This window comes from Nocardia sp. bgisy134 (assembly GCF_057708325.1).
Genome location: NZ_JBYIRW010000007.1, coordinates 56,373 through 171,132 on the forward strand (window position 1 = coordinate 56,373; position 114,760 = coordinate 171,132).

Genomic DNA, 114,760 nt, shown 5'->3' on the forward strand with positions numbered 1-114,760 from the left:
CGACGATCGCCTCGCTGGCCAGGTGTTCGGTGGGCGCGAAGCGCGGTGACCTGCCTGGCGTCCGGCGGTCCGCCCCATTCGTGGGACGACCGGACGTGCTGGACTCGCCACTCATGCGGTGCTCACCCTTCCAACGACATCCTCTGGCCCGGGCGTCGCCGGTGCCCGGCGAATCACCCGATGTTCGCGTCAGCGGCGAACCGCTGCTGAGATCCATTATGCGCAAGGTGCTCGCGCAGTGCCTGACGGCCGCGGTGGATCCGGCTGCGCACGGTGCCCAGCTTCACGCCGAGCGTAGCGCCGATCTCCTCGTACGACAGACCCTCGATGTCACACAGCACGACGGCGGCGCGGAACTCCGGCGCCAGCGCGTCGAGGGCGGATTGCAGGTCGGGATCGAGGCGCGCGTCGTGATAGGCCTGCTCGGGGCCGGGGCCCTCGGCGGGCACGCGGTCGTAGTCCTCCGGCAGCGACTCCATGCGGATGCGATTGCGACGGCGCACCATGTCCAGGAACAGGTTGGTCGTGATGCGGTGCAGCCAGCCCTCGAAGGTGCCCGGCTGGTAGTTCGACAGCGAACGGAACACGCGGATGAAGGTCTCCTGGGTGAGATCCTCGGCGTCCTGCGCGTCGCCGGACAGGCGGTAGGCCAGCCGGTAGACCCGGTCGGCGTGTTCGCGGACCAGCTCGTCCCAGGACGGCATCACCGAGCGATCGCCGGTCGCGTCGAACGCGGCGGTGCCGGTCAGCTCGATATCGAGGTCCTCGGCCTGCTCGGCCTCGAACGGCATGATGTGGTCGGGGAGGGTGGCGTACTCGGAGTGCCCATGCGGAGCCGCAAACGAACCTTTGACCATGTGGATGGGGCTACCTCCTGCTCGGGACCGTAAACTCGGGACTCCCGTTTCGGTTCGGGTCTCGAACCGTCGCGTACGGAATACAACCGACACCTGTATGTCGTTGTTCCCGCGTCCCGCGTATCGCGGTCGGCTGGTCTTGCGTGCCCTTACTCTTTCCTGTCCCGATATGGCGGGGATATGGAGATCCTGAGGGACACCTGAGAAAACGGATCCCTGGAGAAAGCGTGTTGTCGGAACGCCGAGACAACCCGCCCCGCATTAGCCTCTTAGGCGTGGCATCGAACCTGGAGCGAAATCTCTCCTACGTGGAAGAATCCGTCGTGGAGGACGAGATCCTCGTCAGCGCGCGCGAACGGGCCACCGAGCTGGGCGCGGCACCGGTGCCGCCGTCGGTCGGGGCCCTGCTGAGCATGTACGCCCAGCTGCTCGGTGCGCGCGCGGTGGTCGAGGTCGGGACCGGCGCGGGCATCAGCGGACTGTGGCTGCTCGACGGCATGCGCGAGGACGGCACGCTGACCACGATCGATTCCGAGCCGGAGCATCAGCGCGCGGCCAAGGACGCGTTCCGCGCCGCCGACATCCCGCCCGCGCGGACCAGGCTGATCAACGGGCGCGCGCTCGACGTGCTACCCCGCCTCGCCGACGGCGCCTACGATCTGGTCTTCATCGATGCCGCGCCGCTCGAGCATCCGCAGTACGTCGCCCAAGCCGTGCGGCTGCTGCGCGACGGCGGCGCCATCATCCTGCACAACGCGCTGCTCGGCGGCCGCGTCCCCGACCCGAGCCAGCGCGACCCGGCGACCCAGGCGGTGCGCGCGGCCACCCGCGCCATCGCGGAGGATCCGGAACTGACTTGTGTGCTGATCCCCGTCGGCGACGGATTGCTCTGCGCCTCACGCGGATAGCGCGCACGCGCGCGATGCCGTTCGCGGCGCGACGACAGAACAGCATGCCGCCGTGGCGAATCCGATCGACCACGAACGCCGCCTGATCCACCGGCATTCGATGATTCAGCGCGTCCGTCCCGGGTATCCGGAGATCAGCCGGGGTGCGGGCGACCCCGTGCGTCATCGCGCGACTCGCGTCCGAAAACCCCCGGCGCCGCAAGCGAATTCGGAGGTCTGGCGATGTGGGATCACGCCGCGGAAATCGTCCATTACGGCCATGTCGGACATGTGGTCAAGGAAAAGGGTTCGGTGAATTGGGTTCTGGCCGGGTTGGGCTTTTTCGCGGTCGCGATTCTGCTCGTCGTGCTGGTACTGCTCGTGGTGAGCAATGCCGATTTCGACACCGGTCCCGCGAAGGTGGTGCCGACCACCGGACCCTGTGAGCCATTCTGCCCGGCGACGCCGCCCCCGCCCGCGCCCTGACGCGCGGGCCCGAATGCTCTGACTCACAGCGCCGAATGCCCTGACGCGCAGCGTCGAATTCCGCGTGCTGTTCGCGATTTCGATAGCCGAGCGGCCCGCGGTGTGTTTGGGTGAGCCCGGGGCAGCGCGGAGGACGAGCCGATGTTCTGGAACGACGACGACGACCGACCGAGGAATCGCACGGAGGAGTGGGCGGGCGCGACGGTGGTGTTCGGCATCCTGCTCGTGCTGGCGATCGTGCTCGCGATCCTGGTCAACACCGCCGATTTCGGCGACCGGTCGCGGCCGACGACACCGCGCACGCCCGGTTCCTGTCAGCCGTTCTGCACCGCACCGCCCACGTCACCGTGAACCGGAGCCGCGCCGCGTGAACCGGAGCCGCGGGCCTCGCATCGCCGCCGGTCATAGCGAATCACCTGCGTTCGCAGGGAATCTCAGACCCAGACGCCCTTGCCGACGGTCACCACGCCGCGTTTGCTCACCGCGAAACGATCGCGGTCGCGGTCCAGATCGACGCCGATGATCTCGCCCTCGCCGACCACCACGTTCTTGTCGAGGATGGCGCGGCGCACCACCGCGCCACGGCCGATGCGCACGCCCGGCATCAGCACGCTGCCCTCGACGGTGGCGCCGTCGTCGACCATCACATTGGAGCTCAGCACGGAATTGCGCACCGTCGCGGCGGACAGGATGCTGCCCGAGCCGACGATGCACTCCTGGGCCAGCCCGCCCTGGGCGAACTTGGCGGGCGGCAGGTTCTCGGCGGCGCCGCGGATCGGCCAGTGCTTGTTGTAGAGGTTGAACACCGGGTGCACCGAGACCAGGTCCATGTGCGCGTCGTAGAAGGCGTCGATGGTCCCGACATCGCGCCAGTAGCCGCGGTCGCGTTGGGTGGCGCCGGGCACCTCGTTGTCGGCGAAGTCGTAGACCGCGGCCTGGCCCGCCGCGACCAGCGCGGGGATGATGTCGCCGCCCATGTCGTGATCGGAATCGGAGTTCTCGGCGTCCGCGCGGATCGAATCGACCAGCACCTTGGTGGTGAAGACGTAATTGCCCATCGACGCGAAGGTCACGTTCGGGTCGTCCGGCGTGCCGGGCGGATGGGCGGGCTTCTCCAGGAACTGGATGATGCGACCGGACTCGTCGGAATCGATGCAGCCGAACGCGCTGGCCTCGCTGCGCGGCACCCGGATGCCGGCCACGGTCACGCCAGCGCCGGAATCGATGTGGTGGGAGACCATCTGCTCCGGGTCCATCCGGTACACGTGGTCGGCGCCGAAGACCACGATGTAGTCCGGGTCCTCGTCGTAGATCAGGTTCAGCGACTGCATGATCGCGTCGGCGCTGCCGGTGTACCAGCGCGGGCCGAGGCGCTGCTGGGCGGGCACCGGGGTGATGTACTCGCCCGCGAATCCCGACAGTCGCCAGGTCTGGGAGATGTGCCGGTCCAGCGAATGCGATTTGTACTGGGTGAGCACGCACAGGCGCAGGTAACCCGCGTTCACCAGGTTGCTGAGTACGAAGTCGATCAGGCGGTAGGCGCCGCCGAAGGGGACCGCTGGCTTGGCGCGGTCCGCGGTGAGTGGAAACAGGCGCTTTCCCTCGCCACCGGCGAGCACGATCCCGAGTACGTGCGGCTGGCTCCTCACAGTGCCCAAACTACCGTGAAGTCATGGCGCGGGTGGCTCCCGCCGAGCCGAGCGTCTAGTTTGGATCGGTGAGTTTCGGCACGGACGACGGGCGCTCGGCGACGGGATCCGGCGAGCCGGAGGACATCCGGGACCGGTTGCGCGTCGCGATGTTGACCCGCGAATACCCACCCGAGGTGTACGGCGGCGCGGGCGTACACGTCACCCAGCTGACCGCCGAATTGCGCAGGCTCTGCGAGGTGACCGTGCACTGTATGGGCGCCGAGCGCACCGACGCCGTCGTGCACCAGCCGGACTCGACGCTCTACGCCGCCAACGCCGCGTTGCAGATGATGTCGGCGCAGCTGCGAATGGCCGACGCGGCGGGCGATGTGGACGTGGTGCACTCACACACCTGGTACACCGGTCTCGCCGGACACTTGGCCGCCACCTTGTACGGCGTTCCGCACGTGCTCACCGCGCACTCGCTCGAGCCGCGGCGGCCGTGGAAGGCCGAACAGCTCGGCGGCGGCTATCGGCTGTCCTCGTGGTCGGAGCGCAACGCCATGGAGCATGCCGACGCCGTCATCGCGGTGAGCGAGGGCATGCGCCAAGACGTGCTCGACGCCTACCCGGCGATCGACCCGAGCCGGGTGCACGTGGTGCACAACGGCATCGACGCGACGCTGTGGCGGCCGAGTCCGCCCGCCACCGGCGAACGTCCGATCCTCGACGAGCTCGGGGTGGCGGCCGACCGGCCGATCGTCGCCTTCGTCGGCCGCATCACCCGGCAGAAGGGCGTCGGCCACCTGCTCGCCGCCGCGCGCGAGTTCGCGTCGGAGATCCAGCTGGTGCTCTGCGCGGGCGCGCCCGACACCAAGGAACTGGAGGACGAGACGGCCGCCGCGGTCGCCGAGTTGCAGCGGCAGCGCGGGAACGTCTTCTGGGTGCGGGAAATGCTGCCCACCGAGCAGATCAGGCAGATACTCGCGGCCGCGACCGTGTTCGTCTGCCCGTCGGTGTACGAGCCGCTCGGCATCGTGAACCTGGAGGCCATGGCCTGCGCGACCGCGGTCGTCGCCTCCGACGTCGGCGGCATCCCCGAGGTCGTCGTCGACGGCGGCACCGGCAGGCTCGTGCACTACGACGCAGGCGCGGCCGAGGAGTACGAGCGGGGCTTGGCGGCCGCGGTCAACGAGGTCGCGGGCGACCCGATCCTCGCCGCCGAGTTCGGCGCGACCGGACGGGCAAGAGCCATCGCGGAATTCGACTGGTCGCGGATCGCGGAACGCACCGTCGAGGTGTACGAGCACGTGCTCAAGCCGTGAAACGGGCTGTGGCGCGTGGTCAGCGACGGCGACGATAGGTCGACACCGTGACCGAAGCGGTGACCTCCATGTGCTCCGGCAGCGCCGCGAGGCGGGGATCGCGGGCCTGTTCGGCGTGATGCGCCGAGGGACCCATTCCGACGACATCGGCCACCTCGGCGCGTTCGAGCTTCATCGAATACTCGACGACGGCCCGATCGACTTCTTCGAACAAGCCCGACATGGACTCGGTGATGCGGCGATCCTTGTCCGGGTCGACGGTGACCATCCCTAGCGGATCGATCAACTCGGCCAGATGACGGGCGGTCGGCGCGGCGACGACGAAGCGGCCGTCCGCGTCGAGCACCCTGGCCGCTTCCGCCGGATTGCGTGGCGCGAACACCGAAAGCACTCCTGCCAGCACACCGTCACGAACCGGTAGGCCGCGCCAGGCGTCGGCGAGCACCGCTGCGGCGCGAGGATGGGTGCGCGCACAGCGGCGGGCGGCGGGTTTGGCCACGTCCAGCGCGATGCCACGGGCCCCGGGTGCGGCGTCGAGCGCCGCGGCCAGGTAGTAGCCGGTGCCCGCGCCGACCTCCAGCAGGGTCGCGGCCCGATCGCCGACCGGGCCGACCGCGGTGGCCACCGCGGCGGCGATGGCCGCGAAATGCCCCTCGCCCTGGAAGGCGGCGCGGGCGTCCAGCATGGCCGCGGTGTCGCCCGACATCTTGGTCGACGCACCGGTCAGCAAGCTGACGTAGCCCTGTTTGGCGATGTCGAAACTGTGGCCGCGACCGCAGCGCAGCGCCCGGTCCACCGCCTCCAGCGGGAGACGGCATTCCGGGCAGGCCAGCAGACCTGCCACATCAGCGAGTGCCGAGGGACTAGCTGGTGACACTCTTCAATTCGTCACCAAGCGCCGCTGCTTCATCCGGCGTGAGTTCGACGACCAGACGCCCGCCACCCTCGAGTGGAACCCGCATAACGATTCCACGCCCTTCCTTGGTTGCCTCGAGGGGACCGTCCCCGGTGCGGGGCTTCATGGCCGCCATCCTCTGCTCCCTCCAGATCTGCGCGGTTTTCTGCGCACTTTCTTGGAACTACAGTTGTCACCAACCAGGTAGCTCACCGGCATTTGGCGAGCTACACCGGTCCTATTCTTCCCTATCGCCGTTGTGGACGGATACCTGAGTTCGAAATGTGACCGCTCGAGCGGTGTTGTGCGGGTCACTTCCGACCCAGCAATCGGCTAGGTGATCGTCGACCATTCCGGTTGCCTGCATCAGCGCATAGGCGGTCGTCGGCCCGACGAAACGGAACCCGCGCCGCTTCAATTCTTTTGCCAGAGCTATGGATTCGGGACTCGTCGCGGGCACGTCGGCGATGGTCCGCGGACGCGGGCGCGGCGGCGGCGCGAACGACCAGATCAACTCGTCGAGGCCGCGGTCGAGCGCCTGGGCTGCCCTCGCGTTGGCGATCGCCGCTTCGATCTTGGCGCGGTTGCGGACGATGCCTGCGTCGGCGAGCAGGCGGGCGACGTCCGCGTCGCCGAACGCGGCGACGCGGTCGATCGAGAATTCGGCGAACGCGGAACGGAAGGCCGGGCGCTTGCGCAGGATCGTGATCCAGGACAGGCCCGACTGGAACGCCTCGAGGCAGACCCGCTCGAACATGGCGTCGGGGCCGCGCAGCGGTTCGCCCCATTCGAAGTCGTGGTAGTCGCGATAGAGCTGAGACGATTCCGCCCACGGGCAGCGGATCATGCCGTCGTCGGCGAGCGGGGTGGTCACGGCTGTTCGGGGGTGCTCGGGGCGGGCCATGGCGACGCCGTGCGCCCGGTGTCGTGGCGAGGCGCCGCGGCGGTGTCCTGGCGCGCCGCGCTGTCCGCGCTTTTCTCGACGGTCAGGCCGCGGGCCGCCGCGTCACCGCGAGCATGGGCGAGTTCCAGCTGGAGCTCGTCGATCCGGGCGGCGAGCCTGGCCAGCGCCCAGTCCACCTCGCCGGCCTTGTAGCCACGCACCACCTGCTGGAAGCGCAAGGCGCGCACATCGGCTCCGGTGATGCCCTCGGCGGGCAGCACGGTGGCCGTCGTGCCCTCGGGCAGTGGGCCGAGTTCCTCGCCGCGCCCGAAGATCGCACTCGCGAGCAGGAACAGCACCGCGGCCACCAGGCCGACGATCAGCACGTACAACAGCAGCGTGAGCATGACACGAGCTTATTCCGCCCCTCCGACATGCTTGTTCACGACCGAGCACAGGCGATCGCCCGGGCGGGAACCGATTTCGCGAGGACGCTACAGATGCCGCGTGGTGTCGATGCCGAGCGACATGCCCGCCAGGCCGCGGCGGCGTACCGCGAGCTTGTCGGCCACCTCGACCAGCGCCTTGGCCGACGCGCTCGCCGGATCGCGCAGCACGATCGGCGTGCCCTCGTCGCCCGACTCGCGCACCGCCTGCTCGATCGGGATCTGACCGAGCAGCGGCACGGTCGCGCCGACCGCGCGGGTCAGGCTGTCGGCGACTCGCTGACCGCCGCCCGAGCCGTAGAGCTCCATCCGGCTGCCGTCGGGCAGGTCCAGCCAGGACATGTTCTCCACCACGCCCGCGATCCGCTGACGGGTCTGCAGCGCGATCGACCCCGCCCGCTCGGCCACCTCCGCGGCGGCGAGCTGCGGGGTGGTGACGACCAGGATCTCCGCATTGGGGATCAGCTGGGCGATGGAGATGGCCACATCGCCGGTGCCGGGCGGCAGGTCGAGCAGCAGGACGTCCAGATCGCCCCAGAACACGTCGGCGAGGAACTGCTGGAGCGCGCGGTGCAGCATCGGGCCGCGCCACACCACGGGCGTGTTGCCCTGGGTGAACATGGCGATCGAGATGACCTTCACCTCGTGCGCGACGGGCGGCATGATCATCCGCTCGACCTGGGTCGGCCTGGCCGCGGTGCCGAGCATGCGCGGCACCGAATGGCCGTAGATGTCGGCGTCGAGCACGCCGACGGACAGGCCGCGCGCGGCCATGGCGGCCGCGAGATTGACGGTGACCGAGGATTTTCCGACGCCGCCCTTGCCCGAGGCGACCGCGTACACGCGGGTCAGCGAGCCCGGCTGAGCGAAGGGGATCACCGGGTCGGCCGAGTCGCCGCGCAGCTGCTTGCGCAGGCTGGTGCGCTGCTCGTCGTTCATCACGTCGAGGTCGACGGAGATGGCGCCGACGCCGGGGACGTCCGCCACCGCCTTGGTGACCCGTTGGGTGATCTCGGTACGCAGCGGGCAGCCCGCCGTCGTCAGGTAGACCTCGATGTGGACATTGCTTCCGGCGTCGATCGCGACGCTTTTCACCATGCCCAGTTCGGTGATCGGCTTCCGGATCTCCGGGTCGTCGACCTTCGCGAGCGCACCCCGCACGTCCGATTCCGTTACCACTGGCATAACGGAAATTTTAGGCGGATCAGATCCGCGGCAGCTGCGCGGGCTTGGGTGCGACCCCGTTGCCGTAGGAATTCGACCATGCCATGACGTTCGCCACATAGGCCATGGAGTTGTTGTAGCGCAGAATGGCGCGCGACTGCTGAGCCAGGTCACGCATGTTCAATCCGCCGTCGCACAGATACTTACCGGCCGTCAGCGCGGCGTCGAAGAGGTTCTGCGGGTCGGCGATGCCGTCGCCGTTGCCGTCGGCGGCGTAGCGCTTCCAGGTCTGGGGCAGGAACTGCATCGGGCCGACGGCGCGGTCGTAGCCCGCGAGTCCGTCGAGCGCGCCGTCGTCGCTGTCGTTGATGACGTTGTTGCCCGCGAGCGAGCCGTCCAGGACCGGGCCGTAGACCGGGCTCAGCGGGTTGCCGTCGGCGTCGGCCTTGCCGCCGAAGGCATGCGTGGACTCGACGCGCCCGATGCCCGCCAGCAGCGTCCACGGCATCTCGCAGACCGGGTTCTCCGCGTCCAGCCTGCGCTCGGCGTTCTGATAGGCGGCGATCGCGACGCCGGGCACGCCGAGCTGTCCGGCGGGCAGGTCGGACTTCACCCGATCGGCGGGCAGCGCAACGGTTTTCACGACCGGCGGGACGGCCGTGCGCTGCTCGGCCATGGCGTGCGCGACGAACTCGATCGAATCGGCGGATCTGACGCCGAGCGCGTCCTGATCGTCGCCGGGGAGCAGTTGAACGGCGGCCTGATCGGAATCCAGATCGGACGCCGCGGCGCAGGCCACGAATCCGGCGGGAACCAATCCGGTCAGTGCGATTACGGAGCCGCGCTTGATAGGAGCAGGCGATTGCTTGCGGTGACGCCCCACGGTGTGGTGACCCTCCTCGTTGCACAAAGGCCCGCTGACGAGCCCTTCGTGGACGAAGGAGAGATTACCGCATTCGAGATCTTTTTGTTACTGCTTCGTGATCTGTCCCGAGGTTTGGTCTCAGCCTTGTGGCGGAGCAGGCGGCAACGGGATGACGATGCCGAACGGCAGTGTGATGCCGGGCTGTTGGGTCGGGGCGGGAGCGACGGTCGGCTGCTCGGCGGGCGCGGGTTCGGGGGTCTTGGCGACCTCCGGCTCCGGGTTCGGCTGCTCCTCGGCGGGAGCAGGCGCGGGCGCGGGCTGGCCCGCTTGGGGCGCGGGCTGACCCGCCTGGGGTTGACTCGCCTGGGGTGCGGGCTGGCCCTGCGCTTGCGGCGTGCACACCGGATTCGGCTGCGGTTTCTCGACGCGGACGGGATCGTTCGGGTCGAGCGGTTCCCTGGCCTCGGCCGGGGCGTTCGGGTCGCGAGGCTCCGCACCGAATTCCTGGCCAGGCCCGAGCGGGCGCCCTGGCTCGCCCGGCCGCGGCATCGGCGCGGGCACCGCGACCTGTTCGCACGGGTTGGCGGGCGGCGGCGGTGCCGGGCAGAAGATGCCGCACGGGATCGGCGGCAATCCGGGGATGGTGATCATCACCTGGGTCGGCGCCGGAGCCAGCGGAATCGGCGCCGACGGCCGATCCGCGGGCGACGTGGTGGTGGGCAGGGTCGTCTGCACCGCGGACACGTCCGGGCCCACCGTGATCATCGGCGCCGAGCCGGGCGGGATGAGTTCCGGGGAGATGTTGACCTGGCTCGGGCTGCCGCCGGTGCGGTAGGCCGCCGACCAACTCAACACGTTGGCCGCGTAGGACATCGAGTTGTTGTAACGCAGCACCGCGCGGAGCTCCTGCGCGGGATCGCGGAGGTTCAGGCCGCCCGAGCACAGGTATTTGCCCGCGGCCAGGGTGGCGTCGAAGACGTTGTGCGGATCGGCGACGCCGTCGCCGTTGCCGTCGGCGGCGTAGAGACCCCAGGTGCCGGGCAGGAACTGCATCGGGCCGATCGCCCGCACGTACCTGCCGTCCGCGGCCTTGATGATCTCGTTGCCGGGCAACGTGCCGTCCAGCGCGGGGCCGAAGATCGGGGTCACCGTCGTGCCCGCCGCGTCGGTGCGACCGTTGCCCGCGTGCGCGGACTCGATCCGCCCGATGCCCGCCAGCAGATTCCACGGCAAGCCGCACCCGGGCATCGAAGACTCCAGCGCCAGCTCCGCGTTCCGGTACGCGGCCAGCACGATCTCGGGAATGCCGAGCGCCCCGCCGACCGAGGGCAACGTGACGTCGTGCAGGGGGACCCTCCCGCCGAAAAGCGGCATCCCATCGGTTGGCGGAGTCATAGCTCGAAGTTTGCGGGGAGAGTCCGGCGCGACCGGTAGCAGCCCTACTGTCCGAGACAAAGTGTCTTCGGGTCCGGTGTCCGTGCCGTTGCCCGTGCCGCCGCGCCCGGCGGACGCGGCCAGCAGCGCTTCCGGGGCCTGTGGCGGCGCGCTCGAGGTAGTGCTGTGCGCCGCCGATCCGGTAGCGACCAGACCAGCGACAACGAGGGCCGACATGGTTATCGGAGCGGAAACTCGCATTCGGCCACACCAATCCTCTACGTCGTGGGAACGGTGTCCGGGACGTACTGAGCCCGGGCCCCGCTCAGGACAACGTTGTCCAGGTTACCCAGCGGTCAGTAGGTTGTTGAGCATTTCCGGTCAATCGTCAGCAACGGGCGGTGAAACCTGAAGGTGGGACTGCTTTCCACCGGAGGATTTCTTGCGATTCGCCTTGCCCGGCTTGACCTCACGCGGCGTGTCGACTTCCGGGCCTGTCGCCGCCTCGATGCGGTCGAGAACCTCACGCATCTCCTCCAATTCGCGGCGCAGATAGTCGCGAGTCGCCACCTCGCCGACCGCGAGGCGGAGCGCTGCGAGTTCGCGGGCCAGAAATTCGGTGTCGGCCTTGGTTTGTGCCGCGCGCATCCGATCCTCTTCCAGCGCCACCCGGTCGCGGTTGTCCTGACGGTTCTGCGCCAACAGGATCAGCGGCGCGGCGTACGCGGCCTGAGTGGAGAAAGCGAGGTTCAACAGGATGAACGGATACGGGTCCCAGCGCAGCGCCACCACGAAGACGTTGAGAAAGATCCAGACGATCACCAGAACCGTCTGCAGCGCGAGATACCTTCCGGTACCGAGGAATCGGGCCACCCGCTCCGAGCTGCGCGCCAATGCCTCTGCGTCCCAGTCGAATCGGAACCGGGACTCGACCGGCATCTCCAATCGCTGCCGGGCGGAGCTCATCCCGACCCTGCTGACGCCCGCCGCCGGATTCTTGTCAGTCATGCGCCGGAATCCCTTCGGGCTGCTCTTCTTCGCGCCAGTCCTCCGGCAGCAGATGGTCGAGCACGTCGTCGACGCTGACCGCGCCGAGTAGATGGTTCTCGTTGTCCACCACCGGCCCGCACACCAGGTTGTAGGTGGCGAAGTACCTGGTCACCGTGGACAGCGGCACCTCGGCCCGCAGCGGCGCGAGATCGGCATCGATGATGCCGCCGACCAGGTGCGCCGGTGGTTCGCGGAGTAGTTGCTGGATGTGCACGCAGCCGAGATAGGGCCCGGTGGGCGTCGCGGTCGGCGGGCGGACCACGAACACCATGGAGGCGAGCGCGGGCGTGAGATCCGGGTTGCGCACCCTGGCCAGCGCCTCCGCGACCGTGGTCGACGGGGTCAGCACCACGGGCTTGGTCGTCATCAGGCCGCCTGCGGTGTCGGGGGAGTGCGCGAGCAGCCTGCGCACCGGTTCGGATTCCTCGGGGTCCATCATCGCGAGCAGCGATTCGCGTTCCCCGGTCGGGAGTTCGCCGAGCAGGTCGGCCGCGTCGTCGGGGTCCATCGCCTCGAGTACGTCGGCGGCGCGGCGCACCTCGAGGTGGCCGAGCAGGTCGATCTGATCGTCGTCGGGGAGTTCCTGCACCACGTCGGCGAGCCGCTCGTCGTCGAGGGCCTCGGCGACCTCGATGCGGCGCTTCTCCGGCAGTTCGCGCAGCAGGTGCGCCACGTCGGCGGGGCGCAGACCCTCGAACTGTTCGAGCAGCTGGGTGACGTCCTGGCCGGGCCTGCCGATCTCGTACGGGGTCAGCCCCGACACCGTGGTCCAGTCGACGACGTGCACCGTGCGCCGCCGCCCGATCCGCCGGTGCCCCCGCACCGCGACGCGGGAGACCCGCCAATCCCTGGTTCTGGTCAGTTCGATGCCGAGATCGACGACGAACAGGTCGACGTCCACGAGGTCGGGCAGGTCCGGATCGTCCACGCGCACCTTGGAATCCACGATCTGTGCCAGCGCCAGCATTTCGCCCGGTCGTTGCTGGAAACGGCGCAGGCTCACGGTGCCGGTGTTGAGCGTCACCATGCCCGGTTCGACCGAGGTCACCCGCAACATCGGCACGAAAATCCGGCGCCTGCTCGGCAATTCGACGACCAGGCCGTGCACGCGCGGTACCTGACGGTCGTAGCGGATCGCCACGACCGCGTCGCGCACGCGGCCGATAGACTCCCCGTCCGGTCCCAGCACCGCCAGGCCGGCGAGCCTGGCGACGTACACCCTGGTAGCTGCCATGCTTGCCAGACTAGACAGGAGGCTCCATGAAGCCGCGCCGATCTGTGCTCGCCGTGCCAGGCAGCAACCCCAAGATGATCGAGAAAGCCAAGGGGTTGCCGGTCGACGAGGTCTTCCTCGATCTGGAGGACGCGGTGGCGCCGGTGGCCAAGGCCGCGGCGCGGGCCAACATCGTGGCCGCGCTGAACCAGCCGGGCTGGGGTTCGCAACTGCGCGTGGTGCGGGTCAACGACTGGACGACCGCGTGGACCTACGCCGACGTGATCACCGTCGTCGAGGGAGCAGGCCGCGAGATCGACGCGATCCTGCTGCCGAAGGTCACCGACGCGGGCCAGGTGCGTGCGCTGGATCTGCTGCTCACCCAGGTCGAGAGGGCCAACGGGCTCGAGGTCGGGCGGATCGGCATCGAACCGCAGCTGGAAAACGCCATGGGCCTGCGCAACATCGACGAGATCGCCACCGCGAGCCCGCGGGTCCAGGCGCTGGTCTTCGGCCCGGCCGATTTCATGGCCAGCATCAACATGCGCACCCTCGTGGTCGGCGAACAGCCGGAGGGGTACGACACCGGCGACGCCTACCACCACATCCTGATGACCATCCTGCTCGCCGCGCGCGCCCACGGCCTCCAGGCGATCGACGGCCCCTACTTGCAGATTCGCGACGTCGACGGTTTCCGCAGGGCCGCCGCGCGCACCGCGGCGCTCGGCTTCGACGGCAAATGGGTGCTGCACCCCGGCCAGATCGACGCGGCCAACGAGATCTTCAGCCCGCGCCAGGCCGACTACGACCGGGCCGAGGAAATCCTGGACGCCTACGCCTTCCACACCTCCGCCGAGGGCGGCGCGCGCGGCGCGGTCATGCTCGGCGACGAGATGATCGACGAGGCCAGCGCGAAGATGGCGCAGGTGGTGGCGGACAAGGGCCGGGCCGCGGGCATGACGCGCACCACGCGTTTCACAGCACCGAACGGCCGCGCGGAATAGCAGAATGGAGTCATGACGAATCCCTTGGGGAATCCCAACCGTGCCCGCCAGGGGTTGCCGACCCCGCCGTCGGGCTGGCCGGTGGGCTCCTACCCGACCTACGCCGAGGCGCAGCGGGCGGTCGACTACCTGGCCGACAACCAGTTTCCGGTGCAGGACGTGACGATCGTCGGTGTCGACCTGATGCAGGTCGAGCGCGTGCTCTACCGCCTGAACTGGGGCAAGGTGATCGGCGGCGGCGTGGTCTCCGGCGCCTGGCTCGGTCTGTTCCTCGGTCTGCTGCTGAGCCTGTTCACCACCAGCGGCGCGTTCGGTCCGCTGCTGGTCGGCCTGGTCGGCGGCATCATCTTCGGCGTCATCTCGACCTCGATTCCGTACGCGGCCACCAGGGGGCAGCGCGATTTCGCCTCCACCATGCAGCTGGTGGCGGGCCGCTACGACGTGCTGTGCGACCCGAAGTCGGCCGAGCAGGCGCGGGACATGCTCGCGCGGTTGGCGATCTGACCGCATGGACATGATGGACACCGTCCGCACCGGGGTGCTGGACCACTACGGTGTGCCCGCGACGGGCGTGGATTCGGCCTCGGTGACTTTCCTCGGGCTGGAGCCGATCGAGATCCTGCGGATCGTCGACGGCGACGTCGTGCACTACGTGACGCTCGGCGGCTCGCGTCATCCGATGGGCGATCCCGGTGACCTGCACGCCGATCCGGTGCGCGGCCCGCGCGCGGAGCTGGTGCTGACGCTGCGCTCCGGCACCGCCATGCCCGGCCTGCCCAAAGCGCTGGGCATTCTGGTCGCCACGCCCTCCGTGGAAGGCGTTGTGCTGCAAGCCGACGCGTTGCTCGATCTCGGCGAGCCGCTGTGGCAGGGCGCGGCGTTCACCGCGGCGCTGCTCGGCGACAGCGAGATTCCGGAGATTCCGCTGCCCGACCCCGCCGAGCCGGTCAGGTATCTGACGGTGACGCCGGTGACCGCCACCGAAGCGGCGTGGGTGCGGGTGCGCGGCGCGCAGGCGCTGCGCGAGGCGTGGACGGAAGCGGGCATCGACGTGCGCGACCCCGGTCGCGGGGCGGCCACGCTGTAGCGCCGGTGCCGCGTGGCGTTTCAGAGCCAGTCGTTGCGGCGGAACGTGATGAACAGGCCGGCGCACACCGTCGCGATGAACAGCAGAACCCCGCCGTAGCCGTAGGTCCACTTCAGTTCCGGCATGTGCTCGAAGTTCATCCCGTAGATGCCTGCGACCATGGTCGGGACCGCCGCGATGGCCACCCACGCGGAGATCTTCCGCATATCGGTGTTCTGCTGCACGCTGATCTTGGCCAGTGCCGCGCTGACCATCTCGCTGAGCGACTCGTCGAAATCGGAGATGCGCTCGGCCACCGCGGTGTGGTGGTCGGCCACGTCGCGCAGATAGCGCTGAATCTCCTTGGGCACCGGCAGATCCGGTTTGTGCCCGAGCAATTGCAGCGGCACCGCGAGCGGATTGACCGCGCGCCGCAGTTCCACCACCTCGCGCTTGAGCTGATAGATCGACTCGATGGTGACGTGATTGCGCGGGGTGAAGACCTGCTCTTCCATCTCGTCGATGTCGTTCTCCACCAGCGTGGCCACCTCGATGTAGGAGTCGACGACGTGGTCGGCCACCGCGTGCAGCACGGCGTACGGGCCGTGCCTCAACTGCTCGGGACGTTCCTCGAGTTCGCGGCGCACCCCCGCCAGACCGGTGTGCTCGCCGTGCCGGACAGTCACCGCGAAGTCGGCCCCGGTGAACACCATGATGTCGCCCGTCTCGACTATCTCGCTGACGCTGTCCATCTCGTGCGGGACATAGGACACCGTTCGCAGCACCAGGAACAGCGTGTCGTCGTAGCGTTCCAGCTTGGGCCGCTGGTGGGCCTTGACCGCGTCCTCGGCGGCGAGCGGATGCAAGTCGAAGGTCGAGGCGATGTCGGCCATCTGCGTCTCGTCCGGATCGTGCAGCCCGATCCAGACGAAGCCCGTCCCGCGCGAGCGGACCTCGGCGAGCGCTTCGGAGTGGGTGAATCGACCGGGCAGCCGGAGCCCGTCGACGTAGACGGCACAGTCGACCACGGCTCGCGCGGTGGGAACCGGAATGCGTGGGCGCGGGAGCGTCGCGCGGCCTTGCCCGCGGAAAGACGGCAACGGCGGTATGGACGGCACGACGACGATGCTAGATGCCGTCGCCGGACCGAGCCGTCGGCTGCCGTGCCGACCGGAGATCGCGCACTGTAAGACTGGAGGACGTGCGCATCGACCTGCATACCCACTCGACCGCGTCGGACGGCACCGACACCCCCGCCGAGCTGGTGCGAAACGCGGCGGCCTCCGGTCTCGACATCGTCGCGATCACCGATCACGACACCACGGCCGGGTGGGCGGAGGCGGTCGACGCGCTACCGAAGGGCATGACCCTGGTGCGCGGGATGGAGATGTCGTGCGTCGGGCTCGGCGAGGACGGCTGGCCGGTGCCGGTGCATCTGCTCGCCTACCTGTTCGATCCGGCCGACCGCGGTTTCGCCGAGGAGCGCGAGCGGCTGCGCGCCGAGCGGGTGGACCGGCTGCGCGCGATGGCCGAGCTGATGGCCGCCGACGGACTGCCGATCGACCCGGACGCGGTGCTCGCCTCCGCCGGACCGTCGGCCGGGCGGCCGCACCTGGCGCGGGCGTTGGTCGAGGCCGGGGTGGTGCCGAGCGTGGACGCCGCCTTCGTCGAGCTGCTCGCACCGCGCGGTCCGTACTACGCGGAGAAGGCCGACACGCCGCTGCACCGCGCGGTCGAGATGATCGCGGGCGCGGGCGGGGTCAGCGTGCTCGCCCACACCAGGGCGCGCAAGCGGGGACGGCTGCTCGCCGTGGACGACATCAGGGAACTGGCCACCCTCGGATTGGGCGGACTGGAAGTCGACCACCCCGACCATTCCGCCTCCGATCGCGCCGTGCTCACCGCTCTGGCGGACGAACTGGGTCTGCTCACCACCGGCTCGTCGGACTACCACGGCGCCAACAAGACCATCCGCCTCGGCGAGTTCACCACCGACCCGGCGCAATTCGAGGAGCTCGCGGGTAAGGCGACGGGTGTGCCCGTGATCGTCTCGTGAGATACCTGCGCGCGCTCAGCGGCGTGGTGGCGGCGGGCACGGTGCTGTTGACGCTCGTCGTCGTCGGCGCGGCGGCGATCGGCGCGCGGCGTGGTTTCCCCGGTCCGGGCGCGGAGTCGGTGGCCTGGCATCTGGTGGCCTCGGCGACTGTCGTTGGGGCGCAAATCTTTTCGGACAGGCATCGGGGTTTTCTCGCCTTTTCCGGATCCGCGGTTGTTTTCTTCGTCACCGGTGTATTGCTCTGGACACAGTGGTGGGGTTGATCGTCCGGTACTGGTTGCGGCCGGGTGAATTGTGGACGAACATCTTTTCTTGTGATCGACATCGAGACGGATGTGCTGGTTCTAGGCGGCGGCCCCGCCGGAACCTGGGCGGCCGTCTCGGCTGCCGCCGGAGGGGCGAGGGTGGTGCTCGTCGACAAGGCCCGCTGCGGGAGCAGCGGGCCTTGTGCGTTCGGGAGCACGACGGTGTGGAACATCCCGCCCGGCGCGGCCAGGAACGAGGCGGTGCGCCGATCGCACGCCGACGGCGGATACCTCGGCGATCCGGACTGGATGCACCGCGTGCTCGACGAGACGCATCGGCGGATCGAGCAGCTGGTGGGCTGGGGCTACCGGTTCCCCGACGACTCGCGATCCGGCTCGCAGCGGGTCCGCCTGGACGGCGCGGGCTACCTGCGCCGGATGCGGCGGACCGTGATCGAGGCGGGGGTGCGCGTCCTCGATCACCATCCCGCGTTGCAGCTGCTGCGTGACGGCGACGGTGTGGTCTCCGGCGCGGCCGGGGTGCAGCAGCACGATGGCTTTCGCGCGTGGATGGTCCGCGCGGGCGCGGTGGTGGTGGCCACCGGCGGCTGTGCCTTCCTCTCCGGCGGCGCGGGCACCGACGTGGCGACCGGCGACGGTCTGCTGCTCGCCGCCGAGGCGGGTGCGCGGCTGTCCGGCATGGAATTCTCCAGCGCCTACGGCCTCGCGCCCGCGCTGCACGCGATGACTCCGGCGATGCATCCGAGTTTCGCGCCTGGCCTCGCGCTGCGCGGCGCGGCGCTCTACGACGAGAGCGCCGCCGTCTTCGAGGGCGATCGGCACTCGGTGTTCGCAGCCATCGCCGACGGGCGGCGGGTGTCCGCGTCCGTGGCCGACATGCCGGAAGTCGTCCGGCACTGGCTCACCAGGCAGGGCGCGGTCGATCGATCCGGGCGGGTGCCGCTGCGACCGGTGCTCGAGGGGACGGTGCGTGGCACAGGCGGATTGGCGCTTGCCGGTCCGGACGGCGCGACCACGGTGGCCGGGCTGTTCGGCGCTGGCGACGCGGTGAGCCGCGAGCCGATCACGGGCGCGGCGAGCGGCTTCGGCGGGCAGAGCGGAGCCTGGGCCATCGCGTCCGGCGTCTGGGCGGGGAAGAGCGCTGCCCGCTTCGCGCGGACGAGAGGCGCGGTGGGCCCGGTGCGTCCGGTGCCCGGCGCCGGCCTCGCCGCGCGGGCGCGCATCGATCCCCGCGCGATCGTCGGACTCGTGCAGGAGCACACCCTGCCGCTGCGGCGCAGCTACTGGCGCAGTGCGGGCAGCCTGCGCGACAGCATCGCCGAACTCGACGCCCTGTGGCCGGGCGCGGCGTTCGCCCTCGGCGGCGTCGGCGCCGAGCGTCTACGCGCCAGGCAGGCGGCGGCTCTGCTCGCGGTGGCCAGATGGACCAAGCACAGCGCGCTGGCGCGCACCGAGACCCGTGGCATGCATCGGCGCACCGATCACCCCGACGCGGGGGACGAGTGGCGGGTCCGCCTGACCACGGGCGGGCTGGACAGCGTCTGGGTGGGCACCGAGCGATTGCGGCGGGTAACGTCGGAACCGCCACCCGCCGTGCGCGGCCCGTCCGTCGCGCGCGGCCAGGTGCCGGTCGGATTGGAGCCCGCGCCCACGGTGCGGGAGACCCCTAGAATCGTGCCCGACCGGCAAGACCCGGACCTCACACCACCGGACCGCCTGGCGATGTGAGAACTCACCGCCGTGCGATGTGCGGATGCGAGTTTCCCCTAACTTCGGGGTAATTCCGGGGACCTACCCTCGGAATATGACGCGCAACCGGGATCCGACACACCGGTTTGGCAAGTCATCGGACCGGCTGGCAGAATGTTGCGGATTCCCCTCCTACGCCACCGCCGGGTTCGGGAATAACGGTGCTCCGCGCCGCGCAACGTACCGTCGCGCCCCCGAGGATCGCCCCGCATGTTCTGTCCGGACCCACCCGTCCGGCCCCCGCTCTGCGGATCAGTGCAGCGCCACGTCTAGAGCTCATCGTCGGGTTTCGACACACCCGCCCCGACTCGAAACGTCCATGTCAGCGCACTCGATGAGCGGTACGAATCACCTATTACGAATTACCCGGCGGTAACCGTCCCCCGGTTCAGCCCGACCCGAGCAGGAGTGAAATCGTGTCACCTGTGACTGACGCACCGAATGCCACCGCGAGTTTGTCCGAGATCACAAACGACGAAATCTTCGCTGGACACCTCGGCGGCAAGCTCTCGGTCGAGCTCTCGGCTCCGCTGGACACTCAGCGTGACCTCTCGATCGCGTACACCCCCGGCGTCGCTCAGGTCAGCCGTGCGATCGCTCAGGACGAGACGCTGGCCAAGCGCTACACCTGGACCGACCGCCTGGTGGTCGTGGTCAGCGACGGCACCGCCGTCCTCGGCCTCGGCGACATCGGCCCGCGCGCCTCGCTGCCGGTGATGGAGGGCAAGGCCGCGCTGTTCAAGAAGTTCGCCGGCCTGGATTCCATCCCGATCGTGCTGGACACCAAGGACGTCGACGAGATCGTCGAGACCCTGATCCGGCTGCGCCCGAGCTTCGGCGCGGTCAACCTGGAGGACATCTCCGCGCCGCGCTGCTTCGAGATCGAGAAGCGTGTCATCGAGGCGCTGGACTGCCCGGTCATGCACGACGACCAGCACGGCACCGCGATCGTGGTGCTCGCCGCCCTGAACGGCGCGGCCCGGGTGCAGGGTCGTGACATCGACGGACTGAAGGTCGTGGTGTCGGGTGCGGGCGCGGCCGGTGTCGCGTGCACCAACATCCTGCTCGCCGCGGGCGTCCGCGATGTCACCGTGCTCGACTCGAAGGGCATCGTGAGCCGCGATCGCGCCGACCTGAACGAGGTGAAGTCCGAACTGGCCGAGCGCACCAACCCGCGCGGCCTCACCGGCGCCGCCGCCGAGGCGCTCGCGGGCGCGGACGTGTTCCTCGGTCTGTCGGCGGGCCTGATCGCCGAGGAGCTCATCGCCTCGATGGCGCCGGAGGCGATCGTGTTCGCCATGTCCAACCCGGACCCGGAGATCCACCCGGACGTGGCGCGCAAGTACGCCTCGATCGTCGCGACCGGCCGCAGCGACTTCCCGAACCAGATCAACAACGTGCTCGCCTTCCCCGGTGTGTTCAAGGGCGCGCTCGACGCGGGCGCCCGGCGCATCACCGAGGGCATGAAGATCGCCGCGGCGAACGCCATCCTGGGCGTGGTCGCCGACGAGCTCGGCCCTGAGAAGATCGTCCCCAGCCCGCTCGATCCGCGGGTCGCCCCGGCCGTCGCCGAGGCTGTCGCCGCCGCCGCGCGTGCGGAGGGCGTTGCGTAACAACTGATTACGCAATAGACAGGGCGCCCCGTTCAACGACGAACGAGGCGCCCTGCGTCGTTCCCGTAGCGGGAGCGGCGGTCAGTGCGGCACGGAGACGGCCGAGATGAACTCGGCCAGCTGGGCGTCGGTGACGTTCTTGGCCAGATCGGATTCGCAGATCATGCCGATGAGGCGCTTGTTCTCGATGACCGGCAGTCGCTTGATCTGGTTCTGCTCCATCAGTTCCAGCACCTGCTGAAGGTCGGCGTCGGCGTCGACCCAGCGCGGTGTGCCTTTGGCGAGATCGCCCGCGCGGATGCGGCCCGGGTTGTGTCCCTCGGCGATGCAGCGCACAACGATGTCACGGTCGGTCAGCATGCCGACAAGGCGGTCGTTGTGGCAGATCGGCAGCGCACCCACGTCCATGTTGCGCATCATCTGAGCGGCGCGGTCGATCGTCTCGTCCGCGGGGATGCACGTGGCATCGGCGTGCATGATGTCACGTGCCTTCATCGGTGCGTTCATGCTCGCAATCCTCCTTGTCTCGGGTTCGGTGCCCGCAGGACTCGAGGATGCGCAGGTCTCGACACGGCGTGCCACAGTTGCGTCGAGCGCGCACGGCTGACGACTCCTACGGCCACTTGCAATAGTGACCTAGATCACACCAGTGGTCAATGGGCGTGGACGGGCCGAGTGGAGCGGACGAGGTCAGCGCGCGGCTTGCGGTACGTCGACCGGAGCCGACGACCGGCGCAGCCTGCCGGTGCCCGGCGTCGTCGCCCACACGACGAGTGCGAGCAGTCCATCCAGCAGCATCGCCAGCGCCGCCACCAGCAGCGCGCCCACCAGCACCCGGTCGTAGCGGTGCAGCCCGAGGCCGTCGAAGATATAGCGGCCGAGCCCGCCGAGGTTCACGTACGCCGCGATGGTCGCGGTGGCCACCACCTGGAGGGTGGCGCCGCGCAGGCCGTTCACCAGGATCGGCATGGCATTGGGCACTTCCACCCGGAACAGGATCTGCTGCTCGGTCATACCCACGGCCCTGGAGGCGTCGACCACGTCGGCGGGCACGTTGGCCACCCCCGCGTACGCGCCCGCCAGCAGCGGCGGGACGCCGACGGTGAGCAGCGCGAGCAGCGGCGGGATCAGCCCTAGCCCGAGCAACAGCACCAGGAACGTGAGCAGGCCGAGGGTGGGCAGCGCGCGCATCGCGTTGGCGAAACCGACCAGCGCCGCGGCGCCGCGCCGTCGGTGGCCGATGGCCAGGCCGAGCGGCACCGCGATCACGGCCGACCCGGCCACCGCCAGCACGGTGTACCAAAGGTGTTGCGCCAGTCGGTATTCGATGCCGGTGGGCCCGCCCCAATTGGCGCTGTCGGTGAAATAACGCCAAGCGTCGACGAAGAGGTTCACGCGCTCGCTCCTCGTCGTGTTCGCTCGTCGGCCCTGGTCCATGGCGTCGCCCACCGGCCGAGCAGGTACACCAGCCGGTCGAAGAGCAGCGCGAGCGCCAGCGTCACGATGATGCCCGCGACGATCTCGTCCGGGTAGTCGCGCTGATAGCCCTGGGTGAACAGCTTGCCGAGTCCGCCGACGCCGATCAGCGCGCCGACCGACACCATGGCGATGTCGGTGACCACCACGACGCGCAGGTTCGACACGAAAACCGGTATGGCCAAAGGCATGTCGACGGTCAGTGTGCGCCGCAGCGGTCCGAAACCGACGGCGTCGGCGGCGTCGACCACGGCGGCGGGGACCGAATCCAGCGCCACCGGCACCGCGATCACCAGCAGCGCGGTCGAGTAGATGGTCAAGGCGATGATCACGTTCCACGGATCGATCGTCGAAATGCCCACCAGCGGAGGGATGATCACGAACAGCGCGAGCGAGGGCACCGTGTAGGCCAGGCTCGCCACGGTCACGGTGATGCGCCGCAGCCACGGGATTCGCCGGATCATCGCGCCCGCCGGAATCGCGATCACCAGGCCGAACAGCAAGGGCGTCAACGCCAGATACAGGTGCGTCCTGGTGATGGCGAGGATGTCGGAGAGGTTGTCGATCAGGTATCGCACGCGGTCTCCCGCCCGTCGCGGCGCGGCGCCGTGGCGGAGCCGCCCCCGATCACGAACCGGCCCCGTCGCCGTCGGAGCGGCCCTGTTCACCAGCGAGCCGGTTGCGCTCGGCGTCTTCCGCGCCGCGTTGCTCGGCCAGCTGGGCGATCACCTCGGTGGCCAGCACGCCGCCCCGCACGCGTCCGGAATCGTCCACGGCCACACCGATTCCGGATGGCGAGGAGATCGCGGCGTCCAATGCCTGGCGCAGGTCGCCCGCGGGTGTGAACAGTGATCCGCCCGCCGCCATGCAGTCCTCCAGCGGCCAGCCCGCGCGCCGGGATGCCACGCCGGTCGCGTCGACCCACCCGAGCGGCTTGACCGTATCGTCCACCACCAGAATCCACTCGCCCTGCTTCAACCGCAGCGCACCCACCGCGCCCGCGGTAGCGGTCGGAATCTCGTGCAGCGGAACGTCATCGGCGGAGCGAAAGGAGAGGCCGCGATAGCCGCGATCGCGCCCGACGAACTCGGCGACGAAATTCGTCGCGGGCCCGGACAGGACGCGCTGCGGCGCATCGTACTGCTGGAGCACGCCCGCGCGGCCGAACACCGCGACCCGGTCGCCGAGGGTGACCGCCTCGTCGATGTCGTGGGTGACGAAGACGATGGTCTTGTGCAATTCCGCTTGCAGCCGCTGCATTTCGATCTGTAACTCGGCCCGCACCACCGGGTCGACGGCGCTGAACGGCTCGTCCATCAGCAGGATCGGCGGGTCGGCGGCCAGCGCCCGCGCCACGCCCACCCGCTGCTGCTGACCGCCCGACAACTGGGCGGGGTAGCGAGCGGCCAGACCACGATCCAGGCCCACTCGGTCCAGGACTTCCAGCGCCGCCTTGCGCGCCGCGCGCCGCGAATCGCCACGCAGTACCGGCACGGTCGCGACATTGTCGAGCACGGTGCGGTGCGGAAGCAGGCCGCCGCTCTGGATCACGTAGCCGATGCCGAGCCGCAGCCGGACCGGATCCACCGTCGAGATGTCTTGTCCGGCAATGGTGATCGTGCCCGAGGTGGGCCGGATCATCCGGTTGATCATCCGCATCGACGTGGTCTTTCCGCAGCCGGACGGACCGACGAACACGGTGAACGAACCGGACTCGATGCGCAGATCCAGATCGGTGACGGCGTGCGTGCCGTCCGGATAGGTCTTGCTGATTGCGTGGAACTCGATGTCCGACACCGCTGCCCTCCCTGCGATCACCCGCGCCGGATCACCCGACCGGCGTGTTCAACCCCTGTGCCGCGACCCACGCCTTGGCGGCCGCCGCGGGCTCGGTCTTGCTGCTGCCCGACACCGCTTTGTTCAGCTCGATCAGCTGCTCGGTGGTGAGCTTCGCCGAGACCGCGTTCAGTGCGGCGATCGCCTTGTCGGACTTCTTGGCGGCGTTGAACAGCGGAATCACGTTCTGCGCCGGGAAGTTGTGCTTCGGGTCCGCGAGTACGACGAGATCGTTCTCGGCGATGGCGGGGGAGGTGGTGAAGATGTTGGCGGCGGTGACCTGGCCCTCCACCAGCGCGCGTACGGTGGCCGGACCGCCGCCGTCGGCGAGCGGGACGAAGTTGGCGGCGGCGATGTCCAGGCCGTAGTTCTCCTTCAGGCCGGGCAGTCCGCCCTGGCGCTCCTGGAATTCCGCGGGCGCGCCGAGCTTCACCTCGGCCGAATGCGGCGCGAGATCGGCGATGGTGCGCAGGTTCCAGCGCTCGGCGGTGGCACGGGTGACCACCACCGCGTCGGAGTCCTGGCCGGGTGCGGGCGCCGCGGTGGCCAATTGGGAGCCGAGCGCGCCCGCCAGCGCGGCCTCGACGTCGGCGCCGCTGGTCGCGGTCGCGTCGTTGTCCAGGTACTGCAACAGATTGCCGGTGTACTCCGGGATCACCGAGATCGCGCACTTGCGTAGCGCCGGGATGTAGGCCTCCCGGCTGCCGATGTTGAGCCGGGTGTCCACCTGGAAGCCGTTGACCCGCAACACCTCCGCGTATATGTTGGCGACCGTCTCGGACTCCGGGAAGTTCGCCGAGCCGACGATCAGGCTCTCACCCGCACAGTCGCCGTCCGCGGCGAGTGGATCGGAATTGCCGCAGGCCGACAGGATCATGCCGACGGCGAGCAGTGTCGCGGCGGCGAGGAGCCGGGAGGCGCGCAGTGCGAGCCGCAGCGCCGACCGCCCGGCAGCGGGGGTGATCGTGGTCTTCACGGGGGTCCTTCCGGCGGATGCGGACGGTGCGTGCGGCCGAGGCCGAAGCGGCACCGGTACATTCTGGTTGTCCATACTGCCCGCAACTGGGTATTTCTGTCGGCTGTAGTCGTCTTCGGAGAGTTGGTGTCGCCGGATGGTGTTGGCCGCGTCTAGGCGGGTGCTGGCCCGGATATTGGTCGCCGCGGCCGCGGCCGCGGTCGTGTCCTGCGGAAACGACGATCCCGGCCCCGCCTTCGTGGTCGGCGCGGGTGACGCGATCGAATCGCGGGTGCTCGCGGAGGTCTACGCGGGCGCGCTGGCCAGGACCGGGCTGCGGGTCGCCGTGCAGCCGGAGCTCGGGCAGCGGGCCGACTATCTGGCCGCGCTCGACGCGGGCCGGGTCGCGCTGGTCGGCGAGCACACCGGCGCACTGCTGGCCTTCTACGACAGCCGGTCCGCGGCGCGCACGCCATCCGCCGTGGTCCAGGATCTGAACCGCTCGCTGCCGGAGGGGCTGGTCGTCTCGGATCCGGCCGACGGCACCGATCTGCGGCCACGGGTGCTGGTCGCCGCCGAGGCCGCGCGCCGGGACGATCTGGATTCGGTCGCCGAACTCGCCCCGCGCTGCGGAGAACTCCGCGCCGGACTGGCTCCCGCGCCGGACGCGCTCCGTGCCCCCGGCGCCGCACCGGTGACCGTCTGCGACTTCGCGGGGGAGACGCCGTTGCCCGATACGGCCGCGCTGCGGAATGCCCTGCTGGACAACTCGGTTCAAGCCGGAGTGATCGGCGGTCCTTCCGCGCTCACCTCCTCGGCCACCGAGGGGCTCACGGTGCTGACCGACCGTGAGTACGCGTTGCGCGCCGAGAACGTGATCCCGGTGTTCCGCAAGGGGCTGCTCGACGACCAGCGCATCCGGAAGCTGAATTACGTTGCGGGCGAACTGACGACGGACGATTTGGTCGAGATGATCCGCCGCGTCCGCGACGGCGCCGCGGCCGGTGAGGTCGCGCGCGCCTGGCTGGACACGCACGGATTGTAGGTTCCGGGGCGAGGTCGTCCATCGGCGCGCCACGTGCGGACGATGCCGGAGCCTGCCGCGTCCGGCGGTGTTCCGAACGTCGCGTTCCTCTGGGGTGATCCGCTGTCGACCGGATATGCCGTCCGGTTCGCTTGCCGCCACGGGCTGCCGATCGCGATGCCGGACGAGCCTCGGCCTCGGCCTGAGCCGGGTCGGTGGTCGCGAGAGCTGTTCGGACGCAATGCCGTTCGGTCCGCATAGCGCCGGGTCGGTGCCCGGAAGTCGAAGGTGCGTCGAAGGGTTCGTGATTGCCATGGGGTCCTGATGGTGGTGCTCGTCACGCGCTGACTGCACACCCTTGTCCCGCCGCAATTCTGAGCCGTATATTCCACGTGGAGTATTTGGTACGGAGTATGTCGGTACCCGCGACTACCGTTTCGCGGTCGAAGGGGTACGGCAACCCGGCTCCCGCGGTGTGGCGGGGGTGATTTCCACGGGAGGTGATTGCATGGGGCAGGCGCGTCCGGCGTTGACCGCGTTGGCGGTCTCCGTACTCGCGCTGCTCGAGGAGCGGCCGATGCATCCGTACGAGATGTTTCAGCTGCTGCTGCGGCGGGGCGAGGATCTGCTGGTCAAGCTGCGGCCCGGCTCGCTCTACCACACCGTCACCCGGCTGGCCGATCAAGAACTGGTGCGCGCCGAGGGCGTCGACCGCGCGGGCAACCGCCCCGAACGCACCACCTACCGGATCACCGCGTCCGGTAGGGACGCGCTGCGGGCCAGGCTCGCCGAGCTCCTGCGCTATCCGCAGCGGGAATACCCGCTGTTCCCCGTCGCGCTGGCCGAAGCGCACAACCTGCCGAAGGAGGACGTGCTCGCGCTGGTGCGCGAACGCGTCGCCCACCTCGAGCGCGATCTCGAAGACCTCGACACGATGACCGACTGGGCCCGTACCCACGAGGTGGAACGCCGCTACTGGGTCGTATTGACCTATCTGCGCACCACATTCGCGGCCGAGCTCACCTGGTTGACCGGCTTCCTCGACGAATTGGCAAGCGGCGCACTGGAGTGGGAGGAGTTCGACCCGCACACCGGCATCCGGCTGGCCGGACCCGAACATCCCTGGGCCGACGACGACCACCCGGAGCCGCCGCCCATGCCGCGCCGCTCGACGGCAGCGGCGCCGTGACCGCCTCCGATCACTCACACCGATCTTCTCGGATAGGAACGACATCCCTATGCCCACCCAACGCAATCCGTGGCTAGCGCTGTCCGCGCTGGTCGTCGGCTTCTTCATGATCCTGCTCGACATGACCATCGTCGCGGTCGCCAACCCCGCGATCATGCGGGACCTGCAGGCCGATATCTCCCAGGTCATCTGGGTCACCAGCGCCTACCTGCTCACCTATGCCGTTCCGCTGCTCGTCACCGGCAGGCTCGGTGATCGCTACGGCCCCAAGAACATCTACCTCATCGGTCTCGCGGTCTTCACCGCCGCGTCGCTGTGGTGCGGGCTGTCGCAGAGCATCGGCATGCTGATCGCCGCGCGCGCCGTGCAGGGCCTCGGCGCCGCGCTCATGACGCCGCAGACCATGGCGGTGATCACCCGCACCTTCCCGCCGGACCGGCGCGGCGCGGCCATGGGTCTGTGGGGCGGCGTGGCGGGTCTGGCCACCCTGGTCGGCCCGATCCTGGGCGGCGTGCTGGTCGACGGGCTGAGCTGGGAGTGGATCTTCATCGTCAACGTGCCGGTCGGCATCGTCGCCTTCGCGCTGGCGGTCTGGCTGGTGCCCGCGCTGCCCACGCACCCGCACAAGTTCGACATCCCCGGCGTGGTGCTCAGCGGCATCGGCATGTTCCTGCTGGTGTTCGGCATTCAGGAGGGCAACAGCTACGACTGGTCGGCGCGCATCTGGCTGATGATCGCCGCGGGTCTGGTCGTGCTCGGCGTGTTCGCGGTGAACCAGGCGCGCAACACCGGTGAGCCGCTGGTGCCGCTCGGTCTGTTCCGCGACCGCAACTTCGCGCTGTCGAACGTGGCCATCGCCGCGATGGGCGCCACGGTCACCTCGGTGATGGTGCCCTCGTACTTCTATCTGCAAGCGGTGCGCGAGCTGTCGCCGACCAGGTCGGCACTGGTGTTCGCGCCGATGGCGATCGTCACCGGTTTCGCCGCGCCGCTCGTCGGCAAGTTCGCCGATCGGCTGCATCCGCGCATCGTCCCGACCACCGGCTTCGCGCTGTTCGCGGTGTCGATCTTCTGGTGGTCGGCGATCATGACGCCGGATTCCAACATCGCGTGGTTCCTGGCGTCCGCGGCGCTGGCCGGTTTCGCCAACGCCTGCATCTGGGCGCCGCTGGCCTCCACCGCCACCCACAACCTGGCCGTGCACCAGGCGGGTGCGGGCGCGGGCGTCTACAACACCACCCGTCAGGTCGGTTCGGTGCTGGGCAGCGCGGCCATCAGCGCGCTGATCGCCTCTCGGATGTCCGCCAACGGTCTCGTGGGCGGCGCACCCACCGGGGAAGGCGTCGGCCAAGGCCCCCTCCCGCCGCAGATCCTCGGCGAATTCAGCACCGCCCTCGGCGAATCCATCCTGCTGCCCGCCGCCATCCTGCTGATCGGCGTCGTAGCCTCGGCCCTCTTCGTCCGCCACGGCACCCCCACCCCCGCGGGCCCCGCCGACAAACTCGCCAAGGCCGACAGCGTCTCGGCCTGATCGCCGCCCGGCCGCATCCCCACCCGGGGATGCGGCCTCAGCGCACGAGTCCGGAGAGCCGGTCCCAATCGACCTTCAACCGCACCGGCATATCGACGATCTCGGCCCCGCCCGGCTCGAGCACAACGTGCGGACGGTACTGCGTCAGTGCGTGATCGAGTACGAAGACTTCGATCGAATCGACGCGGTTGTCGGCGATCCAGACGATCCAGTACCAGGGAATTCCCGCCAGCGCGTAATCGGCCTTCTTCTGAGCGATGTCGATCTTCTCGCTGCCCGGTGACACGACTTCGACCGCGATGAGCAGCATGGACGCCGGTCGCGGCCGCAATTCATCGGGGGCGCATTCGTAGAGGGCAACATCGGGCCGGCGGACCGTAGCCTTCGGAAGCTCCCACAGCGCGACATCGAAGTCGGTGTCCACATCGAGGCAGCCGTCCTGGTATCGGTCCATGTGCTGTTCGGCGGCCGTTTCGAGCAATTCGGCCAGTCGTCGAGCGGCCTTCTGGTGCTGCCGATTCGGCGATTCGGCGCGCACCGCCTCGCCGTTGACCAATTCGACCTGGCGGCAGAAGTCTTCGGGCAGTTCGCGCCAGATGTCCAGCGTGATCGGCTCCGGCTGCAGGTTCTCGGACTTCGCCCAGTCGAAGATCGCGGACATGTGCGCTCCTTGGGATCGGGCCAACTACCTGCTCAGACCCTATCCGGATGCATTCGGCGAACGCTATCGCATTCGATGAATATCCCGGGCGTCGTGCCCGGCGTCAGCCGATTTGGATGGTGAGGGTGGGGTGGCCGGTGGCGCCGTCGGGGATGACGTCGCGGCGTTCGGCGGTTTGGGTTTCGCCGGTGCCGTCGGTGGCGCGGGCGCGGAGGGTGTGGGTGCCGGGGGTGGCGTCCCAGTCGTAGACCCATTGGCGCCAGGTGTCGATGGACTGTTCGGTGGACAGGCGGGCCGGACGCCAGTCGCCGTCGTCGATCTGCACCTCGACGGCGGTGATGCCGCGGTGCTGGGCCCAGGCCACGCCCGCGACGGGGATGCGGCCGGGTGGTCTGCGGACCCGGCCGCGCGGGGTGTCGATGCGGGTGCCGGTCTTGATCGGGCCGAGGGCCGACCAACCGCGCCGGGTCCAGTAGGCGGTGGCGCGGTCGAACCGGGTGACCTCCAGTTCGGTCACCCATTTGGTGGCCGAGACATAGCCGTACAGGCCGGGCACCACCAGCCGGGCCGGATAACCGTGCGCCACCGGCAGCGGTTCGCCGTTCATGCCCACCGCGAGCAGGGCGTCGCGGCCGTCGGTGAGAACGGCCAGCGGGGTTCCCGACGTCCAGCCGTCCTTGCTGCGGGAGAGCACCATATCGGCGTCGGGATGCGGTCCGGCCTCGGCGAGCAGCTCGACGAGACGGTAGCCGCGCCACAGCGCGTTGCCGATGAGATCGCCGCCCACGGGATTCGACACGCAGGCCAGCGTCACGAGCCGTTCCACCACTGGCCGCCGCGCGAGATCGGCCCAGCCGATGGTGATCTCGCGATCCACCATGCCGTGGATGCGCAGCGACCAGTCGTCGATCGAGACCTGCGGCAGGAAGAGCGCGGTATCGATCCGGTAGAAGTCGTCGTTGGCAGTGAGATACGGCGTCAGCCCCGGCACCCGCAGATCGGCATCGGGCAGCAACGAGATCGCGGGCTCGGTCGGCTGCGGCAGCGTGACCGCCGCGCGCTCGCCCGAGACGTCCCCGCGCCGCGCACCCCACAGCCGCCCACCTGCGCCGGCCAGCAAGGCCACGCCGCCCGTGATCGCCATGCCCCGCAACAGATCTCGCCGCTGCGGGCCCGCCGCGATCCCCCCTGAGCCGGTCGAACCCGTCCCCGCATCCACTTCGGTCCGCAGGTCGGCGGCGCTTCGGGATGATTCCGCGGTCGCGTCGGCGCCGGTCCGCGGCTCGATGGCAGTGTCGGCGCGCGCAGCGGTGTCGGCTTCGGGATGCGTCGAACCATCCGCCTGCACTCGATCGGCGCGACTACTTGCGTCCGCACCCGAGTGAGGCTGCGCGCCAGGGGTTTCCGGTGCAACAGGGGAGTCGGCGGGGTGAACCTGTGCCGATGCCGTGGCGGGAGTCGTGTGATCGGAAGGCGGCGTGTTCGGTGGCGGCTGTTCGGATGCTGTGCCGGGAAACGCTTCGGTGATCTGCTCGGTCAGTACGCGGAGCGCGTATATCCCTGCGGCGACGCCGATTACGGTGGGAATCGCGGCGAGGACGCCGTAGCGTTCGGCGGCCAGGAACGCGGCGAGCAAGCCGAAGAAGACGAGCAGGGTGGAGCCCGTCGCGCGGTCGACGCGTTCGAGGGCGCCCGCGAGACCCGCGACGAAGACCGCGACGACAGCCATGCAGAGGAACAGCACCGTCTTGTCGGCCGTGCCGAACGTGCTGATCGCCCATTCGCGCAGGCCGTCGGGGGTGTGGTCGATGACCGCCGCACCGAGCACGTAGATCGGCGCGCTCTCGGACCGGATGAACGCGGCAAGCAGCTGCGCCACCCCGAGCGCCAGCCCGGCGGACACGATTCCAGCCCCCACCCGCCACCGCAGTACGGCCATGTCGCGAGCCTACTGCGCCCACCCGGCCCGCGCCCGCCCCGAAGTGCAAACCACCATTTCTCTCCCGTCGATTCCCTCTCGCGTCCGCTTACTCCTTGTGCTTCCGGTAGTAGCGCGCCACGCGGACCCGGTTGCCGCAGCGTTCGGGGGAGCACCAGCGGCGTTTGGGGTGGGCGGGCAGGAAGAGGAGCACGCAGTCGTCGGCCTCGCAGCGTTTGAGTTTGGCGAGGGCAGGGTCGGTGAGCAGGTCGGCCGCGGCTTCGGCGAGGACGGCCGACAGGCATGTGGCGGACGGGCCGTCGCGGTGCGGGGTGGCGACGACGGCGGCGCCGTCCCAGTGCAGGCGGCGGACGGCAGGGGCGGCGGCCTGCGCCGTGGTGAGCGCGCGCAGCGCCGCGGCGGGCGGGGGTTGGCCGTGCAGCACCGCGTCGAGGGCGGCGGCGATGTGGTCGCGCACGTCGTGCACGGCGGCCAGGTCAGCGGGGGCGGGTCGGTCCAGCGCCAGCTCGGGGTGGCGGTCGGATTGGCGGGCGAGCCAGTCCGCCAACTGTTCGGTGGTGGCGAGCAGATCCGTGCCGAGCGGTCGGGTGTTGACCAGGTCCAGCGCCAAGGGCTCGCCGATCAGCGGGGTCGTATCGGTCACCTTCTAATGGTACATCTCCGAGTTGACACATTAGAAGACGATGCGCTAGAACTAATGCATCACCACGTAGATAAGGCATGTGAAATGTTCGAGCTGCCCCGCGTTCAGCACCGCACCGTCGAGGTCGACGGCGTCGAGGTCTTCTACCGCGAATCGATCCCGGCGCGCCCCGACGCGCCGATCCTGTTGCTGCTGCACGGTTTTCCCTCGGGTTCACACCAGTTCCGTGCGCTGCTGCAGGCGCTCGGCGGCCACTACCGGCTGATCGCCCCCGACTACCCTGGCTTCGGACGCACCAGCGCCCCCGCCGATTTCGAGTACAGCTTCGATCGCCTCGCCGATGTGGTGGAGGGTTTCGTCCAGGCCCTCGATCTGCGCCGGTTCGCGATGTACGTCTTCGACTTCGGCGCCCCGATCGGCTTTCGGCTGGCCCTGCGCCACCCCGAATGGATCGCCGGGTTGGTGGTGCAGAACGGCAACGCCTACGAGGCCGGACTTTCCGAGGGCGCCAAGGAATTCGTCGCGCTGCGTCCGGAACAGGAGGGCGCCGAGGACACCATCCGCGGACTGCTCACCCTCGAGGGCACCCGCGGCCAGTACGAGCACGGCGTGCCCGATCCGTCGGTGCTCGCGCCCGAGAGCTGGCTGCTCGATCAGCACTTCCTCGAGCTGCCCGGCCGCAAGGAGGCGCAGGTCGCGCTGGCCTTCGACTACCAGTCGAACGTCGACGCCTACCCGGAATGGCAGCGGTGGCTGCGCGAGCACACCCCGCCCACGCTCGTCGTGTGGGGCGCCGAAGACCCGTTCTTCCCCGAGCCGGGCGCCCACGCCTACCTCGCCGACGTCCCCGACGCCGAACTGCACCTCTTCGACACCGGCCACTTCGCCCTGGAAACCCACCTGCCGGAGATTGCTCCGCTCATCGCGAAGTTCCTCGACCGGCTCTGAGCCGGCTGCGAACCGAGCCGCCGTAAGAGGAAGCCGCAGGTGCGCGTGCAAGCTGCGCGCAGGACCTGGCACGCGAATGGTGCGGACAGGCGCGACCGCTCTCTACCGAGCCGCCACTCGTCGGAGCCCCGACCGCGTGCGCAGGCTGCGTCCAGGACCTGATACGCGAATGGCGCAGCCGGGCGAGAATCCGCAGAAACGCGAAAGGCGCTGCCCGCGAAACGAACCCGCGGACAGCGCCTTTCGACCAGCTACTAGCTGTAGATCTTCTCCACCTCGGAGGCGTACTGCTTCATCACGACGGCGCGCTTGAGCGACATCTTCGGGGTGAGCTCGCCGCCCTCCTGGGTCCAGTCGACCGCGAGGATGCGGATCTTCTTGATCTGCTCGGCGTGCGAGACCTTCTTGTTGGTGTCGGCGATGGCGGCATCGATCTCGGCGACCAGGTCGGCGTGCTCGATGAGCTTCTCGATCGCGGTCTCGGCGGGCAGCCCTTTGCGTTCCTTCCAGCCGGGCAGCGCCTCCGGGTCGAGGGTGATCAGCGCGCCGACGAACGGCTGACCGTCGCCGACCACCATCACCTGGCTGATCAGCGGGTGCGACCGCAGCGAGTCCTCGAGCAGCGCGGGCGAGACGTTCTTGCCGCCCGCGGTGACGATGATTTCCTTCTTGCGGCCGGTGATGGTGACGAAGCCGTCGGCGTCGATGGCGCCGAGGTCGCCGGTCTTGAACCAGCCGTCGTCGAAGGCGTCCTCGGTGGCTTCCGCGTTGCCCCAGTAGCCGCCGAACACGACCGAGCCGCGCAGCAGCAGCTCGCCGTCCTCGGCGATCTTGACGGCGTGGCCCTCGATCGGGCGGCCGACCGAACCGACTCGAATCTTCTCCGGGGTGTTCACGGTGATGGCCGCGGTGGTCTCGGTGAGGCCGTAGCCCTCGTAGATGGTCACGCCGACGCCGCGGAAGAAGTGGCCGAGGCGCGCGCCGAGCGGGCCGCCGCCGGAGACGGCCGCCTCGCACTGACCGCCGAGCGCGACCCGCAGCTTGCTGTAGACCAGCTTGTCGAACACCGTGTGCTTGAGCTTGAGCACGAGGCCGGGGCCGCCGTTGTCCAGCGCCTCGCTGTAGGCGATGGCGGTGTCGGCAGCGGCGTCGAAGATCTTGCCCTTGCCGCCGTCGTGCGCCTTCTGCTTCGACGCGTTGAACACCTTCTCGAACACGCGCGGTACCGAGAGGATGAAGTGCGGCTTGTAGCTGCCGAACTGGTCGACCAGGGTGGACCAGTCGGAGGTGTGCGCGACGATCACCTTGGCGTCGAAGGCCGCCAGCGCCACCGCGCGCGCGAACACGTGCGCCAGCGGCAGGAACATCAGGGTCTTCTTGCCCTCGGTGACGTACTTGCTCAGCGCGATCCGGTCGGACTTCGACTCCGCGTAGAGGTTCGCGTGGCTGAGCATGACGCCCTTGGGGCGGCCCGTGGTGCCCGAGGTGTAGATCAGGGTGGCGGGCGAGGCGGCGCCGACCTGCGCGCGGCGGTCGTGCACGGCCTGATCGTCCAGCTCGGCGCCGCGGGCGAGCAGCTCGTCGATGGCGCCCTTGTCGATCTGGATGGTTTCCTTCAGCTCGGGCAGCGAGCCCGCCTCGATCTCGTCGATCGTGGCGCGGTGCTTGTCGTTTTCGACGACGAGCAGCTTGGTCGCAGAGTCCTGCAGGATCCACTTGGCCTGCTCGGCGGCGGAGCTGTCGTAGATGGCGACGGTGCAGGCGCCCGCCGCCCAGATGGCGAAGTCGAGCACAGCCCACTCGTAGCGGGTGGGGGCCATGATGGCGACGCGGTCGCCGAGTTCGATGCCGGAGGCGATGATGCCCTTGGCCACGCCCGTGACGGTTTCGGCGAACTCCGCCGCCGTGACGTCCCGCCAACCGCCGCTGCCGTTCGGCACGTTGAACAGCACCGCGTTCGGCGCCTGCTCGGCGTGGCGGAAGACGTTGTCGGAATTGTTCGCGTCATCCGGGATGGTGTAGGAAGCCGGGACTTCGAACTCTCGCATCAGTGCCCTTCCACGTGGGTTTACTCGCCAGTAATCTACGACACCTTGTGCCGGTCCGTGCGATCGACTACCGAAAATCTCGCCGCTCGGTAATCGGCCGCCCGATCCGGACTCGTTTGCCATCTTTCTGCACGGCCGGAGCGCAGGCGGAGGTACGCACTCATCCTAGGTCGCTCGCGCGCACCGGCTGGACGGCATCGCGCAGGAAATCGGAGAGTTCGCGCAGCGCCACCGCGGCGGGGCGGAACAATCCGGCCTGCAACTGGGCGACGTGCCATAGGCCCCGGCTCTCGGTGAACTGCACGTGCACTCCCGCGCCGCGCAGCGCCGCGACCAGTGCGACGCACTGGGCGTGCAGCAGCTCGCTGACGTCGACCTGGACATAGGTCGGCGGCAGTCCGTGCAGGACCCCGCGCAGCGGCGCGTAGCCGGGATCGTTCCCGTCGCCCTCGCCGAGGTAGGCGGCGGCGCAGGCGCGCGACCACGGCTTGTTGATCACCGTGTCGCTGTCGCGATCGGGGATCTCGTTGGGATCGCTCCACGGTGCGATCAGGCCGAGCGCCGCAGGGGTGATCCCGTGCTCGGCGATCAGCCGCTGCGCAGTGGCCAAGCTCAGGCCGCCGCCCGCCGAGTCGCCCGCGACGGCGATCTGATCGGGCCGGAAGCCCTTCTCGGACACCAGTTCCAGGAACGCGGCGACGGCGTCGTCCAGACCCGAGGGGAACGGGTGCTCCGGCGCCATCCGATAGTCGACGACGTACACCGCGCTGCCGGTGTCGCGGGCCAGCCGCGCCGCGAGCGAGCGGTGGGTGGCCATCGACCCGACCGCGTAGCCACCGCCGTGCAGGTAGAGCACGGCGGTGGTGGGGTTGGTCGAGTCCGCGATGTGCAGTTCGGCCGGACGAGCGCCGAGTCGCGTCTTGCGCACCGTGACGCCGGAGGGCATCGGTTGCAGCGGCGCGCCGAGATCCATCAGCTTGCGCTGCACCGTGAACGGCAGTCGAGCGTTGAGCATCAACCGGAACACCGGCTTCAGCAGCACGCGGCCGACGGGCAGCGGAATGTCGAATTCACGCATGGTCGTTCAGGGGAGGAAGGGCCGGTTGACCGCGGCGGCGATGCGCTGGTAGCCGGAGGCCGTGACCCGCACGAACACGTCGAGCAGCTTCGCCTCCCAGCCGATCAGCACCCGGCCGTGGCCCTTGCGCACGCCTTCGGTGATGGTCTGCGCGGCCATCTCCGGGGTGTGGATGGCCAGTTTCTTGTCGAACATGGACGCGGCCGACTTGCCGTCGATGCCCTCGGCGTAGGTGGCGTTGCGGGCCACCGCGGTCTTGATGCCGCCCGGGTGCACGCAGGTCACCTTGACCGGGTGCTTGCCGACCAGCATCTCCTGGCGCAGCGATTCGGTGAAGCCGCGCACCGCGAACTTGGCTGCGTTGTATGCGCTCTGGCCCGGCACGGCGATCAGGCCGAACAGGCTGGACACATTGACCACGTGGCCGTCGCCCGACTCGATGAGCATCGGCAGGAACGCCTTAGTTCCGTTGACGACGCCCCAGAAGTCGACATCCATGATCCGCTCGATGTCCTTGAACTCCGAGCGGATGACCTCGCCGTGGAACGCGATGCCCGCGTTGTTGTAGACCTGGTGCACCACACCGAAGTGCGCCTTCACCGCGTCGGCGTAGAGCAGCACCGCCTCGCGCTCTGCCACGTCGATCCGATCGGACTTGACCTTCGCCCCGAGCTGTTCGCAGCGACGGACGGTCTCGGCGAGGCCGTCGGTGTCGATGTCGGAGAGCGCGAGCTCGGCGCCGCGCGCGGCCAGGTTCTCGGCCAGCGCGCGGCCGATGCCGGAGCCCGCTCCGGTGATGACACAGACCTTGTTCTTGAAGTAAGCGTCGTTGCTCACGGGGATCACACCACTTTCAGTTCGCCGGGCGCGGTTGTCGTCGCGTAGGCGGAGACGTCGAAATTCTTTGTCAGCCTACGGAATTGGAAGGTGAAATCGGGCCACAGCGTCGTATTGTTGCCGTGCTTGTCCAAGTACCAGCTCGCGCAGCCGCCGGTGTTCCACACCGTCTTGCTCAGCTTGGCCTGCAGGTCCTTGTTGTAGGCGTCCTGCACTTCGCGGCGCACCTCGACGCTGCGCAGGCCGAGACGGTCGACGGTGGTGAGCGCGTCGGAGATGTAGTTGATCTGGGATTCGATCATGAACACCATCGACGTGTGGCCGAGACCGACGTTCGGGCCGAGCAGGAAGAACATATTGGGGAAGTTGGCGACCGCCGAACCCTTGTAGCCCTGCTGGCCGATCTCGTCGAAGACCTCGCTCAGCGTGCGGCCGTCGAGGCCGGTGATGGTCTCGTAGGTGGGCGAGTCGGTGACGTGGAAGCCGGTGGCCACGATCAGCGCGTCGATCTCGCGCTCGGTGCCGTCCTTGGTGACGATCGAGCCCGCGCGGATCTCGGCGATGCCGTCGGTGACCACGTCCACATTGTCGCGGCTCAGCGCGGGGTAGTACTCGTTGGAGATGAGCATGCGCTTGCAGCCGATGCGGAAGTCCGGGGTGACCTTCTTGCGTAGCTCCGGGTCACGCACCTCGTACTGCAGCTTGGCCTTGGCCAGCAGCTGGAAGCCCTGCATCAGCGCGGGGAACTTGGCCAGGCCGACGACCTGGGTCTCCCGGGCGGCGTAGATGGCCGCGCGGGACAGCCGCTGCACGCCGGGCAGGTACTTGAACGCGAGCTGCTCGGCCTTCAGGTACGGGCGGTCCATGCGGGGCAGCAGCCACGGCGCGGTCCGCTGGTAGACGTCCAGCTTGGCGACCCGCGGCGCGATGGACGGGATGATCTGGATGGCCGAGGCGCCGGTGCCGATGATGGCGACCCGCTTGCCGTTCAGGTCGGCGTCGTGGTTCCAGCGGGCCGAGTGGAAGATCTCGCCCTCGAAGGTGTTGATGCCTTTGATGTCCGGCTGGTTCGGCTCGCACAGCGCGCCGACCGCGGAGACGACCGTGTCGGCGGTGAAATCGCCCTTGCTGGAGGTGATTTCCCACCGCGCGGTGTCGTCGTTCCAGCGGGCGCCGGTCACGTCGCAGTCGAAGATGTGCTTGTCCAGCACGTTGTACTTCTTCGCCACGCCCTGGATGTAGGACTGGATCTCGCCCTGCCGGGAGAACGAGCGCGACCAATTCGGGTTGAGCGCAAAGGAATACGAGTACAGGTGCGAGGGCACGTCGCACGCGGCGCCGGGGTAGGTGTTGTCCCGCCAGGTTCCGCCGACATCGCCGCCGCGCTCCAGGACCAGGTAGTCGTTGCGACCCTGCTGACTCAGCCGGATGGCGAGACCCAGACCGGCGAAACCGCTGCCGATGATGATCGTCTTGGCATGGCGGACGGACCGGTCGCCGACAGCTTTGTCTGTAACCTTGCGACTCATGTAAGGGAGACTACGGTCTTATTGAGCAGCAGTCAACAGCAATTGAACCGCGTTCAGTAACATGAGTGCCGTGACCAGCAAAAGCTCCGGTGCAAACGGCAAGCGGACCCGGCTGAGCCCGGATGAACGCCGCCAGCAGCTGCTCGCGCTCGGCGCCAAGATGCTCGGTGAACGCACGATCGAGGAACTCTCGGTCAGCGAGATCGCGGCCCAGGCGGGGATCTCACGCGGCCTGCTGTTCCACTACTTCCCGACCAAGCAGGACTTCCAGCGCGAGGTCGTCCGGCACGCCAACGCCGAACTGCTGGAGCGGGTGGCGCCGGACCGGTCGCTGAGCATCTTCGACATGCTGCGCGATTCGATCGAGCGCTACGTCGACTACGTCAGCGAGAACCGCACGTCCTACCTGGCGCTCTTGCGTGGCCCGACCAGCGTCAGCCCCGACCTGGTGCCGCTGGTCGACCAGACCCGCGACGCAATCATCGGCATCATCCTCGCCGAGGCGCCGACTTCCGTCGACCCCGCCGCGAACCCGCGGCTCATGCTCGGCATGCGCGGGTGGGTCGCCTTCGTGGAGGAGACCACCCTCACCTGGCTGCGCACCGAGCCGATCACCCGCGAGGAACTGATCGACTTGCTGGTGGAATCCCTGCTCACGCTGGCCCTTGCCCTGAACCCGGAGCTCGCGGCGGCATTGCAGGGGTGAGTGGGGAGGCGATTCGGCCGGTCCACATCTCGCGCACTATCGCTTCGATGTCCCAGGTCGGCCGCCAGCCGAGTTCTTTTGCGGCGCGGGAACTGTCGCACACCAGTGTCGGCGGCTCCTGGGCGGCGGGGAGATGTTCGACCGGGATGGCGCGGCTGGTGATGCGGGACGTGAGAGCCACCAATTCGGCCACGCTGGTACCGATTTCGCTGCCGATGTTGTACCGGCGGCAGACGCCGAGGCCGGGCAGGTGCGCGATCGCCGCGGCGACGGCTCGGGCCGCGTCCTCGATGTGCAGGTAGTCGCGCGTCGCGCTGCCGTCGCCGTACACGCGCAGCCGATCGCTCGCCCCGGTCGCCACCGCCCGCAGCCGAGAAAGGATGCGTGTGTCGTCGGTGTCGGCGCCGCCGACCAGGTTGGACAGGCGCAGGACGGTCGCGGCCAGGCGGCCCGACGCGGCTTGCGCGGCGATGGCGGATTCCGCCGCCTGCTTGCTCGCGGCGTAGGGGTGCGGCGGCGCGTCGGGGACGTCCTCGGTCATCGGCTGGACATCGGTGGCGTAGATCGCCGCGGTCGACGCGAAGACCAGCTTCTCGATGCCCGCCTGCGCCATAGCGTCCAGCAGTGCCACGGTGCCGCCGACGTTGACCTGGAAATACGGCAGCGGGTCGGCGACGGAGTCCCTGGCGCGGGTGAGCCCGGCCAGATGACAGACGGCGTCGACGCCGCGGACCGCGACCGTAAGCGATTCGGGCTCTAGAAGATCCGCTACCCGGATTGCCGCTTCCGTTGGCGCGCGGACACTTTCGCGACGGACGAGCGCGACGACCTGATGTCCGTCCCGGCGCAGCCGCGCGGTGACGGCGCTGCCCAGGTAGCCGTTGGCGCCCGTGACCAGAATCCGCACGCCGCCCCCTCAGGCCAGGAACGGCGCCAGCTGCGGCACCGCCTCGACGGGGTGTTCGGCCTGGATCTCCTCGTCGATCGAACGGAACTCCCAACCCTGGTGCGCGCGAACGAGTTTGCCCGCGAGAAAACCGGTGTGCGCGTGGATCTTGCTGAGGTCGTAGCGGGCGATCTCGGTCTTCGTCATGCCGTCGACGACGCGGCAGAAGGCGTTCTCGATCTTCTCGAACGTCTGGCCGGTGTAGCAGGTCACCAGGAAGAACACGGTGGTGACCTGCGGGGAGATCCTGGTCAGGTCGAGCGTGATGATCTCGTCGTCGCCGTCACCCTCGCCGGTCGTGTTGTCGCCGAGGAGGCGGACCGACCCGTCCTGCGAGGTCAGCTGCTCGTGGTACACCACGTCGACGATCGCGTCCCCCGCGAAGAGCAGCGCCGACGCGTTCAAGTCGATGTCCTTCGTTTTCCCCGGCAACCACCGCCGCTTGGCCGCCGGATCCCATCCGGCAGCCATCTGTACGACAGCCAGGGAATCCCCACCCGAATTCGGAACCACTTCGCACCGATCCCTTCCACGGCGCGCCCCTCGCGCCACGCCACCACCCTAGGAGCTGACGCGTGTCTGCATCGCCACATCCGCTCCGGTGCCAGAGCGCCATTTCGTCCGACCACGTGTCCCGGTCATCCGCGGTCCTGTTCGTCGGGCCGCGCTACTGGTCCGGCACGGACGAGGCGGAGCGCAGGTGCGGAACTCCGGCCGCCGAGTGGCCGGGAAACGGCGAACGCCGGGGCGAAACCGGCTGGGGGACCAGCGGTTTCGCACCCGGCGTGCGAGGCAGCTAGAGGTTAGCTGGTGGGCGCGAACGCCTCCCCGACGATCTCCGCCTGCTCGACGGCGTGCACCTTGGACGAACCCGAGGACGGGGCCGACATGGCGCGGCGGGAGATGCGGCGGAGTTTGCCGAGACGCTCCGGGAGCAGCTCGGGGAGGTTGAGGCCGAAGAAGGGCCAGGCGCCCTGGTTGGCCGGCTCCTCCTGAACCCACGCGATGTCGGTCGCGTTCGGGTACCCCTCGAGCGCCTCGTTCAGGCGGAACTTGGGCAGCGGGTAGAGCTGCTCGATCCGCACGATGGCGATGTCCTCGCGCTTCTGCTTCGTCTTCTCGGCGACCAGCTCGTAGTAGAGCTTGCCGCTGGTCATCAGCACTCGCTTCACCTTGGCGCGATCGCCGACGCCCTGCTCGTAGGTGGGCTCGTCGAACACGGAGTGGAACTTGGACTCGGTGAAGTCCTTGAGGTCCGACACCACGGCCTTGTTGCGCAGCATCGACTTCGGGGTGAAGACGATCAGCGGACGACGGATGCCGTCGTGCGCGTGGCGGCGCAGCAGGTGGAAGTAGTTCGCCGGGGTGGACGGCACCGCGACGGTCATCGAGCCCTCCGCGCACAGCTGCAGGAAGCGCTCGATGCGGCCCGAGGTGTGGTCGGGGCCCTGGCCCTCGTGGCCGTGCGGCAGCAGCAGCACCACGTCGGAGAGCTGGCCCCACTTGGCCTCACCGGAGGAGATGAACTCGTCGATGATGGACTGCGCGCCGTTGACGAAGTCGCCGAACTGCGCCTCCCAGAGCACCAGCGCGTTCGGGTTGCCCAGCGAGTAGCCGTATTCGAAACCGACGGCGGCGAATTCGCTCAGCGCCGAGTCGTGCACCGCGAACCAGCCGGGCTTCTCGCTGCCGATGTTGTGCAGCGGGGTGTATTCCTCGGCGGTCTTGCGGTCGATGATCACCGAATGCCGCTGGGTGAAGGTGCCGCGGCGCGAGTCCTGACCGGTCAGGCGCACCGCGCGGCCCTCGTCGATCAGCGTGCCGAAGGCCATCAGCTCGGCGAAGGCCCAGTCGACCTTGCCCTCGTAGGCCATCTCGCGGCGCTTCTCCAGCACCGGCTTGACGCGCGGGTGCACGTTGAAGCCGTCGGGGACGTTGAGGAACGCGTCGCCGATGCGCTGCAGCACGGCCTTGTCGACCGCGGTCTGCACGGTCGCGGGCACCTTCTGGTCGTCCTCGACCGACTCGCTCGGCCCGGGCGGGAACTTCTCCAGTTCGCGGACCTCGTTGAACACGCGCTCCAGCTGGCCCTGGTAGTCGCGCAGCGCGTCCTCGGCCTCTTTGATGGAGATGTCGCCACGGCCGATCAGGCTCTCGGTGTAGCTCTTGCGCACCGAGCGCTTGGTGTCGATGACGTCGTACATGTACGGCTGGGTCATCGACGGGTCGTCGCCCTCGTTGTGGCCGCGACGGCGGTAGCAGATCAGGTCGATGACCACGTCCTTGCGGAACTTCTGGCGGAAGTCGACCGCCAGACGCGCCACCCAGTCGCAGGCCTCCGGGTCGTCGCCGTTCACGTGGAAGATCGGCGCGCCGATGAACTTGGCGATGTCGGTGGAGTATTCGGTGGAGCGGCTGTTCTCCGGCGAGGTGGTGAAGCCGATCTGGTTGTTCACCACGATGTGGATGGTGCCGCCGACCCGGTAGCCGCGCAGACCCGAGAGGTTCAGCGTCTCGGCGACCACGCCCTGGCCCGCGAACGCGGCGTCACCGTGCAGCATCAGCGGCATGACGGAGAAGCCCTCGGGGCCGTCGCCCTTGTCGAGCAGGTCCTGCTTGGCGCGGACCAGACCCTCGAGCACCGGGTCGACCGCCTCCAGGTGCGACGGGTTGGCGGTCAGCGAGACCTCGATCTCGTTGTCGCCGAACATCTGCAGGTAGGTGCCGCGCGCGCCGAGGTGGTACTTCACGTCGCCGGAGCCATGCGTGGCCGCCGGGTTCATATTGCCCTCGAACTCGGTGAAGATCTTCGAGTACGGCTTGCCGACGATGTTGGCGAGCACGTTGAGGCGGCCGCGGTGCGGCATGCCGATGACGACCTCGTCGAGCGAGTGCTCGGCGCTCTGGTCGATGACCGCGTCCATCATCGAAATGACCGCTTCGGCGCCTTCCAGCGAGAAGCGCTTCTGGCCGACGTACTTGGTCTGCAGGAAGGTCTCGAAGGCCTCGGCCGCGTTCAGCCGGTTCAGGATGTACTTCTGCTGGGCGACAGTCGGCTTGACGTGCTTCTGCTCGACACGCTCCTGGATCCACTGCAGCTGGTCGGTTTCCAGGATGTGCATGTACTCCACGCCGATGTGGCGGCAGTAGGCGTCGCGCAGCACCGAGAGCACGTCGCGCAGCTTCATCCGCTCTTCGCTGTGGAAGCCCGCGACGGCGAACTCGCGGTCCAGGTCCCACAGCGTGAGGCCGTGCTGGGTGACGTCGAGGTCCGGGTGGCTGCGGAACTTGTCTTTGATCAGGCGCAGCGGGTCGGTGTCGGCCATCAGGTGGCCGCGGTTGCGGTAGGCCGCGATCAGCTCGAGCACGCGCGAGCTCTTGTCGACGCCGCGCTCCTTGATGTCCTTGCGCCAGCGCACCGGCTCGTACGGCACGCCGAGGCCGTGGAAGATCTCGTCGTAGAACTCGTCGGAGATCAGCAGTTGGTGGATGGTGCGCAGGAAGTCGCCGGACTCCGCGCCCTGGATGATGCGGTGGTCGTAGGTGGAGGTCAGCGTCATCAGCTTGCCGACGCCGAGGTCGGCGACGCGCTCGTCGCTCATGCCCTGGAACTCGGCCGGGTACTCCATGGCGCCCGCGCCGATGATCGCCCCCTGACCGTTCATCAGGCGGGGCACCGAGTGCACGGTGCCGATGGTGCCCGGGTTGGTCAGCGAGATGGTGACGCCGGAGAAGTCCTCGGCGGTCAGCTTGCCCTCGCGGGCGCGCCGCACGATGTCCTCGTAGGCGGTGTGGAACTGCCCGAAGGTCATCTCCTCGGTGCCCTTGATGGCCGCGACGACCAGCGAGCGGTTGCCGTCCTTGCCCGGCAGGTCGATGGCCAGGCCGAGGTTGGTGTGCGCGGGGGTGACCGCGTTCGGCTTGCCGTCGATCTCGGCGAAGTGCCGGTTCAGGTTCGGGAACGCCTTGACCGCCTGCACGATGGCGTAGCCGAGCAGGTGGGTGAAGGAGATCTTGCCGCCGCGGGTGCGGGCCAGGTGGTTGTTGATGACCAGACGGTTGTCGATCATCAGCTTGGCCGGGATGGCGCGCACCGAGGTCGCGGTCGGGATGGCCAGCGAGGCGGCCATGTTCTTGGCGACCGCGGCGGCGGCGCCACGCAGCACCTTCGCCTCGTCGGCCGCCTCGGCGGGCTTGGGGCCGCCGGAGGTCGGCGCCGCGTTCGAGGTCGGCGCCGGAGTGGTCTGAGGGGCGCGCGCGGTGGCCTTGGCCGGAGCCGCGGGCTTGGCGGCCGGAGCCGCGGGCTTGGCGGCCGGAGCGGGAGCCGGTGCGGGCGCGGGCTTGGCGGCGGCCGGGGCGGGCTTCGCGGCCGGGGCAGGCGCGGGAGCCGGGGCGGGCGTCGCGGGAGCCGGGGCGGCGTTCGAGGTCGGCGCGGCGGACTGCGAGTTGGTGGCTTCGCCGCTCGCTTCGGGGGTGTAGTCGGCGAGGAACTCGTGCCAACTCTCATCGACCGACGATGGATCCTCTTTGTACTTCAGATACATCTCGTCGACTAGCCACTGGTTCTGTCCGAACTGGGAAGTTGAGCTGCTCACAGCAGGTGTTCGCCTCATTTCGTTCTTCGCGCTGCGACGTTTGTGACGTGCCCGGCATGGGGATCAGCGGATGCGCGCCGATGGACCCTCTGTCGAGGATATGCCCAGCAGCAAATCGACGAAGCTACCCACCACCGGACAGACCCAAACTCTTCTGTGCAGACTCGTCCGGGTCCGAGAATATTCCTCCGGTCTCGCGGGCCGCCGTCCAGAGTCGGGTATAAGTTCGGCCGGCCGCGAGCAGGTCCGCGTGGGTGCCGAATTCCGTGATCCGGCCGCGCTCGACGACCGCGATCCGATCGGCCCGCGCGGCCGTGCCGAGACGATGCGCGACGACCACCGTGGTGCGTCCTCGGGTCAGCGATCTGCTCGCTACCAGCACGGACGCCTCGGTCTCCGGGTCAAGCGTCGCGGTGGCCTCGTCGAGCAGCAACAAGTCGGGACCGACCAGTTCGGCCCGGGCCAGCGCGATCAACTGCCGCTGTCCCGCCGACAGCCCGCGCCCGCGTTCGCCGACCGGTTGCCGCAGTCCGAGGGGCAGCGCGGCGATCATGTCGGTCGCGCCAACAGCCGCGGCCGCGGCGCGGATCTCCGCCTCTGTTGCGGAAGGTTGTCCGAATGCAATGTTGCTGGCGACGTCGCCGGTGAAGAGGTGAGCTTCTTGGGGGACGATGCCGAGCCGGGAACGGTAGTCGGCGAGGCGGTATTCGCGGATGTCCACGCTGTCGACGACGATCGCCCCTCGCGACCTCTCTTCGGTGAGCCCGGCATCGCTCGGCGCGGCGGCGGAGGCGGCGGCGGATTCCGTGCCCGCGTCGAGAGTCGAACGCGGCAGGTCGTAGAGGCGGGCCAGCAGCTTGACGATCGTCGACTTGCCCGCGCCCGTCGGCCCGACCAGCGCCAGCGTGGACCCGGCCGGAATGCGCAGGTCGATATCGTGCAGCGCCGGGTTCTCGGTCCCCGGATAACGGAAGTGCACGTGATCGAGCGCGACCTCGCCGCGCAGACCGTCGGTGATCGCCACGGCGTCCGGCGGATCCGCCGCGATCGACGACGGGGTGCGCAGCAGCTCGCCGATCCGGCGCAGACCGACCCTGGCCTGCTGGTAGCCGTCGAAGACCTGGGACAGCTGCGTGATCGGCCCGAACATCAGTTCCAGGTAGAGCACGAAAGCGACCAGCGTGCCTGCCGTCGTCGCACCCACCGCGACCTCGCGTGCGCCGACGAACACCACCGCGGCCAGCGCCAGATCGGCCCAGGCGATGACGAAGGCGAAGTACAGAGCGATCGCCCGCTGCGCCCGCATCCTGGCATTGCGATAGCGCTCGGAGTATTCGGCGAACCGCCGCGCGGCGCGGGGTTCGTGCCGGTTGGCCTGCACCGCGCGCAGGCCGGTGACGTTCTCCTGGAAATCGGCGTTCACCGTGGAGACGCGTTCCCGTGACACGGTGTACGCGGTGGAGGAGACGCGCCGGAACAACACCGTCGTCACGACCAGCGGCGGCAGCGCCAGCAGCGCGACCACGGCCAGCGAGACGTCGATGACCAGCAGCGCCACCACGATGCCGAGCAGGGTGAGCGCGCCGATGAGGGTGGTGGCCACGCCCGTCTGCAGGAAGCTGGACAGCGCGTCCACGTCGGTGGTCATCCTGGTCATGATCCGGCCGGACAGTTCCCGCTCGTAGTAGTCGAGGCCGAGCCGCTGGAGATGCGCGTAGCTGCGCACGCGCAGGCCGTAGAGGACGCGCTCGCCGGTGCGCGAGGTGAGCACGATAGTCGTGGCGCCGACCGCGAAACCGGCCGCGACCAGCGCGACGCCGAGCGCCCCCGCGATCCGCAGCGCGTCGGGCTGCCCGGCGCTCACGCCGGTGTCGATGGCGTAGCGCACCAGCGCGGGGAAGGCGACGCCGACGAGCGCGTCCAGTGCGAGCAGGCTCACCACGGTCAGCACCAGGAGGCGGACCGGGCGCAGCAGTCGCGCCAAACGGAAACCGGGATCGGGCTCGCGCAACTCGCGGTCGTCCAGGCCGGGTTCTTCGGTGGCGGGCGGCAACAGCTCGATGGTCCGGCGCAACTCGGGGGTTTCGGCCAAGTCGGCCGCCGCGCCGAAGCCGCCGCCCATCCGGCCCGCGACCCGGGGTGCGCGGGCCGATTCGCCGGGTTCGTCCGTCGCGGGTGGCGGCTGGGCCGGCGCGGGCAGGCGGATCACCCGGTCGGCGTGGGCGAGCGTCGATTCGCGGTGCGCCAGGATGATCGTGGTGCGGCCGCCTCGGTCGGGCAGCGTGTCGAAGATGGCGGCTTCGGTGACCGCGTCCACCGCCGAGGTGGCGTCGTCGAGGACCAGGACGCGCGGGCGGGCGAGCAGCACCCTGGCCAGCGCGATGCGCTGGCGCTGGCCGCCGGAAAGGGTGAGGCCGCGCTCTCCGACGACGGTGTCGTATCCATCCGGCAGTTCGCCGATGAACTCGTCGGCGGCGGCCAGCTTGGCGGCCTGCCTGATCTCGGCGTCGGTGGCGTCCGTCCGGCCGAGCGCGATGTTGGCGGCGATCGTGTCGGAGAACAGGAACGGGTCGTCGAACACCACGCCGACGGCGGCGCGCAGGTCGGCGGCGGCGACGTCGGCGATGTCCACCGGTGACTCGGCGGGTCCGGCTCCGAAGAGCCGGATGCGTCCGGCGTCGGGCGCGTAGAAGCGCGGCAGCAGCAGCGACAGGGTCGTCTTGCCCGAACCCGCCGGGCCGATGATCGCGACCGTCTCGCCAGGGCGCACGGTCAGGTCGAGATCGCGCAGGATCGACAAGCCGGGGTCGAATCCGAAAGTGAGCGAGTCGATCTCGACGCCCAGTGGGCCGTCCGGCAGCGCGGCGGGTGCGGGCGGGTCGGCGATCACCGGCGCGGTGTCGATGACCTGGAAGACGCGTTCGGCGGCGGCCCGGGTGAGTTGCGCCAGGATGACCACCGAGGACATGGCGCGGGTGGCCGAGGTCATGGTGGCCACGTAGGCGGCGAAGGCGAGGAAAGTACCGAGCCCGATCGAGCCCTCGAGCGCGAGCCACCCGCCGAAAGCGATCACCCCGACCAGCCCGGCCTGCGGAATCGCGGCCACCACCGGCGCGAAGCGGGCATCCACCCGCGCGGCGCGCATGCGTTCGGCGTAGAGCTTGCGGCCGTGTCCTTCCAGCACGTCGACCATTCGGGCTTCCTGCCCGAAGCCCTTCACCACCCGCACCCCGGTGACCGTCTCCTCGACGTGCTGGGCCAGGTCGGCGGCCCGCTGCTGGGCCGACCAGGTCGCCGCGAACAGCCGCGGCCGCATCCGGTACACCACCGCGGCGATGCCTGGCACCACCAGCAGGGCGACCACCGCCAGCGGCGGCGAGAGCCACAGCATCACGCCTGCGGCGAGCAGGAACTGCAACAGCGCCATCCCGGAGAGCGGCACCATCGCGAGCAGCCCCTGAACCAACTGGAGGTCCGTGATCGACCGGGAGACCACCTGTCCCGTGCGCAGCGCGTCCTGACCCGCGCCGTCCAGTCGTTGCAGCGAACCGAGCAACCGCACCCGCAGGCCGTGCTGGACGTCGAGCGAGAGCCTGCCCGCGAGCAGCCGCCTGCCGAACGCGGCGCCGAACCGTCCGGCGGCGAGCAGCGCGAGCAGGGCCGCGATCACCCCGATCACCCCGGTGTCGCCGACGCCGGCCGCGTCGACCGCGCGCTTGGTGAGCAGCGGTGCGGTCACCTCCACCAGCGCGCCCGCCAACACCGCGGCCAGGACGCCCGCGATGGTGCCGGGATGCGACCTGCTCTCGTCCCACAGCCGCCGTATCCAACCCCGCCCCGTCGTGCTCCGCTCAGTCAATTGCGCTGTTCACCGTCCGCTCCTTGAACTCCCTCGTCAGCCTGCGCACGGCCGGAGGTACGCCTTCGAAGGTAATGACGCGCGGCGACACACCGCTTGTTCCCGGAGTCTGTCCGCGGCGCTTGGCGCGTCCTTCGCCGCGGTTCTAATCTCGCCGCCATGACAACGCAGGGGGATTTCACACGTCGCTTTCACCAGCTCCGACACGACGTCGACGACGTCTACGAACAGGTCGGCGAACTGCAACGCCAGGTACGCCACGGATTCCGCAAGGTCGACAAGCGATTCTGCAAGATCGAGGCGCGGCTCGACATGGTGGATTCGCGGCTGGACGGTATGGATTCGCGGCTGAACCAGATCGAGCACGGCGTCGCGGAGGTTCTCCGGATGCTGCGGGGCGGGCGCGGGATCACGCCCGCCGGTGACGGCCGCGGATCACATGTCGCGGCTGCGCAGTTGCCACCAGCCCGCGCCGGCGATTCCGATCGTCCACAGCAGTAGCACGACGAAGGCGGCCGGGGCCGGGGCGAGGATGTCGCTGTCCGGGAAGGAGTCGGCCGCCACCGTGGCGACGGTCGCCGACCCGGGCAGCAAGGTGACCACGCCGCCGAGCCCGATGCCGTTGGCCACCAACCAGATCAGCGGCTCGATGACGAGCAGCCAGCCGAGGATCAGCGCGACAGCGCCGGTCGATTGGCGTAGCAGCAGCCCGAGTCCGGCGCCGAGCAGCGACCAGCAGACCGCCGCGAGCAGGCCGGTGCCGAACACCGTCAGCAGTCGCGTGCCGAACTCGAACTTGCCGCGGCCGAAGGCCAGCAGGCAGCCGAACGCGACGAGCTCGACCAGTACCGCGACAGCGAGCGTGTACCCACCGGTGACCAGCAGTTTGGCCGCTGCCAGCCGATCACGGTCGGCGGTGAACTGCGAGGTCACCGGCATCGTCCGATAACGGAACTCGCCGCCCGCGCCCGCCGCGCCGAAGACCGCGGCGGCCAGGATCGTCGCGGTGAGCGCCAGATACAGCCCGATCGTCGCGGCACCGGTGGCCAGCGCGGAATCCGGGTCCGCGGGCCCGGCCATCACCGAGGTCACCGTGGAGGCGACCAGCGCGATCGCGGGCAGCAGCACGCCGAGCGCCAGGCACCAGCGCAGCGTGTAGACCTTGCGCACCTCGGAGTTCACCGGCGGGACGAGGTCCGGGGGCAGAGTGATCATCGCGGAATCCCGTAGGGCGTCGGCTGCGGATGGGGTGCGTGCGTGCCCGGCGCCGGGAACATCGGCGCCGCGGTTCTGCTCGGTTTCGTCAGCGAGGCGAGCACGCGGTCGGGGTGGATCGGATCCGGCGTGACGCTGTCCAGCCGGACCCCGGCGGCCTTGGCCGCGTCGACGATCTCCGCTTCGCTCGCCTCGGCCACCGCGAGCCGCCCGTCGGGGCGGATCACCGCGTCGGTGTAGCCGCGTGCGGCGAGCATCGTGGCGAGCGCCACCGGAGTGGATGCGGCGACGACGAGCCGGTCGGGGTGATGGCGGCGCAGTTTCGCCGGAGTGCCCTGGTAGACGACCGCGCCCTCGCTCAGCACGATCAGCTGATCGGCCATCGCCACCACCGCGGCCAGGCTCGCGCTGGACAGCACCACCGTGCCGCCGCGGCGCGTGTGCCTGCGCAGGAAATCGTGCAGCCAGCCGCGTTCGGCGGCGTCGAGTCCCTCGGTGGGCTCGTCGAGGATCAGCACCCTCGGATCGGTGAGCAGCGCGGTGGCCAGCGCCAGCCGGGTCTGCTGGCCGACGGTGAGCGCACCCGTCTTGACGCGCGCGGCCGCGTCCAGCCCGACCGACTCGAGCACCGGGTCGACCCGCGCGTCCGGCACCCCGGCCGCTGCCGCGTACACCAGCAGGTGATCGCGGGCGGCGCGCGCCGGATGCAGTCCGCGCGGCGTGAGCATCCCGCCCACCGGGGACAGGCCGATCTCCGCGCTCCCCGAAGAAGGTTCGAGCAGCCCGAGCAGAATCCGCAGAATCGTGGTCTTGCCCGCGCCCGCCGGACCGACCAGCGCGGCGGTGCCGCCCACCGGGACGCTGAAGTTCACGTTCTCCACGGCCGGACCCAGCTCGTACCGCTTGCTCAGGCCGCGCACGACCAGAGCGGGCTTGGCTGCGGTCATTTCGGTCCGGCGGGGAAGTGCGGCGGGGTGGCGTCGAGCGCGGGCAGCGGATCGGCGTCGACGACCAGCTGCCGGTTGAGCGGCCAGAAGGCGGGCGCGGGCCCGAATGCCTTCTGCGCGTTGAGGACCGTGGTCTTGCCGAGGGTACGGTTACCGACGCCGCCGATCACCGCGCCGATGCCCATCGGGATCACCTTGCCCGCCATCAGCGCCAAGCGTTTGGTGAGGAACCGCACGAGGAACCGCTTCATCAGCGAGTCGTTCATGCTGGACAGGCCGGGAATTCGGTTGGCGAGCAGCGTGCCCCAGTTCTTGGCCGACTGCCCGACCGAGCGCTCCACGATCTCCATGCCGGTGTCGCCGAGCACCACCGCGAGCACCAGCGCCCTGCGCTGTTCCTTGGCCTCCGGCGCGATGCCGTGCACGGCGGCGATCGCCAGCGTGTACAGCGCCGAGGCCTCCAGGAAGAACGCCGTCTCCGCGGTGATGGTCGCCAGCGAGGCGACCGTGCCCACGCCGGGCATGGCCGCGGTCGCGCCCGCCGCTGTGCCGCTGCCGGTCACCGCGAGCAGGTACTGCCGCTCGATCCGGTCGATGATCTGGGCCGGGGTCTCATCGGGATGGGCGCGCCGGACTCGATCGATGTACTTCTCGACCGCGGGCGCCTGCAGCTTCGATCCGTTCTCGAGCAAGGCGATCACGGTCTTCTCGAACGCGCCGTGCCTCATCGGCAACACCCCTTAAGTCCTCTGCCTTCGCTGGCAGAACTCTATGGCACCGAGCCGTCGTCGGACCAACACGACAACGAACCGGATCATCTCCCGGGTTCCCGGGGCCTGCCGACCGAAACGACCGGGTTACGCCGGTCCGCGCAGCGCGGGCACCCGCTCCGAGAGCGGCGGCGGTGGCGGCGGAGTGCCGTCGCCGAACGGGCGGCCGCCCAGCTCCTCGCGTCCGTGCGCGGTCAGCCAGTTGCTCAGGTCGGGACCTTTGGGCACCACCTTCGTCGGATTGATGTCGGTGTGCACCACGTAGTAGTGGGTCTTGATCTGCTCGAAATCGATGGTGTCGCCGAAGCCTGGGGTCTGGTAGAGGTCGCGGGCGTAGGCCCACAGCACCGGCATCTCGCTCAGCTTCTGCCGGTTGCACTTGAAATGACCGTGGTAGACGGCGTCGAAGCGGACCAGCGTGGTGAACAGCCGCACATCGGCCTCGGTGATCGTGTCGCCGACCAGGAAGCGTTGTCCGGCAAGCCGATCCGAGAGCCAGTCCAGGCGGGCGAAGAGCCGGTCGTAGGCGGCGTCGTAGGCGTCCTGGGCGCCCGCGAAGCCGCAGCGGTAGACGCCGTTGTTCACATCGCGGAAGACGACGTCGTTGATCTCGTCGATCTCGGCGCGCAGCGGCTCCGGGTACAACGCGGGCGCGCCCGGCCGGTGGAATTCGGTCCATTCGGTGGAGAAGTCCAGCGTCATCTTGGCGTAGTCGTTGGTCACCACCTCGCCGGTCGGAATGTCGACCACGGCGGGGACCGTGATGCCGCGCGGATAGTCGGGGAAACGAGCCAGATAGGCGTCGCGCAGCCGCGGGATGCCGAGCACCGGGTCCACGCCGCCGGGATCGAGATCGAAAGTCCAGCTCAGCTTGTCGTGGGTGGGGCCGCACAGGCCGAGCGAGAGCACGTCCTCCAGACCGAGCAGCCTGCGCACGATGAGGGTGCGGTTGGCCCATGGGCACGCGCGGGCCGCGACCAGCCGGTATCGGCCGGGCGCCACCGGGTAGCCGTCGCGCCCGTCGGCCGTGATGCGGGTGGTGATGTAACGGGTGTCCCGCTTGAACTCGCCCGGTTCGACGTAGGAACCGCTTTCCGATGCCGCCTTGGTCACCTCGCCAGTCTGGCAGATTCAGGTCTTAGGCTGACGCAATGACCGAACGTAGTGAAACGAAGGCGACTCGGCTGGAACGCGAAACCACCGACGGCGGCGCCGAGGTAGCCGTCCTGACGCTGGCCAACCCGCCGCTGAACCTTTTCGATCAGGCCATGTTCGACGCGCTGGTCGACGACATCGCCGCACTGACCGCGAACCCGCCGCGCGCGCTGCTGCTGCGCGCCGAGGGCAAGGTGGTCTCTGGTGGCGTCGACGTGCACGTATTCGACGGATTGACCACCGAGGAGGGCGCCGAGCTGTGGCGCTCGCTGTTCGCGCAGATCATCCACCCGCTGGAGGCGCTGCCGTGTCCGGTGCTGTTCGCCGCGCACGGCCTCACCCTGACCGCCGCCTTCGAAATCGCGCTGGCCTGCGACATCATCCTGGCCGCGCCGAAGGCGAAGTTCGGTCTGGTGGAGACCGTTGTCGGACTGACCCCGTCGATGGGCGGCCCGCAGCGCCTGGCCGAGCGCGCCGGATCGGGCCGCGCCCGCGAGTTCGTCATGACGGGTGATCTCTACGACGCGAAGACCATGGCCGACTGGGGCGTGGTGAACGCCGTGCACGAGGACGTCGACAGCGCCGCAAGGGAACTCGCGCACCGGCTGGCGCAGGGGCCGACCAAAGCGCACGCGGCGACCAAGCAGATCGTCGCGGCCTGGCGTTCCGGCGGTGTGGCGCACGCCGATTCGGTGACTCCCGAGGTGTCCGGCGAGCTGTTCGCCACCGACGATCTGCGCGGCGCCGTGCGGAGCTTCCTCGAGGTCGGTCCGGGCAAGGCGACGTACACCGGCCAGTGACGGCGGGGACACGGTAAATCGACTATTCCGGCGAAATTGTGATCGGCGTCATATAGTCGCAGGTGCCTGGCAGCTAGAGGCACCCGCGCGGAGGACACATGTCGCAGCTCTTGGTCGAATACCCCCTCACTCATTCGCCTGCGTGCAGCAACCCGCTGGCCCGCGGCGCCGACGGCGTGCTGCGCTACGGCAACCTCACCCCGGCGCTCACCGAGCTACTCGATCTACAGGTGCACGCCTTCGCGTCGCGCGAGGCGGTCGTCGAGCTCGGTGGGCCCCGGCTCACCTACCGGGAGCTGTGGCACTCGGCCTCCCGTATCGCGGGCGGCCTGCAGGAACACGGTGTCGGGTACGGCGACCGGGTCGCCATCCACATGCCGGCGGGCGTCCGCTGGGTGCAGGCGTTCCTCGGCGCTCTGCTCAGCGGCGCGGTGCCGGTGCTGGTGCCCGACGGGCTGCCCGCGCGGGTGGCCGCGCAGGTGATCACCGACAGCAGTGCGGATTTCGTGCTCGGCGGCGCTCGCGGCGGCGAGGCCGAGCTGCCGGACGGCGCCGCGTTCATCGATGACGGTGCGGCGCTGAACGATCTCGCGCTGCTCTGTTACACCAGCGCCACTCGCAAGGGCGTCGAGCTGACCAACGAGAACCTGCTCTCGGCGGTCCGGTCGGTCGTCGCCGCGCTGGATCTGCCCACCGACGGCGTGCGCAATCTGGTGCTGCCGCCGCTGGCGCACGCCAGCGGGTGCGTCGACCAGTTGCTGCCCACCTTCGCGGTGGGCGGCACCGTGGTGCTCGCACCGGACGGCCGCGGACTCGCGGAAGCCCTTGTGGCCGAACGGGTCGACATGGTGTCGGGCACGCCGCGCATCTTCGCCGGACTGCTCCCCGAGCTGGCCGCGCTGCGCGCCGACGGCGTGCCCACCGAGGGCATCAGCCGGGTCAGCAGTGCGGGCCACCACGCCGAGCGGACACCTGGTGATCTCGCCGCCGCGCTGCGCGAGGCGTTCCCCTCGGCCAGGCACTGGTCGGTGTGGGGCTCCACCGAGACCAGCGGCATCGGCCTCGCGGTGGACGACACCGAAGCGCCCGCCGACGCGGGCCGCGTACTCGGATTCGCTTTCGGCGGTACCGAATTGGCGCTGTGGGGTCCGCGGGCCGCGGCGGGTCACGGTGAATTGCTCTGTCGTGGACCGAATGTCACGCGTCGGTACTGGAACGATCCGGAGACCACCGCGCATCGGTTCACGGGCAGTTGGTTCCACACCGGTGACCAGGTCTCGATCGACGACCACGGCCTGGTCCGGAGCGAAATCGCCTGAGGCGATGGGTTATTCCAGCATCCGGTCGCGCAGACGCGCGCGCAGCCCGGATGTCAGCCCGACGACCTCGAGGTAGCGGTCGAAGTCGCCGTGCAACTGCCGGACCGATTCCAGTGCCATCGCCAGGTACTCCTCGCGCACGCCGAGCAGGTCCTCGGAGAAGCGCGCGCCCGGCGGCAGGGTGGGCTCGATCAGTGCGCGCAGCGGCTCGACGGCCTCGTTGCTGATCATGAAGTCGGCGAGCACATCCTCCTCGACCACGTCCACCGCCCGCAGCAGCGTCGCCACGGCCCAGCCGGTGCGGTCCTTGCCCGCCGCGCAGTGCACCAGCACCGCGCCGTCGCCGTCCACGATGGATTGCGCGATGGCGGTGATCGCCGTGTTCGCCTCCGGCAGCGCCGGGAACTCGCGGTAGACCTCGAGCATGTGCTCGAACGCCGACTCGGTGCGCGTTTCGTGCGGGGGCGCCTCGCCCATCCGCGAGTCGAAGGGCGTGACGCTGCGCCGCACGCCGTCGGGCAGGTTGTCGTGCCCCATGTGGTCGATCTCCCGGATACCGCGCAGATCGAAGACCTCGGCCACGCCCAGTTCGCGCAGACTGTGGTGGCCGCGCTCATCGAGTCCGCTGAGCTGGGCCGAGCGCAGCAGCACGCCGGGGCGCACCTTGGCGCCCTCGGCGGTGCGCAGACCACCGGTGTCGCGGAAGTTGAACGTGCCGGAGAGGAAGAACTGATCGGCGGGAGGCGGGAGAGTCACCGATCCAGGCTATCGGCCGCCCATATCGCGGTGGTGTCGTTCCCGGATCGAACGCCGAACACGGGGTGAACCAGTTACATCGCGAGTTTGTGCGGTTAGTCACAGGATCTGCGAGTGCGGCATGGCGATCCGTAAAGTGGATAAACGTGTGTCTTTCGGCCGCGAGGGGCCGGTAGTCACCCCAGAACGTCGATCGGCGGGACACTGCAGCGTTGCAGAGTGATTCCGTTTGGGTAACAAAACATTCTTCCAGTCTGGAATACCCGCTGAACCCGTTCTCAAACCCCGAAAACCCTCTACCATTGATGAACGTTGGACCGGGCAGCCTGGGGATTTCTGGTCGCTCGCCAAAGTTCAGCGAGTCGCGCCATCGGAGGTGCGCGAGTTCTTTCGCCGAGGGAGTCGTCGTTGAGCGCACGTGGAGAAACAGTGGAGAGTCGGTTGCGGCCGACGATCTGCGAGGCCGTGGAGAAGGCGGCCGCCTCGCTCGATATCACCGGAGTACGGGCACTGCGGGTGCTGCTGCATGCCGGGGTCACCGCGTACTGGCCGCTGGTCAAGGCCGCGCCGACCAAGCACATCCGCGCCTATGAGGCGACTTTGCGCACGCTGCGCGAGCGCTGGGAGCTGCGGTCCGGGTCATCGTCGCCCGACCCCGCCGCCACCGAGATGTTCCGGGAAATGGACACCGAGGTCGCCAACTTCCTTCAGCTCTGTGCCGATCGCTCCGGTGCGCAGTGGCTGGAGCCGGTGGACGACATCGCCGCCTACACGGTCTCGGTCCTGCAGGGGACCGTGCTGCGCTGGCTGGCCGATAGTAACGACGAGACCACGCTGATAGTTCTGGACGACTTGGTGACCGGTCTGGCGACCCGGGCGGCCGAAGTCTGACTCGGACAATACTGGACGTATGACCAGTTTGGTGGTTGAGTTGTCCGGGTGAGCGAGACCTCGCCGATCGCCGGACTGCACGCCGCCACCGCCGACCTCGACCCGCCACTGGCGGCGCTCGATCTGACGGCGTTGCGCGCCAATGCGGCCGACTTGGTGCGTCGCGCGAGCGGCGTACCGATCCGTGTCGCCAGCAAATCCGTGCGCTGCCGCGCCGTCCTGGAAGCCCTGCTCGGCGGCGAGCTGACCGCGGCCGACGGCTTCGCGGGCATCATGTCCTACTCCTTGCGCGAGGCGCTCTGGCTGGCCGGTCTCGGCGCCCGCGACATCCTGCTCGGCTACCCGACCGTCGATCGCGCGGCGCTGGCCGAACTCGCCTCCGACGACATCCTGCTCGGCGCGATCACCCTGATGATCGATGACGTCGCCCAGCTCGACCTGATCCGCGCCGCCGTGGGCACCGACCTGGTCCGGCCCCGTGTCTGCCTCGACGTGGACGCGTCGCTGCGCATCGGTCCGCTGCACCTCGGCGTGCGCCGCTCGCCGATCCGCACCCCCGACCAAGCCGCCGCCCTGGCCCGCGCCGCGCTCGATCGCGGCTTCGACGTGGTCGGCGTGATGACCTACGAGGCGCAGATCGCCGGACTGCCCGACAGCAATGCCGCGGTGCGGCTGGTCAAGCGGGCCTCGGCCGCCGAGATCGCCAAGCGCAGGGCGCGGGTGCTGGACGCGGTGCGCTCGGTGGTGGGCAAGCTGGAGATCGTCAACAGCGGCGGCAGCGGTTCGATCGAGGTCAGCATCGCCGATCCGGATGTCACCGAGGTGACGGCGGGCTCGGGTCTCTACGTGCCGACACTGTTCGATCACTACCGCGCCTTCACCCCGCGGCCCGCGTTGTTCTTCGCCACCCCCGTGCTGCGCAAGCCGACGCCCTCCATCGCGACGGTGTTCGCGGGCGGCTACATCGCCTCCGGCCCGACCGGCGCCTCCCGGGTACCGAAACCCGTGTGGCCCAGCGGCTTACGGCTCATCGGCACGGAGGGCGCCGGCGAGGTGCAGACTCCGCTCTCGGCCGCCGCCGAACTGCGCATCGGCGACCGGGTGTGGTTCCGCCACGCCAAGGCGGGCGAACTGTGCGAGCGATTCGATCAGGTCCATCTCGTCGAATCGGACGGCAGCCGCACCACCGTCCCCAGCTATCGCGGCGAAGGCAAGAACTTCGGCTGAGCGCGTCCTCAGCCGAGGTCGAGGAAACGGGCCAGGTCGGGCAGATCCTCGGGCGCGGCGGGCAGGTATTCGGTGAGCAGGGGCGACCGGATGATCACCGCCCGCCACATCGCCCGCGACACCGCGGCGCGCACCAGGTCGCGCGACAACAGGAACGACATGCCGTGCGGCGCGTCGGCCGGGCTCGACGTGGTCATCGACAGCAGCACCACGGCGGCCTCCCTGCCGCGGAAGCGGTCGACGGTGCCCACCAGCACGTCCTCGATCTTGGCGCGCGCCAGCATGGTTCGGATCCGGCCGACCTGAGCGCCGTACGGCGCGACGACGAAGATGTCGTGCGGATGCAGCCGCCGGGTGGACGCGCCGGTGGTCCAGGACAGGCCGAGCAGGGCGCGGACCTGGCGCACCACCTCGCGCGCCTCGGCGGCGGATTCGGTGGCGTCGCCGTAGTGGTCGACGAGCACGGTGCCGATGCCCGGCTCGACGCCGTCGAGTTGCCTTGCCAGCGTGACGGTTTCGTTCGAGCGCAGCCTGCCGTCGTAGAACAGCCGGGAGATCGGATCGCACACGCGAGGATGCATCCGCCAGGTGCGGTCCAGGAAGTATCCGCGCTCGGATCCGACGGTGTTGCGGCCTGCGAGCAGCCAGCCCAGCGTCGATTCGCCCACGGGTCCAGGATGGGTGCTGCGCGCGGCAGTGGGCTGTGGGTCGCCGAGCAGCAACAGATTTCGCGCGCTGCCCGCCACGGTCGCCGTCTCGGCCAGCGGGAACCGGCCCGCGTCGGCGATCACCAGCAGGTCCAGGCTGTCGGCGGGGACCATCGAATCGTCGGCGAAATCGGCGGGCAGCCCGCCGATCACACACCCGTTCACGGCGTTGTCCAGGAACCGCGGATAGCGAGCACCGTCGATCACCGCCCACTCCGGAGCCACCGCCGCGGCGTCCTTCTTCGCGACCAGCTCCGGCAGCACGCCGACCGCGACGATCGCGTCGAGCAGGCTCTCGACTGTCGAATGTGCCTGCGCCACAACCCCGATACGCCACCTGTCCTTGATGATCAGCCGCTCCAGGACCCGCGCGACGGTGGAGTTCTTCCCGGTCCCCGACGGGCTCTGCACCACCAGGTACGACTCGTCCAGGGCACGGGTGGCGGCGGTGATGGCGGCGGCGTGGTCGCCGTGCACCTCCGGCAGCGGTGCGTCACCGCGCAGCCGCGGCGCGCGCCGGGCCATGATGTCGAACAAGGCGCAGGCGGGAATCTCCGGCAGCGTCACCAGCAGTCGCTGCGCGGCCGATTCCATGGCGGCCTCGGCGTTCTCGTCCCAGTCGGGCAGTCCGGGCGCGATGGCGGCGGGTAGGTCGTCGTAGGGTTCGCAGCCCTCCGGCAGGAGCTCCTCCAGGCGGACGGTGTCGTCGAAGTCGGCGTCCACCGCGCAGCCGAGCACCGTCGCGGTCGCGGTGGCGCGCCGGCCGCCGACGGCCCTGCCCGCCGCGACCGGGTGGTCGTAGTAGGTGCAGACGGTGGCGCCCGGCGTCAACGCGGCAGCGCCGCCGCCGTCGGAGCCGGTGCCGATCCGGCCGGTCAACGTCAGATACCTGCGCATGGACGGGCGATTCGGGCTGTGATGCCACTTCGTGTCCACGGTGCCCCAGTCGGCGATCAGCACGCCGGACGCGTCGGGCCATTCGTGCACGGGAAGGCTGAGGCGGTCCGCGTGCGCGTACCACAGCGGCTGCCGCTCGCGCCGGTGATAGCCGAGCGCCGCGGCCATGAGCGCCGCAGGGTGGTCCGGATCGCGCTGTGCCGCCGCGTATTCCGCGAGCGCGGCCTCCACCGAGGACGGACCGGAGACGGGCGCGAGCTGGGGCCGATCCCCTTCGGGCCCGAGGCGCCACGAGTCGTCGCGCGGCAACGCGATCGCCCGGGGATCGGCGGGCTGCTCGGCCGCGAGCTCCAGCAGCCAGTCGCGCAATCGCAGCACGGTGACGCACGCGGGTTCCGGCTCGCCGGGCATCTCCGGCAGCAGGCGCCGCAGCCGATCCAGGCGGTAGGAATCCTCGCCGACCAGCAGCGCGTTGCGCACGATCGGGTACAGGTCGACGAGCACGCCGTCGCGCAACAACTCGTCGGCGATCTCCTCACCGACGCCCGACGCCCCGGTCCAGCGCAGCAGCGCCGAGCGCACCTCGGAGGTGTAGTGGTAGACGCGCATGTCCGGAAACGTCCGCCGCCGGTGCGCGAGCAGATCGAGCACCTTGGTCAGTGTGTCCCGCCACGCTACGTCCTCGTCCTCGTCGTCCGGCGTGCGCAAGGACAGGTGCACGGCGCCCGCCGCGGCAACCTCGATCGCCGCGAGTCGTCCGCGGTCGGTATCGAGGGTCAGCGCGAGATCGCCCGGCGAGACGGGCGGCAGGCCACGCAGCGCGGGCGCGTCGATCAGCGTGTGGGCCGGGCGACCGGAATCCTCGCGCCGCCGTTGGATTTCGGCCTGCCTGCGCAGCGTGGTCACGGCGCGTGGCGGCAGTCCGGGCACCGCGCTGTCGAGTCCGCCGAGCCGGTCGATGGTGCTCACCCCGGCCTCGCGCAGCCTGGCACGCGTGGAGGAGGACATGCCCGCCACCAGGAGCAGATCGCGGGCGGCCGTCAGCTCGGCGGTGCAGGTCGGGCAGCGGCCGCAGGCCAGGTAGCGCGGATCGCCCCACTGCACAGGGAGCAGTTCCCCCAGCTTCTCCTCCAGGATCCGCTCGACGCGCCGCCGCCGGGCTCGATACACCGGAACCAGATCGGCGAGCGGATAGTCGGCGCTCTCCGCACCGAGGTGCAGCCGGACCAGGGGCGCGGCCAGCGCGCCGCCCCTGTCCAAAGCCTCGGCGCAGGCGGCCGATTCGAGCGCCGCGCCCACCCGATCCCACGGCGTCGCCGCGGCGCCGTGCACGGTGTAGCGCACCCGGTGCCCCGCCCGGACCAGATAGTCGCAGCGGCAGGCGAATCCGCCGTCGAAGAAGATGGCATTGTGCAGCACCGGCACGCCCTCGCGCAGCGCGGCCTTCGTCTGCTCGTGCGCGTCCCGCAGCGCGGCTACGCATCCTTCCGGGTCGTCCGGATTCTGTGGCGGCTGGCGGATTTCGACCATGCCGCCGCCGTAGCGGTCGCGGAAATCGGCGAGCCTGCGCTCGCGGGAGTCGTCGACGCGGCGCGGCTCGGCCGCGAACCGCGCGAGGCCGGGCTCGTCGTCCGGGAGCGACCCCAGTTCGGTGTCGAGGGCGCGGAGCAACGCGAATTCACAGCGCGCCGCGCGCACGAGATCAGCGGCGGTGCATACGACACGATCACCGAACACGAACAAACGCGCCCCTCCTGTGTCTTCGCCGGGACACCCGCACCAGGCGCGCTGGCGTGCGCGCCGGTCGGCAACACCTTAGCTAGCCCGCGTGACCTCGGGTTACCCCGCCCGGCTCAGGAGCGTGGCTTACGGCGCTCCGGGCGCTTGGCCGCATCGCGATCGCGGCGCGGACCCCGGCTGAAGGAGCGGTGCGAGGGCGGGCCCTGGTCCAGTTGCAGTTGGATGAGCTGGCCGCTGATCCTGGTGCGCCGCAGGGCTTCCAGCGTCTCGGGGGGCAGCTGCGCGGGTAGCTCGACCAGACTGTGGTCCGGCCGAATGCTGATATGCCCGAAGTCGCTGCGTCGCAAACCACCCTCGTTGGCGATGGCGCCCACGATCGCGCCGGGCGCCACGCGGTGCCGCTTGCCGACGCTGATCCGGTAGGTGGCCAGCTCCGTGCCGGTGCCACGGTGGTGCGAGGCCGCGGGGCGGTCCTCGTCGAACCGGCGGGCGGGCCGTTCCCGCGGCATCCGCTCGCGGCGTTCCGGCTCGGGTTCGGGCTCCATGAAGAAGTTGTCGCCGTCGTGGGAGCCGACCACGAGCGCCGCGGCGATGTCGACGAGCGGGATGTCGTGCTCGCGCTCGTAGTCCTCGATCAGCTTGCGGAACAGCGGCAGATTCGCCGAGGACAGGTTCTCGGTGATGGCGTCGCCGAACTTGGCGACGCGCTGCGCGTTCACGTCCTCGACGCTGGGCAGCTGCATCTCCTCGAGCGGGTGGCGGGTGGCGCGCTCGATCGCCTTGAGCAGATGCCGCTCCCTCGGCGCAACGAACAGCAGCGCCTGCCCGCTGCGCCCGGCCCGGCCGGTCCGGCCGATGCGGTGCACGTAGGACTCGGTGTCGTGCGGGATGTCGTAGTTGACCACGTGCGAGATGCGGTCCACGTCCAGGCCGCGCGCGGCGACGTCGGTGGCGACCAGGATGTCCAGCGTGCCGGACTTGAGTTGACCGATGGTGCGCTCGCGCTGGTTCTGGGCGATGTCGCCGTTGATCGCCGCGGCGGAGAAGCCGCGGGCGCGCAGCTTCTCGGCGAGCTCTTCGGTGCCCTGCTTGGTGCGCACGAAGATGATCATCGCCTCGAAGGACTCGACCTCGAGGACCCTGGTCAGCGCGTCCAGCTTGCGCTGGTGCGAGACCTGCACCCAGCGCTGGGTGATGTTGGTGTTGGTCTGGGTCTTGGCCTTGACCGTGATCTCGACCGGGTCGTGCAGGTACTGCTTGGAGATCTTGCGGATCGCCGAGGGCATGGTGGCCGAGAACAGCGCGACCTGCTTGTCGGACGGCGTCTCGGCGAGAATCCGCTCGACGTCCTCCTGGAAGCCCATCTTGAGCATCTCGTCGGCCTCGTCCAGCACCAGGTACTGCAGCTGGGACAGGTCGAGCGTGCCCTTCTCCAGGTGGTCGATGACCCGGCCGGGCGTGCCCACCACGACGTGCGCGCCGCGGCGCAGGCCGGACAGCTGGACGCCGTAGCTCTGCCCGCCGTAGATCGGCAGCACGTGCAGGCCGGGCATGTGCGCGGCGTAGCGGCCGAACGCCTCGGCGACCTGAATGGCCAGCTCGCGGGTCGGCGCGAGCACCAGCGCGCGCGGCTCCTTGCCGACGGCCTGCAGGCCCATCAGGATCGGGATCGCGAATGCGGCGGTTTTGCCGGTGCCGGTCTGCGCCAGACCGACCACGTCGGCGCCTTCGAGCAGCGGCGGAATGGTCGCCGACTGGATCGGCGAGGGAGATTCGTAACCGACATCGGCGATGGCCCGCAGGATGCGGTCATCGATACCCAAGTCGGCGAAGGACGGGCCGGCAGCCGGGGAAGCCGATTCGCTCCCAGCCGGGTCCCTGTCGTTGTCGCCAGGAACGCTGTCGACCTCATTGATGTTCATTGACCAGGAGTTTACTGCCTGGCGGTGGCCCTCCCGGTCACCGGGCCAATACGGTGAGACCTATGCAACTGAATGACGCGCCCGAACATCAGGACCAGCCCGTCTCTCCGGTGGAGGTCGCGGTCGTTCAGTTCGCGCCGGGAAAGGATCCGGCGGGCAATCTCGCGGCGCTGCGCGAGCACGTCGGGACCGCCGCGGGCCGTGGCGCCCGGGTGGTGGTCGCGCCCGAATACTCGATGTTTGCCGTGACCCGGCTCGACGAGCGCGTCGTGGCCGTGGCCGAGCCGCTGACCGGCCCGTTCGCCACCGGACTCGGTGCGATCGCCAGGGAGTTCGGGGTGTACCTCGTGGCGGGCATGGTCGAGCAGGTGGCTCCAGGAGCGGACCGGATTCGCAATACCCTGCTGGTGTTCGGGCCCGACGGCGAACTCCTCACGCGGTACCGGAAGGTGCACCTCTACGATGCGTTCGGCCACCTGGAATCCGACGTGGTCGAGCCCGGCGTGATCGAGGCGCCGCCGATCTTCGCCGTCGACGGGGTGCGCTTCGGCGTGCAGACCTGTTTCGATCTGCGCTTCCCCGAGGGTTTCCGGCGCATCGCCGCCGCGGGCGCGCAGGTGCTGGTGCTGCCCGCGCAGTGGATTCCCGGCCCAGCCAAGGTCGACCAGTGGACCACGCTGTTGCGGGCGAGGGCGATCGAGAACACCACGTACGTGCTGGCCGCCGACCAGTGCGCGCCGCGCGGCGCGGGCGCGTCGATGATCGTCGACCCCACCGGCAGCGTGCTCGCCGAACTCGGCGACGAACCCGGCGTGCTCACCGCCAGCGTCGACCTCGCGCACCTGGCCACCGTGCGCACCACCAACCCGAGCCTGGCCTTGCGCCGATTCGCGATCACCGAGCGCGCACCGGAGTAGCGTTCGAATCGATGGTCTACGCCGATCGGATCGCCGCCGGCCGGGCGCTTGGCGCCGAGCTGGAGCATCTGCGCGCGTCGAAGCCGCTGGTGCTCGGGCTGCCCCGCGGCGGGGTCCCGGTCGCCGCGACGGTGCGCGAGATCATCGGGGGTGACCTGGACATTCTGCTGGTGCGCAAGCTCGGCGTTCCGTGGCAACCGGAGCTGGCGATGGGCGCCATCGGCGAGGACGGGGTGCGGGTGCTGAACACGGACGTGCTCGTCCACACCGGCGTCACCCAGCGCAGGCTCGCGGCGATCGAAGAGGCCGAGCGCGCGGAGCTGGAGCGGCGCAGGAAGGTGCTCCGCGGCGGCGCGGAACCCGTGCCGATCGCCGGGCGCACGGTGGTGATCGTCGACGACGGGATGGCCACGGGGGCCACCATGATGGTCGCCTGCCGGGTCGCGCGCCTGCACCAGCCGACGCGCATCGTGGTCGGTGTGCCGGTGTCGTCCGGCGAGGCGATCCGCCGGGTGGAGACCGAAGCCGACGAGGTGGTGTGTCCGCTGGTGCCGCGCAGCCTCGGCGGCGTCGGCGTCGCCTACCGCGACTTCCACCAACTCGCCGACCACGAGGTCACCGACCTGCTGATCTGATCAGCCGACTTCGGTGATGCCCTTGCGGTGCCGCTGCGCGAGTTCCGCGTAGACGCCGGGATTGAGCTGCACCCACAGCTGCGCCTGCGTGCCCTCGATCGGGCGCTTCACTTCGGCGGGGGAACCCGCGGCGAGCACGCCGTCGGGGATCTGGGTGCCGGGCAGCACCAGCGAATGCGCGGCGACCATGCTGCCCGCGCCGATCTTGACGAGGTCGAGCACGGTGGTTCCGTTGCCGACGATCGCCTCCGCGCCGACGGACGCGCCGTGGAACACCACGCTGTGCGCGATGGTCGCGCCGGGACCGATCTCCATCGGCACGTCCGGCGGCACGTGCAGCACGGCGTTGTCCTGGATGTTCGCGCGTTCCCGGATGGTGATCGGCGCGAGATCGGCGCGCAGCACCGCGCCGTACCAGATCGAGGCGCCCGCCTCGACCCGCACGTCACCGATCAAGGTCGCGTTCGGCGCGACGAACGCCGTCGGATCGATCTGCGGTCGCTTGCCTTCGAATTCGTAGAGTGGCACGGCTACAGGTCTACCAGCGCCGGATCGCTACCAGCGTTCGGACCGCGCGGTGGTCTTCTCGGCGGCGGTGAGCATCGGGCGCAGATGCGCGGCAAAGGTTTCCGCGGTCACCGGCGCGACGTGCACGTCCGCGCCGGTGCGGACGGCGTAGCGGCCGTCCTCGGCGACGTCGATCCAGCACAGCACCCCGAACGGCGTCAGCCCCTCGGCCCGGCGCACCGACACCACGATCTGGCCGATGCCGTCGCGCGGACGGGCGAGCAGGCGGCGGATCCGCGCGGGCGCGGACGGACCCGACACCGGAACGGTCACCAGATCGCGGCTGTCCTCCCTGACCCGCGACAGCGGCGAGCTGAGCCGGGCCGTGTTGCCGGGCGGATTCTCGGGAAGCATCGAGATCACCCGAGCGGGCAGGCTTTTCGGGCTACCGACGAACAACCTGATGTCGCCGCCGCGGTCCGGTGCCGGGCCGGGCCGTTGCGCGGCGACGACCGCGATGTTGCCCGAGGCGATGCCGAGGACGCGCACGGGCTTCGCGGCGCCGTTGGCAGGGGCTTCTGAGACGATGTCGAACCTGGCGCGGGACGCGACGCCATCGCGTCCCGCGCCGGAGACGCCGTTCCCCGCCGTCACGGAGTGGGTCGCGGCCGTCGACGGCCCCGCGGACGCGCCGATGGCGAATTCCGCGGCGTCCGTGAGTTGTTCGTCGTCGAGCACGGCGGCGCGGTTGGTCGGGCGGTGCTCGCCGAACACCTCCACTCGCACGGTCGGCCGGGCGAGCAGCCGCAGCGCCGCCTCCAGGTCGGCGTCCAGCGTCCGCTCGCACCACTGGTGCAGGGCGGGCAGCTGCGCCGCCCGCTCCATCGAGTCGCGCGCCGAGAGCCGGACGGCCAGCGGATACGGAATGCGGTCACCGTCGGTGCGCTCCCAGGCCATGGCGAACTGGTCCGGAGTCAGCGTCCAGTTCACTCCAGCTCGGTCCATTCGCCGACGACCGGTGGCGTGGTCGGATCGAGTTCGCCGATCAGTTCGCCCGTCTCGTCCGCGGGTTCGAGGAAGGTCAGGTCGTCATCGATCCAGTGCAGCTCGTCGTCCTCGTCCTCGGCGCGGGCGGCCGCGGCCTTGGACGCGACGCTGGAACCGTGCCGAGTGGTGTCGGCCGCGGCGATCGCGCCGCCCATCAGCCCGCCGACGGCGCCCGCGCCCATGCCGGTGACGGCTTCGCTGTTGGCGTCTTTGCGCCGTTCCTCGCGTTTGCGTTGGTCGTCGGTGGAGCTCGCGCTGCTGCCGGGGAAGGTCGCGCCGGGCAGCGCGGTGGAGGCCGCTCCCACCGGTGCGGAAACACCAGGGCGCGGTGTGCGATCCGGAGCGGACGGCGCGGTGGCGGCGGGGGAGTCGGCCGCGACGGGAACCGTCTTCGCAGCCGCAGGCACGGTGTCGGCGGCAGGTGGCGTCGCGAGCGGTCCGGCGGCGGAGGTCACCGTCGCCGGGGTCGTGTCGGTGGCCGGTGGTCCGTCCGGTTGGGGTTTCGTCTCCTGCGCCGTTTCGACCGTGGTCGCGGGTAGCGCGGTCAGGGCCGAAACAGGTTGGGCGCCAGGGCTTTGCGCGGCGTCTGCCGGGAGGGCGGGCGCGGTCACCAGTCCGGCGGCGCTCGGGGTGATGCCCGCCGGGATGACCGGCGTGTCGTCCGGGAAAGCCGGGACGCCGGAACCGCTCTGTAGGAAAGCGTTGGTGTAGATGCTGTCCATGGCCTGCACGACGTCCTGCCGATCGTGCTCGGTGGCCTTCTGCGCGACGATGTTTCCGGTCGCTTGGTTCGGATCGAGCAGCGCGGCCGCCAGATCCGGCTCGGCGCCGGACGGCGAACCGACCGCGGACCGCAGTGTCTCGGCGGCGTCACCGGCCTGTCCGAGCCGCTGCGCCACCGTCGCCATCACATCGGCGATCTGCTGCCCACGCTGTTCGAAATCGCGCACCGCGTCGGCGGCGGTCTGCGCGGCGCCGCCGCGCCAGCCGTCGGCGATGGTCGAGCGAATCTCGTTGTGCGCCTGCGCGACCGAGTCGGTGAGTCCGGTCGCCGAACTCTGCCAGGCCTGCCTGCCCGCGTCGATCGCCGCCGGGTCGAGGAGCTGCACCTTGCCGTGGATCTCCTGGTGGGTGAGGTTGTCGAAGACCTCGACGCTCGGCGCGTAGGCCGGATCGACGCGGGTGTGCGGTGCGCGTTCGGTCTGATACGGAATCTCACGCATGCGCCGCTCCCGTCGCGTCCACCCGGCCGACCGCGGCCGCGAGTTCGGTGTCGGCCTCGGTGTATGCCGTCGCCGCGGCGCGGAAGGTCTGGGCGAGCGCCCGCGCCGAGTCGGCGTAGTCGCGCAGCCGCGCGATCGCGCCCTCGGCCTTGTTCTCGAAACCGAGCCGCAGCGCGTCACCCGAGGCGAAGCCGCCGAAACCGGGGAGCGAGACGGCCGCGCTCAGCACCTGGATCTGCCCCTCGACCTCGTCGGCGAGCTGTTCGTAGCGCCGGGCGCAGCGCTCGTGCGCACCCTCGGCGACCAGCACGCCGTCGATCCAGAGCCTGCCCTCGTCGACCGCTTGGTTCAGTGCCGTGACCTGTGGTTGCACTGTGCTGTCTTGTGCTTGCGCTGTGCCGTCTTGTGCTTGCGCTGTGCCGTCTGGTGCTTGCGCCGCGCCGTCCTCTGGCTGCGCCGCGCCGTCTTGTGGTTGCACCCCGCCGTCCCCCTGTCTCCTCATCGTGCCGCGTTCCGCAGCCGTATTCGGTTCACGCGTGTCGTGCCAACCCCACGACGACGCCCTGCATCCAGTCCGCGATGTCTGCGCCGACCCGCGCGTGCACCGGCTCGTGCAGCAGATCGTGCCCGGAGTCGGCGTACTCGCGTAAATCTACCCATTCGTGGCGTTCAGTCCAGACCCGCATCGCGTCGACCGGGGCGCGACGGTCCTCCACGCCGTGCACGGCGAGCACGGGAAGGTCGGCAGGGAGCGGGGTGCCTGGAGCGCCGGGCAGGCCGCTGCCGAGGGCGCGGCGCGGCACGGCCGAGAGCACCAGACCGGTCAGTGTTCCGGGGACGAGGCTCGGGACGATCGGGACGTTCGCTTCCACGGCGTTCAGGTCCGTGGCCGTGCTCGCGTCCGGGATCGCGGCGCCCAGCATGCCGAGCGCGGTGACCGCGCCGAGCGAGTGCCCCATCAGCAGCAGCGGCGATGCCGGCAGTTCGGTGCGCGCCAGATCCACCAGCCTGGTCGCGTCCGCGACCAGCTCGCCGAGGGTGCCCGGGTGTTCGGGATCGCCCTCGCTGAGGCCGTGCCCCGCGGTATCCAGCCCCCACAGCTCGATATCGACCGAGCGCAGGATGCGGGCGAACCGGTGGTAGTGGCCGGTGTGCTGTCCGATACCGGGCAGTAGCACCGCCACGGCCGCGTGTTGGTCGACCGGCCAGCGCCGATAGTGCAGTCTGCCGCGTGTGCCGTCGAAGAAGAGCATGCACTGATAGTGCCAAAACTTCTGCCCCTCAGGGGACTTCACCACTCCGGCGAAATGACGGTTAAAATGCGCGCGTTCGGGGTACCGATCAGGAGGTTCCAGGTGTCCATCGTCGAGCTGCCCGCGGCCGTGCGCCGCAGCGTACCCGTGCTCGCCCTCGCCCTCGCCTGCGCTGGATTCGCCGCGCCGAGCGCGACCGCCGAACCGGGCCCCGGCTGTGCGTCCGCGACGGCGACGACCGCGGTGCCCGCCGTCGTTCCGGTGCTGGACTGGTCGGAGAACCTCGGCTACGACCGGCAGGGCAACCTGTGGGTGTCCCGGCTGTATCGCAACGAGGTGCAGCGCTACGACGGCGCCGGACAACTGACCGCGAGGGTGCCGGTGGAATTCCCCGGTGCGGTCCGGCTCGGACCGGACGGGCTCATGTACGCGGTCTACGGCGACGCGCCCACCAGCGTGGTGCGCCCCGGCGGCGTGGTCCGGTTCGACCCGGCCGCCGCCGACCCGCGCCCCGAGATCTTCGCCTCCGGGTTCACCATGCCCAACGGCGCGGCCTTCGACGCCGACGGCGCCCTCTACGTCGCGTCGGCGACCGGGGTGATCCGCATCGGCCGCGACGGCGTCGTCGATACGGGCTGGACCGAGCGCGCGAAGCTGAACGCCAACGGCATCGCGATTCACGACGGCACGGTCTACCTGACCTCCAACGGCGGCCCGTTGGGACGAGTGCTGCGCTTCCCGGTCACCGAGCCGGAACGCCGCACCGTCCTCACCGACCTGTCGTCCGCGCTGCCCGGCATCCCGGACTTCGCCGACGACCTGCTCGTGGACGAGGCGGGCGTGGTCTACGTGACGACGCTGTCCGGCCAGCTCGTCCGAATCGACCCGAACGGCCAGTCCTGTCGCGTCCTGGCGAGCGAGCCGATGACATCCGCCGTCGCCGTGCCCGACCGGCCCGGCGAATTGCTCGCGGGCACCGAACGCGGCGCGATCCTCCGCATCCAGCTCGCCCCCTGACCGTCGGCCGCGGGGCCGGGTGCGCTTCCGTCGATATCGACGCCGCCTCGAACTCGCCGCGCGGGCTGTGGTCGCAAGCGCGCCGATCTATGGCTGCGGTGCGGGCGAGGAAGCCAACAGGCTCGGATTAGAAGCGGCGCATTTGCGTGGCCGCGGCTTTCCACGGACCGCCCACACGGTTCACATAGGTGTCAGCTGTGTGAGGCGTACGGACTGTGTGTGGTGTGGCAGCTAGGGGTGAGCCGATAGGGGGAGCGTCGAGCGGGAGCTAGAGCCGCGGGCCTTCGGCCGGGGTGAGGGCGGAGGTGATCCGAGCGGCGATGGCGTGTAGTTCCTCTGTCAGTTCCGGGGATTCGTGGACGCGGAAGGCGACGCCGAGGTCGAGCAGGCGGTGGGCCAGCCAAGCCGGGGAGTCGTCGCGGGTGGCGGTGAGGCGGCAGGTGTGGTCGTCCAGTGCGGTCAAGTCGCCGGTGTCCTCGCCGAGGCGGCCCGCGACGCGGGTGATCGGGGCGGAGATCGTCACGAAGACGCGGTAAGCCGGTGCGCCCCAATCAGTTCGGCGGCCCGCGACGTAGTCGGCGGGGGAGGCGGCGGGTAGTGGGCGCGGGGTGAATCGGGCGCCGGTGGGCTGCGGACGTTGGATCCGATCGACGCGGAAGACCCGCCAGTCCGCGCGATCGAGGTCGTGCCCGAGCAGATACCAGCGGCGGCGGACCGGGACCAGGCCGACCGGTTCCACATGACGGCGAGTCTGCGCGCCGGATTCGCCGCGGTAGCCGAAACGCGCTCGCTCCCTGTTGGTTACGGCCGCGGCCAGCGTGCTCAGCACTTCCGGGTCGACGGTCGGTCCGTCGTGCGCGGGCGCGGCGGTCGCCGAACCGAGCACCCGCACGCGACGGCGCAGCTTGGCGGGCAGGATCTGCTCGAGCTTGGCGAGCGCGCGCACCGACGCCTCCTCGATGCCCGCGACCGCGGACCCGGCCGCGGCCCGCAGACCGACCGCGATGGCCACCGCCTCCTCGTCGTCGACGAGCAGCGGCGGCATGGCCGCGCCTGCCACCAGCCGATAGCCGCCTGTGGCGCCCATGGTGGCCTCGACCGGGTAGCCGAGTTCGCGCAGCCGGTCGATGTCGCGGCGCACCGTGCGGTCGGTGACGCCGAGGCGTTCGGCCAGTTCACTGCCCGAGAATTCGCGCGGGGTCTGCAACAGCGAGAGCAGGCGGAGCAGGCGGGCGGGGGTGTCGTTCACGAATTCCAGAATCCCAGAAAAGTAGGACATAGATGGTCCTATATGGCTTCTAACGTTGTGGTCGTGACGAACCGAAATGCCCTCCGCCCCTTCCACATCGACATCCCTCAGGTCGATCTCGACGACCTGACCGACCGGCTGGCCCGCACCCGCTGGTCGGCGCAGCTGCCCGGCGCGGGCTGGGAACGCGGTGTCCCGGTCGACTATCTGCGCGAGCTCGCCGAGCACTGGCGCACCCGGTTCGACTGGCGCGCGCAGGAGGCGGCGCTGAACGAGTTCCCGCAGTTCCTGACCGACATCGATGGGCTGGACGTGCATTTCGTGCACGTGCGTTCACCCGAGCCGGACGCGCTGCCGCTGCTGCTGACCCACGGCTGGCCCAATTCGTTCGTCGAGTTCACCAAGACCATCGGTCCGCTGGCCGACCCGAGGGCGCACGGCCTCGACCCCGCTCAGGCGTTCCACGTGGTGGTGCCCTCGGTGCCCGGGTTCGCCTTCTCCGCGGCCCCGACCGAGGACATGACCACCGGCCGGGTGGCGCGGATGTGGGTGGAGCTGATGGACCGCCTCGGGTACCGGCGTTACGGCGTTCAAGGCGGTGATCTCGGCGCGTATGTCGCGCCGGAGATGGCGTTGGCCGCGCCGGACCGTGTGGTCGGCGTGCACCTCGACGGCGGCATCGGCATGCCGACCGCGGCGGACGTGCCGACCATGAGCGCCGAGGAACGCGCGGAGCGGGATCTCATGCAGCAGTGGATGACCGGCGGCGTCGACCATCACACGCTGTTGCGCGCGGCGCCGCAGACCTTCGCGCACGCCTGGACCGATTCGCCGGTCGGACTGCTGGCCTGGCAGACGCAGAAGTTCCGCGAATTCACGCCGCTGGTCGACCATCTCGAGGAAGCGATCGACCGCGACCACTTGCTGACCAATGTCAGCCTGTACTGGTTCACCGCCACCGCGGGCACGTCGTCCTGGCCGATGTACAACGGCCTCGGCAAGGCGGGCTTCGCCTGGCCGACCGGACAGAAGCTGGTCCCGACGGGCGTCTACGGCGGCGGCTCCGCGCTCATGCGCCGCCTTGCCGAACAGGACAACGACATCGCCCACTGGCCGGAGGACAACACCGGCAACCACTTCGTGGCAATGGAAGTTCCGGACATGCACGTCGCCGACATCCGCACGTTCTTCGCCGAGCTCGCCTGAGCGCCGAGGCCTCCGGGCGGTTTGGGCTGATCCTCGTCCGCCGCAGCGGACGCGGCGCCCTTGATAGACATCTGTCCATGTATCCTAGACATCTGTCTATTAAATCCTAGGGATTGGATACGCGATGGAGACGACTGCGAATGTGTTGGTCGGCCTGCTGGCCGCGCTGCACCTGTACATCCTGGTTCTGGAGATGTTCCTGTGGGAGAGGAAGCCGGGCCGCAAGCTCTCCGGCTTCGATGCGGCGATGGCCCGTGCCACCGCCCCGCTCGCCGCGAACCAGGGGCTCTACAACGGGTTCCTGGCGGCCGGGCTGGTCTGGGGTCTGATCGCCGAGAATCCGATCAGGTTCCAGGTCCAGGTCTTCTTCGTCGTCTGCGTGCTCGTCGCCGGGCTGTACGGCGGCTTCACCGCCAACCGGCGGATCCTGATCGCCCAGGCATTGCCCGGGGCGCTGGCGCTCGCCGCCGTCCTGCTGGCCAGGTGACTGTCATGCAAGCAGATCCCCGCACGGCACGGACCCGGGCCAAGCTGCGCCGGGCGCTGCTGGAGGAATGCGACAGCCACCCGTTGGCAGAGGTCAGCGTCGCCGCGTTGGTGCGCCGGGCGGGGGTCGGCCGCGCCACGTTCTATCTTCACTACGCCGACTTGGAGGCGGTCGCCGTCGATGCCTGCGCCGATGTCGTCCGCGATGCCGTGGACTCCCTGCACGCCTGGCGCGGTACACCCGACCCCGCCAGCCCGCCGCCCGCCCTGCTTGCCTTCTTCGACCGTCTCACCCCGCACGCCGGGCTCTACCGGGAACTGTTGCGCCCGGGCGGCGGCGGTCCGCTCGGCCACGTACTCCATCGCGATCTGCGCGCCCGCAGCCACACCGAGCGCACCCTGGCCGGTGCGCCGGAGCCCGATCTGGTCGCCTCGGCCGTGGCAGCGACCTTCGCCGGGGTGCTCGCCGACTGGCTGCACGGCCTCATCGAGGCGACCCCCACCGAGATCGCGCAGCGGGTTTGGCGCCTGCTCGTCACTCTGCACCGCACCCCCTTGCCCCAATGATCGCCGCCTGCCGTGGTGTTCACCCGTCCTCGGTGAGTCGACCAGGACGCCTCCGGCTGGCCCATGGAGTGGTCTTCTCGCGCGTCTCCACCCTTGTCTTTTGTTCTGCCTCGGCTGATCGGGCGTCCGACAGATGTCCGTCTGTGCCGCCCGCTCGACAGCTCCGCCGAACGCGCGCGGTTCGAGGGTTGATGCCCGGTGCGGGTGCTGCCGTCGCGACCGCCGCAGCTATCGACCAGTGGCTGGGCGGCGGGGTCGGTGCGGCTGTCGCGAGATGCCGGTGCCTGAGCGGTGGGGGCGATACTGGGCAGGCTGCCACCAGGGCGTCGCCCGGCGCGCGCAGCGGACTGTGCGGTGGTGGGAACCGCTGGTGACTCGGCGGTGAGGGCGATGACGGGTACGAACTTCCCTGCGGGCGTGGGCTTGTGGTGTGCCGGGTGCGCTGCGGTGTGCGGGCGGTGCGGGTTCGAGGCGGCCGTCGCGGATCCGCCGACGATCAACTGCCAGGAACGATGGCGGGCGCGGGCTGCGGCGCGGCAGGGGCGGTCTCCGGTGCGGCGGGTGCGGATGCGGCGGCCGGGATCTCCGGAACGACGAACGTGCCGACGGTCGGCGTCATCACGCAGTGCGCCCCGGGATATCCGATGACGCCCCACATCGACGCGATGACGGTCCCTGGGCCGGTGCGCACGGTCTTGGACAGGGTCGGCAGGTTGAACTCGGTCATGTCGTCGAGCGCGTCGATGCCACTGTGTCCGTTGTTGACGTTGAGCCACGCCACCACGAGTCCGGAGCTGAGCGGGGCGCCCGAGTGCGACGGGGTGGCGCTGAAACGGAGGGTTCCCGGCTCCGGGCTGGCGCCCTGGTCGCGGTTGTTGCCCTCGGTGGTGCCCGCCGCGATGATCGTGGTGATGGGGCCGTTGCTGCCGCAGCCGAAGGTGGGGGCGGCGTAGGCGAAGGGCGCCCAGGCGCCCGCGATGTCGCGTAGCTGGGCGACGTCGACGAGCTTGGTGTACGAGCCGAGCGCGTCCACGCCCGCGCGCGCGGCCTGGTCCGTTCCTGCGCGTTCGGTGAGGTGGGTGACGGCCTGATCGATCGCCGCGTCCGGCGCGGCGGAGGCGGGTCCGGTGAGGGTCAGGACCGCACCGATGCCGAGGGAAGTCACAGTCGCGGCCACGCGTGCGATGGTTCTGCCGTTCACCAAGTTCTCCTCGAATACGAACCCAGGGTTTCCCCGGCCCTGGGCTGCAACGTACCAGTTCGACGCGCCCGCCGCCGAGTCGGCCGAGCGGATTTCTCCCGGTCGCCGCAGGGTTGCGCGGCCGTGCGAAGCCCGCAGGTCGGCGCGGTGTCGTGCCTGCCAGACGCCGAATGTGATCCACTCGACAGCGTCGGATTACCCCGGGGTAGGTTGGTGCCGGAAGTACGAGACACAACGGGAGTTGCGTATGAAAATATCCCTGTCCCCCGACGAGGCGGCTTTCCGCGACGAGCTGCGGCAGTTCTACCGCACCCAGATCCCCGCGGAGATCCGTGAGCGCGTGAAGTACGGCCACGAGCTCTCTCGTGAAGACGTCGTCACGGTGCACAAGATCCTCAACGACAACGGACTCGCGGTGCCGAACTGGCCGGTGGAGTGGGGCGGCAAAGACTGGACCCCGATGCAGCGCCACATCTGGCAGGACGAGATGCAGCTGGCCTCGGTGCCCGAGCCGCTGACGTTCAACGCTCAGATGGTCGGTCCGGTCATCGCGCACTTCGGCTCACAGGAGCTCAAGGAGCGCTTCCTGCCTGCGACCGCGGCCCTCGACATCTGGTGGTGCCAAGGCTTCTCGGAGCCGGACGCCGGTTCGGACCTGGCCTCGCTGCGCACCACCGCGGTGCGCGACGGCGACTCCTACATCGTCAACGGCCAGAAGATCTGGACCACGCTGGCCCAGTACGCCGACTGGATCTTCTGCCTGGTGCGCACCGATCCGAACGCGCAGAAGAAGCAGTCCGGCATCTCCTTCCTGCTGTTCGACGTGAAGAGCCCCGGCGTCACCATCCGCCCGATCAAGCTGATCGACGGCGGGTACGAGGTGAACGAGGTCTTCTTCGAGAACGTGCGGGTGCCCGCCGATCAGCTGGTCGGCGAGGAGAACATGGGCTGGACCTACGCCAAGTTCCTGCTCGGCAACGAGCGCACCGGCATCACCGGCGTCGGCCGCACCAAGGTGAAGCTGGGCGTCGCGAAGGACTACGCGCGCCAGATCAAGTCCGGTTCGGGCACCCTGCTGGAGGACCCGGTGTTCGCCGCCCGGGTGGCCGAGCTGGAGAACGAGCTGCTCGCGCTCGAGCTCACCCAGTTGCGCGTGGTCTCGAATTCCACCGAGGGCAAGCCGAACCCCGTCTCCTCGGTGCTCAAGCTGCGCGGCTCGGAGTTGCAGCAGGCCGCCACCGAGCTGCTGCTCGACATCGCAGGACCGGACGCGCTTCCGGTCGACGCGGACGAGATCGCCTCCCCCGGCTGGGCGCAGCGCAGCGGCCCCAGCTACCTCAACTACCGCAAGACAACCATCTACGGAGGTTCGAGCGAGGTGCAGCGCACCATCATCGCCTCCACGATCCTCGGATTGTGAGGCTTCGCCATGGAATTCGAACTCACCGATGAACAGGTCATGCTGCGCGACACCGTGCGCGACGTACTGGCCCGCAACTACGACCCGGAGTCCCGGGTGAAGGTGATCGACACCGAGCTGGGCTGGAGCCGCGACGTGTGGCGCCAGCTCGCCGAGCTCGGCGTGCTCGGCCTCGCTTTCACCGAGGAGGACGGCGGCGTCGGCGCCGGTCCGGTGGAGACCATGGTCGTGCTCGAGGAGATCGGCCGCAGGCTCGCGCCGGAGCCGCTGCTCGACGCGGTGCTGGTGCCGGGCGCATTGATCGCACAGGTCGGCAGCGCCGAACAGCGTCAGCGGATCCTGCCCGACGTGGCGGCGGGCGAGAAGCTGCTCGCCTTCGCGCACGCAGAGCCCGGCGTGCGCTGGCCGTCCGTCGACCTCGCGACCACCGCGACGGCCGAGGGCGACGGCTACCTGCTGACCGGCGTGAAGAACCCGGTGGCGCACGGCGATTGCGCCGACGATCTGGTGGTCAGCGCGGTGCTGCCGGGCGGTGGCGTCGGCCTGTTCGTGGTCGCCGCCGAGGGCGCCGGGGTGTCACGCAAGGGCTTCCGCACCGTCGACGGGCTGCGCGGCGCGCAGATCACCTTCGACAAGGCGCCCGCCGAGCTGCTCGGTGACACGCTGGACGCGGCCGAGTCGGTGCAGGTCGCGCTCGGCCACGCGCACGCCGGTCTGTGCGCCGAATCCATCGGCGCGATGGAGGAAGCGCTGCGGCTGACCACCGAGTACCTGAAGACGCGCAAGCAGTTCGGCGTCACGCTGTCGAAGTTCCAGACCCTGACCCAGCGGGCGGCGAACATGTACGTCTCGCTGGAGCTGGCCCGCAGCATGAGCCTGTACGTCACCGCGTCGCTGGCCGACGGGGCCGACGACCCGGTGGTCGCCTCGCGCGCCCGTCTCCAGGTCGGACGTTCGGCGAGGCACGTCGGGCAGGAAGCCATCCAGATGCACGGTGGCATCGGCGTCACCGCGGAGTACCCGGTCGGCCATTACGTCGCGCGGCTCACCGCGATCGGCCGGACGCTCGGCGGCGATCTCGACCATCTGAAGGTGCTCAGCGCCCAGGTCGGCAGCTACGACCTGCCGGAACTGTAGGACCACGGAGGTCGGGTGGCGGTGCGGGCGAAAACGTCCGCGCCGCCGCCCTACTCGTTTTCGCCCTGGTAGTCCGCCCGCGGTGTGGCGGCCGGTCGGCGGGATGTCGTCGATTCCTCGTCGACGGCCGACGGCGGTGTCGTAGCCGACAGCGTCCGCCGGGTCGTCGTCGGTTCCTCGGTCTCCCTTGTCGTTTCGGCCGCGGTGGTGCGCGGCTCCGTGGTGCGCTCGGGCCGGGGGGTGTTCGTCTCCGATTCCTCTTCCGGCGGAATGGTCATCGTGACGTATCCGGCGGGCCTGCGCGGGGGTCCGCCCGGCGCCATCTGCCAGGTCGGCGACGGCGGAATCACGATGCGCGACACCGTGCCCGTCGAACCGTCGTCGCGGACCACGGCCGCGGCGGCGGGACCGTCCTTGAGCGGTGGGGGCGGAACATAGGTTTCGTCGCCGCCGATCCCGCAGGAGCCGATGAGAACCAGACCGACCGAGACCGCTCCCGCTGCGATCGCTGGACCCGCGATCTTGGCCCTGCTGCTCTCCATTCGGGGACACTCCTCGTGTGTTTCGAGTGGGCTCACCATAAACCAGGTCGGTCACCCGGGCCAGGCGTACCTCCGCCGTCACTGCCGCCGGACCGGAACTTTTAAACACATATGATTCAGATATCGAATTGATCTCGTCCGCGTGTCGCGGGCACGTGTCGCGGCGGAGCCCCCTGTGCGGGCCGTAGCGTACGTGATCAAAGTTACGCATGAGACGCCTGTATCAGGATGAGAGACGCGCTGGTGGAGCTGCGCGATCGAACACTCTGATCGGCGTCACCGAGGAGAAGATGATGGGAGCATACTCGACCTCTCCGCTGCCGCCAGTAGACGCGACCTCCGACACGGCGGAGGACGCGAATCAGGAAGCGGCGAAGCAGAAAGCGTCGAATCCGCCCGCGCGTTCCGTGCCCACGATCGTGGCGCGAGCGTTGGCCTGGCTGTTCTTCCTCGGCGGTGTCGTCGGGGCCGTGCTTGGCATCGCGGGCTTGCACGTCGAGATCACCGTTGCGGGTCTGATCCTGGCGTGCACCGCGGGACTCGTCCTGCTCAAGATCCGCGCGGACAGCGGAGCGAGGAGCGGCACCGGCTGAGCAACCGTTTTCTCCCGTGATGTCGCTGCGAAAGTCATTGGTGCCCGACGTCTTCGACGCTTATCGTGACGCCTGACAAGGGCAGCGGACGAAGTCCGTCGAAGGTCCGCGGAATCGCGGAGCGCGGCGGGATCGCGCCGGAGGGGCGCCGCGGACGGGGTACGTCCACACTTCGCACACTGCGGGAGCGAAGTGGAGGTATGCGGCATGCGGATCGAGATCACCGGCGATGCTGTCGCGTATCGCGCCGCGACAGAGGCCTTCGTGAGCCGTGATTTCCTGCGGCACACGGTGATCGCCACGGTCGTCGCCAACCACGTGGACGGGCAGCAGGCGGCGGATGGAACGTCGCGCTTCCTGTCGCTGCACGCGGCGGACGGCGCCGTCGTCGGCGTCGCCATGTGGGCCGGAGGTCGCGAGGTCTACCTGGGGCAGCTGCCCGCCGAGAGCCTGCGACCGGTCGCTGAGGCGTTCGCCGCCGCGGCGCCCGGCAACACCGGGGTCGAAGGGCTCGTCGCCGCCGCGGAGTCGTTCGCCGAGCATTGGTGCGCGCTGCGCGGCGTCGGTCTGCGGGAAGACGTCCGTACCAGGCTGTTCCGGCTCGGCGAGCTGCGTGTGCCGCGCGGGGTCGCCGGTGCGCCGCGCCGAGCCGCCGACCGCGATGTCGCGCTGTGTGTTGCCTGGTTCGAGGCCATGCGCCACGAAATCGATCTGGCGCCGCCGCATCCGAACCCGGACGTGATCCGCAAGCGGGTGGCGGCGGGGCGCTGGTGGTTGTGGGAGGTCGGCGGCCGTCCGGTGAGCCTTGCCGCGCACCAGATTCCGGTGGGCGGCTGGACGCGCATCGGCCCGGTCTACACGCCGCCCGCCGAGCGCGGGCACGGCTACGCGTCGGCCCTTACCGCGCAGGTGTCGCGGGCCTTGCGCCGCAACGGTCTCGACGTCTGCCTGTTCACCGATCTGGCGAACCCCACATCGAACCGGATCTACCGGGCGATCGGTTACCAGCCGGTCGACGACTTCGTGAACTACGTGTTCGAGGACCGCCCCGCGGTCAGCCGATGACCCATTCGAAGGCCGCGGCCTTCGACCGCGCTCCCTCGGCGGCGCGCGAGCGGTTGGGTTCGCCGAGATCGGCGAGCAGGCCCTCGGTCAGTTCGACGAGCGTGGCCAGCGTGGGCGGCGCGAACCAGTCGGGGCGGGTGGCGAAGAGGATGTCCTCGCTGGAGGTGTTGCCGCTCGCGCCCGGCGCGAACGGGCAGCCGCCCAAGCCGCCGAGCGATCCGTCGACCATGCCCGCGCCCGCCGCGATCGCGGCCAAGGTGTTGGCCACGCCCATGCCCCAGGTGTCGTGGCCGTGGAACACGATGCGGCGCTGCGGCGTCCGGTCACGAACCGCGGAGATCAGGGCGGCGACCTGGGCAGGATGGGCCTGGCCGAGCGTATCGGCGAGCACGATGTCGCTCGCGCCCTCGGTGCGCGGATCGTTCGCGATCTCGAGCACCCGCCCCGGATCCACCGGGCCCTCGAACGGGCAGGTGAAACTGGTGGCCAAGCACAGCTGAATGGCGCCGCCCACCTCGTGGGCCAATCGCACCGCCTCCGGCATCACGGCCAAGCTGTCCTCGGTGGTGCGGCCGATATTGGCCTGGTTGTGCGAGTCGGAGACCGAGAAGCAGTACTGGAAATTGCGGACGCCCGCCTCCGCGGCCTTGGCCACGTGACGCGGGGTGGCCACCCACACCCAGCAGCGCTCGAGCTCCTCGGGGGTCAGGGCCGCGACCAGGTCCATGGTGTTGGCCATGGGCGGCACCAGGTCGGGGCGCGCCATCGAACCGATCTCCAGCGCGGGCACGCCGAGCGCGAGCAGGCGGCGCACGATCTCGACCTTGCGCTCCACCGGCAAGGTCTTGCCGGTCAGTTGCAGTCCGTCGCGCAGAGTCACATCACGCAGTAGCGCGCCGCTCGTCTCGGTCAGCACTGCCGGTCCTCCCGCGCCTGCGGCGGCACGCACATCACGCCCGCCCACGGTTTCTGGTTCGCGCCCGCCGGATTCGGGTGGATCGTCGGCCGCGCGTGTCCTGGCGCGCGCTGCTCCCACGTATTACGGCCGGCCGGCCTGCGCCGTACGCGCCTGCGGCTCATGCCTGCACCTCGCTGGCGCTCGCTTCCGGCATGCGCCGTGCGCGCTGGCACATGATTCGCTCGCTCCGCTCACTCATGCCTGCACCTCGCTGGCGCTCGGTTTCGGCATGCGTCGTGCGCGCTGGGACGTGATTCGCTCGCTCATGCCTGCACCTCGCTGGATCCCGACGCGGCGGCGATCTCGGCCTCGCTCAGGCCGAGCAGTCCCGAGAGCACCTCGCGGGTGTGTTCGCCCAGGTCGGGGCCTACGTTGCGGATGGGAAGCGACTGTTCGCCGATCACCGGCACGATGCCGGGGAAGCCGACGGTCTTCGGTTCAGGTTCGCCGACGTCCACCGGGAACGGCTGAATCATGTTGCGCGCCTTGTACTGTTCGTCGTCGACGATGTCGGCGGCGGTGTAGATCGGCCCGCACGGGATGGCCGCGTCCTCCAGGATCTTCAGCGCTTCGTCCCTGGTGTGCCGCATCGTCCATTCGCCGATCGACGCGTCCAGTCGTTCGCGGTGGCGCCAGCGGCCCGCGTTGTCCTGGAGTTCGGGATCGGCCGCCAGATCGGGCCTGCCGATGACTCCCATGTAGCGCTGGAAGATCGCGTCGCCGTTGCCGCCGATGATGATGCTGAATCCGTCCCGGCAGGGGTAGGCGTTGCTCGGCGCGATGCCCTCCATCCGGCCGCCGACGCGCTCGCGGTTGATGCCGTAGGCCAGGTAGTCGGGGACCAGCGACTCCATCACCGAGAGAATGGCCTCGTTCAGTGCGACATCGATCACACGTTCCCGCAGGGGCACCGCGTCGTCCGTGCGCTCTCGCTGGAAGAGCGCCATCACGGTGCCGAAGGCGGCGTAGATGCCCGCGATGGAGTCACCGATCGAGACACCGACCCGCACCGGGGGACGGTCCGGGTCGCCAACCAGTTCGCGCAGACCGCCCACGGCCTCGGCGACCGCGGCGAAACCGGGCCGCGCGGACATCGGCCCGGTCTGCCCGTAGGCGGAGATCCTGGTGATCACCAGATCGGGGTTGGCCTCGTTCAGCGCGTCGGGCCCGAGGCCCCACTTCTCGAGCATGCCGGGCCGGAAGTTCTCCAGCAGCACATCGCAGTGCCTGACCAGGTCGAGCACCACCGCGCGCCCCTCGTCGGTGCGCAGATCCAGGGTGATCGACTTCTTGTTCCGGTTGACGGTGCGGTACAGCATCGAGGTGTCGCCGCCGTAGAGCCGCCAGTTGCGCAACTCGTCGCCGGCCTTCGGCCGTTCCACCTTGATGACCTCGGCGCCGAAGTCGCCGAGGATGCGCCCGGCGGTGGGCGCGGCGATGTAATTACCGAGCTCGAGGACGCGAACTCCGTCCAACGGCCGAATACTCATGGCCACCAGTGTGGACTAATGGGGCTCTCGTCCTCGGCCCGCCCTCGGTCTCGGGCCGCCCCGCGTGTCTCTGAGCTTCCGGTCCGCGTGTCCAGGCGCCTTCGCTCGGCGTGTCTCGGTGCCTTCGAGGCGCCTTCAATCGGCGTGTCTCGGTGCCTACGCCCCGCGTGTCTTGGGCCTCCCGCCCGCGGTCTCTGAGCCTTCCTCCCGCGTGTTGCGGCGCCCTTGGTCGGGGTGTTTCCGGGCCTTCGGTCCTCGCGGGGCAGCCGTCGTCCGGCAGCGCCGGTCAGGCGGCGCGGGAGACCTCCTCGATGATCGAGTAGTGCTCGGCATTGCCCGCGATGACGGTGCTCGCGACGCCGTCCACGCCGACCGGGACATCGCCCGCCAGGGTGATGCGGGTCAGCTTGCGCGGCTGGTCGTCGTAGTCGTCGATGGCGTAGTGCTGGGTGGCGCGGTTGTCCCAGATCGCCACGTCACCGAGCTGCCAGTTCCACCGGACGGTGTTCTCCAGGCGCGTCACCCGGTCCTGGAACAGGCGGAACAGTGCCTGGGATTCGGCGCCGGACAGGCCGACGAAGTGCTTCACGAAGTGACCGACCAGCAGCGCCTTCTCGCCGGTCTCCGGGTGCACGCGCACCACCGGGTGCTCGGTCTCGAAGTAGGTCGACTCGAACTCGGCACGGTACTCGGCGGCGTTGGGGCGGGCCTTGGCGCCGTGCGCCGCGGCGTAGTCGTACACGTTGGTGTGCACCGCGCGCAGGTTCTCGGCGAGCAGCTTCAGTGGCTCGGGCAGCGATTCGTAGGCGGCCACTGTGGAGGCCCATGTGGTGGAGCCGCCGTAGGTCGGCAGGGTGACCGCGCGAAGGATCGACGCCTTCGGGATGCGGTCGACGAAGGTGACGTCGGTGTGCCAGCTGTTGGCGCGGCCGTACTCGGAGTCGATGGCCAGGCTCTTCAGCCCGTGCGAGGTGACGGTCGGGTGCGGGGTGGTCGGGCTACCGAGCAACTCGGCGAACTCGTACTGCCCATCCTCGGTGAGGTGGTCCTGGCCGCGGAAGAAGACGACCTTGTGTTCGAGCAGAGCGCGGCGGATCACGTCGACCGGCGCCGCGTCCAGGTCGCCGCCGAGCCGGACATTGTCGACCTGAGCGCCGATGCGGGCGCCGAGCTTGGTCACCGAAACAGTGGGGGCGGTTGCGATCGTCATGGTGATCACCTTCGCTGTCGAGAACGGTTAGTGCGCGCTAGAGCACACCACCCGTAAACCCTCCGCGACCAGGGTTTTCGTCGGCATGATCGCAACACGTGCCACTCGCGCCCCACAATTGGCGAACCGGTCCCGGCCCGTCAACCCCCGAACCACCATTTGACTCCCGTCGATTTTCAGCACCCCAGCACGCACACCGGGGACAGGTAGACCCGCCCCCATCAGCACCGCACCTACCACGCAACAGCACCCACCCTGTTACTCCCCAAGAACGCAACCACAGCCGGTCGACCACGCTGGAACCTGCGCCAGCGTCCACCAACGGCGGGAGGTAGGTCGGGTACGGCAACTCGGCGTGCCCAGCACCGTTCGGGGAAGCCTGGGTGGGTGAGCGTGATTTGCAGGCAAGCCCCCGAAACCACGTCTGCGAACGCGCCCACCCGCTGAACTGACGAGAGAACGCCCTCCACCCACTCAAAGGAACGCAACCACAGCCGGATGACCACGCTGGAAGTTGCACCCATGCTTACCAACGGCGGGAGGTAAGCCGGGTACGGCACCCGACGTGCCCGGCACTGCTCGGGGAAACCTGGGTGGGCGAGCGTGATTTGCAGGTATGCGGCCGGAACCACGTCCGCGCCCACCCGCTGACCTGACGAGAGAGCGTCGAAGGAGGTGCTGGGCACATGCCGACCCTGGCTCTGCTGGTTCGCGGCATCCGCGAGCGGCAGGAGGAGATGACGGCCCCTGGCCTACTAAGTGCTGGGCCGACCACGCCTCGGCGTCGGGCAGCGGCTAGGAGCGGCCGACCCCTGATCGCGGGAGCCCTGCGATGAGGCACCCCGACCGTTCAGCCCCACCGCTCGATGAGTCGCAGCTCAGCCCACGTGCTCGCGCAGATAGGCGAGATCCTCGGCGACGCCCTCGGCCGGGGTCTCCAGCACCACCGGCGCGCCCGCATTACGGCACACCTCGGCCAGCAGCTGCGGGTCGATGGTGCCGTCGGCGAAGTTGGCGTGCCGGTCGGCGCCGGAGTTGAACTCGTCGCGCGAGGAGTTCAGGTGCACCAGGTCGATGCGGCCGGTGATGGCCTTGATCCGGTCGACGACGCCGAGCAGTTCCTCGCCGCCCGCCCACGCGTGGCAGGTGTCGAGGCAGAAGCCGGCGCCGTAATCGCCGACCGCGTCCCACAGGCGGGCAATGGAGTCGAAATGCCTGGCCATGGCGTGGTTGCCGCCCGCGGTGTTCTCGATGAGGATCGGCACCGCGAAGCCGCCTTTTTCCTGCTGGCGTTCGAACAGCTTGCGCCAGTTGTCGATTCCGGTCTCCACTTCGGCGTCGGAGCGGACGTGCCCGCCGTGCACGACCAGGCCGAACGCGCCGAGCTCCGCGGCGGCCTTCGCCTGCTGGGCGACCGCGTTGCGGGACGGCATCCGTAGCCGGTTGTTCAGGCTCGCCACGTTGATCTGATAGGAGGAGTGCACCACCACATCGATCGGACTGGCGAGGATCTCCTCGGTCCGCGGATGCGGGACCGGCTTGTCCCAGCTCTGCGGGTCGACGACGAACATCTGGATGACATCGGCGCCGAGTTTCTCACCGAAGCCGATCGGATCGCTGTCGAGCCGGACGTGTGCTCCAATGCGCATGGGGCTCAGCGTAGTGGGCGGCACCGACATCGCGGAGAACCGGCGATCCACCGGCGAATAACCGAGAATCGAAGGACTTGTTGCGCCCACGTGGGTCCGCGAGATACATCGGTAGGATCCACGTGCTCGACCCGATGAGGGGGGTGAATCACCTTGTTGCGTACTGGCGAAATCTTTGCCGGTTACGTCGTCAAGCGCGTGCTGGGTCAAGGCGGCATGGGCACGGTGTATCTGGCCCAGCACCCGCGGTTGCCGCGGATGACCGCCCTGAAGCTGCTCGATCGCGAGCTGTACGGCGATCTCGAGATCAGGGGACGCTTCGAGCGGGAGGCCGATCTGGTCGCCCAGCTCGACCATCCCAATATCGTCACCGTCTACGACCGCGGGGCCGAAGACGAGCAGCTGTGGATCTCCATGCAGTTCGTGCCCGGCTCCGACGCCGCGAGCGCCGACGTGGACGTGCTCGCCGCGGGACGCGCGGTGCAGATCATCGCCGAGACCGCCGCGGCCCTGGACTTCGCGCACGCCAACGGGGTACTGCACCGAGACGTCAAACCGGCCAACATCCTGCTGGCCAAGGCGCCCATCGGACAGCCGGAACGGGTGCTGCTCACCGACTTCGGCATCGCGGGCATGCGCAACGCGGACACCACGCTCACCTCGGCGGGCACCATCACCGCCACGCTGGCGTACGCCGCGCCCGAACAACTCAGCGGGCAGCCGCTCGATCACCGCGCCGACCAGTACTCGCTGGCCTGCACGCTGTTCTGGATGCTCACGGGCAACGTCCCCTTCCCTGGCGCCACGCCCGCCGCGGTGATGAACGGCCATATCGCCGCGCCGGTGCCGTCGCTGTCCCGCAGCCGCCGTGGTCTGCCTGCCGCATTGGACGCGGTGATGGCGCGGGCCCTCGCCAAACGCCCCGCCGACCGCTTCCCGAGCTGCACCGATTTCGCCGTCGCCGCCCGCCGCGCCCTCGCGTCCGCCACACCCGCCCCGCATTCGACAACCGGCCCCGTGCCACCCCACACCGGTTTCGCCACCCGCGCCGACGCCACTCCACTGCCGCCCCGCACCGCTTTCGTCCCCGGCGGACGTCCACCGCACGCGCCCGCCCCGCACACCAGCAGCCCTACGCACGTCGCCCCACCGGCACACACCAGCGCGGCTCCGAGCGCCGGGGCCCCGCATCCCGGTGGCCCAACACACACCAGCTCACCGGCGCACACCAACGCGGCGACGCACGGCAGGGCTTCACAGACCAGCGGTCCGCCGCACACCGGCACGCCCACGCACGTCGGCTCGTCGGCACACCCCGGCCTGGCTGCACATGGCGGCGCCCCACAGGCCGGCGGCCCGCCGCACGCCGGTGCGGGCCCGAGCGTCGGGGCCCCGCGGTCCGGTGGCCCTACGCACCCCGGCTCGCCGGTGCATACCGGCGCGGCTGTACACGGCGGGCCCGCACAGACCGGTGGCCCGCCGCACACCGACGTACCGCCGCGTGGCACGGCTGTGCACACCGAAGCGCCAGGGCACACCATGCATGGCGAGGCCTCGCAAGCAGGTGGCTCTTCACGCAACGGCGTGCCGCCGCACCCCGGCGCCGCTGTACACGGCGGGGCCTCGCAGACCAGCGGGCCGTCGCACACGGGCGCGGCTGCGCACGGCGGGGCCACGCAGAACGGAGCACCGCCGCACCCCGGTGTGCCGCCGCGCGGAACGGCTACGCACGCCGAAGCCCCGGGGCAGACCAGCGGCTCACCGCACCCCGGCACACCGGCGCACGGCGCGGCTGCGCACGGAGGTGCTGCTCGGCAGACCAGCGGCCCATCGACCAGCACCACACCGCACGTAGGCGCGGACTCGTGGACCGGAATGCCGCCACACACCGGTTTCGTGCCGCCCGCGCACGGCTCGGCACACGAGTCCCGCAGATCCACCGCACCCGATCCGTCGCATCCCGGTGTGCCAACTGGTTTTGATCCCGGCCCGCACACCCAGTTCGCGCAGAGCTCCGATGACGTGCGGCGTCCGAGTGCGACCGCGTCTCCATATGCGCCCGCTCCCGAGGGCCGGTCGGCCACAAGCTCCCCGCACGCACCCCAGCAGTCGTATCCCGGTGTGCCGACTCGGTCGAGTGGCGTGCGGCCACCCACCGGATTCGCGCCACGCGCCGAAGGGATGCCGCCGACGAGCGTTCCGCCGCATCCGCATTCGGTTCCGCACACCGGCGCGCACACCCACACTGGCGTGCCGGGGCGCCCCGCTGTTCCGCCTCGGCCAGTGACGAATCAGACCGGGAGCGCACCGCACACGGGCGGGGCTCACGGTGGGACGCTGCCCATGCCTCCCTCGCACCATGCCGGGAATCAGACCGGGAGCGCACCACATACCGGCGCAGCCCACGGTGCGACGCCGCCCTGCCCGCCGTCGCACCACGCCGTGGATCTGACTCGTGGTGGCACGCGGCACGGAACTACCGGGCAACCGGCACCGCTCGGGACCGATCCCTCGCGTCCGGCGGGTGTGCCGCCGACGAGTCCTGAATCCGAGCGTCCGACCGGCCTGCCACCGACGGCGCCCCTGCCGGACGCTTCGTTGCCGACCAGCGGGACCGCGCATACCAACCCTCCGCGCGCTGCCGGAGTGCAGCAGCCGCAGCGGGGTCGGACGGACGCAGATCATTCGGCGTCCGGACGGAACCAGCCTGTGCCGCAGCGGCCGCAGCGGGATTCGACGGGCACCGGCCGTTCGGCGCCCGGATGGAACGAGCCCGTGTCACAGCGGGATTCGACGGGCACCGGTCGTCCGGCATCCGGGCGGAACGAGCCGGTGCCGCCAAGGGATTCGACGGGCACCGGCCGTCCGATCGAGTCCGTGCCACAGCAGGGTTCGACGGGCACCGGCCGTCCGATCGAGTCCGTGCCACAGCAGGGCTCGACGGGCACCGGTCGCCCGGCGTCCGGGCGGAACGAGCCTGTGCCGCAGCAGCCGCAGCGGGGTTCGACCGGCACCGACCGTTCGGCGTCCGGACAGAACGAGCCCGCGCCACAGCAGGGTTCGACGGACACCGGCCGCCCGGCGCAAGGGCGGAACGAGCCGATCCCACAACGGCCGACGCGCCGCACGCCACGGCCGATCACGATCGCGCTCCCGGATCGGGTGCGGGGGCGAATTGCGCCCGCCGGGCAGGGGCCGGGAAACGGCCCGCAACCGCCCGAACCACGCCCTCCGCCATAGCTTTTCGCTATGGATGTCGCCTGGCGTACCCCGCCTCCTCGGGCGCCCTGGGGCCGTGCGACTGCTGCTATGGTTTCGATGTTTTCCGTGGTCGGGTAAGCGCTGACCGCGCGTTCTTATGCTTAACGCCTGTTCCCGGTGGGTCCCGGTGCAGGCGGGAATTGGAGCAGACATGCTGGCCAGCGGTGAGGCTTTCGCCGGCTATGTCATCGAACGGCAATTGGGTCGCGGTGGCATGGGTTCGGTGTACCTGGCGAAACATCCGCGGCTGCCGCGGATGACGGCGCTGAAGCTGTTGAACCGGGAATTGTTCTTCGACAAGGAGGTGCGGGCGCGGTTCGAACGGGAGGCGGACCTGGTCGCCCGGCTCGACCACCCCGGCATCGTCACGGTCTACGACCGCGGTCTGGAAGACGAGCAGCTGTGGATCTCGATGCAGTACATCGACGGCATCGACGCCGCCTCGGTGGATCCGAAGACGCTGCCGCCCGAGCGCGCCGTGCAGATCGTCAAGGAGACCGCCGACGCGCTGGACTACGCGCACGGCATGGGCGTGCTGCACCGCGACGTGAAGCCGGCGAACATCCTGCTGGCTCGCTCCACCGGCGGCCGCGGCGAACGCGTCTACCTCACCGATTTCGGCATCGCCCGGCTCCGTGACGACACCGGCCACCTCACTCAGACCGGCACTTTCACCGCCACCCTGGCCTACGCCTCGCCCGAGCAGCTCACCGGCGCCGCGCTCGACCACCGTTCCGATCAGTACTCGCTGGCCTGCGCGCTGTTCTGGCTGTTCACCGGCAGCGGTCCGTTCGCGGCCACCAACCCGGCCCAGGTCATTCAGGGTCACCTGCAGTCGGCGCCGCCCGCGCTGAGCAGCGTGCGCCCCGGGCTGCCGTTCGCGCTGGACGGCGTGCTGGCCAAGGCGATGGCCAAGCGTCCCGACGATCGCTTCGCGAGCTGTTCGGAGTTCGCCGCGGCGGCGCAGGCGGCGCTGTCGGGGCAGAGCGTGCCGTCCATGCCGCTGGTCGGCGGCCCGCGGCCGGTCACCGGTCCGCCGCAACCGATCTCGGGTCCGCATCCGGTCACCGGCGGGCCGATTCCGGTGACCGGCGGGCAGTACCCGGTCGGTCCGACGACCAGCGGTTCGCAGCCGCTGACCGGCCAGCCGATGACCACGCCGCAGGGCGTGATGCCCAACGCGGCCGCTCCGCACCAGCAGACCGGCCCCGCCGCGCAGTACCCGCAGCAGTCCGGGGCGTACGGGTTCGCGCCGCCGCCCGGACCGCCGATGGGCGGGGGACACGCGATGGGCGGCGGCCACCAGCCGCCGCGCAAGTCCAACACCGGACTGATCGCCGCGCTCGCCGTCGGCGTGGTGGTGCTGATCGCCGTGGTCGTCGGCATCGTCGTCGCGGTGAGCAGTAGCTCCTCCTCCGGTGGTGGCGGCATCACGACCACGGCGCCGACGAGCACCTCGAACAGCAAGCGCCCGGTGGCCGCCGACGCCGCCGCGATCAGCAACGAGTTCCCGGGCATGGTTCCGGCGGACAAGGACGGCGACATCGGATACAACGGCGCCACCTGCGGCGCCTACTCGCCGGACCGGCCTTCGGTACCCACCGACGGCACACCGGATTTCGGCAACTGGGCCTATCAGTGGGACTGCTTCGGCGGCGGCAACAACGACGATCCGTTCTTCACCATCTACGTCTACAAGTCGGCCGCCGACGCGCAGGCAGCGCTGAACAACCTGCCGTCGAACGCCGCCAAGTCGACCGACAGCAACGGCGGAAAGTCCTACACCAACTACAAATTCGACAACAGCGGCCCGAAGATGGTCACCGTCTTCACCGGCGACCCGGACCGTGCGCAGTTCCTGATGTACACCGACGGCATCGTCGGCACCATCGACGAGGTGCTGCGCTGGTGGCGGTCGGCGCCGCTGAACTGACGCATGCTGGACAACGGAGCGGTTTTCGCCGGGTACACCGTCGAACGCCTCCTCGGGCGCGGGGGCATGGGATCGGTGTATCTGGCGCGGCATCCGCGATTGCCGCGATGGACGGCGTTGAAGCTGCTCAATCGAGAGCTGTTCTTCGACACCGAGATTCGGGCCCGGTTCGAGCGGGAGGCCGATCTGGTCGCCCAGCTCGACCACCCGAATATCGTCACCGTGTTCGACCGCGGTGTCGAAGGCGAGCAGCTGTGGATCTCCATGCAGTACGTCGAGGGTGTCGATGCGGCGTCGCTGGACGCCCACGTGCTGCCGCCGCAGCGCGCGGTGCAGATCGTCGCCGAGACCGCCAAGGCGCTCGACTTCGCGCACGGCAAGGGCGTGCTGCACCGGGATGTGAAGCCCGCCAACATCCTGCTGGAGCGGGCCGAGGGCGGGCTGGAGCGGGTGTTCCTCACCGACTTCGGCATCGCCCGTTTCCGTGACGACACCGGCAAACTGACCCAGACCGGAACCTTCACCGCCACCCTGGCTTTCGCCTCGCCCGAGCAGCTCTCCGGCGCGGTGCTCGATCACCGCTCGGACCAGTATTCGTTGGCGTGCAGCCTGTTTCGTATGTTGACCGGAACCGTGCCGTTCGAGGCGAGTAATCCGGTCGCGGTCATCCAGGGGCACATGCAACAGCCGCCGCCGCGGTTGAGCACCGTCCGGCCCGGTCTGCCGCCCGCCCTGGACGCGGTGCTGTTGCGCGCGCTCGCCAAGCGTCCGGACGACCGCTTCGGCTCGTGCGCGGAGTTCGCCGAGGCGGCGCGGCGGGCGTTCACCGAACCGGCGTCCGGTCCTTTCCCGCTGGCGGACAACGGTTTCGGCAACGGCTCCGGCGCGTGGCCGCAGGCGGCGCCGCCGCAGTGGTCGCCGCCGCGTCCGGCCCCGCCGACGACGCCCGGCTACCCGACTCCGCCCGTGGCCTCGGGACCCGCGCCCGCCACCGGTCCCGGGTATCGCACGGCCCCCGGCACCCACGGCCAAGGGGCCTCGCCCGGCGTGCCGGGCGAGCAGGGGTCCTGGCAGGAGTATCCGCCGCGGTCCTCCGCGTTCGTTTCCGGTGCGGACGCGCTCGGCGCTCAGCAGCCGTCGCGCGCGCACAGCGGCGCGATCCATGCACCGGGTTCTGCTGGGGCGCAGGCGCATTCGAACCGCTCGGGCGGCCACGCCGCGCAACAGCACGGCCGCGGACCCACGCCGTCCCGCCGATCGCGCCGCACAGCGGTGATCGGCACTGCCGTGGGCGCCGCGCTCGCGATTCTCGCCGTCACCGCGCTGGTCGTCGACCGTGGGTCCGAGCCGGGCAGCTCGGCCGCACCGTCGAGCACCGTCGAGCCGTCGCCGTCCACACAACGCCCCGCGAAGACCACCGCGGCGCCGACCACCTCGAAGAAACACGACGAGTCCGGCTCTCTCGTGGACGACATCGACTTGATCAGCAAGGCATTTCCCGGCATGACCCCCGAGGTGGACAAGGACAACGTCGTGCACACCGGCCCCGGTCACAACGGGTCCACCTGCTTCGCAAAACCGGAGGGTTCGGCGAACGCGATGGACGCGGGCGCACCGGATTTCGGCAACTTCACCGCGTACTGGTACTGCTTCGGCGGCCCGAACAAGGCCAGCTACGAGCTGTTCGTCTACCGCTCGCCCGAGGACGTGCAGGCCGCCGTCGGCTCGCTGCCCGGCCACACCCGCTCCACCGCTCAGCACGGCCGCGAGACCTACACGAACTATCTGCTCGACGGCCACCCCGCCGCCAAGCGGCCCCGCATGATCACCGTGTTCACCAGCGCCAAGAAGCGGGAGAACTTCCTGATGTACAGCGTCGGATTCATCGCCACCCAAGAGGAATTCATGGACTGGTGGCACACCGCGCCGCTGAGTTGACCGCGTCGAATCCTGGACTTGCCTCTCCACCGAGGGGAGACGCCAGGCTGTCGGACATGGACGACGACACGCTCCTCTCGATCGGCGCGGTGGCGCGACGCACCGGCTTGACGGTCAAGACCATCCGCTTCTACGCCGACCGGGGGATCGTCGCGCCGTCCGCCATCGGCCCGAACGGCTTCCGCCGCTACGACTCCGACGCGATCGCCCGCCTGGAACTGGTCCGCACCCTGCGCGCCCTCGGCCTCGACCTGGACACCGTGCGCCAGGTACTGGCGCGGGAACGCACCGTGTCCGAGGTGGCGGCGGCCCATGCCGACGCCGTCGACCTCCAGATCCGGATCCTGCGGCAGCGGCGGGCGGTGTTGCGCGCGGTCGCGCAGCGGGCCACCGACACCGAGGAGATGAACACCATGCACCGACTGGCCACGCTCACCGACGCCGAGCGCCGCAGGATCATCCATGACTTTGTCGACGACGCCTTCGGCGGTGTCGACGCGAATCCAGAGCTCGTCGAACTGCTCCGCGCGACGGTGCCCGATCTGCCGGAAGACCCCGCGCCCGAACAGGTTCGGGCCTGGATGGAACTGGCGGAACTTGCCCAGGACGAGGATTTCCGTGCTGCTGTGCGTCGGATGGCCGAGTACCAGGCTCGCGAGCGCGCGAACGGCGACACCACCGGACTGCACCACGAGCTGACCGGGGCCGTCCGCGACCTTGTCGGCGCGGCGCTTGCCGCGGGCACGGCTCCGGACGGGCCCGGGGCGGCCGAGGTGGTCGACGAGCTGACCGCGCGCTACGCCCGCACCTTCGGCCGCGCCGACGACGCCGCCCTGCGCCGCTGGCTCCTGGAGCGGCTGACGATCGCCAATGACGCACGGGTGGAGCGGTATTGGCGGCTCGTCGCCGCCGTCAACGGGTGGCCCGCACCGCAGGAACTCGCCGAGATCTTCGACTGGTTCACGGCGGCGTTGAGAACTGTATCAGCGACTCGCCCCTAGAGAGCTTGTCAGCGACTCGTCGCCAGAGAAGCTGTGCGTCAGCGACTCGTCGCGAGCGCAGCGGCATCGGCGACTCGTCGCCTGCGTCCCTGACCAGATCCGATGAGGTGCGCAGCCCGCGAAAGCGGGCCGCGCGCAACAGGTTCTAGAGCGCCGCTTCGATGGCCGAAACGACGGTCGGGTCTTCGGGTTTCACGGTAGGGCGGAACCGTGCCGCCACCTTGCCGTCCCGGTCGATGAGGAACTTCTCGAAGTTCCACTGGATGTCGCCCGCCGCGCCCTCGGCGTCGGCGGTCTCGACCAGCTCCTGGTAGAGCGGGTGTCGGTTCTCGCCGTTCACCTCGGCCTTCTCCAGCAGCGGGAAGTCGACGCCGTAGGTGGTGGAGCAGAACTCCTGGATCTCCTCGGCCGAACCGGGTTCCTGGCCCATGAACTGGTTGCACGGCACGCCGATCACGGTGAACCCGCGCCCGCCGTACGTCCGCTGCAGGTCGACCAGCGCCGAGTACTGCGGTGTCAGACCGCATTTGGACGCCACGTTGACCAGCAGCACCGCCTTGTCACCGGCCAGCTCGGCCAGCGTCGTCGGCGCACCGGTCAGGGTCTGTAGCGGAATATCCCGAATGCTCACTCGTCTCGCACCTGCCAATTCTGTGATTCGGTGGGTCCACCCCGAGCGCCACGCTACCGGATCGGCGCGGCGGACGACCCCGGCGTACAGGGTCGTCCGGCGCGGCCGGGTCCGGGTCAGCGCAGCCGCGTTCGCCGCATCAACCGCAGTGTGGTGAGGGTGGTCTTGACCTGCTTCTCGTAGGGCATTCCGGCGCGGGCGGCCAGGACCTGGCGTTTCACCACGCCGATGTTCACCGTGTCGGTGTACTTCAGCAAGCCCTGGTCGCCGTGCCTGGTGCCGACCCCGGACTGCTTCACCCCGCCCGACGGCGTGGCCTTGGCGGCGTAGGTGGTGACGAAGCCGTCGTTGACATTGATATTGCCCGACTCGAGCCGGCCCGCGATCCGCCTGCCCCTGGCCAGATCGCCCGTCCACACGCTGGCGTTGAGCCCGTAGTCGGTGTCGTTGGCGAGGCGGACGGCCTCGGCTTCGTCGCGGAACGGATAGACGCTCACCACCGGTCCGAAGGTCTCCGCCTTCGCGTGGGCCATCTCGGGTGTGACGCCGGTCAACACGGTCGGCTCGTAGAAGGCCGGTCCGATGTCGGGGCGGGCCCGGCCGCCGGTGTGCACGGTCGCGCCCTTGGCGCGCGCGTCCGCCACGTGCTCGGCCACCCTGGCCAGCTGGTCGGCCGAGACGAGGGAGCCGAATTCCGGCGCGTAGTCGTAGGCGGCGCCGATCTTGGATCCGAGATCCTCGGCCGCGGCGACCAGGCGGCGCAGGAATTCGTCGTGGATCCGCTCATGCACGTAAATCCGCTCGATGTGCATACAAGCCTGGCCGGAGTTGGCGAATACCGCGAAGACCGCGCCCGCGACCGCCTCGTCGAGATTCGCGTCGTCCAGCACGATCATCGGATTCTTGCCGCCGAGTTCGAGGCTGCATCCGATGAGGTGGCGGCCCGCCTGCTCGCCGACCACCCGCCCGGTGGCGGTGGAACCGGTGAACATGACGAAATCTGAGCCGCCGATCAGCGTGGGCCCGACGTCGGGGCCGGTGCCGCAGACGACCTGGAACAGCCCGCGCGGCAAGCCCGCCCGATACAGCAGTTCGACGCCGAACAGCGCGCACAGCGCGGTCTTGTTGTCCGGCTTGAGCACCACGGCGTTGCCCGCGATGAGGGCGGGCACCGAATCGGAGAGCGCGATGGCGAAGGGGAAGTTCCACGGCGCGATCACCGCGACCGCGCCCTTGGGCCGGTGCTCCTCGAACGAGGTGGTCACCAGCGGGATCGGGCCGCCGCGCCGCCGTGGCCGCAGCACCCGGCGCGCGGTCTTCAGGTAGTGGCTGATGACCATCGGTACGTCGCAGGATTCCTCGAGTGCCATGCGCCGGGTCTTGCCGCAGCCGATCTGGATGAGGTCGGCGATCGTCTCGCCCTCCCGCAGGATCAGCTCGTGCGCCCGCTCGAACACCGCGAGCCTGCGGCGCAACGGCCAGCTCGCCCACTCCCGCTGCGCCGCGCGGGCGACGGCGAAGGCCTCGGTGATGTCCTCGGGCCGGGATTGCGGCAGGTCGCCGACGTGGGCTCCGGTGTAGACCTCGGTCATCGGGAACGGCGCGCGGCCGTGCGCGCCGGACTCGGCGGCGACCATGCCGGTCAGTCGCGCTATCAGCTCCGCGGTGATCCGGGGCGGCAGAGTCGCCGTCGTCCGGTCCGTGGCGTGGGTAGTGCTCATGCCTGCACCTCGCTGACGCTCGGCTCCGGCATGCGCGATGCGCGCTGGCACATGAATCGCTCACTTCGTTCGCTCATGCCTGCACCTCGCTGACGCTCGGTTCCGGCATGCGCGATGCGCGCTGGCACATGAATCGCTCACTTCGTTCGCTCATCGGGTGTCTCCAAGGCGTGCGATTGCGACGCGCGCCCGCGGTGCGTCGGGCGCGTCCCTCGGTATGGAATTAGAACACGTTACTATTGTCTCACGCAGGGTTCTTCGTGATCGGGCAGCGGCGCTGCAATGTTGGCGCGGCGGCGCTGGGAATTCGGCGCGGCGGCGCTCGGACTTCGGCGCGGCGCTAGGGGTTGGGCTCTGTAGCGCTCGGCATCGGACGCAGCGGCGCCTCGGGCTGCACCTCGACGAGCACCAGGTGCGCCCCGCGTGGCGCCGACACCACGGCCAGCACCGCCGCCGCGAGATCGCTCGCTCGCAGCATGTGCGGGTGCCTAGCGAAACCCCACGCCTTCCAGTCCTCGAGCAGTGGTCCGACGACCTCCGGTGTGGAGTTCATGCCCATGTTGGTCAGCGTCGGGCCGGGTCGCACCACCGAGGCTCGAATGCCGGTGCCCTCCAACTCCATTCGCAACTGCACCGCCATCGCCTCCAGTCCGGCCTTGGCCGCGCTGTACGCGCCGGTGCGCGGCCTGGGCTCGGGCGCGCAGTCGGACCCGATGAGCACCACGTCACCGCGCCGCCTGGCGAGCATGCCGGGCAGCACGCGGTGCACCAGCCGCTGCGCACCGACCAGGTGCACCTCGACCTGGCGCAGGAATCGTTCCGGATCCATCTCCTGCACCAGCGAGAATTCGATGTCGCCCGCGCCGGACACCAGGATCTCGAGGGGGCCGAGTTCGCGCTCGGCGGCGGTGACGAACTCGTCGACCGAATCCGCGTCGGTGACGTCGAGCCGGTGGGCGAAGGCGGTGCCGCCGTCGGCGCGAATCTTGGCCGCGAGTTCTTCGCAGAGATCGACGCGCCGCGCGCCGAGCGCGACCGGATGACCGAGCTCGGCGAGCGCGAGCGCGGTCGCGGCGCCGATGCCGGAGGACGCGCCCGCGATCAGCGAGGGCCTGCGGGCAGGGTGGGGTTCGTAACGGGGCATCTAGCTCTCCACTACTAGGGGAAGGGCGGCGAAGCCGCGGACGTTGGTCGAGTGCACGCGCACGATGCCGCTGTCGAGGACGCGGTAGGCGGGTACCCGGGCGGCGAATTCGCGAAGCGCCACAACGGCTTCCAGACGCGCCAGGTGCGCGCCGAGGCAGAAGTGCACGCCCGCACCGAAACTGGCGAGCTTGCCCTTGTCCGGCCGGTCGATGCGGTAGGTGTCGGCGTCGTCGAAGGCCGCGGAATCGCGGTTGGCCGACCCGATCAGCAGCAGCACCTTCGCGCCCGCCGGGATCGTCGCGCCGTAGTAGTCGAGATCGACGACGGCGGTGCGGGCCACGATCTGGCTGGAGGTGTCGTAGCGCAGCGTCTCCTCCACCCAGTCCGGCACCAGGCCGGGCTCGGCCGCCACCTTCGCGTATTCGCCGGGATGGCGTGCCGCCCAGTACAGGGCGTTGCCGAGCAGTTTGGTGGTGGTCTCGTTGCCCGCCACCACCATCAGGAACATGAAGCCGATGATTTCCTGATCGCTGAGCCGATCGCCGTCCATGTCGGCGTCGAGCAACGCGGAGACCAGATCGTCGCCTGGTGCGCTGCGGCGCTCGGCGACCAGGTCGGTGTAGTACCCGAACAGCTCGAGCGAGGCGTCCACCGCGGCCATCGGCACGTCGAGCACGCCGTCTTCGCGGTGCACGACGAGATCGGCGAAGCGGCGGATCTCGGCGCGGTCCTGTTCGGGGACGCCCATCAGCTCCGAGATCACGTCCATCGGCAGCTTGCCCGCGAAATCCTCGATCCAGTCGAAGGTTTCGCGCGCCAGCGCGGGCTCCAGATAGCCGAGGGTGATCTCGCGGATGCGGTCTTCCATCTCCGCGACCCGGCGCGGGGTGAAACCCTTGTAGACCAGCTTGCGCATCCGCATGTGCCGGGGGTCGTCCATGGCGAGGAAGGACATCACCCGGTGTGCGTGCGGGCCCCATGCGGCCGGGTCCAGCGAGACGCCGTTGGCGCTGGAGAGCCGGGCCGCATCGCGGAATCCGGCGATCACGTCGGCGTGCCGGGAGAGCGCCCAGAAGTCCAGGTCGGGATTGTGATAGAGCGGCGCCTCGGTCCGCAGCCGCCGGTAGGTGGGGTACGGATCGTCGTGGAAGCGGTAGTCGTACGGGTCGAAGGTCAGCGGTTCCAGCGAGGCCGGCGTCATGGTGATCTCCGATTGATCCGTAACGAGTTCTCGCGCTGGACAGAGCTGAGCGCCGTCCGCGAAGACACATAGCTGGACATGTGTCTGGACAGTACCAGTGCTCGCATATCGAGACAACGGATCGGTGACATTCGCGGTCCGATCCCGCACCTGTCCGGTCGTTGATAGTGAAACATGTTCTTGCGTGCCAGAGTGCGACTGGACTATATTCCGTACACCTGTCCAGACAGTATCGGAGCAACCATGAGCAGTCTCCTGCCCGCCGACGGTGCGCGTCTGTTGATCGACGGCAAGCTCCGCCAGGGCGGCGACGGCGTGTTCGAGACGGTGAATCCCGCGACCGAGGAGGTCGTCGGAGTCGCCGCGAACGCGGACGCCGCCGATATGGACGCCGCGATCGCCGCCGCGCGCACCGCGTTCGACGACACCGCGTGGTCCCGTGACCACGCCTTCCGCGCTCGCTGCCTGGAACAGCTGCGGGTCGCGTTGCAGGGCGAGGTCGAGGCGCTGCGCGAAATCACCGTCGCCGAGGCGGGCGCCCCCGTCATGCTCACCAGGGGTCCGCAGTTGGAAGGGCCGATCGCGGATCTGGCGTTCGCGGCGGGGCTGGCCGAGAACTACAAGTGGGAAACGGATCTCGGCGTCGCGGCGCCGATGGGCATCAAGACGCGCCGGACACTGCGCCGCGAACCGGTCGGCGTGGTGGGCGCGATCATTCCGTGGAACTTCCCGCACCAGATCGGTTTCGCCAAGCTGGGTCCCGCGCTCGCGGCGGGAAACACGGTGGTGCTCAAGCCCGCTCCCGATACGCCGTGGTGCGCGGCGGCGGTCGGCGCGATCATCGCCGAACAGACCGACATCCCGCCCGGCGTGGTGAACATCGTAACCTCGTCCGATCATGGTCTGGGCGCGCGCCTTTCGGTGGACCCGCGGGTGGATCTGATCAGCTTTACCGGTTCGACGCAGACCGGCAGGCTGGTGATGGCCGCCGCCGCGCCCACACTGAAGAAGACCTTCCTCGAGCTGGGCGGCAAGTCCGCGTTCATCGTGCTCGACGACGCCGATCTCGCCGGAGCCGTTGGCGTCGCGGCGTTTTCGGTGTGCGTCCATGCCGGACAGGGGTGCGCGCTCACCACCCGGCTGCTGGTGCCGCGCGCGGCCTACGACGAGGCGGTGCAGGTGGCCGCCGCCGCCATGGGCCGGATGAAGCCGGGCGATCCCACCGATCCCGGCACCGTCTGCGGGCCGCTCATCTCGCGTCGCCAACGTGATCGGGTGCTCGGCTACCTGGACACGGCGCGGGCCGAGGGCGGGCGGATCGTGGTCGGCGGCGGCAGGCCCGCGGGCCGGGAGCGCGGCTGGTTCGTCGAGCCGACGCTGATCGCCGACCTGCCCAACAGCGCGACCGTCGCGCGCGAGGAGATCTTCGGACCGGTGCTGGTGATCATCGCGCACGACGGCGACGAGGACGCCATCCGCATCGCCAACGATTCCCCCTACGGGTTGTCCGGCTCGGTGTGGGGCGTCGATCCCGAGCGGATCCGGCGCGTCACCGAGGGCGTGCGCACCGGCACGCTCAGCGTCAACGGCGGCGTCTGGTACTCCGCCGACGCGCCGTTCGGCGGCTACAAGCAGTCCGGCATCGGCCGCGAGATGGGCGTGGCCGGCTTCGAGGAATACCTGGAAACCAAGCTGATCGCCGCCGCGGGCTGAAACCCGCCGGACCGCAATCCGATCGGCAGAGATGTGGAGGAGCCGACCCCATGGGGCGATTCACAGGAAGATCCGTCATCGTCACCGGCGCCGCGCAGGGCATCGGCGCGGCCTACGCCAAGGCGCTCGCGGAGGAGGGCGCGAAAGTCGTTGTGGCCGACCGTAATGTCGAGCGCGGCAAGACCGTCGCCGCCGAGATCGCGGCGGCGGGCGGCACCGCGGTGTTCGGCGAGGTCGACGTCGCCGAACCCGAATCCGCCACGGCGCTGGCCGAATTCACCGTCGGCGAGTTCGGCGCGATCAACCACCTGGTCAACAACGCCGCCATCTACGGCGAGATGAAACTCGACCTGCTGCTCACCGTGCCGTGGGACTACTACAAGAAGTTCATGTCGGTGAACATGGACGGCGCGCTCAACATGACCAGGGCCGTGTTCCAGCACCTGGTCCGCGCGGGCGGCGGCTCGATCGTCAACCAGTCGTCCACCGCCGCCTGGGTGTACTCCGGCTTCTACGGCCTGGCCAAGGTCGGCGTCAACGGACTCACCCAGCAACTGGCCTTCGAACTGGGCGCTTCGAAGATCCGGATCAATGCCATCGCGCCGGGGCCCATCGACACCGAGGCGACCAAGACGGTGACGCCGGGCGTCATCGTGGACGACATGATCAAGCGGCTGCCGCTCAAACGCATGGGCACGCCGCAGGATCTCGTCGGCGCCTGCCTGTACCTGCTCTCCGATGACGCGGCGTGGGTCACCGGGCAGATCTTCAATGTCGACGGCGGACAGATCTTCCGCTCATGAACGCACCGCTACGCGTCGGATTCATCGGGCTCGGCAACATGGGCGCGCCGATGGCCCACCGGCTGCTGACCTGGCCGGGCGGGCTCACGGTGTGCGACACCAGGCCCGAGGCGGTGCAGCCGTTCGCCGAAGCGGGTGCGGCGGTGGCGGATTCGATCGCGCGGGTCGCCGCGGCGGCCGACGTCGTCTCCGTCGCGGTGCTGGACGACGCGCAGGTGCGCGCCGTGGTCACCGAGTTGTCGGGCGTCGCCGCGCCGGGAACCGTGATCGCGGTGCACTCCACGATCGCCGACCGGACGGCCGAGGAGCTGTCGGTCACCTGCGCCGAGCGCGGGCTCGACCTGGTCGACGCGCCCATCAGCGGCGGCGCGCCCGGCGCGAAACTGGGTCGGCTCGCGGTCATGGTCGGCGGTAGCGCGGCGGCCTTCGAGCGGGTGCGCGAGCCCTTCGGCTGCTTCGCCGACCTCGTCGTGCACGCGGGAGAGGTCGGCGCGGGGACGCGAATGAAGCTGGCGCGCAACCTCTTGCATTTCGTCGCCTTCAGCGCGGCGACCGAGGCGCAACGGCTCGCCGAGGCCGCGGGACTCGACATCACGACGCTGGGCAAGATCGTCCGGCACTCCGACGCGGTCACCGGCGGCCCCGGCGCCATCATGCTGCGCGATCGCACCGCGCCGATCGAACCGGACGATTTCTGGCTGCCCATCCTGGCCCACGTACGTGACCTCGGCGAGAAGGATCTCGGCCTGGCGCTCGAACTCGGCGACCGGCTGGATCTCGACTTGCCGCTGGCCCGCCTGGCGCTCGAGCGCCTCGGACCCGGTCTCGGCGTCGGCGGCAACACCTTCGAAAGGCGGAATTCATGAGCGAACGAAGTGAGCGATTCATGTGCCAGTGCGCTTCGCGCATGCCGGAGCCGAGCGTCAGCGAGGTGCAGGCATGAGCGAACGTAGTGAGCGAATCGTGTGCCAGTGCGCTTCGCGCATGCCGGAGCCGAGCGTCAGCGAGGTGCAGGCATGAGCGAACGTAGTGAGCGAATCGTGTGCCAGTGCGCTTCGCGCATGCCGGAGCCGAGCGCCAGCGAGGTGCAGGCATGAGCGACAACGACAATGGCTCGCCGGACACCGTCCGTCAGCGCGGGCTGGCCAAGATGGCCGAGGTCTACGGCACCGAATTCCAGGATTACCCCGGCGACCACTTCGCGATGACCGCCGATCACCTCTTCGCGAACGTGTGGTCGCGCCCCGGCCTGACCGTGCGCGACCGCCGCCTGCTGCTGCTCGGCGCGCTGACCGCGCAGGGGTTGATGGACACCGCGGGCATCCAGATCGGCGCCGCGTTGCGCAACGGCGAACTCACCGACGAGCAACTGCACGAGATCGCGCTGTTCCTGTGCCATTACGTGGGTTGGCCGAACGGCACCAAATTGGACCTGCTGGTGGGAACAATCGTGGCGCAGCAGAAGAAGGCCGCCCGCGCCGCCGCCGACCAGCCCGAGAACGCCTGACAGCCCGAGGAAGCGAATAAATGACTGACGCCAAGTCCATCCGTCCACTGCGTGTCAGCGAGGTCTCCGAATGGGGCCACGCCGCCGATGTCGTCGTCGCGGGGTACGGCATCGCAGGCGTGTGCGCCGCCATCGAGGCCGCGCGAGCAGGCGCCGAGGTGCTGATCCTGGAACGCTCCGGCGGGTGGGGCGGCGCGGCGGCGATGGCGGGCGGGTTCATCTACCTCGGCGGCGGCACGCTGCTGCAACGGGCCCTCGGCTTCGAGGACAGCCCGGAGAACATGGAGAAGTTCCTGCTCGCCGCGCTCGGGCCAGGCGTCGACGCGGCCAAGATCGGCGATTACTGCCGCAACAGCGTCGAGCACTACAACTGGCTGGTCGCGTGCGGCGTGCCGTTCCGCGAGGCGTTCTGGGGCGAACCCGGCTGGGAGCCGCCGCACGACGAGGGTCTGATGTACTCCGGCGGCGAGAACGCCGCGCCCTTCAACGCACTGGCGACGCCCGCGCCGCGCGGACATGTTCCGCAGTACGCCGACAAACGGATCGGTCAGCGCAGCGGCGGCTACATGCTCATGAAGCCACTGGCCGAGACCGCCGAAAGCCTCGGCGTACGAGTCGAATACGACACTCGCATCCGGCGGCTGATCGTGGACGACGACGATCGGGTGGTCGGCGTGGTCGCCGCGCACTTCGGCAAGGAGATCGCGGTGCGCGCCGAACGCGGCGTCGTGCTCGCCACCGGCAGCTTCGCCTACGCCGCACAGATGGTGGAGGGGTACGCGCCGCGCCTGATCGGCAGGCCCGCCGCCGCCATCGAGGAGCACGACGGCATCGGCATCCGGGTGGCGCAGGCGCTCGGCGCGGATCTGGCCCACATGGACGCCACCGAGGTCGCGTTCTTCGGCGACCCGCAGCTGCTGGTGCGCGGCATCCTGGTGAACGGGCGTGGCCAGCGCTACATCCCGGAGGACACCTATCCCGGCCGGATCGGGCAGGCCACGCTGATCCAGCAGGAGAACCAGGCGTATCTGGTGATCGACGAGGCCTCCTACGAGGAGGCGCTGAAGACGGTGACCGCGACGCCGTTCTTCCGGCAGCCGCCGACCTGGGCGGCGGAATCGGTCGCCGAGCTCGAGGCGGAGATGGGTCTGCCGGAGAAGGCGCTTCAATCCACCGTCGAGACCTACAACCGGCACGCGGCCGACGGCAAGGATCCGCTGCTCGGCAAGAAACCGGAATGGGTGCGCCTGATCGGCACGCCGTTGGCGGCTTTCGACATGCGCAACTTCACGGCGGGTTTCACCCTCGGCGGGCTGCGCACCGATCTGGACTCGCGGGTGTTGCACGTCTCCGGTGAGCCGATCGCCGGACTGTACGCCGCGGGGCGCTGCACCTCGGGGCTGTGCGCGGGCGGATACGTCAGCGGGGCTTCGCTCGGCGACGGCAGCTTCTACGGCCGCCGGGCCGGGGTGGCAGCCGCCAAGAATTAACGGAGGGCTGATAGTGTCTGGACACATGTCCGAAGGTGATTCCATCATGCTGGAGGCGACCCGGCGTCGCCTCAGCGGGAAACAGGCCGACACTGTCGACAAGCTCACCAAGGCGGCGGTGGAGGTGCTGGCCCGCGAGGGCTTCGCCGGTATGACCATCCGGTTGGTCGCCGCGGCCGCCGGGGTCGGCACCGCCACCGCCTACACCTATTTCTCCTCCAAGGAACACCTGGTCGCGGAGATCTTCTGGCGTCGCCTGGTCGCCTCGCCGTCCCCGGCGAGCGAGTCCGACGACCCCCATGCCCGTGTCGTCGCCGAACTGCGCAATATCGCCATGCTCGTCGCCGACGAACAGGAGCTCTCCGGCGCCGTCACCAGCGCCCTGCTCGGCCGCGACCCCGACGTAGCGCACCTGCGCGACCGCATCGGCGCCGAGATCCGCAAACGCATCCTGCGCGCGCTCGGTCCCGACGCCGACGCCGACGTCGTCGAATCACTCGAACTCCTCTACGCGGGCGCGCTCGTCCGCGCGGGCATGGGCTACGCCTCGTACTCCGAAATCGCCGACCGCATAGAGAAATCCGCGCTCCTGATCCTGAAATAGGCGGACCGCGAACGTCGGCGCTAAGGTCCCGGTTGATCGTTCGATGGAGGGGGAGCATTGCAGCCACACGGACCACAGCCGCACGGGTATTCGCCGAGCGCTGCGCCACCGGGTTATCCGCAGCCGGGCGTGGCGCCCGGGCAACCGAATTCGGTGCCCGGTTATCCGCAGTCGGGACCGCTGCCGGCCGACTATCCGCAGTCCGGTTTACCGCCGGGCTATCCCCAGCAGGTCGGCCCTGCGGGATACCCGCCGCCGCGGCGTTCCAACACCGCGCTGCTGCTCGCCGCGGGCGGTGCGGCGCTGGTTCTGGTGATCGCCGCAGTCGTCGGCGTCGGGCTGATCAACCGAAGCGAGGATGTCGCGCCGCCGTACGAGGCCATGAGCCGTGCCTTCCCGAATCTGCTCCCGGCCGAGGACGGCGGCACGATCTACAACGGCGACAAGTGCGTCCGCGTCGACCCGCGCGGCGAGAAGCGTTCGGACTTCCCGGACCTCGACCTCGGCAAGTGGACAGGCGCGTGGCTGTGCGGCGGCTTCACCTTCCGCGAGTCGGGGTTCGTCGTCTTCGGCTACCGCAACGCGAAGGACGTCCGCTCGGCCGTCGACGGGCTGGGGTCGAAGAAAGAATTCACCGACGTCAACGACGGTGTCCGGTACACGAGCTACGAGCTGTACGCGTGCTGTTACGCCGGGCCGAAGATGGCGACGACCTTCCTCGATGACCCGGATCGGTCGTCCTACCTCCTCTACAGCGCGGGCACCAGCAGTTTCGACGAGCTGAAGAAGTGGTGGCGGTCCGCGCCCCTGGGCTGACCGGTCGCGCGGACTCGGAGTACGACCAGGGGATTCGGGGGAATCCCTGATGGCGCGGGGCGGGGTTGGCAGACAAACTGGAGGACATGACTTCGCAAGCTGTGGGGACCGATGCCGCCGAGACGGTGGCCACGCCCGAGGTGGCTGCTCGTGCCGTCGACCTGTCCAAGCTGTACGGCTCCGGAGATACCCAGGTCAGGGCGCTGGACGGGGTGACTGTCGAGTTTGCGAGGCGAGAGTTCACCGCGATCATGGGGCCGTCGGGCTCCGGCAAGTCGACCCTGATGCACTGCCTCGCGGGACTCGACAGCGCCAGCGCGGGCACGGTGCGGATCGGTGACACCGATCTGACCGACCTCGGCGACAAGCAGATGACCCGCCTGCGCCGCGACCGCATCGGCTTCGTCTTCCAGGCGTTCAACCTGGTGCCGACGCTCACCGCGCTGGAGAACATCACGCTGCCGCTGGATATCGCGGGCCGCAAGGCCGACCAGGACTGGCTGGACACGGTGATCAAGCGGCTCGGCCTCGGCGACCGGCTCGACCATCGGCCCAGCGAGCTGTCCGGCGGCCAGCAGCAGCGGGTGGCCTGCGCGCGGGCGCTTGCGGGCAAACCCGAGATCATCTTCGGCGACGAGCCGACCGGCAACCTGGATTCGCGCGCCTCGGAGGAGGTGCTGTCGATCCTGCGCGCCGCGGTGGACGAGTTCGGCCAGACGGTCGTGATCGTCACCCACGAGCCGCACGCGGCGTCCTTCGCCGACCGAGTGATCTTCCTCGCCGACGGCCGCATCGTGTCCGAATTGCGCGATCCCACCCCGCAATCGGTGCTGGACCGGATGAAGTCGCTGGAGCAGGCGTGAGTACGACGTCGGGCAGTCCGATGCGGAAGGTCGCGCTGCGCAACCTCGCCGCGCACAAGGTCCGGCTGGCGTTGACGCTGCTCTCGGTGGTGCTCGGCACCGCCTTCATCGCCGGATCGTTCGTCTTCACCGACACTTTGCAGCGCACGTTCGACGGCCTGTTCGCCAGCCAGGCCAAGGGCGTCGACGTGCGGGTGAGCCCGAAGGAGCAGCAGTCCTTCGGCGTTCCGCTCGGCGTGGTGGACATGGTCTCGCAGATGGAGGGCGTGCGCGCGGTCGCGCCCAGCGTGCAGGGTCCGCTCGTGGTGCTCGACCCCGAGGGCAAGAAGCCCGTGCAGACCGGTGGCGCGCCGAGTTGGGGCCAGTCCTACATCCCGCCGGAGCGCGCGGTCGCCGAGCCGGAGACCTTCCTCGAGGGCGTGCCGCCCGCGGCCGCAGGAGAGATCGCTCTCAACAGCGGCGGCGCGGAGCGCGCCGGGTTGAAGATCGGGGACAAGACCAAGATCCTGATCCCGTCCCAGAGCACCCAGCAGCGTCCGGTGCTCGACGTGACCGTCACCGGTATCTACGAGGTGCCCTCCGATACGGGCGGTTTCATCGGCGTGCTGTTCTCCGACGCGCAGGCCCGCCAGTTGTTCACCGACGGCTCGCACGTGGCCTTCATCGATATCGCGGCGGAAGGTTCGGGCGACGAGCTGCGCGACCGCATCGCCGCGACGCTGCCCGGCTTCAAGGTGCAGAACGGCGAGCAGGTGCGCGCGGACCTGAAAGCCCAAGTCTCCCAGGCGCTGAACTTCATCAACTACTTCCTGCTCGCGTTCGGCGCGATCGCGCTGATCGTCGGCACGTTCATCATCTACAACACCTTCTCGATGATCGTCGCGCAGCGGCTGCGCGAGCTGGCGTTGCTGCGCGCGGTCGGCGCGAGCAGCGCGCAGGTCGGCGGCTCGGTGGTGGCCGAGGCGCTGGTCATCGGCCTGCTCGGCAGCGCGCTCGGCCTGGCGGCGGGCATCGGCCTCGCGTTCGGGCTCTCCGCGGTGCTCAACGCCTTCGACCTCGGCCTGCCCACCGGTTCCATGGCGGTGCTGCCGCGCACGGCGGTGGTCGCGCTGCTCGTCGGTCTCGTCGTCACCGTGATCAGCGCCTACGCGCCCGCTCGCCGGGCGGCGAAGATCCCGCCGGTGGAGGCGATGCGCGAGGAATTCGCGTCCGCGGGAGAGTCGTTGCGGATTCGCACCGCGGTCGGCGCGGCGCTCGCGGTCCTCGGCGTGGTGCTCGTGGCGCTCGGCGCCCGCTCGACCGGAGGCAGCGCGGCGGCGACCGTCGGTGTCGGCGCGCTGGCGCTCATCCTGGCCGTGCTGCTCGCCGCGCCCGCGATCTCCCGCCCGGTGGTCGGCGGCCTCGGGATGCTGATTCGTCCGTTCGGGCCGATCGGACGAATGGCGCGCAACAACGCCGTGCGCAACCCGCGCCGCACGGCCGCGACGGCTTTCGCGCTCACCCTCGGCCTGATGCTGGTGTCGGCCATCGGCATGCTCGGCTCGTCGGCCAAGGCCAGTATCGGGGTGCTCGTCGACAAGGGTGTCGAGTCCGAGTACGTGCTCTCGGGCCCGCAGCAGCAGCTGCTCGGCTTGCCGCTCGGAGTGCCCGACGCGGTACGCGCCGCGGTGCCGGAGGCGGACGAGGTGATCGGCTTCCGCGGCGTGGCCGTGCAGGCCGGTGACGATCGGATGCAGGGCGTCGCGCCCGACGGCCCGATCGACCGGGCCCTGAACTACGAGATTCTGGAGGGCACCGACGCGCTCGGCGAGCGCGACATCCTGGTCTCGAAAGAGGAGGCGTCCGAGCACGGTTGGCGGGCGGGTCAGCAGATCGAGCTGACCACACTGGACCGGAACCAGAAGGTCCCCGTCACCATCGTGGGCGTCTACAAGAACACGCCGTTGCTCGCCGGTCTGGTGGTGCCGCCCAAGATCTTCGAAGAGGTGACCCCGCCCGCGTTCCGGAACAACTTCTACGTGCTCGTCACCGCGAAGCCGGGCGCCGACCTGGCGAAGATGCGCACCGACCTGGAGAACGCGACCGATCAGTTCGCGGTGGTCCAGGTGCAGGACCGCGAGCAGTTCAAGGGCGCGCAGGGCCGTCAGATCAACACCCTGCTCGCCATCCTCTACGGCCTGCTCGCGCTGGCCGTGGTGATCGCGATCCTCGGCATCATCAACACGCTGGCGCTCTCGGTGGTGGAGCGGCGCAGGGAGATCGGCATGCTGCGCGCGGTCGGCGCCATGCGCTCGCAGGTGCGTCGCACGATCTACCTCGAGTCGATGCTGATCGCGGTGTTCGGCGCCCTCGTCGGGGTGATCCTCGGCATCGGTCTCGGCGTCGGATTCCTGCGTACGCTACGGGATTTGGGCATCGACCAGATCGACATCCCGTGGGGCCAGCTGACCCTGGTGCTGATCTCCTCGGCCGTCGTCGGCGTCCTCGCCGCCTTGTGGCCGGGTATCCGGGCCGCGCGCACCCCGCCGCTGGCCGCCATCGCGGACATCTGACCGGTACACCCGCTATCCCGGATAGCGGGTGTACCAATCGAACGGGGGCTCGCCGTGCGTGTCGCGCGGCGGGTTCGGTCCGAATTCGGTGCAGTAGTCGGCCGCCAACCGCTCGATGACGGGCGCGGCGTCCAGCGCGGTACGCCAGTGGTCGGGGATGGCGGCGCGGCCGTGGCGGGCGCCGAGGATGCTGCCGCACAGTGCGCCCGTGGAGTCGCTGTCGCCGGAATGGTTGACGGCCAACAGGACTCCGTCGCGGAAGATGTTCTCCGGCGTCCCGCCGACGGCCTGCGCGCACAGCGCCGCGTACACCGCGATGCCGAGCGCTTCCGGCGCGATCCAGCCGCGGCCGAGGGCGTCGAAGTCCTCCGGCTGCGGCATGGTCTGCGTCCGGCGCGCCGTGGCGGCGGCCAGGTCGACGGCCGCGGTGAGCGCCGTCGAGGTCTCCTCGTGGTGGTCGTGGCGGGCCAGTTCGGCGCGGACCCGGTCGAGGGCGTCGTCGAGTTCCGCGCCGCGGCCGAGCAGGTAGATCAGCGCGGCCACCGCACCGGCGGGCAGCCAGCCGCTGGGATGTCCGTGCGTGAGCGCTGCGGCGTCGCAACCCAATTCGAAGACGTGCTCGAGGGCGTCGCCCGCGCGGTCCACGGCGTAGCCGAAGCCGCAGGGCACCGCGCGCACGGCCGCGGCGCAGCCCTTGGAATTGTTGATCGGCTCGGTCCTCGTGCCCAGCGGACGCGCGGGTTCGCGTCGCGCCGCCGCTTTCTGGAGCGCGGTGATGGCGGCGTGCGTGGTGCCGCGATGCCCCATCAACTCCGGATGCGCGGCCAGCGCGCTGTGCGGGGGGACCTTCTGCTCGGGAATGCTGACGCCCTGACCCTGCAACCACACCAGGAAACCCTGCTGCATCATGCCCAGCGTCGCGCCGCCGATGCCGCGCGCCCGTGCCCGCACCGAGCCCTTCACGAGGGCCTCCACCGTGAACAGCGTCAGCTGGGTCTCCTCGGAGATCCTGCCCTCGTAGGTGTCCGGCGAGCCGGTGACGCCGCGCAGACCGTAGCGCTGCCGAATATGGTGCAGCAGCATGTTTTCCACCGGTGCGCCGAGAGCGTCGCCGATGGCCGAGCCGAGCAGGCAGCCGTGCACCACGTCGTCCTGGGTGTGCAGCTGTCTGCGATACGCGGTCGCGTGCATGGTCACGGCCGGTGGCGTTGTGGACCGCGCGGGCGGCTCGGTCGGCGCGAGGGTGGCCGGGCCCGGCGCCGGTCGCGCGGGCGCCGGACGGGCAGACGGGCCCGATACAGGCTGGGCGGCAGATTCCGGTGCGGCGGTGGAACTTCGGTCACGCAGGGCGCGAACGACGGCCTCGGCGAATTCGCCGCACGAGTCGAACCGGTCGTTCGGGTCCTTGGCCATCGCCCTGGCGAGCACCGCGTCCAGTCCCGCGGGCAGTTCCGGCCGGGTCGCACGCGGCGACGGGATCGGACCGTGCATGTGCCCGTAGAGCACCGCGGGCAGGTTCGGGCCGTCGTAAGGTCCTGCGCCGGTGAGCAATCGGAACAGCGTGCAGGCCAGCGCGTACTGATCGCAGCGATGGTCGAGCGGTCCGTTGGTCAGTTGTTCGGGTGCGGCGTAGGCGAGGGTCGCGGTCAGATTCCCGGTGCGGGTGAGCCCGGCGGTGTCGTCGAGCAGTTTGGCGATGCCGAAGTCGGTCAGCAGCACGCGCTCGTCGAAGCCCGCGCCGACGCCCGCCGAGCGGGACAGCAGGATGTTGGCGGGCTTGACGTCCCGGTGCAGCACGCTGCGCGCGTGCGCGTAATCCAGTGCGCCCGCGGTCTGTACGACGATCTGCGCGGCACGCTGCGGTGACATCGCGCTCGGCGGCACCGCGGCGCTGTCGTGGCCGTCCACGTATTGCATCGAGATCCACAGCCGCTCGTCCTCGATGCCGCGGTCGTAGACGGTGATGATGTTCGGATGGTCCAGCTGCGCGACCAGATCCGCCTCCCGCTCGAACCGCCGCCGGATCTCCTCGTCGTCGAACATCTCCCGGTGCAGCAGCTTCAGCGCGGTCGTCTTCGGCAGCCGGGGATGGCGCGCCGCGTACACCGCTCCCATGCCGCCGCGCCCGAGTTCGCGCTCGATCACGTAGCCGGCGAACACCTCACCACGGCGCAACATGCGTGCTCCCCTCCAGCGTGCCGAGACTCGGTCGCGAGTCTAGGCCCTGTCTCGACGTCCCATCCGGCGCCTCCGCGGCCCAGATCACGGATGCATCCGGCCGGACTTCGAGACAGGGCCTGGAACGGTCTCACGGCCTTCCGGCGTTCACATCCGCCCAGGACTGGACGTCACCGCGATCCAACGCCACCGCGAGCAGGTCGGGAAAGCGGTCGGGCGTGCAGGCGAAGGCCGGAACGCCCAGCGCCGCGAGGGCGGCGGCGTTGTCGTGGTCGAAAGCCGGTGCGCCGTCGTCGGAGAGCGCGAGCAGCACCAGCACCTGCGTGCCCGCGTCCTTCATGGCGTGCACCCGGCGCAGCATCTCCGCGCGGATGCCGCCCTCGTAGAGATCGGAGATGAGGACGAAGAGTGTGTCGGCGGGACGGGCGATCAGCGTCTGGCAGTAGGCGAGCGCCCGGTTGATGTCGGTGCCGCCGCCGAGTTGGGTGCCGAACAGTACGTCGACCGGGTCGGAGAGCAGGTCGGTGAGGTCGACTACCTCGGTGTCGAACACCACCAGCGACGTGCGCAACGCCCGCATCGACGCGAGCACCGCGCCGAACACCGAGGCGTACACGACGCTCGCCGCCATCGACCCCGACTGGTCGATGGCGAGCACGACGTCGCGGCGCACCGTCTGGGTGTTGCGGCCGTAGCCGACCAACCGCTCCGGGACGACCGTGCGGTGCTCGGGCAGATAGTTCGCCAGGTTCTTGCGAATCGTGCGGTCCCAGTCGATGTCTCGCGCCCGCGGCCTGCTGATCCGCGCGGCCCGGTTCAACGCGCCGGAGACGGCCGTGCGGGTGTGGGTGGCGATGCGCTGCTCGATCTCGCGCACCACCCGTTCGACCACGGTGCGCGCGGTGGCCTTGGTCGTCTCGGGCATCACCCGGTTGAGGCTCAGCAGCGTGCCGACCAGGTGCACGTCGGGCTCGACGGCGGCGAGCAGTTCGGGCTCGAGCAGCAGTTCGGTGAGTTGCAGGCGGTCGATGGCGTCGCGCTGCATCACCTCGACCACGCTGGACGGGAAGTAGGTGCGGATGTCGCCGAGCCAGCGCGCCACCCGCGGCGCCGAGCCGCCGAGGCTGCCGGACCGCTTCCCCGAGGTGGGCTCGTCGCCGGTGTTGTAGAGAGCGCCGAGCGCGCGGTCGACGGCGACGTCGTCCCCGCCGCCGAGCCCGCCGAGCTCGGGTTCGGCCGCCGCGCCGAGGACCAGACGCCAACGGCGGGAGAGGTTTTCGTCGGGCAGGCTCATAGTGCGGCTCCTCGCCGACGGACGGAGTGGATCGCGGTGCGGATCGGCTTGTGCCGGAGGGAGTTCGGTGACGGCGCGCAACCCCCGGCCGCGTTTGTGGTGCACGGTCGCTCAGTAGAAGCCGTGTCGTGGCGCGGCGACGGGTATCTCGGCGACGGCGGGCACGATCCGGCTGTATTCGTCGTGCGTGGCTGCACGGTGGCGGTGGTCTCATGGCGCGGCGGGTGCGGGATCATCCTGCGACTCCTAGAATCTCGGCGACGGTCCGCATGGCGCGGCGGCCGCGTTCGACGTCCACGCCCGCTTGCTCCGCCGTCGAGGTTCGTGCGGCGTCGCCGACCGCGCGGCCGATGGCGCGGCGTTCGCCGGATTCGAAGGCGCCGAAGGTGCGGCGCAGCACCGGCAGCGTCTCCAGGAACTGGTCGTCGTCCAGTCCGCGCAGCCAGTCGTCGATGCGCCGCAACAACTCTCGGTCGTGTACGAGCAGCAGACCGCGGCCGCCGAGGAAGCCGTCGATCCACGCGGCCTTCGAGGCCGGGGTCGCCCCGACCGACAGCGCGGCCGACAGGCGGCGGCCGGAATCGGTGTCGTCGATGATGCCCGCGTCGCTGAGCAGCCGCACCGCCCGGCCGACGAGCGCGCCGTGCACGTCCTCGCGGTCGGCCAGCTTGCCCAGCGCGGCCAGCCAGTTCTCGGTGGCCCACGTGTCGTCGCGGGTGTGGATCGCCAGGTGCGCGGCGTCCAGCTGGGTGCGCAGCTCGGCGGCGGCGTCGGCGTCCAGTCCGGTCACCGCGCCGGGGAGACCCGCGGCGATGCGGACGAGCAGCCCGTCGGCCACGTGCGCGAGCGCCTTGGTATCGGTGCCGCGCACGTCGCCGTAGCGCAGCGTTCTGATCAGGCCGGGCAGCGCCGCGAGCAGGTGGGTGACGTCGTGGTCGAGCGCCGCGACGCTCTCCAGCCGGGCGATCAGTCCTGCGGTCGCGCCGCCGAGATCGGCGAGCAGGGCCAGCTCCAGCGCGCCCGCGAGATCGCCGAGGGTGCGGTCCGGCCGCTGCGCGGTGTCGAGGATCTTGGCCTCGGCGGCGGTGCGCAGCGTGGTGCCCCAGCGCGAGGCCTCGATGACGGCGACCGCGAACTCCGGGCGCCAGCGCAGCGTCCAGGTCTCACGGAAGGTGCCGGTGCTGCGCACCTCCCCGGTGGTCGGCGCGCCCCATTCGACGCCGAGCAGGCGCAGCCGGTGCAACAACCGCGACCGCTCCAGCTCGCGCTCCTTGCGCAGATCGAGATCGACGGTGCGCGCCGTGGGCTCCAGCCTCATCCGCAGCCTGCGCACCCTGGCGCGCAGGTCGGCGTCGAGCGGCACCGTCGGCGCGTTCTCCGGCACCGCGCCGAGCGCTTCGCCGACGACCAGCTCGGTGGTCACCACGTGCACCATGGTCTCGTCGCCGCCGCACATCACCGAGCGCACCGCCTCGGTGACCTCGGAGAGCCCGGCCAGCGGTCGCCGCCGCAGCGCCGCAAGGGTTTCGGCGAGCCGGATGGCCTCGATGACGTGCGCGCTGGATACCGGGAGATCGTGCGCCCGCAGCACTCCGGCGACCTTGGTGAGCCAGCGCGCGATCGGCTGATCGGCGGCGGTGAACAGGTGGTGGTACCAGCCGGGCGAGTCGACGCCCGCGCCGTAGCCGGAGGACGCGGCGAGGCGGGAATGGGTGTAGGGCACCCAGGTGACGGTGGCCTTCACCTTCGGCATGCCCTTGAGCAGCCGGGCATCCGGCGCGGCGGGACCGAGCTTGCCCGCGAGTGCGGGTGCGTGCCAAGCGCCGCACACCACGGCTAGGCGACGCGATCCGCCCTTGAGCGCCTTGCGCATGGTCTGGCGCATGTAGGCCTCACGGCGCAGGGTGTGCGCGTCGATGATGGCCGGGGTGGGGCGACGGCGGCGCGCGATCGACGGCGAATCGGTTCGGCCGAATTCGAAGTCGGGTCCGAGGGTTTCGAGATCCGGCAGCAGGTCGTCCGTCGGCGATGGGTCCAGGCGTGGTTGTTCGTCCGGGTCCGTGGCGGGCGTCTCGCGCAACGCGGCCATCGCTTCGGTGAGCGCGTCGAAAACGTCGATGTCGGTGCTGGATTCGACGACCGCGTCCCACCAGCGTTCGGCGTCGTCATAGCCGGCGGCGGCCGCGAGATGGGCCAGCGGGTCGACGCTGTCGCCTGGCTCCGCCTCGGCGGCCAGCACCGCGCTGCCCGGCAGGTCGCAGAAGCGCACGGGGACTTCGTATTCGGCGGCGTAGCGGAGCGCCTGCCATTCCGGCGAGAACACCGCGTAGGGCCAGAACGCCGCCCGCGCGGGCTGATCGGGTACATAGGCGAGCAGCGCCACCGGCGGGGCCATGCCCTCGGCGGTGACGAACCCGACCAGGGGATCGGCGTCGGCGGGGCCCTCGATGAGGATGGTGTCGGGCTGGAAGTCTTCCAGCGCCAAGCGGAGCGAGCGGGCCGAGCCGGGGCCGTGGTGCCGGATGCCGAACACGCGCGTCACCGTGTCGGGCGGACGGATTCCGGCACCAGGTGTGCCGCTCTCGCCCGCTGTGCGATCGTTCTCCGGTACGTGCATCGCAATCCCTAGCCGGTGACCTCGCGGCACGCCCGGTAGAAGTCGGCCCAGTCGGGACGTTCGCGGACAACGGCTTCCAGGTACTCCGTCCACACCGCGGCATCGGCCACCGGGTCCTTGACCACCGCGCCGAGCAGCGCGCCCGCGATGTCGCCGGCGCGCAGCACCCCGTCGCCGAAGTGCGCGGACAGCGCGATCCCGTTGGTCAGCACCGAGATCGCCTCCGCGGTGGACAGCGTTCCGGACGGCGACTTGAGCTTGGTGCGGTTGTCGGCCGTCATGCCGGAACGCAATTCGCGGAAGACCCGCACCACGCGGCGCACCTCCGCCGCGGCCGCGGGCACCTCGGGCAGTTCCAGCGCCGCGCCGAGCTGAGCGACCCGGCGGGTCACGATGGCCACCTCGTCCTCCTCGTCGGCGGGCAGCGGCAGCACCACCGTGTTGAAGCGGCGGCGCAGCGCGGAGGACAGCTCGTGCACGCCGCGGTCGCGGTCGTTGGCGGTGGCGATCACGTTGAAGCCCTTGGCCGCCTGCACCTCGCGGCCGAGTTCCGGTATCGGCAGGGTCTTCTCGGACAGCACGGTGATCAGCGCGTCCTGCACATCGGACGGGATGCGGGTGAGTTCCTCGATCCTGGCCAGCGCGCCGGTGCGCATCGCGGTCAGCACCGGCGAGGGCACAAGGGCGGCCTCGCTCGGGCCCTCCGCGAGCAGCCTGGCGTAGTTCCAGCCGTAGCGGATGGCCTCTTCCGCGGTGCCCGAGGTGCCCTGCACCAGCAGCGTGGACGAACCGGAGATGGCGGCCGAGAGATGTTCGGAAACCCAGGTTTTGGCGGTGCCGGGCACGCCGAGCAACAGCAGCGCGCGATCGGTGGCCAGGGTGGCGACCGCGACCTCGATGAGGCGGCGCGGGCCGACGTACTTCGGGGTGATCACGGTGCCGTCATCGAGCGTGCCGCCGAGCAGATAGGTGACCACCGCCCAGGGCGAGAGCCGCCAGGAGGGCGGGCGCGGGCGGTCGTCGGCGGCGGCCAGCGCGCGCAATTCCTCGGCGTAGGCCTGTTCGGCGTGCGGGCGCAGCAGGGCGCTGGCGTCGGTGCTGGTCACGGCAACTCCTCGAGCATGTCCGAGCGGTGGGTGAGGT

The 114,760-nt window shown here is 69.8% G+C and carries 101 protein-coding genes (2 of these 101 only partly in view); 44 read left to right on the top strand and 57 right to left on the bottom strand.

The genetic code is table 11. The annotated features are described in order from the left end of the window. Both AC3ERS_RS14445 and sigE read right to left on the bottom strand, forming a co-directional pair. Positions 1–115, bottom strand: the start of a protein-coding gene (locus AC3ERS_RS14445) for a hypothetical protein (protein WP_431967557.1). The gene continues 308 nt to the left of window position 1, outside the view; the window shows 115 of its 423 coding nt (coding positions 1–115); its start codon is at positions 113–115; its stop codon lies beyond the left edge, outside the window. Positions 116–173: 58 nt separating this feature from the next. Then, positions 174–791, bottom strand: coding sequence for an RNA polymerase sigma factor SigE (sigE, locus tag AC3ERS_RS14450; protein WP_431967971.1), 618 nt, complete (start codon positions 789–791; stop codon positions 174–176). A 341-nt stretch (positions 792–1,132) separates the two neighbouring features. Between sigE and AC3ERS_RS14455 the strand changes: the two genes are divergently transcribed. The 3 genes from AC3ERS_RS14455 (at position 1,133) to AC3ERS_RS14465 (ending at position 2,581) form a co-directional block, all read left to right on the top strand. Further along, a complete protein-coding gene (locus AC3ERS_RS14455; protein ID WP_067845300.1) occupies positions 1,133–1,765 on the top strand; it encodes an O-methyltransferase in 633 nt (210 codons plus the stop codon). Between the two features lie 222 nt (positions 1,766–1,987). Beyond that, entirely contained in the window at positions 1,988–2,230 is a 243-nt protein-coding gene (locus AC3ERS_RS14460) for a hypothetical protein (protein ID WP_431967559.1), read from the top strand. A 141-nt stretch (positions 2,231–2,371) separates the two neighbouring features. Further along, positions 2,372–2,581 (top strand): hypothetical protein, encoded by a 210-nt coding sequence (locus AC3ERS_RS14465; RefSeq protein WP_431967561.1) that lies wholly within the window; start codon positions 2,372–2,374, stop codon positions 2,579–2,581. 83 nt (positions 2,582–2,664) lie between these two features. On the opposite strand, the gene glgC is transcribed toward AC3ERS_RS14465, so the two are convergent. Beyond that, on the bottom strand, positions 2,665–3,879 hold the full coding sequence (glgC, locus tag AC3ERS_RS14470; protein WP_431967563.1) for a glucose-1-phosphate adenylyltransferase: 1,215 nt from the start codon (positions 3,877–3,879) through the stop codon (positions 2,665–2,667). Positions 3,880–4,016: 137 nt separating this feature from the next. Here glgC and glgA point away from each other — a divergent pair, with 137 nt between their 5' ends. Then, a complete protein-coding gene (gene glgA, locus AC3ERS_RS14475; RefSeq protein WP_431967973.1) occupies positions 4,017–5,186 on the top strand; it encodes a glycogen synthase in 1,170 nt (389 codons plus the stop codon). Between the two features lie 19 nt (positions 5,187–5,205). Here the strand turns inward: glgA and AC3ERS_RS14480 are convergent, their stop codons facing one another. From AC3ERS_RS14480 to AC3ERS_RS14520, 9 genes are all read right to left on the bottom strand, one after another. Then, positions 5,206–6,030 (bottom strand): putative RNA methyltransferase, encoded by an 825-nt coding sequence (locus AC3ERS_RS14480; RefSeq protein WP_431967565.1) that lies wholly within the window; start codon positions 6,028–6,030, stop codon positions 5,206–5,208. Between the two features lie 19 nt (positions 6,031–6,049). Then, positions 6,050–6,217 (bottom strand): DUF3117 domain-containing protein, encoded by a 168-nt coding sequence (locus AC3ERS_RS14485; RefSeq protein ID WP_011211259.1) that lies wholly within the window; start codon positions 6,215–6,217, stop codon positions 6,050–6,052. A gap of 102 nt (positions 6,218–6,319) precedes the next feature. Then, on the bottom strand, positions 6,320–6,985 hold the full coding sequence (locus AC3ERS_RS14490) for a DNA-3-methyladenine glycosylase I (protein ID WP_431967567.1): 666 nt from the start codon (positions 6,983–6,985) through the stop codon (positions 6,320–6,322). Beyond that, a complete protein-coding gene (locus AC3ERS_RS14495; RefSeq protein WP_431967569.1) occupies positions 6,952–7,371 on the bottom strand; it encodes a DivIVA domain-containing protein in 420 nt (139 codons plus the stop codon). The genes AC3ERS_RS14490 and AC3ERS_RS14495 overlap by 34 nt, the downstream gene beginning before the upstream one ends. A gap of 87 nt (positions 7,372–7,458) precedes the next feature. Then, positions 7,459–8,595 (bottom strand): Mrp/NBP35 family ATP-binding protein, encoded by a 1,137-nt coding sequence (locus tag AC3ERS_RS14500; protein ID WP_431967571.1) that lies wholly within the window; start codon positions 8,593–8,595, stop codon positions 7,459–7,461. 19 nt (positions 8,596–8,614) lie between these two features. Continuing rightward, entirely contained in the window at positions 8,615–9,457 is an 843-nt protein-coding gene (locus tag AC3ERS_RS14505) for a lytic transglycosylase domain-containing protein (protein WP_431967573.1), read from the bottom strand. 120 nt (positions 9,458–9,577) lie between these two features. Next, positions 9,578–11,074, bottom strand: coding sequence for a lytic transglycosylase domain-containing protein (locus AC3ERS_RS14510; protein ID WP_431967575.1), 1,497 nt, complete (start codon positions 11,072–11,074; stop codon positions 9,578–9,580). Positions 11,075–11,194: 120 nt separating this feature from the next. Continuing rightward, complete coding sequence (locus AC3ERS_RS14515; protein ID WP_431967577.1) at positions 11,195–11,821, bottom strand: DUF1003 domain-containing protein; 627 nt, start codon at positions 11,819–11,821, stop codon at positions 11,195–11,197. After that, positions 11,814–13,097, bottom strand: coding sequence for a magnesium transporter MgtE N-terminal domain-containing protein (locus AC3ERS_RS14520; protein ID WP_431967579.1), 1,284 nt, complete (start codon positions 13,095–13,097; stop codon positions 11,814–11,816). The genes AC3ERS_RS14515 and AC3ERS_RS14520 overlap by 8 nt, the downstream gene beginning before the upstream one ends. A 26-nt stretch (positions 13,098–13,123) precedes the next feature. On the opposite strand from AC3ERS_RS14520, the gene AC3ERS_RS14525 reads away from it, so the two are divergent. From AC3ERS_RS14525 to AC3ERS_RS14535, 3 genes are read left to right on the top strand one after another with little or no spacing between them, the layout of a single operon-like run. Beyond that, positions 13,124–14,080 (top strand): HpcH/HpaI aldolase/citrate lyase family protein, encoded by a 957-nt coding sequence (locus tag AC3ERS_RS14525; protein WP_431967581.1) that lies wholly within the window; start codon positions 13,124–13,126, stop codon positions 14,078–14,080. A gap of 12 nt (positions 14,081–14,092) precedes the next feature. Beyond that, positions 14,093–14,584: a YflT domain-containing protein gene (locus tag AC3ERS_RS14530; protein WP_431967583.1), complete on the top strand. Its 492-nt coding sequence runs from the start codon at positions 14,093–14,095 to the stop codon at positions 14,582–14,584. 4 nt (positions 14,585–14,588) lie between these two features. After that, complete coding sequence (locus AC3ERS_RS14535; protein ID WP_431967585.1) at positions 14,589–15,167, top strand: suppressor of fused domain protein; 579 nt, start codon at positions 14,589–14,591, stop codon at positions 15,165–15,167. 20 nt (positions 15,168–15,187) lie between these two features. On the opposite strand, the gene AC3ERS_RS14540 is transcribed toward AC3ERS_RS14535, so the two are convergent. Beyond that, a complete protein-coding gene (locus tag AC3ERS_RS14540; protein ID WP_431967587.1) occupies positions 15,188–16,264 on the bottom strand; it encodes a magnesium and cobalt transport protein CorA in 1,077 nt (358 codons plus the stop codon). A gap of 83 nt (positions 16,265–16,347) precedes the next feature. Here AC3ERS_RS14540 and AC3ERS_RS14545 point away from each other — a divergent pair, with 83 nt between their 5' ends. From AC3ERS_RS14545 to AC3ERS_RS14560, 4 genes are all read left to right on the top strand, one after another. Further along, a complete protein-coding gene (locus tag AC3ERS_RS14545; RefSeq protein WP_431967589.1) occupies positions 16,348–17,202 on the top strand; it encodes a PHP domain-containing protein in 855 nt (284 codons plus the stop codon). A 23-nt stretch (positions 17,203–17,225) separates the two neighbouring features. Continuing rightward, entirely contained in the window at positions 17,226–17,465 is a 240-nt protein-coding gene (locus AC3ERS_RS14550) for a hypothetical protein (protein WP_431967591.1), read from the top strand. 51 nt (positions 17,466–17,516) lie between these two features. Continuing rightward, a complete protein-coding gene (locus tag AC3ERS_RS14555) occupies positions 17,517–19,196 on the top strand; it encodes an FAD-binding protein (protein WP_431967593.1) in 1,680 nt (559 codons plus the stop codon). A gap of 437 nt (positions 19,197–19,633) precedes the next feature. Continuing rightward, a complete protein-coding gene (locus AC3ERS_RS14560; RefSeq protein WP_431967595.1) occupies positions 19,634–20,830 on the top strand; it encodes an NAD(P)-dependent malic enzyme in 1,197 nt (398 codons plus the stop codon). 81 nt (positions 20,831–20,911) lie between these two features. Here AC3ERS_RS14560 and AC3ERS_RS14565 read toward each other — a convergent pair whose 3' ends face one another. From AC3ERS_RS14565 to AC3ERS_RS14585, 5 genes are all read right to left on the bottom strand, one after another. Then, a complete protein-coding gene (locus AC3ERS_RS14565) occupies positions 20,912–21,337 on the bottom strand; it encodes a CBS domain-containing protein (RefSeq protein ID WP_431967596.1) in 426 nt (141 codons plus the stop codon). 183 nt (positions 21,338–21,520) lie between these two features. After that, positions 21,521–22,225: an ABC transporter permease gene (locus tag AC3ERS_RS14570; protein ID WP_431967598.1), complete on the bottom strand. Its 705-nt coding sequence runs from the start codon at positions 22,223–22,225 to the stop codon at positions 21,521–21,523. Then, positions 22,222–22,884, bottom strand: coding sequence for an ABC transporter permease (locus AC3ERS_RS14575; RefSeq protein WP_431967600.1), 663 nt, complete (start codon positions 22,882–22,884; stop codon positions 22,222–22,224). Before AC3ERS_RS14575 ends, AC3ERS_RS14570 begins: the two co-directional genes overlap by 4 nt. A 49-nt stretch (positions 22,885–22,933) precedes the next feature. Further along, a complete protein-coding gene (locus tag AC3ERS_RS14580; protein WP_431967602.1) occupies positions 22,934–24,103 on the bottom strand; it encodes an ABC transporter ATP-binding protein in 1,170 nt (389 codons plus the stop codon). 31 nt (positions 24,104–24,134) lie between these two features. After that, on the bottom strand, positions 24,135–25,067 hold the full coding sequence (locus AC3ERS_RS14585; protein ID WP_431967975.1) for an ABC transporter substrate-binding protein: 933 nt from the start codon (positions 25,065–25,067) through the stop codon (positions 24,135–24,137). Positions 25,068–25,254: 187 nt separating this feature from the next. Between AC3ERS_RS14585 and AC3ERS_RS14590 the strand changes: the two genes are divergently transcribed. The 3 genes from AC3ERS_RS14590 (at position 25,255) to AC3ERS_RS14600 (ending at position 28,841) form a co-directional block, all read left to right on the top strand. Next, positions 25,255–26,142, top strand: coding sequence for a glycine betaine ABC transporter substrate-binding protein (locus AC3ERS_RS14590; RefSeq protein ID WP_431967604.1), 888 nt, complete (start codon positions 25,255–25,257; stop codon positions 26,140–26,142). A gap of 487 nt (positions 26,143–26,629) precedes the next feature. Next, positions 26,630–27,310, top strand: coding sequence for a PadR family transcriptional regulator (locus AC3ERS_RS14595; protein ID WP_431967606.1), 681 nt, complete (start codon positions 26,630–26,632; stop codon positions 27,308–27,310). A 49-nt stretch (positions 27,311–27,359) separates the two neighbouring features. Continuing rightward, on the top strand, positions 27,360–28,841 hold the full coding sequence (locus tag AC3ERS_RS14600) for a DHA2 family efflux MFS transporter permease subunit (RefSeq protein WP_431967609.1): 1,482 nt from the start codon (positions 27,360–27,362) through the stop codon (positions 28,839–28,841). A 37-nt stretch (positions 28,842–28,878) separates the two neighbouring features. Here the strand turns inward: AC3ERS_RS14600 and AC3ERS_RS14605 are convergent, their stop codons facing one another. The 3 genes from AC3ERS_RS14605 to AC3ERS_RS14615 all read right to left on the bottom strand — a co-directional run bounded on the left by AC3ERS_RS14605 (position 28,879) and on the right by AC3ERS_RS14615 (position 32,084). Next, positions 28,879–29,502, bottom strand: coding sequence for a Uma2 family endonuclease (locus AC3ERS_RS14605; RefSeq protein ID WP_431967611.1), 624 nt, complete (start codon positions 29,500–29,502; stop codon positions 28,879–28,881). 103 nt (positions 29,503–29,605) lie between these two features. Continuing rightward, on the bottom strand, positions 29,606–31,441 hold the full coding sequence (locus AC3ERS_RS14610) for a molybdopterin-dependent oxidoreductase (protein ID WP_431967613.1): 1,836 nt from the start codon (positions 31,439–31,441) through the stop codon (positions 29,606–29,608). Between the two features lie 88 nt (positions 31,442–31,529). Continuing rightward, complete coding sequence (locus AC3ERS_RS14615) at positions 31,530–32,084, bottom strand: CGNR zinc finger domain-containing protein (RefSeq protein WP_431967615.1); 555 nt, start codon at positions 32,082–32,084, stop codon at positions 31,530–31,532. An 84-nt stretch (positions 32,085–32,168) separates the two neighbouring features. On the opposite strand from AC3ERS_RS14615, the gene AC3ERS_RS14620 reads away from it, so the two are divergent. Further along, the gene (locus tag AC3ERS_RS14620; RefSeq protein WP_431967617.1) at positions 32,169–33,032 is read left to right on the top strand and encodes an alpha/beta fold hydrolase; all 864 of its coding nucleotides are present in this window, start codon (positions 32,169–32,171) and stop codon (positions 33,030–33,032) included. A 254-nt stretch (positions 33,033–33,286) separates the two neighbouring features. Here AC3ERS_RS14620 and AC3ERS_RS14625 read toward each other — a convergent pair whose 3' ends face one another. The 4 genes from AC3ERS_RS14625 to AC3ERS_RS14640 form a co-directional block, all read right to left on the bottom strand. Continuing rightward, complete coding sequence (locus AC3ERS_RS14625; RefSeq protein WP_431967619.1) at positions 33,287–35,080, bottom strand: AMP-dependent synthetase/ligase; 1,794 nt, start codon at positions 35,078–35,080, stop codon at positions 33,287–33,289. A 160-nt stretch (positions 35,081–35,240) separates the two neighbouring features. Further along, positions 35,241–36,158, bottom strand: a complete 918-nt coding sequence (locus AC3ERS_RS14630) for an alpha/beta hydrolase (protein WP_431967621.1) — start codon at positions 36,156–36,158, stop codon at positions 35,241–35,243. Positions 36,159–36,164: 6 nt separating this feature from the next. Continuing rightward, positions 36,165–36,995: an SDR family NAD(P)-dependent oxidoreductase gene (locus tag AC3ERS_RS14635; RefSeq protein WP_431967623.1), complete on the bottom strand. Its 831-nt coding sequence runs from the start codon at positions 36,993–36,995 to the stop codon at positions 36,165–36,167. A gap of 5 nt (positions 36,996–37,000) precedes the next feature. Beyond that, complete coding sequence (locus AC3ERS_RS14640) at positions 37,001–38,524, bottom strand: flavin-containing monooxygenase (RefSeq protein ID WP_431967625.1); 1,524 nt, start codon at positions 38,522–38,524, stop codon at positions 37,001–37,003. 61 nt (positions 38,525–38,585) lie between these two features. On the opposite strand from AC3ERS_RS14640, the gene AC3ERS_RS14645 reads away from it, so the two are divergent. After that, complete coding sequence (locus AC3ERS_RS14645; RefSeq protein WP_431967627.1) at positions 38,586–39,230, top strand: TetR/AcrR family transcriptional regulator; 645 nt, start codon at positions 38,586–38,588, stop codon at positions 39,228–39,230. Here AC3ERS_RS14645 and AC3ERS_RS14650 read toward each other — a convergent pair. The 4 genes from AC3ERS_RS14650 to AC3ERS_RS14665 form a co-directional block, all read right to left on the bottom strand. Beyond that, positions 39,178–40,137 carry an NAD-dependent epimerase/dehydratase family protein gene (locus AC3ERS_RS14650; RefSeq protein ID WP_431967629.1) on the bottom strand — a complete coding sequence of 320 codons (960 nt, stop codon included), beginning with the start codon at positions 40,135–40,137 and terminating at the stop codon, positions 39,178–39,180. The two genes, AC3ERS_RS14645 and AC3ERS_RS14650, sit on opposite strands and share 53 nt — an antisense overlap. A 9-nt stretch (positions 40,138–40,146) precedes the next feature. Further along, a complete protein-coding gene (locus tag AC3ERS_RS14655) occupies positions 40,147–40,728 on the bottom strand; it encodes a TerD family protein (RefSeq protein WP_431967631.1) in 582 nt (193 codons plus the stop codon). 251 nt (positions 40,729–40,979) lie between these two features. After that, complete coding sequence (locus AC3ERS_RS14660; RefSeq protein WP_431967633.1) at positions 40,980–44,789, bottom strand: multifunctional oxoglutarate decarboxylase/oxoglutarate dehydrogenase thiamine pyrophosphate-binding subunit/dihydrolipoyllysine-residue succinyltransferase subunit; 3,810 nt, start codon at positions 44,787–44,789, stop codon at positions 40,980–40,982. 106 nt (positions 44,790–44,895) lie between these two features. Further along, positions 44,896–48,630 carry an ABC transporter ATP-binding protein gene (locus AC3ERS_RS14665; RefSeq protein ID WP_431967635.1) on the bottom strand — a complete coding sequence of 1,245 codons (3,735 nt, stop codon included), beginning with the start codon at positions 48,628–48,630 and terminating at the stop codon, positions 44,896–44,898. Positions 48,631–48,789: 159 nt separating this feature from the next. On the opposite strand from AC3ERS_RS14665, the gene AC3ERS_RS14670 reads away from it, so the two are divergent. After that, the gene (locus AC3ERS_RS14670; RefSeq protein WP_431967637.1) at positions 48,790–49,131 is read left to right on the top strand and encodes a hypothetical protein; all 342 of its coding nucleotides are present in this window, start codon (positions 48,790–48,792) and stop codon (positions 49,129–49,131) included. Here AC3ERS_RS14670 and AC3ERS_RS14675 read toward each other — a convergent pair. The 4 genes from AC3ERS_RS14675 to AC3ERS_RS14690 form a co-directional block, all read right to left on the bottom strand. Continuing rightward, positions 49,066–49,845 (bottom strand): ABC transporter permease, encoded by a 780-nt coding sequence (locus AC3ERS_RS14675; protein ID WP_431967639.1) that lies wholly within the window; start codon positions 49,843–49,845, stop codon positions 49,066–49,068. The genes AC3ERS_RS14670 and AC3ERS_RS14675 overlap by 66 nt on opposite strands. After that, on the bottom strand, positions 49,842–50,792 hold the full coding sequence (locus AC3ERS_RS14680; RefSeq protein WP_431967641.1) for an ABC transporter ATP-binding protein: 951 nt from the start codon (positions 50,790–50,792) through the stop codon (positions 49,842–49,844). The genes AC3ERS_RS14675 and AC3ERS_RS14680 overlap by 4 nt, the downstream gene beginning before the upstream one ends. Then, positions 50,789–51,520: a hypothetical protein gene (locus tag AC3ERS_RS14685; protein WP_431967643.1), complete on the bottom strand. Its 732-nt coding sequence runs from the start codon at positions 51,518–51,520 to the stop codon at positions 50,789–50,791. The genes AC3ERS_RS14680 and AC3ERS_RS14685 overlap by 4 nt, the downstream gene beginning before the upstream one ends. Positions 51,521–51,649: 129 nt before the next feature. Continuing rightward, positions 51,650–52,675 (bottom strand): glutathione S-transferase family protein, encoded by a 1,026-nt coding sequence (locus tag AC3ERS_RS14690; protein ID WP_431967645.1) that lies wholly within the window; start codon positions 52,673–52,675, stop codon positions 51,650–51,652. A gap of 38 nt (positions 52,676–52,713) precedes the next feature. Between AC3ERS_RS14690 and AC3ERS_RS14695 the strand changes: the two genes are divergently transcribed. Then, positions 52,714–53,517, top strand: a complete 804-nt coding sequence (locus AC3ERS_RS14695; protein WP_431967647.1) for an enoyl-CoA hydratase/isomerase family protein — start codon at positions 52,714–52,716, stop codon at positions 53,515–53,517. Between the two features lie 98 nt (positions 53,518–53,615). Further along, the gene (locus AC3ERS_RS14700) at positions 53,616–54,836 is read left to right on the top strand and encodes a class I adenylate-forming enzyme family protein (protein WP_431967649.1); all 1,221 of its coding nucleotides are present in this window, start codon (positions 53,616–53,618) and stop codon (positions 54,834–54,836) included. Positions 54,837–54,845: 9 nt separating this feature from the next. Here the strand turns inward: AC3ERS_RS14700 and AC3ERS_RS14705 are convergent, their stop codons facing one another. Continuing rightward, positions 54,846–55,592 (bottom strand): tyrosine-protein phosphatase, encoded by a 747-nt coding sequence (locus AC3ERS_RS14705; RefSeq protein ID WP_431967651.1) that lies wholly within the window; start codon positions 55,590–55,592, stop codon positions 54,846–54,848. Between the two features lie 429 nt (positions 55,593–56,021). Between AC3ERS_RS14705 and AC3ERS_RS14710 the strand changes: the two genes are divergently transcribed. Both AC3ERS_RS14710 and AC3ERS_RS14715 read left to right on the top strand, forming a co-directional pair. Beyond that, a complete protein-coding gene (locus AC3ERS_RS14710; RefSeq protein WP_431967653.1) occupies positions 56,022–56,483 on the top strand; it encodes a TetR family transcriptional regulator in 462 nt (153 codons plus the stop codon). Between the two features lie 48 nt (positions 56,484–56,531). Further along, the gene (locus AC3ERS_RS14715) at positions 56,532–57,710 is read left to right on the top strand and encodes an amino acid deaminase/aldolase (RefSeq protein WP_431967655.1); all 1,179 of its coding nucleotides are present in this window, start codon (positions 56,532–56,534) and stop codon (positions 57,708–57,710) included. 8 nt (positions 57,711–57,718) lie between these two features. Here the strand turns inward: AC3ERS_RS14715 and AC3ERS_RS14720 are convergent, their stop codons facing one another. Both AC3ERS_RS14720 and AC3ERS_RS14725 read right to left on the bottom strand, forming a co-directional pair. Beyond that, positions 57,719–61,051: an AAA domain-containing protein gene (locus AC3ERS_RS14720; RefSeq protein WP_431967657.1), complete on the bottom strand. Its 3,333-nt coding sequence runs from the start codon at positions 61,049–61,051 to the stop codon at positions 57,719–57,721. 116 nt (positions 61,052–61,167) lie between these two features. Further along, a complete protein-coding gene (locus AC3ERS_RS14725; protein WP_431967659.1) occupies positions 61,168–62,976 on the bottom strand; it encodes a DEAD/DEAH box helicase in 1,809 nt (602 codons plus the stop codon). A gap of 62 nt (positions 62,977–63,038) precedes the next feature. Here AC3ERS_RS14725 and AC3ERS_RS14730 point away from each other — a divergent pair, with 62 nt between their 5' ends. Further along, entirely contained in the window at positions 63,039–63,893 is an 855-nt protein-coding gene (locus AC3ERS_RS14730) for a carbon-nitrogen hydrolase family protein (RefSeq protein ID WP_431967661.1), read from the top strand. An 11-nt stretch (positions 63,894–63,904) separates the two neighbouring features. Further along, positions 63,905–64,528 carry a phosphoribosyltransferase gene (locus AC3ERS_RS14735; RefSeq protein WP_431967663.1) on the top strand — a complete coding sequence of 208 codons (624 nt, stop codon included), beginning with the start codon at positions 63,905–63,907 and terminating at the stop codon, positions 64,526–64,528. On the opposite strand, the gene AC3ERS_RS14740 is transcribed toward AC3ERS_RS14735, so the two are convergent. The 5 genes from AC3ERS_RS14740 to AC3ERS_RS14760 form a co-directional block, all read right to left on the bottom strand. After that, positions 64,529–65,056 (bottom strand): gamma carbonic anhydrase family protein, encoded by a 528-nt coding sequence (locus AC3ERS_RS14740; protein ID WP_431967665.1) that lies wholly within the window; start codon positions 65,054–65,056, stop codon positions 64,529–64,531. It abuts the gene before it with no gap. Positions 65,057–65,083: 27 nt separating this feature from the next. Further along, entirely contained in the window at positions 65,084–66,025 is a 942-nt protein-coding gene (locus tag AC3ERS_RS14745) for an ESX secretion-associated protein EspG (protein ID WP_431967667.1), read from the bottom strand. Beyond that, positions 66,022–67,305, bottom strand: a complete 1,284-nt coding sequence (locus tag AC3ERS_RS14750) for a WXG100 family type VII secretion target (RefSeq protein WP_431967669.1) — start codon at positions 67,303–67,305, stop codon at positions 66,022–66,024. The genes AC3ERS_RS14745 and AC3ERS_RS14750 overlap by 4 nt, the downstream gene beginning before the upstream one ends. Beyond that, positions 67,298–67,678, bottom strand: coding sequence for a hypothetical protein (locus AC3ERS_RS14755; RefSeq protein WP_431967671.1), 381 nt, complete (start codon positions 67,676–67,678; stop codon positions 67,298–67,300). The genes AC3ERS_RS14750 and AC3ERS_RS14755 overlap by 8 nt, the downstream gene beginning before the upstream one ends. A gap of 157 nt (positions 67,679–67,835) precedes the next feature. Continuing rightward, positions 67,836–68,558, bottom strand: a complete 723-nt coding sequence (locus AC3ERS_RS14760) for an alpha/beta hydrolase (protein ID WP_431967673.1) — start codon at positions 68,556–68,558, stop codon at positions 67,836–67,838. A 102-nt stretch (positions 68,559–68,660) separates the two neighbouring features. On the opposite strand from AC3ERS_RS14760, the gene AC3ERS_RS14765 reads away from it, so the two are divergent. Then, positions 68,661–69,575, top strand: coding sequence for an SMP-30/gluconolactonase/LRE family protein (locus AC3ERS_RS14765; protein WP_431967675.1), 915 nt, complete (start codon positions 68,661–68,663; stop codon positions 69,573–69,575). Positions 69,576–69,843: 268 nt separating this feature from the next. Here AC3ERS_RS14765 and AC3ERS_RS14770 read toward each other — a convergent pair whose 3' ends face one another. Beyond that, positions 69,844–70,824, bottom strand: coding sequence for a helix-turn-helix transcriptional regulator (locus tag AC3ERS_RS14770; protein ID WP_431967977.1), 981 nt, complete (start codon positions 70,822–70,824; stop codon positions 69,844–69,846). Between the two features lie 63 nt (positions 70,825–70,887). Here AC3ERS_RS14770 and AC3ERS_RS14775 point away from each other — a divergent pair, with 63 nt between their 5' ends. The 3 genes from AC3ERS_RS14775 (at position 70,888) to AC3ERS_RS14785 (ending at position 73,083) form a co-directional block, all read left to right on the top strand. Then, the gene (locus AC3ERS_RS14775) at positions 70,888–72,030 is read left to right on the top strand and encodes an epoxide hydrolase family protein (protein WP_431967677.1); all 1,143 of its coding nucleotides are present in this window, start codon (positions 70,888–70,890) and stop codon (positions 72,028–72,030) included. A 124-nt stretch (positions 72,031–72,154) separates the two neighbouring features. After that, a complete protein-coding gene (locus tag AC3ERS_RS14780; RefSeq protein WP_431967678.1) occupies positions 72,155–72,517 on the top strand; it encodes a DUF1304 domain-containing protein in 363 nt (120 codons plus the stop codon). A 5-nt stretch (positions 72,518–72,522) separates the two neighbouring features. Further along, entirely contained in the window at positions 72,523–73,083 is a 561-nt protein-coding gene (locus AC3ERS_RS14785) for a TetR/AcrR family transcriptional regulator (RefSeq protein ID WP_431967680.1), read from the top strand. A gap of 496 nt (positions 73,084–73,579) precedes the next feature. Here AC3ERS_RS14785 and AC3ERS_RS14790 read toward each other — a convergent pair whose 3' ends face one another. Beyond that, positions 73,580–74,284, bottom strand: a complete 705-nt coding sequence (locus AC3ERS_RS14790; RefSeq protein ID WP_431967682.1) for a hypothetical protein — start codon at positions 74,282–74,284, stop codon at positions 73,580–73,582. A 247-nt stretch (positions 74,285–74,531) separates the two neighbouring features. Between AC3ERS_RS14790 and AC3ERS_RS14795 the strand changes: the two genes are divergently transcribed. After that, on the top strand, positions 74,532–75,704 hold the full coding sequence (locus tag AC3ERS_RS14795) for an acyl-CoA dehydrogenase family protein (RefSeq protein WP_431967684.1): 1,173 nt from the start codon (positions 74,532–74,534) through the stop codon (positions 75,702–75,704). A 9-nt stretch (positions 75,705–75,713) separates the two neighbouring features. Beyond that, positions 75,714–76,841: an acyl-CoA dehydrogenase family protein gene (locus AC3ERS_RS14800; protein WP_431967686.1), complete on the top strand. Its 1,128-nt coding sequence runs from the start codon at positions 75,714–75,716 to the stop codon at positions 76,839–76,841. Between the two features lie 50 nt (positions 76,842–76,891). Here AC3ERS_RS14800 and AC3ERS_RS14805 read toward each other — a convergent pair whose 3' ends face one another. Continuing rightward, positions 76,892–77,383 carry a hypothetical protein gene (locus AC3ERS_RS14805; protein ID WP_431967688.1) on the bottom strand — a complete coding sequence of 164 codons (492 nt, stop codon included), beginning with the start codon at positions 77,381–77,383 and terminating at the stop codon, positions 76,892–76,894. A 293-nt stretch (positions 77,384–77,676) separates the two neighbouring features. Here AC3ERS_RS14805 and AC3ERS_RS14810 point away from each other — a divergent pair, with 293 nt between their 5' ends. Then, positions 77,677–77,976: a hypothetical protein gene (locus tag AC3ERS_RS14810; RefSeq protein ID WP_431967690.1), complete on the top strand. Its 300-nt coding sequence runs from the start codon at positions 77,677–77,679 to the stop codon at positions 77,974–77,976. Positions 77,977–78,183: 207 nt separating this feature from the next. After that, positions 78,184–79,041: a GNAT family N-acetyltransferase gene (locus tag AC3ERS_RS14815; protein WP_431967692.1), complete on the top strand. Its 858-nt coding sequence runs from the start codon at positions 78,184–78,186 to the stop codon at positions 79,039–79,041. Here AC3ERS_RS14815 and AC3ERS_RS14820 read toward each other — a convergent pair. The 4 genes from AC3ERS_RS14820 to AC3ERS_RS14835 all read right to left on the bottom strand — a co-directional run bounded on the left by AC3ERS_RS14820 (position 79,031) and on the right by AC3ERS_RS14835 (position 84,348). Beyond that, positions 79,031–79,957: a hydroxymethylglutaryl-CoA lyase gene (locus tag AC3ERS_RS14820; protein WP_431967694.1), complete on the bottom strand. Its 927-nt coding sequence runs from the start codon at positions 79,955–79,957 to the stop codon at positions 79,031–79,033. The genes AC3ERS_RS14815 and AC3ERS_RS14820 overlap by 11 nt on opposite strands. A 305-nt stretch (positions 79,958–80,262) precedes the next feature. Next, complete coding sequence (locus AC3ERS_RS14825) at positions 80,263–81,489, bottom strand: CaiB/BaiF CoA transferase family protein (protein ID WP_431967696.1); 1,227 nt, start codon at positions 81,487–81,489, stop codon at positions 80,263–80,265. Positions 81,490–81,775: 286 nt separating this feature from the next. After that, entirely contained in the window at positions 81,776–82,699 is a 924-nt protein-coding gene (locus AC3ERS_RS14830; protein ID WP_431967698.1) for a TauD/TfdA dioxygenase family protein, read from the bottom strand. Positions 82,700–83,577: 878 nt separating this feature from the next. Then, positions 83,578–84,348: a deoxyribonuclease IV gene (locus tag AC3ERS_RS14835; RefSeq protein ID WP_431967700.1), complete on the bottom strand. Its 771-nt coding sequence runs from the start codon at positions 84,346–84,348 to the stop codon at positions 83,578–83,580. Positions 84,349–84,504: 156 nt separating this feature from the next. Here AC3ERS_RS14835 and AC3ERS_RS14840 point away from each other — a divergent pair, with 156 nt between their 5' ends. From AC3ERS_RS14840 to AC3ERS_RS14855, 4 genes are all read left to right on the top strand, one after another. Beyond that, positions 84,505–87,588 (top strand): serine/threonine-protein kinase, encoded by a 3,084-nt coding sequence (locus AC3ERS_RS14840; protein ID WP_431967702.1) that lies wholly within the window; start codon positions 84,505–84,507, stop codon positions 87,586–87,588. Positions 87,589–87,760: 172 nt separating this feature from the next. Next, positions 87,761–89,542, top strand: a complete 1,782-nt coding sequence (locus AC3ERS_RS14845) for a serine/threonine-protein kinase (RefSeq protein WP_431967704.1) — start codon at positions 87,761–87,763, stop codon at positions 89,540–89,542. A 3-nt stretch (positions 89,543–89,545) separates the two neighbouring features. Further along, positions 89,546–91,480, top strand: coding sequence for a serine/threonine protein kinase (locus AC3ERS_RS14850; protein ID WP_431967705.1), 1,935 nt, complete (start codon positions 89,546–89,548; stop codon positions 91,478–91,480). Positions 91,481–91,536: 56 nt separating this feature from the next. Then, positions 91,537–92,481, top strand: coding sequence for a MerR family transcriptional regulator (locus AC3ERS_RS14855; RefSeq protein ID WP_431967707.1), 945 nt, complete (start codon positions 91,537–91,539; stop codon positions 92,479–92,481). Positions 92,482–92,626: 145 nt separating this feature from the next. Here the strand turns inward: AC3ERS_RS14855 and AC3ERS_RS14860 are convergent, their stop codons facing one another. The 4 genes from AC3ERS_RS14860 to AC3ERS_RS14875 all read right to left on the bottom strand — a co-directional run bounded on the left by AC3ERS_RS14860 (position 92,627) and on the right by AC3ERS_RS14875 (position 97,180). Continuing rightward, entirely contained in the window at positions 92,627–93,112 is a 486-nt protein-coding gene (locus AC3ERS_RS14860) for a glutathione peroxidase (RefSeq protein WP_431967709.1), read from the bottom strand. A 116-nt stretch (positions 93,113–93,228) separates the two neighbouring features. Beyond that, complete coding sequence (locus tag AC3ERS_RS14865) at positions 93,229–94,833, bottom strand: succinic semialdehyde dehydrogenase (RefSeq protein ID WP_431967711.1); 1,605 nt, start codon at positions 94,831–94,833, stop codon at positions 93,229–93,231. 340 nt (positions 94,834–95,173) lie between these two features. Continuing rightward, complete coding sequence (locus tag AC3ERS_RS14870; protein ID WP_431967713.1) at positions 95,174–95,977, bottom strand: SDR family oxidoreductase; 804 nt, start codon at positions 95,975–95,977, stop codon at positions 95,174–95,176. Then, positions 95,978–97,180 (bottom strand): cytochrome P450, encoded by a 1,203-nt coding sequence (locus AC3ERS_RS14875; RefSeq protein ID WP_431967715.1) that lies wholly within the window; start codon positions 97,178–97,180, stop codon positions 95,978–95,980. Between the two features lie 243 nt (positions 97,181–97,423). Between AC3ERS_RS14875 and AC3ERS_RS14880 the strand changes: the two genes are divergently transcribed. The 9 genes from AC3ERS_RS14880 to AC3ERS_RS14920 all read left to right on the top strand — a co-directional run bounded on the left by AC3ERS_RS14880 (position 97,424) and on the right by AC3ERS_RS14920 (position 107,528). Further along, positions 97,424–98,893 (top strand): aldehyde dehydrogenase, encoded by a 1,470-nt coding sequence (locus AC3ERS_RS14880; RefSeq protein WP_431967717.1) that lies wholly within the window; start codon positions 97,424–97,426, stop codon positions 98,891–98,893. A 50-nt stretch (positions 98,894–98,943) separates the two neighbouring features. Beyond that, entirely contained in the window at positions 98,944–99,696 is a 753-nt protein-coding gene (locus AC3ERS_RS14885) for an SDR family oxidoreductase (RefSeq protein WP_431967719.1), read from the top strand. After that, entirely contained in the window at positions 99,693–100,562 is an 870-nt protein-coding gene (locus AC3ERS_RS14890) for an NAD(P)-dependent oxidoreductase (protein WP_431967721.1), read from the top strand. The genes AC3ERS_RS14885 and AC3ERS_RS14890 overlap by 4 nt, the downstream gene beginning before the upstream one ends. Positions 100,563–100,789: 227 nt before the next feature. Then, a complete protein-coding gene (locus AC3ERS_RS14895) occupies positions 100,790–101,203 on the top strand; it encodes a carboxymuconolactone decarboxylase family protein (protein ID WP_431967723.1) in 414 nt (137 codons plus the stop codon). Positions 101,204–101,223: 20 nt separating this feature from the next. After that, the gene (locus tag AC3ERS_RS14900) at positions 101,224–102,693 is read left to right on the top strand and encodes an FAD-dependent oxidoreductase (protein ID WP_431967725.1); all 1,470 of its coding nucleotides are present in this window, start codon (positions 101,224–101,226) and stop codon (positions 102,691–102,693) included. A 25-nt stretch (positions 102,694–102,718) separates the two neighbouring features. After that, positions 102,719–103,297, top strand: coding sequence for a TetR/AcrR family transcriptional regulator (locus AC3ERS_RS14905; RefSeq protein ID WP_431967727.1), 579 nt, complete (start codon positions 102,719–102,721; stop codon positions 103,295–103,297). A 129-nt stretch (positions 103,298–103,426) separates the two neighbouring features. Continuing rightward, positions 103,427–104,113, top strand: a complete 687-nt coding sequence (locus tag AC3ERS_RS14910; protein WP_488186844.1) for a hypothetical protein — start codon at positions 103,427–103,429, stop codon at positions 104,111–104,113. Positions 104,114–104,199: 86 nt separating this feature from the next. Then, positions 104,200–104,976, top strand: a complete 777-nt coding sequence (locus AC3ERS_RS14915) for an ABC transporter ATP-binding protein (protein WP_431967731.1) — start codon at positions 104,200–104,202, stop codon at positions 104,974–104,976. Positions 104,977–104,996: 20 nt separating this feature from the next. Continuing rightward, a complete protein-coding gene (locus AC3ERS_RS14920; protein ID WP_431967979.1) occupies positions 104,997–107,528 on the top strand; it encodes an ABC transporter permease in 2,532 nt (843 codons plus the stop codon). A gap of 12 nt (positions 107,529–107,540) precedes the next feature. Here the strand turns inward: AC3ERS_RS14920 and AC3ERS_RS14925 are convergent, their stop codons facing one another. The 5 genes from AC3ERS_RS14925 to AC3ERS_RS14945 all read right to left on the bottom strand — a co-directional run. Beyond that, the gene (locus AC3ERS_RS14925; RefSeq protein WP_431967733.1) at positions 107,541–109,706 is read right to left on the bottom strand and encodes an ADP-ribosylglycohydrolase family protein; all 2,166 of its coding nucleotides are present in this window, start codon (positions 109,704–109,706) and stop codon (positions 107,541–107,543) included. Between the two features lie 130 nt (positions 109,707–109,836). Further along, on the bottom strand, positions 109,837–111,000 hold the full coding sequence (locus AC3ERS_RS14930) for a VWA domain-containing protein (protein ID WP_431967735.1): 1,164 nt from the start codon (positions 110,998–111,000) through the stop codon (positions 109,837–109,839). Between the two features lie 232 nt (positions 111,001–111,232). Beyond that, complete coding sequence (locus AC3ERS_RS14935) at positions 111,233–113,617, bottom strand: DUF5682 family protein (protein WP_431967737.1); 2,385 nt, start codon at positions 113,615–113,617, stop codon at positions 111,233–111,235. A gap of 8 nt (positions 113,618–113,625) precedes the next feature. Continuing rightward, positions 113,626–114,723 (bottom strand): ATP-binding protein, encoded by a 1,098-nt coding sequence (locus AC3ERS_RS14940; protein ID WP_431967739.1) that lies wholly within the window; start codon positions 114,721–114,723, stop codon positions 113,626–113,628. Further along, positions 114,720–114,760 carry the final stretch of a DUF5691 domain-containing protein gene (locus tag AC3ERS_RS14945; RefSeq protein ID WP_431967741.1) on the bottom strand. It continues 2,965 nt past the right edge of the window, so 41 of the gene's 3,006 nt are visible here — the last part of the coding sequence; the start codon falls outside the window, past its right edge; its stop codon occupies positions 114,720–114,722. The genes AC3ERS_RS14940 and AC3ERS_RS14945 overlap by 4 nt, the downstream gene beginning before the upstream one ends.

Coding starts and splice junctions, on each gene's coding strand:
- sigE (WP_431967971.1), bottom strand. CDS start 791: ATGCCGTTCGAGGCCGAGCAGGCCGAGGACCTCGATATCGAGCTGACC.
- AC3ERS_RS14460 (WP_431967559.1), top strand. CDS start 1,988: ATGTGGGATCACGCCGCGGAAATCGTCCATTACGGCCATGTCGGACAT.
- AC3ERS_RS14465 (WP_431967561.1), top strand. CDS start 2,372: ATGTTCTGGAACGACGACGACGACCGACCGAGGAATCGCACGGAGGAG.
- AC3ERS_RS14485 (WP_011211259.1), bottom strand. CDS start 6,217: ATGGCGGCCATGAAGCCCCGCACCGGGGACGGTCCCCTCGAGGCAACC.
- AC3ERS_RS14490 (WP_431967567.1), bottom strand. CDS start 6,985: ATGGCCCGCCCCGAGCACCCCCGAACAGCCGTGACCACCCCGCTCGCC.
- AC3ERS_RS14495 (WP_431967569.1), bottom strand. CDS start 7,371: ATGCTCACGCTGCTGTTGTACGTGCTGATCGTCGGCCTGGTGGCCGCG.
- AC3ERS_RS14500 (WP_431967571.1), bottom strand. CDS start 8,595: ATGCCAGTGGTAACGGAATCGGACGTGCGGGGTGCGCTCGCGAAGGTC.
- AC3ERS_RS14510 (WP_431967575.1), bottom strand. CDS start 11,074: ATGCGAGTTTCCGCTCCGATAACCATGTCGGCCCTCGTTGTCGCTGGT.
- AC3ERS_RS14515 (WP_431967577.1), bottom strand. CDS start 11,821: ATGACTGACAAGAATCCGGCGGCGGGCGTCAGCAGGGTCGGGATGAGC.
- AC3ERS_RS14520 (WP_431967579.1), bottom strand. CDS start 13,097: ATGGCAGCTACCAGGGTGTACGTCGCCAGGCTCGCCGGCCTGGCGGTG.
- AC3ERS_RS14525 (WP_431967581.1), top strand. CDS start 13,124: ATGAAGCCGCGCCGATCTGTGCTCGCCGTGCCAGGCAGCAACCCCAAG.
- AC3ERS_RS14530 (WP_431967583.1), top strand. CDS start 14,093: ATGACGAATCCCTTGGGGAATCCCAACCGTGCCCGCCAGGGGTTGCCG.
- AC3ERS_RS14535 (WP_431967585.1), top strand. CDS start 14,589: ATGGACATGATGGACACCGTCCGCACCGGGGTGCTGGACCACTACGGT.
- AC3ERS_RS14565 (WP_431967596.1), bottom strand. CDS start 21,337: ATGAACGCACCGATGAAGGCACGTGACATCATGCACGCCGATGCCACG.
- AC3ERS_RS14590 (WP_431967604.1), top strand. CDS start 25,255: ATGGTGTTGGCCGCGTCTAGGCGGGTGCTGGCCCGGATATTGGTCGCC.
- AC3ERS_RS14595 (WP_431967606.1), top strand. CDS start 26,630: ATGGGGCAGGCGCGTCCGGCGTTGACCGCGTTGGCGGTCTCCGTACTC.
- AC3ERS_RS14600 (WP_431967609.1), top strand. CDS start 27,360: ATGCCCACCCAACGCAATCCGTGGCTAGCGCTGTCCGCGCTGGTCGTC.
- AC3ERS_RS14605 (WP_431967611.1), bottom strand. CDS start 29,502: ATGTCCGCGATCTTCGACTGGGCGAAGTCCGAGAACCTGCAGCCGGAG.
- AC3ERS_RS14610 (WP_431967613.1), bottom strand. CDS start 31,441: ATGGCCGTACTGCGGTGGCGGGTGGGGGCTGGAATCGTGTCCGCCGGG.
- AC3ERS_RS14620 (WP_431967617.1), top strand. CDS start 32,169: ATGTTCGAGCTGCCCCGCGTTCAGCACCGCACCGTCGAGGTCGACGGC.
- AC3ERS_RS14625 (WP_431967619.1), bottom strand. CDS start 35,080: ATGCGAGAGTTCGAAGTCCCGGCTTCCTACACCATCCCGGATGACGCG.
- AC3ERS_RS14630 (WP_431967621.1), bottom strand. CDS start 36,158: ATGCGTGAATTCGACATTCCGCTGCCCGTCGGCCGCGTGCTGCTGAAG.
- AC3ERS_RS14640 (WP_431967625.1), bottom strand. CDS start 38,524: ATGAGTCGCAAGGTTACAGACAAAGCTGTCGGCGACCGGTCCGTCCGC.
- AC3ERS_RS14645 (WP_431967627.1), top strand. CDS start 38,586: ATGAGTGCCGTGACCAGCAAAAGCTCCGGTGCAAACGGCAAGCGGACC.
- AC3ERS_RS14660 (WP_431967633.1), bottom strand. CDS start 44,789: ATGAGGCGAACACCTGCTGTGAGCAGCTCAACTTCCCAGTTCGGACAG.
- AC3ERS_RS14670 (WP_431967637.1), top strand. CDS start 48,790: ATGACAACGCAGGGGGATTTCACACGTCGCTTTCACCAGCTCCGACAC.
- AC3ERS_RS14675 (WP_431967639.1), bottom strand. CDS start 49,845: ATGATCACTCTGCCCCCGGACCTCGTCCCGCCGGTGAACTCCGAGGTG.
- AC3ERS_RS14680 (WP_431967641.1), bottom strand. CDS start 50,792: ATGACCGCAGCCAAGCCCGCTCTGGTCGTGCGCGGCCTGAGCAAGCGG.
- AC3ERS_RS14685 (WP_431967643.1), bottom strand. CDS start 51,520: ATGAGGCACGGCGCGTTCGAGAAGACCGTGATCGCCTTGCTCGAGAAC.
- AC3ERS_RS14695 (WP_431967647.1), top strand. CDS start 52,714: ATGACCGAACGTAGTGAAACGAAGGCGACTCGGCTGGAACGCGAAACC.
- AC3ERS_RS14700 (WP_431967649.1), top strand. CDS start 53,616: ATGTCGCAGCTCTTGGTCGAATACCCCCTCACTCATTCGCCTGCGTGC.
- AC3ERS_RS14725 (WP_431967659.1), bottom strand. CDS start 62,976: ATGAACATCAATGAGGTCGACAGCGTTCCTGGCGACAACGACAGGGAC.
- AC3ERS_RS14730 (WP_431967661.1), top strand. CDS start 63,039: ATGCAACTGAATGACGCGCCCGAACATCAGGACCAGCCCGTCTCTCCG.
- AC3ERS_RS14735 (WP_431967663.1), top strand. CDS start 63,905: ATGGTCTACGCCGATCGGATCGCCGCCGGCCGGGCGCTTGGCGCCGAG.
- AC3ERS_RS14750 (WP_431967669.1), bottom strand. CDS start 67,305: ATGCGTGAGATTCCGTATCAGACCGAACGCGCACCGCACACCCGCGTC.
- AC3ERS_RS14760 (WP_431967673.1), bottom strand. CDS start 68,558: ATGCTCTTCTTCGACGGCACACGCGGCAGACTGCACTATCGGCGCTGG.
- AC3ERS_RS14780 (WP_431967678.1), top strand. CDS start 72,155: ATGGAGACGACTGCGAATGTGTTGGTCGGCCTGCTGGCCGCGCTGCAC.
- AC3ERS_RS14785 (WP_431967680.1), top strand. CDS start 72,523: ATGCAAGCAGATCCCCGCACGGCACGGACCCGGGCCAAGCTGCGCCGG.
- AC3ERS_RS14795 (WP_431967684.1), top strand. CDS start 74,532: ATGAAAATATCCCTGTCCCCCGACGAGGCGGCTTTCCGCGACGAGCTG.
- AC3ERS_RS14800 (WP_431967686.1), top strand. CDS start 75,714: ATGGAATTCGAACTCACCGATGAACAGGTCATGCTGCGCGACACCGTG.
- AC3ERS_RS14805 (WP_431967688.1), bottom strand. CDS start 77,383: ATGGAGAGCAGCAGGGCCAAGATCGCGGGTCCAGCGATCGCAGCGGGA.
- AC3ERS_RS14810 (WP_431967690.1), top strand. CDS start 77,677: ATGGGAGCATACTCGACCTCTCCGCTGCCGCCAGTAGACGCGACCTCC.
- AC3ERS_RS14815 (WP_431967692.1), top strand. CDS start 78,184: ATGCGGATCGAGATCACCGGCGATGCTGTCGCGTATCGCGCCGCGACA.
- AC3ERS_RS14825 (WP_431967696.1), bottom strand. CDS start 81,489: ATGAGTATTCGGCCGTTGGACGGAGTTCGCGTCCTCGAGCTCGGTAAT.
- AC3ERS_RS14830 (WP_431967698.1), bottom strand. CDS start 82,699: ATGACGATCGCAACCGCCCCCACTGTTTCGGTGACCAAGCTCGGCGCC.
- AC3ERS_RS14835 (WP_431967700.1), bottom strand. CDS start 84,348: ATGCGCATTGGAGCACACGTCCGGCTCGACAGCGATCCGATCGGCTTC.
- AC3ERS_RS14845 (WP_431967704.1), top strand. CDS start 87,761: ATGCTGGCCAGCGGTGAGGCTTTCGCCGGCTATGTCATCGAACGGCAA.
- AC3ERS_RS14850 (WP_431967705.1), top strand. CDS start 89,546: ATGCTGGACAACGGAGCGGTTTTCGCCGGGTACACCGTCGAACGCCTC.
- AC3ERS_RS14855 (WP_431967707.1), top strand. CDS start 91,537: ATGGACGACGACACGCTCCTCTCGATCGGCGCGGTGGCGCGACGCACC.
- AC3ERS_RS14865 (WP_431967711.1), bottom strand. CDS start 94,833: ATGAGCACTACCCACGCCACGGACCGGACGACGGCGACTCTGCCGCCC.
- AC3ERS_RS14870 (WP_431967713.1), bottom strand. CDS start 95,977: ATGCCCCGTTACGAACCCCACCCTGCCCGCAGGCCCTCGCTGATCGCG.
- AC3ERS_RS14875 (WP_431967715.1), bottom strand. CDS start 97,180: ATGACGCCGGCCTCGCTGGAACCGCTGACCTTCGACCCGTACGACTAC.
- AC3ERS_RS14880 (WP_431967717.1), top strand. CDS start 97,424: ATGAGCAGTCTCCTGCCCGCCGACGGTGCGCGTCTGTTGATCGACGGC.
- AC3ERS_RS14885 (WP_431967719.1), top strand. CDS start 98,944: ATGGGGCGATTCACAGGAAGATCCGTCATCGTCACCGGCGCCGCGCAG.
- AC3ERS_RS14890 (WP_431967721.1), top strand. CDS start 99,693: ATGAACGCACCGCTACGCGTCGGATTCATCGGGCTCGGCAACATGGGC.
- AC3ERS_RS14895 (WP_431967723.1), top strand. CDS start 100,790: ATGAGCGACAACGACAATGGCTCGCCGGACACCGTCCGTCAGCGCGGG.
- AC3ERS_RS14900 (WP_431967725.1), top strand. CDS start 101,224: ATGACTGACGCCAAGTCCATCCGTCCACTGCGTGTCAGCGAGGTCTCC.
- AC3ERS_RS14905 (WP_431967727.1), top strand. CDS start 102,719: ATGTCCGAAGGTGATTCCATCATGCTGGAGGCGACCCGGCGTCGCCTC.
- AC3ERS_RS14915 (WP_431967731.1), top strand. CDS start 104,200: ATGACTTCGCAAGCTGTGGGGACCGATGCCGCCGAGACGGTGGCCACG.
- AC3ERS_RS14920 (WP_431967979.1), top strand. CDS start 104,997: ATGCGGAAGGTCGCGCTGCGCAACCTCGCCGCGCACAAGGTCCGGCTG.
- AC3ERS_RS14925 (WP_431967733.1), bottom strand. CDS start 109,706: ATGTTGCGCCGTGGTGAGGTGTTCGCCGGCTACGTGATCGAGCGCGAA.
- AC3ERS_RS14930 (WP_431967735.1), bottom strand. CDS start 111,000: ATGAGCCTGCCCGACGAAAACCTCTCCCGCCGTTGGCGTCTGGTCCTC.
- AC3ERS_RS14935 (WP_431967737.1), bottom strand. CDS start 113,617: ATGCACGTACCGGAGAACGATCGCACAGCGGGCGAGAGCGGCACACCT.